The 99,088-nt window shown below is 38.7% G+C and carries 114 protein-coding genes and 2 pseudogenes (1 of these 116 running past the window's edge); 27 read left to right on the forward strand and 89 right to left on the reverse strand.

Translation table 11 applies throughout. From position 1 onward, the window contains the following. Positions 1-182, reverse strand: the start of a protein-coding gene (gene paiA / locus CD33_RS06710; RefSeq protein WP_036199331.1) for a spermidine/spermine N(1)-acetyltransferase. Its footprint begins 337 nt before the window's first position; 182 of the gene's 519 nt are visible here — the first part of the coding sequence; its start codon is at positions 180-182; its stop codon lies beyond the left edge, outside the window. A gap of 17 nt (positions 183-199) precedes the next feature. Continuing rightward, entirely contained in the window at positions 200-652 is a 453-nt protein-coding gene (locus tag CD33_RS06715) for a MarR family winged helix-turn-helix transcriptional regulator (RefSeq protein WP_036199333.1), read from the reverse strand. A 126-nt stretch (positions 653-778) separates the two neighbouring features. Between CD33_RS06715 and CD33_RS06720 the strand changes: the two genes are divergently transcribed. After that, entirely contained in the window at positions 779-1,219 is a 441-nt protein-coding gene (locus tag CD33_RS06720; protein ID WP_036199335.1) for a GNAT family N-acetyltransferase, read from the forward strand. Positions 1,220-1,231: 12 nt separating this feature from the next. Beyond that, entirely contained in the window at positions 1,232-1,876 is a 645-nt protein-coding gene (locus tag CD33_RS06725; RefSeq protein WP_036199337.1) for a YczE/YyaS/YitT family protein, read from the forward strand. A gap of 185 nt (positions 1,877-2,061) precedes the next feature. Here CD33_RS06725 and CD33_RS06730 read toward each other — a convergent pair whose 3' ends face one another. After that, positions 2,062-2,484: a hypothetical protein gene (locus tag CD33_RS06730; RefSeq protein WP_036199340.1), complete on the reverse strand. Its 423-nt coding sequence runs from the start codon at positions 2,482-2,484 to the stop codon at positions 2,062-2,064. A 198-nt stretch (positions 2,485-2,682) separates the two neighbouring features. On the opposite strand from CD33_RS06730, the gene CD33_RS20150 reads away from it, so the two are divergent. Then, positions 2,683-2,835, forward strand: coding sequence for a hypothetical protein (locus CD33_RS20150; RefSeq protein WP_156967302.1), 153 nt, complete (start codon positions 2,683-2,685; stop codon positions 2,833-2,835). A 108-nt stretch (positions 2,836-2,943) separates the two neighbouring features. Here CD33_RS20150 and CD33_RS06735 read toward each other — a convergent pair whose 3' ends face one another. After that, on the reverse strand, positions 2,944-4,275 hold the full coding sequence (locus CD33_RS06735; RefSeq protein ID WP_036199343.1) for a methyl-accepting chemotaxis protein: 1,332 nt from the start codon (positions 4,273-4,275) through the stop codon (positions 2,944-2,946). Between the two features lie 215 nt (positions 4,276-4,490). Then, a complete protein-coding gene (gene norA, locus CD33_RS06740) occupies positions 4,491-5,690 on the reverse strand; it encodes a multidrug efflux MFS transporter NorA (RefSeq protein ID WP_036199345.1) in 1,200 nt (399 codons plus the stop codon). A gap of 118 nt (positions 5,691-5,808) precedes the next feature. Here norA and CD33_RS06745 point away from each other — a divergent pair, with 118 nt between their 5' ends. Then, positions 5,809-6,636, forward strand: a complete 828-nt coding sequence (locus CD33_RS06745; protein ID WP_036199347.1) for a MerR family transcriptional regulator — start codon at positions 5,809-5,811, stop codon at positions 6,634-6,636. A 141-nt stretch (positions 6,637-6,777) separates the two neighbouring features. Here CD33_RS06745 and CD33_RS06750 read toward each other — a convergent pair whose 3' ends face one another. The 6 genes from CD33_RS06750 to CD33_RS06775 all read right to left on the reverse strand — a co-directional run bounded on the left by CD33_RS06750 (position 6,778) and on the right by CD33_RS06775 (position 11,078). Continuing rightward, on the reverse strand, positions 6,778-7,092 hold the full coding sequence (locus tag CD33_RS06750) for a spore coat protein (protein ID WP_235863360.1): 315 nt from the start codon (positions 7,090-7,092) through the stop codon (positions 6,778-6,780). Positions 7,093-7,115: 23 nt separating this feature from the next. Further along, positions 7,116-7,319, reverse strand: coding sequence for a hypothetical protein (locus tag CD33_RS06755; protein WP_036199349.1), 204 nt, complete (start codon positions 7,317-7,319; stop codon positions 7,116-7,118). 248 nt (positions 7,320-7,567) lie between these two features. Further along, positions 7,568-8,536 (reverse strand): NAD(P)-dependent alcohol dehydrogenase, encoded by a 969-nt coding sequence (locus tag CD33_RS06760; RefSeq protein ID WP_036199351.1) that lies wholly within the window; start codon positions 8,534-8,536, stop codon positions 7,568-7,570. A 172-nt stretch (positions 8,537-8,708) separates the two neighbouring features. Beyond that, positions 8,709-9,821, reverse strand: coding sequence for a sensor histidine kinase (locus CD33_RS06765; RefSeq protein WP_036199353.1), 1,113 nt, complete (start codon positions 9,819-9,821; stop codon positions 8,709-8,711). Further along, positions 9,811-10,494: a response regulator transcription factor gene (locus CD33_RS06770; protein WP_036199355.1), complete on the reverse strand. Its 684-nt coding sequence runs from the start codon at positions 10,492-10,494 to the stop codon at positions 9,811-9,813. Before CD33_RS06770 ends, CD33_RS06765 begins: the two co-directional genes overlap by 11 nt. Before the next feature lie 11 nt (positions 10,495-10,505). Then, a complete protein-coding gene (locus CD33_RS06775) occupies positions 10,506-11,078 on the reverse strand; it encodes a VanZ family protein (protein ID WP_036199356.1) in 573 nt (190 codons plus the stop codon). Between the two features lie 265 nt (positions 11,079-11,343). On the opposite strand from CD33_RS06775, the gene CD33_RS06780 reads away from it, so the two are divergent. Then, complete coding sequence (locus tag CD33_RS06780) at positions 11,344-12,207, forward strand: hypothetical protein (RefSeq protein ID WP_036199358.1); 864 nt, start codon at positions 11,344-11,346, stop codon at positions 12,205-12,207. Positions 12,208-12,340: 133 nt separating this feature from the next. On the opposite strand, the gene CD33_RS06785 is transcribed toward CD33_RS06780, so the two are convergent. The 28 genes from CD33_RS06785 to CD33_RS06925 all read right to left on the reverse strand — a co-directional run bounded on the left by CD33_RS06785 (position 12,341) and on the right by CD33_RS06925 (position 37,156). Continuing rightward, positions 12,341-13,045: a hypothetical protein gene (locus CD33_RS06785; RefSeq protein ID WP_036199361.1), complete on the reverse strand. Its 705-nt coding sequence runs from the start codon at positions 13,043-13,045 to the stop codon at positions 12,341-12,343. A 2-nt stretch (positions 13,046-13,047) separates the two neighbouring features. Further along, entirely contained in the window at positions 13,048-13,860 is an 813-nt protein-coding gene (locus tag CD33_RS06790) for an ATP-binding cassette domain-containing protein (RefSeq protein ID WP_052130071.1), read from the reverse strand. Positions 13,861-14,158: 298 nt separating this feature from the next. Next, positions 14,159-14,902: a DUF4184 family protein gene (locus tag CD33_RS06800; protein ID WP_036199367.1), complete on the reverse strand. Its 744-nt coding sequence runs from the start codon at positions 14,900-14,902 to the stop codon at positions 14,159-14,161. 341 nt (positions 14,903-15,243) lie between these two features. Then, positions 15,244-16,014 carry an SDR family oxidoreductase gene (locus CD33_RS06805; RefSeq protein ID WP_235863367.1) on the reverse strand — a complete coding sequence of 257 codons (771 nt, stop codon included), beginning with the start codon at positions 16,012-16,014 and terminating at the stop codon, positions 15,244-15,246. Positions 16,015-16,262: 248 nt separating this feature from the next. Next, a complete protein-coding gene (locus tag CD33_RS06810; protein WP_235863361.1) occupies positions 16,263-17,225 on the reverse strand; it encodes a sensor domain-containing diguanylate cyclase in 963 nt (320 codons plus the stop codon). A gap of 154 nt (positions 17,226-17,379) precedes the next feature. After that, positions 17,380-17,709: a hypothetical protein gene (locus CD33_RS06815; protein ID WP_036199373.1), complete on the reverse strand. Its 330-nt coding sequence runs from the start codon at positions 17,707-17,709 to the stop codon at positions 17,380-17,382. Next, positions 17,702-17,938, reverse strand: coding sequence for a helix-turn-helix transcriptional regulator (locus tag CD33_RS06820; RefSeq protein ID WP_036199375.1), 237 nt, complete (start codon positions 17,936-17,938; stop codon positions 17,702-17,704). Before CD33_RS06820 ends, CD33_RS06815 begins: the two co-directional genes overlap by 8 nt. Before the next feature lie 213 nt (positions 17,939-18,151). Then, positions 18,152-18,760: an ABC-2 transporter permease gene (locus CD33_RS06825; RefSeq protein WP_036199377.1), complete on the reverse strand. Its 609-nt coding sequence runs from the start codon at positions 18,758-18,760 to the stop codon at positions 18,152-18,154. Further along, positions 18,741-19,622 (reverse strand): ABC transporter ATP-binding protein, encoded by an 882-nt coding sequence (locus CD33_RS06830; protein WP_036199379.1) that lies wholly within the window; start codon positions 19,620-19,622, stop codon positions 18,741-18,743. The genes CD33_RS06825 and CD33_RS06830 overlap by 20 nt, the downstream gene beginning before the upstream one ends. Next, positions 19,622-19,999 carry a GntR family transcriptional regulator gene (locus CD33_RS06835; protein WP_036199381.1) on the reverse strand — a complete coding sequence of 126 codons (378 nt, stop codon included), beginning with the start codon at positions 19,997-19,999 and terminating at the stop codon, positions 19,622-19,624. The genes CD33_RS06830 and CD33_RS06835 overlap by 1 nt, the downstream gene beginning before the upstream one ends. Before the next feature lie 260 nt (positions 20,000-20,259). After that, positions 20,260-21,159: a PhzF family phenazine biosynthesis protein gene (locus CD33_RS06840; protein ID WP_036199383.1), complete on the reverse strand. Its 900-nt coding sequence runs from the start codon at positions 21,157-21,159 to the stop codon at positions 20,260-20,262. Positions 21,160-21,381: 222 nt separating this feature from the next. Next, the gene (locus tag CD33_RS19420) at positions 21,382-22,239 is read right to left on the reverse strand and encodes a copper amine oxidase N-terminal domain-containing protein (protein ID WP_052130073.1); all 858 of its coding nucleotides are present in this window, start codon (positions 22,237-22,239) and stop codon (positions 21,382-21,384) included. 700 nt (positions 22,240-22,939) lie between these two features. Beyond that, complete coding sequence (locus CD33_RS06850; protein ID WP_036199385.1) at positions 22,940-24,550, reverse strand: DUF4179 domain-containing protein; 1,611 nt, start codon at positions 24,548-24,550, stop codon at positions 22,940-22,942. Further along, entirely contained in the window at positions 24,528-25,085 is a 558-nt protein-coding gene (locus CD33_RS06855) for an RNA polymerase sigma factor (protein WP_036199387.1), read from the reverse strand. The genes CD33_RS06850 and CD33_RS06855 overlap by 23 nt, the downstream gene beginning before the upstream one ends. Before the next feature lie 185 nt (positions 25,086-25,270). Beyond that, on the reverse strand, positions 25,271-25,651 hold the full coding sequence (locus CD33_RS06860) for a general stress protein (protein WP_373906684.1): 381 nt from the start codon (positions 25,649-25,651) through the stop codon (positions 25,271-25,273). A 224-nt stretch (positions 25,652-25,875) separates the two neighbouring features. Beyond that, complete coding sequence (locus tag CD33_RS06865; protein ID WP_052130079.1) at positions 25,876-26,289, reverse strand: general stress protein; 414 nt, start codon at positions 26,287-26,289, stop codon at positions 25,876-25,878. 246 nt (positions 26,290-26,535) lie between these two features. Further along, positions 26,536-26,967 carry a general stress protein gene (locus CD33_RS06870; RefSeq protein WP_036199389.1) on the reverse strand — a complete coding sequence of 144 codons (432 nt, stop codon included), beginning with the start codon at positions 26,965-26,967 and terminating at the stop codon, positions 26,536-26,538. Between the two features lie 330 nt (positions 26,968-27,297). Continuing rightward, positions 27,298-28,104: an enoyl-CoA hydratase/isomerase family protein gene (locus CD33_RS06875; RefSeq protein ID WP_036199391.1), complete on the reverse strand. Its 807-nt coding sequence runs from the start codon at positions 28,102-28,104 to the stop codon at positions 27,298-27,300. A 30-nt stretch (positions 28,105-28,134) separates the two neighbouring features. Next, complete coding sequence (locus tag CD33_RS06880; RefSeq protein WP_036199394.1) at positions 28,135-29,169, reverse strand: acyl-CoA dehydrogenase family protein; 1,035 nt, start codon at positions 29,167-29,169, stop codon at positions 28,135-28,137. Further along, the gene (locus tag CD33_RS06885; RefSeq protein WP_036199396.1) at positions 29,166-30,308 is read right to left on the reverse strand and encodes an acyl-CoA dehydrogenase family protein; all 1,143 of its coding nucleotides are present in this window, start codon (positions 30,306-30,308) and stop codon (positions 29,166-29,168) included. The genes CD33_RS06880 and CD33_RS06885 overlap by 4 nt, the downstream gene beginning before the upstream one ends. Positions 30,309-30,645: 337 nt before the next feature. Then, complete coding sequence (locus tag CD33_RS06890; RefSeq protein WP_036199397.1) at positions 30,646-31,365, reverse strand: LytR/AlgR family response regulator transcription factor; 720 nt, start codon at positions 31,363-31,365, stop codon at positions 30,646-30,648. Between the two features lies 1 nt (position 31,366). Next, positions 31,367-32,671 (reverse strand): sensor histidine kinase, encoded by a 1,305-nt coding sequence (locus CD33_RS06895; RefSeq protein ID WP_036199400.1) that lies wholly within the window; start codon positions 32,669-32,671, stop codon positions 31,367-31,369. Positions 32,672-32,851: 180 nt separating this feature from the next. Further along, on the reverse strand, positions 32,852-34,093 hold the full coding sequence (locus CD33_RS06900) for an ABC transporter permease (protein ID WP_235863363.1): 1,242 nt from the start codon (positions 34,091-34,093) through the stop codon (positions 32,852-32,854). Beyond that, the gene (locus tag CD33_RS06905; RefSeq protein ID WP_036199405.1) at positions 34,050-34,949 is read right to left on the reverse strand and encodes an ABC transporter ATP-binding protein; all 900 of its coding nucleotides are present in this window, start codon (positions 34,947-34,949) and stop codon (positions 34,050-34,052) included. Before CD33_RS06905 ends, CD33_RS06900 begins: the two co-directional genes overlap by 44 nt. Positions 34,950-35,073: 124 nt before the next feature. Then, a complete protein-coding gene (locus CD33_RS06910) occupies positions 35,074-35,667 on the reverse strand; it encodes a hypothetical protein (RefSeq protein WP_036199407.1) in 594 nt (197 codons plus the stop codon). Between the two features lie 256 nt (positions 35,668-35,923). Beyond that, on the reverse strand, positions 35,924-36,157 hold the full coding sequence (locus CD33_RS06915; protein ID WP_036199409.1) for a DUF3953 domain-containing protein: 234 nt from the start codon (positions 36,155-36,157) through the stop codon (positions 35,924-35,926). Positions 36,158-36,306: 149 nt separating this feature from the next. Then, on the reverse strand, positions 36,307-36,768 hold the full coding sequence (locus tag CD33_RS06920; RefSeq protein WP_036199411.1) for a GNAT family N-acetyltransferase: 462 nt from the start codon (positions 36,766-36,768) through the stop codon (positions 36,307-36,309). A gap of 163 nt (positions 36,769-36,931) precedes the next feature. Continuing rightward, entirely contained in the window at positions 36,932-37,156 is a 225-nt protein-coding gene (locus CD33_RS06925) for a hypothetical protein (protein WP_036199413.1), read from the reverse strand. Positions 37,157-37,583: 427 nt separating this feature from the next. On the opposite strand from CD33_RS06925, the gene CD33_RS06930 reads away from it, so the two are divergent. Continuing rightward, a complete protein-coding gene (locus CD33_RS06930) occupies positions 37,584-38,003 on the forward strand; it encodes a hypothetical protein (RefSeq protein ID WP_036199415.1) in 420 nt (139 codons plus the stop codon). 338 nt (positions 38,004-38,341) lie between these two features. Next, positions 38,342-38,596, forward strand: a complete 255-nt coding sequence (locus CD33_RS06935; RefSeq protein WP_036199417.1) for a GlsB/YeaQ/YmgE family stress response membrane protein — start codon at positions 38,342-38,344, stop codon at positions 38,594-38,596. A 238-nt stretch (positions 38,597-38,834) separates the two neighbouring features. Here the strand turns inward: CD33_RS06935 and CD33_RS06940 are convergent, their stop codons facing one another. Continuing rightward, on the reverse strand, positions 38,835-39,179 hold the full coding sequence (locus tag CD33_RS06940; protein ID WP_176400109.1) for an avidin-fold protein: 345 nt from the start codon (positions 39,177-39,179) through the stop codon (positions 38,835-38,837). 241 nt (positions 39,180-39,420) lie between these two features. On the opposite strand from CD33_RS06940, the gene CD33_RS06945 reads away from it, so the two are divergent. Genes CD33_RS06945 through CD33_RS06955 form a run of 3 tightly spaced genes read left to right on the forward strand, consistent with a single transcriptional unit; the run spans position 39,421 to position 40,690 of the window. Further along, positions 39,421-39,843: a MarR family winged helix-turn-helix transcriptional regulator gene (locus tag CD33_RS06945; protein ID WP_235863364.1), complete on the forward strand. Its 423-nt coding sequence runs from the start codon at positions 39,421-39,423 to the stop codon at positions 39,841-39,843. A 21-nt stretch (positions 39,844-39,864) separates the two neighbouring features. Beyond that, a complete protein-coding gene (locus CD33_RS06950; RefSeq protein ID WP_036199421.1) occupies positions 39,865-40,257 on the forward strand; it encodes a rhodanese-like domain-containing protein in 393 nt (130 codons plus the stop codon). Positions 40,258-40,261: 4 nt separating this feature from the next. Beyond that, positions 40,262-40,690: an EVE domain-containing protein gene (locus tag CD33_RS06955; RefSeq protein ID WP_036199422.1), complete on the forward strand. Its 429-nt coding sequence runs from the start codon at positions 40,262-40,264 to the stop codon at positions 40,688-40,690. 342 nt (positions 40,691-41,032) lie between these two features. Here the strand turns inward: CD33_RS06955 and CD33_RS06960 are convergent, their stop codons facing one another. From CD33_RS06960 to CD33_RS06985, 6 genes are all read right to left on the reverse strand, one after another. Then, on the reverse strand, positions 41,033-41,746 hold the full coding sequence (locus CD33_RS06960) for a hypothetical protein (RefSeq protein WP_036199426.1): 714 nt from the start codon (positions 41,744-41,746) through the stop codon (positions 41,033-41,035). A 457-nt stretch (positions 41,747-42,203) separates the two neighbouring features. Next, entirely contained in the window at positions 42,204-42,587 is a 384-nt protein-coding gene (locus CD33_RS06965) for a hypothetical protein (RefSeq protein WP_036199428.1), read from the reverse strand. A 223-nt stretch (positions 42,588-42,810) separates the two neighbouring features. Continuing rightward, complete coding sequence (locus tag CD33_RS06970) at positions 42,811-43,497, reverse strand: MBL fold metallo-hydrolase (RefSeq protein WP_036199431.1); 687 nt, start codon at positions 43,495-43,497, stop codon at positions 42,811-42,813. Between the two features lie 420 nt (positions 43,498-43,917). Then, positions 43,918-44,226 carry a hypothetical protein gene (locus tag CD33_RS06975; RefSeq protein WP_036199433.1) on the reverse strand — a complete coding sequence of 103 codons (309 nt, stop codon included), beginning with the start codon at positions 44,224-44,226 and terminating at the stop codon, positions 43,918-43,920. A gap of 241 nt (positions 44,227-44,467) precedes the next feature. Continuing rightward, a complete protein-coding gene (gene lepB / locus CD33_RS06980; protein WP_036199435.1) occupies positions 44,468-45,031 on the reverse strand; it encodes a signal peptidase I in 564 nt (187 codons plus the stop codon). Positions 45,032-45,251: 220 nt separating this feature from the next. Next, a complete protein-coding gene (locus CD33_RS06985; RefSeq protein WP_052130081.1) occupies positions 45,252-45,464 on the reverse strand; it encodes a hypothetical protein in 213 nt (70 codons plus the stop codon). 302 nt (positions 45,465-45,766) lie between these two features. Between CD33_RS06985 and CD33_RS06990 the strand changes: the two genes are divergently transcribed. Then, a complete protein-coding gene (locus tag CD33_RS06990) occupies positions 45,767-46,102 on the forward strand; it encodes an ArsR/SmtB family transcription factor (protein WP_052130082.1) in 336 nt (111 codons plus the stop codon). A gap of 17 nt (positions 46,103-46,119) precedes the next feature. Further along, positions 46,120-47,073, forward strand: a complete 954-nt coding sequence (locus tag CD33_RS06995; RefSeq protein WP_036199438.1) for a cation diffusion facilitator family transporter — start codon at positions 46,120-46,122, stop codon at positions 47,071-47,073. A 137-nt stretch (positions 47,074-47,210) separates the two neighbouring features. Here CD33_RS06995 and CD33_RS07000 read toward each other — a convergent pair whose 3' ends face one another. The 5 genes from CD33_RS07000 to CD33_RS07020 all read right to left on the reverse strand — a co-directional run bounded on the left by CD33_RS07000 (position 47,211) and on the right by CD33_RS07020 (position 51,464). Continuing rightward, on the reverse strand, positions 47,211-47,417 hold the full coding sequence (locus tag CD33_RS07000) for a hypothetical protein (protein ID WP_036199440.1): 207 nt from the start codon (positions 47,415-47,417) through the stop codon (positions 47,211-47,213). 201 nt (positions 47,418-47,618) lie between these two features. Then, positions 47,619-48,452: an SPL family radical SAM protein gene (locus tag CD33_RS07005; protein ID WP_036199442.1), complete on the reverse strand. Its 834-nt coding sequence runs from the start codon at positions 48,450-48,452 to the stop codon at positions 47,619-47,621. A 50-nt stretch (positions 48,453-48,502) separates the two neighbouring features. Next, positions 48,503-48,892, reverse strand: coding sequence for a YbaN family protein (locus CD33_RS07010; RefSeq protein WP_309299193.1), 390 nt, complete (start codon positions 48,890-48,892; stop codon positions 48,503-48,505). Positions 48,893-49,112: 220 nt separating this feature from the next. Next, the gene (locus CD33_RS07015; protein WP_036199447.1) at positions 49,113-49,802 is read right to left on the reverse strand and encodes an alpha/beta fold hydrolase; all 690 of its coding nucleotides are present in this window, start codon (positions 49,800-49,802) and stop codon (positions 49,113-49,115) included. A 180-nt stretch (positions 49,803-49,982) separates the two neighbouring features. Next, the gene (locus CD33_RS07020) at positions 49,983-51,464 is read right to left on the reverse strand and encodes a serine hydrolase domain-containing protein (RefSeq protein ID WP_036199451.1); all 1,482 of its coding nucleotides are present in this window, start codon (positions 51,462-51,464) and stop codon (positions 49,983-49,985) included. A gap of 323 nt (positions 51,465-51,787) precedes the next feature. On the opposite strand from CD33_RS07020, the gene CD33_RS07025 reads away from it, so the two are divergent. From CD33_RS07025 to CD33_RS07055, 7 genes are all read left to right on the forward strand, one after another. Beyond that, positions 51,788-52,279 (forward strand): PaaI family thioesterase, encoded by a 492-nt coding sequence (locus CD33_RS07025; protein WP_036199453.1) that lies wholly within the window; start codon positions 51,788-51,790, stop codon positions 52,277-52,279. 266 nt (positions 52,280-52,545) lie between these two features. After that, the gene (locus tag CD33_RS07030; RefSeq protein ID WP_036199456.1) at positions 52,546-52,959 is read left to right on the forward strand and encodes a MarR family transcriptional regulator; all 414 of its coding nucleotides are present in this window, start codon (positions 52,546-52,548) and stop codon (positions 52,957-52,959) included. Positions 52,960-53,127: 168 nt separating this feature from the next. Continuing rightward, positions 53,128-53,793 (forward strand): hypothetical protein, encoded by a 666-nt coding sequence (locus CD33_RS07035; protein ID WP_036199457.1) that lies wholly within the window; start codon positions 53,128-53,130, stop codon positions 53,791-53,793. After that, positions 53,793-54,074: a hypothetical protein gene (locus CD33_RS07040; RefSeq protein WP_036199459.1), complete on the forward strand. Its 282-nt coding sequence runs from the start codon at positions 53,793-53,795 to the stop codon at positions 54,072-54,074. The genes CD33_RS07035 and CD33_RS07040 overlap by 1 nt, the downstream gene beginning before the upstream one ends. Positions 54,075-54,320: 246 nt before the next feature. Further along, positions 54,321-54,800 carry a sigma-70 family RNA polymerase sigma factor gene (locus CD33_RS07045; protein ID WP_036199461.1) on the forward strand — a complete coding sequence of 160 codons (480 nt, stop codon included), beginning with the start codon at positions 54,321-54,323 and terminating at the stop codon, positions 54,798-54,800. Next, positions 54,800-55,783: an anti-sigma factor gene (locus CD33_RS07050; RefSeq protein WP_036199463.1), complete on the forward strand. Its 984-nt coding sequence runs from the start codon at positions 54,800-54,802 to the stop codon at positions 55,781-55,783. The genes CD33_RS07045 and CD33_RS07050 overlap by 1 nt, the downstream gene beginning before the upstream one ends. Further along, the gene (locus tag CD33_RS07055) at positions 55,765-56,058 is read left to right on the forward strand and encodes a hypothetical protein (protein WP_036199465.1); all 294 of its coding nucleotides are present in this window, start codon (positions 55,765-55,767) and stop codon (positions 56,056-56,058) included. The genes CD33_RS07050 and CD33_RS07055 overlap by 19 nt, the downstream gene beginning before the upstream one ends. A gap of 445 nt (positions 56,059-56,503) precedes the next feature. Here the strand turns inward: CD33_RS07055 and CD33_RS07060 are convergent, their stop codons facing one another. The 5 genes from CD33_RS07060 to CD33_RS07080 form a co-directional block, all read right to left on the reverse strand. Then, on the reverse strand, positions 56,504-57,388 hold the full coding sequence (locus CD33_RS07060; RefSeq protein ID WP_036199468.1) for a helix-turn-helix transcriptional regulator: 885 nt from the start codon (positions 57,386-57,388) through the stop codon (positions 56,504-56,506). Between the two features lie 292 nt (positions 57,389-57,680). Then, on the reverse strand, positions 57,681-58,301 hold the full coding sequence (locus CD33_RS07065) for an NAD(P)-dependent oxidoreductase (protein WP_036199470.1): 621 nt from the start codon (positions 58,299-58,301) through the stop codon (positions 57,681-57,683). 152 nt (positions 58,302-58,453) lie between these two features. Beyond that, positions 58,454-58,723: a hypothetical protein gene (locus CD33_RS07070; RefSeq protein WP_036199472.1), complete on the reverse strand. Its 270-nt coding sequence runs from the start codon at positions 58,721-58,723 to the stop codon at positions 58,454-58,456. 3 nt (positions 58,724-58,726) lie between these two features. Continuing rightward, positions 58,727-59,116 (reverse strand): SHOCT-like domain-containing protein, encoded by a 390-nt coding sequence (locus tag CD33_RS07075; RefSeq protein WP_036199474.1) that lies wholly within the window; start codon positions 59,114-59,116, stop codon positions 58,727-58,729. After that, on the reverse strand, positions 59,116-59,487 hold the full coding sequence (locus CD33_RS07080) for a DUF2089 domain-containing protein (RefSeq protein WP_036199475.1): 372 nt from the start codon (positions 59,485-59,487) through the stop codon (positions 59,116-59,118). The genes CD33_RS07075 and CD33_RS07080 overlap by 1 nt, the downstream gene beginning before the upstream one ends. A gap of 254 nt (positions 59,488-59,741) precedes the next feature. Here CD33_RS07080 and CD33_RS07085 point away from each other — a divergent pair, with 254 nt between their 5' ends. Next, positions 59,742-60,626, forward strand: a complete 885-nt coding sequence (locus CD33_RS07085; protein WP_258516675.1) for a DUF1259 domain-containing protein — start codon at positions 59,742-59,744, stop codon at positions 60,624-60,626. 61 nt (positions 60,627-60,687) lie between these two features. On the opposite strand, the gene fosM is transcribed toward CD33_RS07085, so the two are convergent. From fosM to CD33_RS07120, 8 genes are all read right to left on the reverse strand, one after another. Beyond that, positions 60,688-61,110 carry a FosM family fosfomycin resistance protein gene (gene fosM / locus CD33_RS07090; RefSeq protein WP_036199477.1) on the reverse strand — a complete coding sequence of 141 codons (423 nt, stop codon included), beginning with the start codon at positions 61,108-61,110 and terminating at the stop codon, positions 60,688-60,690. Positions 61,111-61,242: 132 nt separating this feature from the next. Further along, positions 61,243-62,346 (reverse strand): 5-methyltetrahydropteroyltriglutamate--homocysteine S-methyltransferase, encoded by a 1,104-nt coding sequence (locus tag CD33_RS07095; protein WP_036199478.1) that lies wholly within the window; start codon positions 62,344-62,346, stop codon positions 61,243-61,245. Between the two features lie 221 nt (positions 62,347-62,567). Beyond that, on the reverse strand, positions 62,568-64,793 hold the full coding sequence (locus tag CD33_RS07100) for an MMPL family transporter (protein WP_036199480.1): 2,226 nt from the start codon (positions 64,791-64,793) through the stop codon (positions 62,568-62,570). A 112-nt stretch (positions 64,794-64,905) separates the two neighbouring features. After that, positions 64,906-65,559 carry a response regulator gene (locus tag CD33_RS07105; protein ID WP_036199482.1) on the reverse strand — a complete coding sequence of 218 codons (654 nt, stop codon included), beginning with the start codon at positions 65,557-65,559 and terminating at the stop codon, positions 64,906-64,908. A 3-nt stretch (positions 65,560-65,562) separates the two neighbouring features. Continuing rightward, positions 65,563-66,771: a sensor histidine kinase gene (locus CD33_RS07110; protein WP_036199484.1), complete on the reverse strand. Its 1,209-nt coding sequence runs from the start codon at positions 66,769-66,771 to the stop codon at positions 65,563-65,565. 306 nt (positions 66,772-67,077) lie between these two features. Continuing rightward, a complete protein-coding gene (locus CD33_RS20155) occupies positions 67,078-67,248 on the reverse strand; it encodes a hypothetical protein (protein WP_156967303.1) in 171 nt (56 codons plus the stop codon). Between the two features lie 73 nt (positions 67,249-67,321). Continuing rightward, positions 67,322-68,287, reverse strand: a complete 966-nt coding sequence (locus CD33_RS07115) for a quinone oxidoreductase family protein (RefSeq protein ID WP_036199486.1) — start codon at positions 68,285-68,287, stop codon at positions 67,322-67,324. 219 nt (positions 68,288-68,506) lie between these two features. Then, positions 68,507-68,860, reverse strand: coding sequence for a winged helix-turn-helix transcriptional regulator (locus tag CD33_RS07120; RefSeq protein ID WP_036199489.1), 354 nt, complete (start codon positions 68,858-68,860; stop codon positions 68,507-68,509). A 105-nt stretch (positions 68,861-68,965) separates the two neighbouring features. Here CD33_RS07120 and CD33_RS07125 point away from each other — a divergent pair, with 105 nt between their 5' ends. Further along, complete coding sequence (locus tag CD33_RS07125) at positions 68,966-69,349, forward strand: RidA family protein (protein WP_036199491.1); 384 nt, start codon at positions 68,966-68,968, stop codon at positions 69,347-69,349. A gap of 221 nt (positions 69,350-69,570) precedes the next feature. On the opposite strand, the gene CD33_RS07130 is transcribed toward CD33_RS07125, so the two are convergent. From CD33_RS07130 to CD33_RS07150, 5 genes are all read right to left on the reverse strand, one after another. After that, complete coding sequence (locus CD33_RS07130) at positions 69,571-70,296, reverse strand: metallophosphoesterase family protein (RefSeq protein WP_036199493.1); 726 nt, start codon at positions 70,294-70,296, stop codon at positions 69,571-69,573. A 133-nt stretch (positions 70,297-70,429) separates the two neighbouring features. Next, a complete protein-coding gene (locus CD33_RS07135) occupies positions 70,430-71,113 on the reverse strand; it encodes a DUF554 domain-containing protein (protein ID WP_036199494.1) in 684 nt (227 codons plus the stop codon). A gap of 63 nt (positions 71,114-71,176) precedes the next feature. Continuing rightward, positions 71,177-71,995: a MerR family transcriptional regulator gene (locus CD33_RS07140; RefSeq protein ID WP_036199496.1), complete on the reverse strand. Its 819-nt coding sequence runs from the start codon at positions 71,993-71,995 to the stop codon at positions 71,177-71,179. Between the two features lie 304 nt (positions 71,996-72,299). Next, a complete protein-coding gene (locus tag CD33_RS07145) occupies positions 72,300-73,916 on the reverse strand; it encodes a thiamine pyrophosphate-binding protein (RefSeq protein ID WP_036199497.1) in 1,617 nt (538 codons plus the stop codon). 312 nt (positions 73,917-74,228) lie between these two features. Beyond that, a complete protein-coding gene (locus tag CD33_RS07150) occupies positions 74,229-75,188 on the reverse strand; it encodes a nucleoside hydrolase (protein ID WP_036199499.1) in 960 nt (319 codons plus the stop codon). Between the two features lie 178 nt (positions 75,189-75,366). Here CD33_RS07150 and CD33_RS07155 point away from each other — a divergent pair, with 178 nt between their 5' ends. Continuing rightward, entirely contained in the window at positions 75,367-77,028 is a 1,662-nt protein-coding gene (locus tag CD33_RS07155; RefSeq protein ID WP_036199501.1) for a mechanosensitive ion channel, read from the forward strand. A gap of 106 nt (positions 77,029-77,134) precedes the next feature. Here CD33_RS07155 and CD33_RS07160 read toward each other — a convergent pair whose 3' ends face one another. From CD33_RS07160 to CD33_RS07190, 7 genes are all read right to left on the reverse strand, one after another. Then, on the reverse strand, positions 77,135-77,692 hold the full coding sequence (locus CD33_RS07160; RefSeq protein WP_036199505.1) for a GNAT family N-acetyltransferase: 558 nt from the start codon (positions 77,690-77,692) through the stop codon (positions 77,135-77,137). Positions 77,693-77,791: 99 nt separating this feature from the next. Beyond that, complete coding sequence (locus CD33_RS07165; protein ID WP_036199509.1) at positions 77,792-78,265, reverse strand: DinB family protein; 474 nt, start codon at positions 78,263-78,265, stop codon at positions 77,792-77,794. 206 nt (positions 78,266-78,471) lie between these two features. Next, entirely contained in the window at positions 78,472-78,843 is a 372-nt protein-coding gene (locus CD33_RS07170) for a hypothetical protein (protein ID WP_036199511.1), read from the reverse strand. An 88-nt stretch (positions 78,844-78,931) separates the two neighbouring features. Continuing rightward, positions 78,932-79,192: a hypothetical protein gene (locus tag CD33_RS07175; RefSeq protein WP_140422970.1), complete on the reverse strand. Its 261-nt coding sequence runs from the start codon at positions 79,190-79,192 to the stop codon at positions 78,932-78,934. Positions 79,193-79,412: 220 nt separating this feature from the next. Further along, positions 79,413-79,949, reverse strand: coding sequence for a DUF1572 domain-containing protein (locus tag CD33_RS07180; RefSeq protein WP_036199514.1), 537 nt, complete (start codon positions 79,947-79,949; stop codon positions 79,413-79,415). A 72-nt stretch (positions 79,950-80,021) separates the two neighbouring features. Further along, a complete protein-coding gene (locus CD33_RS07185) occupies positions 80,022-80,459 on the reverse strand; it encodes a DMT family transporter (RefSeq protein ID WP_309299194.1) in 438 nt (145 codons plus the stop codon). Between the two features lie 115 nt (positions 80,460-80,574). Next, positions 80,575-80,943 (reverse strand): nuclear transport factor 2 family protein, encoded by a 369-nt coding sequence (locus tag CD33_RS07190; RefSeq protein ID WP_036199516.1) that lies wholly within the window; start codon positions 80,941-80,943, stop codon positions 80,575-80,577. Positions 80,944-81,143: 200 nt separating this feature from the next. On the opposite strand from CD33_RS07190, the pseudogene CD33_RS07195 reads away from it, so the two are divergent. Further along, a pseudogene (locus tag CD33_RS07195) lies at positions 81,144-82,086 on the forward strand (NADH:flavin oxidoreductase/NADH oxidase); the annotation flags it as partial. Between the two features lie 250 nt (positions 82,087-82,336). Here the strand turns inward: CD33_RS07195 and thrC are convergent. Continuing rightward, positions 82,337-83,611: a threonine synthase gene (gene thrC / locus CD33_RS07200; RefSeq protein WP_036199598.1), complete on the reverse strand. Its 1,275-nt coding sequence runs from the start codon at positions 83,609-83,611 to the stop codon at positions 82,337-82,339. Between the two features lie 159 nt (positions 83,612-83,770). On the opposite strand from thrC, the gene CD33_RS07205 reads away from it, so the two are divergent. Continuing rightward, positions 83,771-84,661 (forward strand): LysR family transcriptional regulator, encoded by an 891-nt coding sequence (locus CD33_RS07205; protein WP_036199518.1) that lies wholly within the window; start codon positions 83,771-83,773, stop codon positions 84,659-84,661. A 338-nt stretch (positions 84,662-84,999) separates the two neighbouring features. On the opposite strand, the gene CD33_RS07210 is transcribed toward CD33_RS07205, so the two are convergent. The 4 genes from CD33_RS07210 to CD33_RS07225 all read right to left on the reverse strand — a co-directional run bounded on the left by CD33_RS07210 (position 85,000) and on the right by CD33_RS07225 (position 88,380). Further along, positions 85,000-85,443: a hypothetical protein gene (locus CD33_RS07210; protein WP_140422971.1), complete on the reverse strand. Its 444-nt coding sequence runs from the start codon at positions 85,441-85,443 to the stop codon at positions 85,000-85,002. A gap of 357 nt (positions 85,444-85,800) precedes the next feature. Further along, entirely contained in the window at positions 85,801-86,727 is a 927-nt protein-coding gene (locus tag CD33_RS07215) for a DMT family transporter (protein ID WP_036199522.1), read from the reverse strand. Positions 86,728-86,830: 103 nt separating this feature from the next. Further along, on the reverse strand, positions 86,831-87,724 hold the full coding sequence (locus tag CD33_RS07220; RefSeq protein WP_036199525.1) for a DMT family transporter: 894 nt from the start codon (positions 87,722-87,724) through the stop codon (positions 86,831-86,833). Between the two features lie 116 nt (positions 87,725-87,840). Beyond that, entirely contained in the window at positions 87,841-88,380 is a 540-nt protein-coding gene (locus CD33_RS07225) for a prolyl-tRNA synthetase associated domain-containing protein (RefSeq protein WP_036199528.1), read from the reverse strand. 122 nt (positions 88,381-88,502) lie between these two features. Here CD33_RS07225 and CD33_RS07230 point away from each other — a divergent pair, with 122 nt between their 5' ends. Continuing rightward, positions 88,503-89,372 (forward strand): LysR family transcriptional regulator, encoded by an 870-nt coding sequence (locus CD33_RS07230; RefSeq protein WP_036199530.1) that lies wholly within the window; start codon positions 88,503-88,505, stop codon positions 89,370-89,372. A 558-nt stretch (positions 89,373-89,930) separates the two neighbouring features. Here the strand turns inward: CD33_RS07230 and CD33_RS07235 are convergent. From CD33_RS07235 to CD33_RS07250, 4 genes and pseudogenes are all read right to left on the reverse strand, one after another. Next, entirely contained in the window at positions 89,931-91,232 is a 1,302-nt protein-coding gene (locus CD33_RS07235; RefSeq protein WP_036199532.1) for an NCS2 family permease, read from the reverse strand. Positions 91,233-91,803: 571 nt separating this feature from the next. Beyond that, a complete protein-coding gene (locus CD33_RS07240; protein ID WP_036199533.1) occupies positions 91,804-92,946 on the reverse strand; it encodes a DUF4179 domain-containing protein in 1,143 nt (380 codons plus the stop codon). Then, on the reverse strand, positions 92,918-93,514 hold the full coding sequence (locus CD33_RS07245; RefSeq protein WP_036199535.1) for an RNA polymerase sigma factor: 597 nt from the start codon (positions 93,512-93,514) through the stop codon (positions 92,918-92,920). The genes CD33_RS07240 and CD33_RS07245 overlap by 29 nt, the downstream gene beginning before the upstream one ends. A gap of 298 nt (positions 93,515-93,812) precedes the next feature. Next, a pseudogene (locus CD33_RS07250) lies at positions 93,813-94,118 on the reverse strand (helix-turn-helix transcriptional regulator); the annotation flags it as partial. A gap of 60 nt (positions 94,119-94,178) precedes the next feature. Here CD33_RS07250 and CD33_RS07255 point away from each other — a divergent pair. Continuing rightward, positions 94,179-94,862, forward strand: coding sequence for an SDR family oxidoreductase (locus tag CD33_RS07255; protein WP_052130085.1), 684 nt, complete (start codon positions 94,179-94,181; stop codon positions 94,860-94,862). 368 nt (positions 94,863-95,230) lie between these two features. Here CD33_RS07255 and CD33_RS07260 read toward each other — a convergent pair whose 3' ends face one another. After that, a complete protein-coding gene (locus CD33_RS07260; RefSeq protein ID WP_036199539.1) occupies positions 95,231-95,515 on the reverse strand; it encodes a hypothetical protein in 285 nt (94 codons plus the stop codon). Between the two features lie 321 nt (positions 95,516-95,836). On the opposite strand from CD33_RS07260, the gene CD33_RS07265 reads away from it, so the two are divergent. Beyond that, on the forward strand, positions 95,837-96,208 hold the full coding sequence (locus CD33_RS07265) for a VOC family protein (RefSeq protein WP_036199541.1): 372 nt from the start codon (positions 95,837-95,839) through the stop codon (positions 96,206-96,208). A 548-nt stretch (positions 96,209-96,756) separates the two neighbouring features. On the opposite strand, the gene CD33_RS07270 is transcribed toward CD33_RS07265, so the two are convergent. From CD33_RS07270 to CD33_RS07280, 3 genes are all read right to left on the reverse strand, one after another. Then, positions 96,757-97,392: a hypothetical protein gene (locus CD33_RS07270; protein ID WP_036199543.1), complete on the reverse strand. Its 636-nt coding sequence runs from the start codon at positions 97,390-97,392 to the stop codon at positions 96,757-96,759. Between the two features lie 181 nt (positions 97,393-97,573). Continuing rightward, positions 97,574-98,008 carry a YkyB family protein gene (locus CD33_RS07275; protein WP_036199546.1) on the reverse strand — a complete coding sequence of 145 codons (435 nt, stop codon included), beginning with the start codon at positions 98,006-98,008 and terminating at the stop codon, positions 97,574-97,576. Positions 98,009-98,450: 442 nt separating this feature from the next. Continuing rightward, on the reverse strand, positions 98,451-98,843 hold the full coding sequence (locus tag CD33_RS07280; RefSeq protein ID WP_052130086.1) for a hypothetical protein: 393 nt from the start codon (positions 98,841-98,843) through the stop codon (positions 98,451-98,453). Positions 98,844-99,088: the final 245 nt, after the last annotated feature.

Genomic DNA, 99,088 nt, shown 5'->3' on the forward strand with positions numbered 1-99,088 from the left:
AATTGCGACAATGCATTAGATAACTCTTCTTCTAATTGTTTTAAATTAAATGCCCTTTCCAAATAGATTTTCATATTTTCGGGTGAATTCTGATCTTTAAAAGTATCGTTGAATGTTTCAATACTTAGTTCCTGAAGCGTTTGTAATTCTTCCATCTTGCATCTTTTTGTTGTAATCTTCATTTAATGGCCCCCTATAATTAATATTTCCGCTTATTTCCTTTTTTTACATACTCCCAGTCTTTCTCTATATTGGTACGCACTCTTTGAAGGAGAATGTAAATGGACTCTATTTCTTCATCTGAAAACCCTTGTAGCGCAACATGATTGGAATAATCATTTTCCCTTTTAATAAATGGATAGACACCTTCCCCTTTAGCTGTTGGGTAAAGTTTTTTTATTTTCTTGTTTTTGTCATCCACTTTCTTTTCAATAAAGCCATTACTCTCCAGTTTTTTTATGGCCCGGGCTGCTGTCGATCGGTCTACTTTTATCATCTCGGCCAACTTCTCCTGGATGATTCCGGGATTTTCGCATATACGCACAAGATACAAATACTGCCCTTTCGTAAGGTCCAATTCTTTAAATTCTATATTGCTTATCGAATCAAGTGCCCTTGCAATCATCCCGATTTCACGAAGTATTTCTTTCATCATGTACTCCTCAGCATTTATTTTTATTGCATATGCAATAAAATGTGTTATATATTAAACTTAAATTATTTTTGTTGTAAATGCAACAAAGATGATAACAAACTATATTCTAAAGGACTGATAGAGATGAACGTAAAAAGAATATTGAATGAAGAAGAGTTAAACACAGCATTTGAGATCAGAAAGGAAATATTTGTGGAAGAACAAGGGGTACCATTAGAGGATGAATTCGATCAATTTGATAATCTGGATGGATTATGCAAACACATACTAGTTTATTACAACGAACAACCAGTCGGCACGGGGAGAATCAGGTTTGTTGATGGCGTAGGTAAATTGGAAAGGATCTGCATCCTCAAAGATTTCCGCAAACTTGGGCTCGGCAAAATCATAATTAAGGAATTGGAAGCCATTGCAATAGAACGTGAAGCCTCGCAGGTTAAATTGCATGGCCAGACGCATGCAGAAGGTTTCTATACGAACCTCGGGTATTATACAGACTCGGACATCTTTATGGAGGATGGCATCCCACACGTTCTAATGCGAAAAGATTTATCCAGCAATTAGAGGGCGGAAAACGTGAAATATGTCTATTATGTACTCGGGATTTTAATACTGACCCTTGGCATCGCCCTTTCTATACAATCGAATCTTGGAACTTCCCCCTTTGATGCCCTTTTAGTTGGACTTTCCAAAAATGTGGGCCTTACTGTGGGAAGTTGGGAGATTATCATTGCTGTTATACTGATAGGCTGCAATGCACTGTTAAGAAGAGATAAACCAGAATTATCAGGTTTGATGACGGCTTTTATTACGGGGATTGGAATCGATTTGTGGCTTTATTTATTGCAGAACACCATCATTCCGGAAATTTGGTACAGTAGATTGGTTTGTTTCGGAATTGGCTTAGTCGTGACAGGGTTCGGAACTGCAGTCTATTTACAAACCCATTTTGCCCCTATCCCCCTCGACCGTCTAACATTAGTCATTCAGGAATTAGCTAGAACCAATCTATTTGTGTCGAGAACATTCCTTTACATTGTATTTTTGTTGATGGCCTTGTTAGTTGATGGCCCAATTGGCATTGGGACGATATTAACAGTTTGTTTGGGAGGACTTATGCTCAATTACTTTATGCCGCTCATAAAAAAATTCATAGACCTTTCAATACCTAACCATCAGGATAAGTTTGAAGCCCATCAATCAATAAAAGATATTAAATAACGGCAAAACGCTGCTGAACGCAAGATCAACAGCGTTTTTTTATCATTCGCCATGTTTTATTAAATGCCTGCTTCCGGGGGAATTTTAATCCAATATCCCTTATTACTAAGTAGATGCAGGTTCCATATACATAGACTAAGCGTTAAGTAATCTAGGAGTGAGAACAATCCCAACTTAAGTATTGACTACTTCGCCACTTCGATTAGTTCTTCTATTGAACTGCCGTTTACAAGCTTGTATTCCTTGCCGCGAATATCAATCATTCCGTCTTTGTAGATAACTATGTTCAGACCGGTTAGTGATCTGGCATTATTTTGAATAGCCAATTTATACTTTTCCTGATCAAAGTCTGCCTCTTTAAACGGAACCCTCTTCACTTCCCATTCCTTTAAAGCAGAAAGCACTTCATCATACTGCTTATCAGATGGCTCTAGAAGTGCCTCGATTTTCCCATCCTTCCTGATGGCAATCCCCTGTATTACTTCTTCTGTATTATCCAAACTCGTTACAAATGCATCTATAAAATTTCTTGTTTTGAATTCGGGATATATAATAAAGATTGCCGCCAGAATCCAGAAAGCTACTAATGGCAAAATGAACTTTTTCACTCCCCATTCCTCCCCTTAATTTCTTAAACTTCCAACACATTTTATAACTTACTTACGGAGAGATTTTACCAAAAGTTTCATATATGACGCTTTTATACATCGCATAGGTGGATTTTTTCCAAAACTAGGCTTACATCTGTTATATATCAATAAATAATACAATATACTGTTATATATCAAATAAAAAGGAGTGGTAAAATGATTACTGAAAGAGAGCGGCAAAACATGATGCAGTTTCTAATCCGATATTTCGGAGTCGATCCGAGACACTTAGTGGATATTAGCGATTCCCTATTAGAGGCGACATACGATTTTGCCTATAGAAGAACTGAAATGGAATGTGATTTTTAAGTTAAGTTATATGACAAAAACTAAGGGGCTGATTCAAGTTTAATTGAACCGGCTCCTCCAGTAATTGAGACGATGACCAAACCTTAAGCAATCTGGAACGGGACTGTCTTATTTGATTTTGAACTTATTAATCTGTTCATTTAATTTGATTGCCAAGCTATCCAACTCTCTTGCAGAGCTTGCGATGCTTTCTATGGAAGCCAACTGTTCCTGTCCTGTTGCAGATATTTCCTCAGTGCTTGCTGCAAAGTCTGCTGCTTCTGATGTTAGTTGCTGAATCTGGCCCGAAACTGTCTTGGCATTCCCATTAACACTGCTCATAGCTGTTGCTGTTTGTTTCAATCCGTCTACTATTCCTTCATACATATCTTTTATCTTATCGAACGCTTGCTCTGTAATCTTCAATCCATCCCGTTGCTCATCGACTAATTGATTTGAGTGTTCTATGTTCATAACAGCCAAGTCGGTCATTGTTGAAGTTTTTTCAATAATAGAAGTGATTTCACTGGCTGAAAGGGAAGTTTCCTCTGCCAGCTTCCTAATTTCATCTGCCACCACGGCAAATCCTTTACCAGCTTCGCCGGCTCTTGCTGCTTCGATGGAGGCATTCAAGGCAAGTAGATTCGTTTGGCCCGCTATAGCTGTAATCATTCCGACAAACCCGGTAACTTGATTTATCATGCCTTTCAGTTCGTTTATAGATCGATTGACTTCTTTGGATACTTGAAGAGTTTCATCCATTTTCTTCGTTTGACTATCTACACTTGTTTGTCCTTCATGAATAGATGCCAAGGATTGATATGCTTGTTCAGCACTTGCTGACGTTGTTGTGGCGATTTGATCGATTAGCATAGCTACTTCTGATAGCGTCCCACTAATGCCACTCATAGTCTCGGCTTGTTCCGAGTTGCCCGCAGCTAATTGATCTATCGTAGTTACTACCTGGGTAATGGCATTCACATTTTCGCCCGTATTTTTAGTAAGGTTGTCCGATTGCTTCGTAACAGTCAAAGACACCATCTGTAATTCGGAGGCAATCACCTTTAATTTTTTTCTAGTTTCATATAATGCTCTTGCCATATCTCCTGTTTGATCTTTTATCTGACTCAGTTGCTCTAATTCATCATCTGTATTCGACAGATCGAAAGCAGCTGTCTTTTCGGCAAATTCGGTTACTTTGACAATTGGTCTTTCTATCGATTTTCCTAAAAAGTATGATAGAACGACGCCTATAACTAAAGAGATAATTAATCCCCATAATACCGGTGCGGGCACCATGAGTCCTGTCTGCATTTCCTGGATCGCTTCTTGGTTGGAAATAGTTTCCGATGTATTGCTGTCATTATTTCTCATAATCAATGAAGCGCCCACATTAATGGCAGCTACCAATATAGAGTTTACTAATGATAAGAGAATAATCTTTGTAGATATTTTTTTCATATGATTCTGGCCCCTATTAAAATTTAGTTAGATTGTTCATTCAATCATTGAATGTCTTGTGGTCCTTTTCAATTTGCACAAGAAATATCCTTCCGGTTGCTATTCATTATTAATGTTGCACCTTAAAAAAACCTTAAAAATTTAATATCCTGATCAAAGAAGCGTCAAAATGAAAAAAACGTTCATCCTGTATTGGATAAACGTCATCTTGTAGATCAAAGCTCTGCTATTTTAGCCTTCACTTTGGAAGTGGCGCCATTTTTTTCTGGCTTCTTCCAGAACATTGTTATAACAATGCCAACTACGAGCAGGATTGTAGCAAAATAGTATGGGTAGTTAATGTCTATATCAAACAACATCCCTCCCAAGATTGGTCCGCTAATATTCGCCAGACTTGTAAACATGGAGTTCATTCCGCCAACAAAACCTTGTTCATTGCCGGCGATATTGGAAAGATAGGATGTCACTGCCGGTCGGAATAAATCAAATCCAACAAAGACAATAAAAGTAACAAGCAAAATAGAGAAATACGAATGAACAACCGTCATTAAAAAGACCAATAAAGCGGATAAGATCAAGCTGTATCGGATGAGTTTGATTTCTCCCCAAATACGGGTTAATTTATCAAATAGAATAACTTGTGCCACTGCACCGAATATTGCCCCACCCGTAATCACAATCGCGATATCCGATGGTGTAAATGCGAATTTGTGGTCGACAAATAGGCTGAAGAATGACTCAAAGGCAGCTAAACCGAACGAAGCAATAAAGATTAAGATAAATGCAATCAGATATTTTGGTGCAGTAATACGCTTGATGCCGACCCTGCCGTCTTCGGCTTGTTCAAACGTCTCCTCTGTACGTTCCGGCTCTCTCAATAAAAGAATCGAGAGTATACCGGCGATGATACCAAGGCCGCCAGCAAAGAAGAACGGAATACGCGTTCCAAATTCCGCCAGAAACCCGCCGATACCCGGACCAATAATAAATCCTGTACTGATTGCGGCCGACATATACCCAAGTGCCTTCGCACGGTTATTCAAATTGGTAATATCCGCAATAAAAGCTGTAACGGCCGGCATAATGAAACCAGCACTTATCCCTCCCAATATACGGGAAATAAATAACACTTCAATTTCCTTGCCGAGCCCGAACAATAATTCCGAAAGGCCAAAAATAAATAGACCAATTACAATCATTATTTTTCTGCCAAATCTATCAGCAGCTTTCCCTGCAAACGGTGAAACAATTAGTTGTGCGATGGCAAAAGCCGCTGTTAAATAACCAACAGTTGTTCCGTCTATCCCTAAATCATTCATCAAGGTAGGTAAAACCGGAATTACTAAACCAATCCCCAAAAAGGCTATGAATAAATTCATCAATAGCAATCCCAAGGTGACTTTATATGTCCTCATCTTTTTTCATTCTCCTTACAAACTAAATACTGCAATTAATCTTTTCCGTTTTAAATTATTTACAACTTCTATCCTAGTGTATATAGTAACTATATAGTCAAGGGCGGTGTTGTAAAAATTGAGTAAAAAAGATGGCAAATATTTGACAACCGGTGAATTTGCAAAGCTTTGCAAAGTAAACAAGCAGACGCTATTTTATTATGAACAAATCGGTCTTTTGAAACCGGTGATGAAAAATAAAAATCGTTACCGCTTCTATACCGTTCATCAATTGGAATACTTTTTTGTAATCGATTTATTAAAGGATCTTGGCATGTCGCTTAACGATATCCAGCAGTACACGCAAAATAAATCGCCTGAAAGATTTCTGGAACTAATGTACAAAAAGAAGGAGGAAATCGTGAAAAAACGCCAGGAGATCGAAGCGAAAGAGAAAATGATTGAGGCCAAGATTGCATTGATGGAGGAAGCTTCGAACCTTGGTTTTAATGAGATCACCCTTGAACAGTTACCAGAAGCGACACTGTACTTGAGCAGAAAAATTGAAAATATCACGGATGAAAAGTACGTGGAAGTCATCTCGGATTTTATCGAGGAATTGAGCGAATCGCATCTTGATTCAGGGTATCCCATCGGCACCATAACGGAACGCGAGCAAGTATTGAAGGGTGAATTCTCGAATTATAGTTATTTATATATCGAGCAACCGACCCCGAAGGAAGGACACCCTTATTTTAAAGCAGTAAAAGGGGATTTTTTAATCGGCTATCATGTCGGGGATGAAAATACAATCGGCACTACCTATCAGCGCCTTTTTTCAGAAATGGAACGCCTCGATTTAGCACTGGGAGATCATGTTTTTGAAGAATATGTTTATGATTCAGTCGTAAAGAATGACACGGAGCATTATGTGACCAAGATCATGATACAAGTCAACAAAAAATAACCTGATTGTCAGGACAGGCCTCCATAGTTGAATCATCATCGATATCTTTGTTTTCAATACAAAAAGACTGCCGGCAAACTCAAGTTGCAAGTTTACCGACAGTCTTTGACCCCGGATGGTTGATCCGATGGTTATCTAAGTTTATTCTTTTACTGAATCTAGAACAAAATCGGCTTTTTCTAAATCATGCCTCATCTGTTCATCTAAATCATATGCATGATACATTTCTTTTTTGATCATATATTGGGCAATCTTATCATGCGTGTCAATCGCAATATCCAATTCACGGCGCAACAGCTTTTTCAAAGAAGGAGTAGCTGTTTCTGTAATGGCTGTTGCAAGATTTCTTACACCAGCTTTTGCCGAGACAAGTAAATCGGTTGCGATTGCCAGGTCATCAATCATGGGCATTTCAAGCTGTTCATTATTTGTTTCATCTGTTTTCTTAGCAGTCATTACAAATCATCCTCCATTCTCGTTTAGGCACTTGCATCCGCAAGTACTTTTCTTAAATCTTTAATTGCTTTTGTGGATAGTTCTAGGTCTTCCTGGATAATTTCTTTTAGCTCCTCATCCTGAACGAGATCTACAAATAACTTACTCTTTGTAACACATGCTGTTTTAAAAATCAGTACTTCATGTGCCTCCAATTGTTCGTGCAGTGCAAGTTCCTTCGTTGCCATTCCATTACCTCCTAGTACTGTTATGTTATTTGAATACCCGGTAATATTATTTTCAATCAAGAATTTTTAACGAAGACACACTCTTTGCGTGGTAATTATAAGATTCTTTAAATATTAGAAATGGCACTTCCCTTTTTTAGGGAAATGCCATTTCATGTAAACCAATTGGTTGAACGAATTAAGCTTATTTACTAATGGGGGTTGAAAGGCTGGACGATTATAACCTCATAACAAGGCTTGTTGCTATGTTACACTTTGACGACAACATTGCCCCTCTTGTGCCCTTCCTCTACATATTTGTGTGCTTCAATGATTTCATCCAAATTGTAGTATCGATCGATTACGATTTTCAATTTCTCCATTTCAACCAACTCTTTGAGGAAATTTAATGCCTCTGCGGTTTCAGGGGAATTTCGGCTCAACAATATCTTCTTTTTGCTGGTCATTTGAGCCCATAGCATTTCAACACTTGGCAATGGTTCCGTAATGTTTATATAGATGCCATCTATTTTTAGTACTTTCATGCAGGCAGAAAATGAAGACTTGTTCACTGCTTCAAATATCACATCATAAGTCTCATCAATCTCTGAAAAGTCTTGTGCTGTATAATCAATTACCTGGTCAGCACCGAGAGATTTTACTAACTGCACATTTCTAGTACTGCATACACCTGTAACAATTGCACCGAAATACTTAGCGATTTGTACTGCATAACTCCCTACACTGCCAGAAGCACCATATACCAGAACCTTTTGGCCTTCCTGCACATTCGCTTTTCTAAGAAAATTCAATGCTGTGCGTGCCCCGATCGGAATGGCAGCGGCTTCTGCATAAGTAATGTTGCGTGGTTTGATTGATACAGGACCATCTTCAGGCAAACACTTGTATTCGGCATACGCACCAAAATCCGCGAGAGTTGCAGCAAAAACCTGGTCACCTTCTTTAAACCTTTTGACATTTTTCCCTATTGCCTCGACTTCCCCGGCCAACTCCATTCCCAATATCTCTTTTTTAGGTTTTAAAAATCCCAATGTTATGCGGGCTGGCAGCCAAAAAGCCGGGGGAACCGTAAAGCTCCGTGATCGAATATCGGCCACCGTTACGGTTGTTGCTTTTACTTTTATCAAGATCTCATGATCTTTTGGAAAAGGCTTTTCTACTTGTTTCATTTGGAGAACATTGGGGGGTCCATAACTTTCATATATAATCGCCTTCAACTATCCACCTCGAATTCGAAATATAATATCATATGAATTCTACGGGTAAATAGACCATTTATTCACTCTAGAAGCGCGGTTGCTATTAAACAACAGCAATTGTTTTGTCAGGTTTTTTAATGATTTTGACTGAGAAAATTGTTGAATGCATTTCCCTACTTAGGTACACATTCTACCATTCCTTCAATAAATTTATAGTAAAAGAGGTTCTCCCCGGTGTGCTCTTTGCCTTGATTTCGCCATTATGGAGATCGATGATGCTTTTCGAGATTGCCAGCCCTAAACCTGACCCTCCCGTAAATTGTGACCGAGACTTTTCCACACGGTAAAATCGTTCAAAAATATGCGGAAGATCCGATGGGGGTATGGCCTGCCGCCCGTAGTTAACGATTTCAATCTCGATCGTTTTATCGGTTTCGCTCAGATGGACATCAAGGTATTTACCATCACTCCCATATCGGATGGCATTTTGGAAGAGGTTCTCGAAGACCCGTGCCAGCTTTCCTCCATCCCCTATAACAATTGGACTCATTGCTGAAGAATAGAGGCGGAACTCCACCCCCACTTCTTCTAATTGCACTTTTGATAGCACAGCGAGCTGATTCAGCATCTCTTCAAGATTGACGGCGACCTTTTGAATGTTGACATGCTGATTATGCATATACGTATACTCAAATGTATCATTGATCAACGCATGCAAGCTGGCGGCTTTCTCATGAATCACTTGAACATAATGGCGAAGCTCCACCTCGTCACGGTACCCATCATTGTTGATAAGCTCCAGATAGCCAATAATCGAAGTGAGGGGTGACCTTAAATCGTGTGCAACATTTGTCACTAATTCATTTTTTAATTGCTCAGCTTTTTTCACTTCTTCAATAGCCGCTTCTGATCTAGCGATAATTTTTTGAAATTCTTTAAAGACGGCTTGAAATTCAGGTTGAACTGAAAGAGCAAATGACCCAGGTTTCCCCTTAGCCATTAATTGGACATCCTCCGCCATTTTCTCTATATAAAAAGCAAGATACCGTTTCCGCTCATATTGGTAAAAAATGAATAGAAATAGCCCCGTCATGGCAAGGTGAAAACTGAAAATGATTAATTTGGGAAAATAGGACAATATGTAAAGCATGCTTTCAAAAAATCTGGAGTTATCCTCCAACACCTCCAATGCCGGCAAAAGGATGGCTCCTGTCACCATTGATAGCATTAAAGCGATTAATAGATATAGCAGCACTTTCCATATTGGGAGAAAACGAAGCAGGGTCATAACATTATTTTTCAATTTTATACCCCACTCCCCAGACGGTTTGAATGATTGTTTCGCCTGGCAAAGCTGCTTCCAGTTTGTCCCGGAGGTTGCTGATATGAACCATCACTGTCTGGTTTGATCCCTCTCCCGGTTCATTCCATACCCTTTCAAAAATCTCTTCCGATCCAAACACACGCCCGCGATGCTTAGCGAGTAAAAATAAGATTTCAAATTCTCTTGCCGTCAACTTAATAGCATTTCCTTCGACGGATGCTGCATGGCTCTGTTTATCTATTTCCAGAAGGCCTACACGGAGTACATCCTCATCCTCTTTCGCAAGCTGGTAACTTGCCCTCCGCAGCAACGCTTTTACTCTTGCTATCAACTCCAAAGGATTGAACGGCTTGATCATATAATCGTCGCCACCCGTCATTAACCCGAGGATCTTATCCATATCCCCCACTTTTGCGCTAACCATCAGAATCGGGATGCTGCTGTGTTTGCGCACTTTTTGGCAAAACTCCAGTCCATCCATATTCGGCATCATGATATCCAATACAATAAGATCGTAGGGAGATTGCTCCAACATTCGGAAAGCCTCCATCCCGTCGGATGCTTTGGCCGTATCGTAACCTTCATTTTTCATATATACCTCAATCAACTCAGCAATTTGTCGATCATCATCCACAATTAAGATCTTCGTCATTTTTTTGCTCCTTACTTTGAATGAAGCTGCATTCTTTGAAAAATACCTTCAAATAATTGTACCTTCATCAAACTTCTTACAATGAGATAACCAATGACAGCACCTGCCGTATTGGCCAATAAGTCATTAATATCCGTACTTCTCCCATTTCCTAATGTCACTCGAATTAGAAGCTGCACTAATTCAAAGGAAAGACTAAAACCAAACCCCAGTTTGGCAATTTTTCTAATAGAAGTTTCTTTCTTGCTCAACAATGGGATGTACATGCCAAAAGGGAGTAGCATGATGACATTCAATAAAAACGTCTTAACATCGATTGTTAAAACCGGAATAAAGTTGATTGTTTTATACCATGGTGTTTGATTGGCATAGCGTCCAATATTGACATCGATTGGGAAAAACACCAAGTGAATGGTACATAGCAAGTATATCCCAAAGGAAAGAAGAACGACAAACTGAGCTAAATTGACTTTCCGTTTTCGTCGTATCGTCCATGTGATTAATCCTACCAAACCAAGCAGCATGAGCGGAATTAATACGACCCATGAATCTATCGTAAACATTATTGATTTTGACTCTTCCATCTATATACCTCCAAAATTCTTTATCTTTCAATGCAAATTCAGTTTAGATGAAAATTCTAAAGTTTTTATAAAGAACAAATAAAGGTTCCCTTAATTTTCGGTGGAATCAACTAACATCCTGAAGGAATCCTGTGCGTTCATAATTTAAGGGAACCTTTAAACTATCTTTAGCAAATCTTTAGAACTCTTCTATATGCTATAGACATTCAACCAATTGCTTTCGCGGCCTGGGTTGAATGTACATGCAATAAATGGAGGGATAACAATGGAAAAAGAACGTGGAAAGAAGAAAAAACAGAAAGGAACAATGTTTAAAAGAAGTCTATTCGCGGCTTCTGCTGTATTTGTCATTGGAGCCACTACCGTTGCAGCTCAAAATAGCGATTATTTTTCGATGTTTTTTGGGCATGAAGGAAATGCAATGGACGCTAATCAAAATTCCATAAAAGCGTCCAAGATTGTATCCGGAATAGAGATGGAAGTAGAAGAAACGATTATAGGCGGCAAGAGCGCACTCATCATCGTATCGTTTGAAAAGCAAGATGGAACGGCCTTCTCTAATAATGTCAAAGTCCCTGCACTAGAACTGGATTGGAAACAGAATGCAAGTTATATGGTGGACCAACAAATGACGGAAGACCACAAAAAGCTCATCGCGATGTTTGACATCGATACAACGAAAAAAATCGATGGGAAAAAGTTGAAGATCATGGCTAATAAACTTGTCGATGAAAGCACCGATAAGGTAATAGCCGATGGTCCTTTCCACTTATCATTTGAAGCAAGCGAAAGCTCAAGTTCCAAGACGATTGAAACGAATATCAATCTAGCTTTATCCGATGCGGAGCTTTCACTTCAAACGATCAATATTTCGGCAAATGGGATAGGCGTTGAGGGAACACGCCAAGACGGGAAAACTGGCGAGTTGCCGCAATCTACGCCACTACTGAAAGTAACGACTTTAGATAACCACACGTTTGAACTTAAGTCCGGTTCAACGAGCACAACCGAAACAGGATTCAAGTGGCAATTCAACTTGGATGAAGCGGGAGAGAGGCTCCTATTAAGCAATGAAAATATTAAAAGTGTGACGATTGATGGCCACACCATAGAGGTAACCAAAGAGTAAAAATGTAGTGTAAGAAATAAAATGAAAAGTCGATTTCAGCAGTTTGAAATCGACTTTTTTTATCGGCTTTTACCGCTTAGTCCTCTGAAAAAGCCAAGGGGATCATTGTGGTGGATCGCCAATGCCCGAGCGATTATCGCTCCTTCCGCAAAAACATTCGCACCACGACGATCGTACCGATTACTGAATAGAGGAAAACCCAAATTGCAAGCTGCAAAAAGTCACCGTCGATTTGGGTAATTTCGTCATCTTTAAGAAAAATAAGCACATGGGTCACCGGCGGGAAAAGGAGAAGCAACCATTTAAGCACAGTTATTTTTTCTGACAACCCTTCATAAGAAAGCGAAATGGTAAGAACCAACAGGGCCGATAACCAACTATATTTTTTGGTCGCGAAAGAGGTAACCGAGAAAATCGTGCCGATTAAAATGCCAAACCAAGCCAAAATGAGATGGCTATAGATGGATAAGCCGATATGAATCGGTCTAATAGGTCCTTTAAAACTCCCCATCACGATCGGATAGAGTATAGCCAGCGCCATAAAAAGCACGGCGAAAAGAAGACAAATCCCCCATTTCCCAAATAGATAACGAGTTTTGCTCGTTAACTGGACAAATAGCATATTTTTCTCGATTTCTTCCTCTATGGAGAAGACGTTCATCGTCAACCAAGTCATCACTAAATAGATTGCCATGCTTGACACCGCATAACTGCTTAAAATAGGGACATTACTGTATGCATACAGTAAAAATAGCCAAACACAAAAAACGGTGGCCGGGGGGATGATTTTTAAAGAACGTATGTAGCTAATGAATTGGTAGCGAATAAATCCCTGCATAGTTACCTCTTCTCCCTAACTTCCATGATTGAGCACTGTTTGTTTAGCAAGACGAGCAATAACTCATCGGAACCTGAAGCATCCACCGAAATAAATGCCGTATTCCCTTCATATGTAATATCATTAAGATTTAGCTTTTCAATAATAGCCGGGTCGCTGAATTTCACCTTGATCAACTTCTGGACTACTCTTTTTTTAGGACTGCAAACAAATTCACCAGATTCAATGTAGAAAACCGAATCCGCCAGGTTTTCAATCAATTTTTCTTCATGTGTTGTGAAAATGATGGTTGCTTGTTTTTTTAAATTTTCCAGCAGATCGAATAACTCATTTTGGGTTGAGCTATCCAACCCCGTCAGCGGCTCATCCAGAAGAAGAAGATCTGGTTTCCTCATAATCGCTTGGATCAACCCAACTTTTTGTTTCGTCCCTTTTGAACATTTTTTCAGCGGTGTATCAACATAGGGATGCAAATTAAACATTTCAATATAGTCTAGGAGCTCCTCTTCAATATGCTGTTTGGAAGTTCCTTGAAATGATGACGTTAACGTTAAGTACTCCTTCACTTTAAATCGGAGGTTCTCGGGGAAATGTTCGGTGACATACCCGACTTTTCGGTTTCCCCTCTTTACTTCCCCGCTTGAAGGTTCATAAATTCCAGCCAATATTTTCAGTAAGGTACTTTTGCCGGAACCATTAGAGCCTCTAATTGCGACCGAAGTATAATCCTCACAAGTGAAGTTGATATTGTTCAGGATCTTCTTCCCGCCAATTTCTTTCGTCACATTGCACACTTCAAATGCACTTTTCTTCATTAAGCCCCAATCCTCCTTATGCTTTTTTCCATCGGACAAAAGAAACTACCCTATCTACTATTTCAATATAATCAAGTCCGATTCCTTCAACTATTGCCATTCTTTTGCGTGAGGTTAAAATTTTCTTTTAGACGCTCCCCGTGTTCACTTCCCCTAAGATTAGGTATCCCATATATGTAAGTCCATGATATTAATTCAGCCCTATAACATGAGCCGTAAGTTGTTTTCAGGTTGGAATCTTTAATAAAAAAGACATTAACCCTTTCCGGATTAACGTCCTCCCAAATTTTAAAAAACCTCATTCTTTGACTCTATTCATTTGTTTAAAATAAAGCGAGACGATTAACAAGCCGATCAAAGCTGCATCGATTATTCGAACGACAATAATGCCATATGCTTGAATAGACACTTCACCGATCAAATACCAAAGACCAAAAAAAATTATGGTGAACAATGCAATAAGGCCCCAGTATATAAGTTTTTGGTTTGGACTTGCTGTAACTTGACGATTATTTCGACTTCTTCCTGCACGAATATACAAATATCCCAATATGAAGGTAATGCCTGTAATCGTGCTCCCATGTTGAAGTAACTTAAAAAGCGGTATTTGATAATTTAGAATTTGAACAGGATAAGATAGGATTGATAAGTTTCGAACCATATATCCTTCTAGATGTGTGAACGCGTCCCAGACGACATGAGTCAGCATGCCTAAAAAAGCACAGTAGAGGAAGACAAAAGACTTGAATACCCCCGCTGATTTTGTCACATCGGACGGACAATCTTGCAAAATCGAAGGTAGATGTTGATATAACGCACTATGTATACATTTCTTATAAGTCCAATAAACGATGATTATGACAGGCAGATTAAAAAATACAAAACCAAAAAATGTATGGCCAATCACTCCATAAGGCATCCCACGAAGGAAATATTCAAAATCCGGTGCCATACTACCCAAAACTAATGCTAAAAAGTTTATGTATTTGCTCTTCCTTGAAAAAGGTAAAACTGCGGCTGGATGAGCAAAAGTCAACGGCATCTGCGGTCACTCCCATATTTATATTTTTGAAAAAGCCTTCCAAATCTACGAAAGGCTATATACATACTATTATGCCATACTTCTGAAACTCATATATTCATGACAGAGTTTAGCATAAATTCCATCCTTACCAATCAAAGATGATACTTAAATTCCTGCTTCACCCCTAACCCCCACGAACTTACATAAGTGGGTGCCATAAATTGCTCCCGTATATAAAAAAGAGCGCAATTCACAGCTTCGAATCACACTCAATAGGATAATTATTAAACGTCGTAACCCCTAGAAGTTCCACTAGGATACCCTGTTTTCAAGGGGATGAGTTTCTATACAACGGGGCCTTATTCCAGCTTGTTTTTTAAATATTGTTCAAATTTAATTTTCCCCATCTTCCCCATTGAATTTGTGTTTTTTCCTTCGGTAAAGGATCTATATAGCTTTCCTGCCAAAGGAATACTCAAAACACGATTATCCTCATCGTTGACTTTAATTTTCAAATTTGCCATTTCTTTTAATGTCAATATTTCAGGTCCACAGAAATCTTCGGTTCTTCCTTGAGGAATTTGGTGAATTAGATCAATTAAATGACTGGCATATTCATTCACATCCACGCTCTGGAATTTCATCTTGCCAGGGACAATATATCTTTTAAACAATGGTTTTGAGATTAGCAGATTTTCCACAAAACCATGAAATTGGGTAGCCCGCACAATTGTATAGGGAATGTTGCTGCTCTTTAGCAAACTTTCCGCTTCATATTTAAGCCGATAATAGTTGAACGGGATCTCTTCGATGCCCACAATTGATGGATAAATAAAGTGCTGTATGTGGTGCAGCTTGCCCAAAAAGTTCTCAAAACCCGTAATTTCGATGTCTCTGGAACTTTTTGTCGGGCTTGTTGCTGTGTGAATAATTACATCGACATCTTTCACTGCTGCTTCCAAACCTTCACCCGTTAACATATCACTGTATACCCATGTGAAATCTCCCATTCCCTCAGGCTTTCTTCTCGAAGTTATTCTAACTTCATCATTACTCCCCTTCAATTGACGCAGCAATGCCGAACCGAGCTGTCCCGTCGAACCAGTCACCAAAATCCTCAAGTACAACACTTCCATTCATTTGGATTTACTTTGTATTATATTTTATAAATGTTTCACTTTATGCTGTACAATCGCGCTCCTTGGGAGAAATAACTAGTTACTGTCATATTTCTGTCATATCTTTTCTTAAGTACTTCAAATATATTCGTTTTGGGTCTTTAAATAAAAAAAGGTGCATTCCCAATTAGAGAAATGCGCCACAATATCGAATACTATACCAAGTTTTTATTCTTTTTAATGCATCTGCCCATAACTTCCTAGGATGCACTATTCTCCACACAATCGAAAACTTTATAATTATTCTTTCCTGCCGCTTTTGCACGATACATGGCATTGTCTGCGTCCTTCAGGAGCGTGTTGAGCTTGATAGCACTATCGGCACGGTATGGTACAATCCCTATACTTGCGGATAACTGGTATTCCTTATCCCATGTATTAAGACAGTTAATTAGCCCGTGCCCCAGCATATTAATCTCGTCACGGGAAGCAATGTGCGGGAAGTTAAGCAGGAATTCATCTCCCCCCAATCTCACGGCGAAAGCATCCTGCGACTCTTTTATAAATCCCTGAAGCCTTAAGGCCACTTCCTTCAATGCCTGATCCCCGGTATCGTGGCCGTATTCATCATTCACTTTTTTGAACCCATCCAAATCTATAAAGAAAAGAACGCCTTCCGCAGCAGGAAACTCTTCAAAATATTTATAAAGATACTGCCTATTATAAAGACCTGTTAAGGAATCTTTATAGGCCAGCCTTTCCAAATCCAAGTAACTGGAGAACATCCGGGCAATTCGTTGGAGCATGTTGATGCTTTTCTTATCAAAGTGACTGGCTTCATGATGGCCTACACATAATGTCCCAAACCGTTCTCCATCAACAAGAGAAATCGGGATTCCGACATACGAGTTAATATTCGCTTCCTCAAGCGTTCCTCTTATACTATCTAAACAGGATTCTCTCTTTATATCCTCATAGATGAGCGGTTCGTTGATTTCAAAATCAATTCGATTACAAAGGGTTTGATCAAGGTTTAAAACCTTTCCTTCCGTCAGGCGAATCTTTGTATCGGTATCCGAGAGTTTTAAAACAATTTGATGCTGATCATTTAAAGAATTTATAAAAATCAACCTGTCAGGCATGATTTCCTTTGCCAAGGCAAGCACATCACTCGCAAGCTCGTCAAAATTCTTATACATATGCAATTCTTGTAACGGTATCACCTTTATAGCACCTCGGACAATAAATTCTAATATTTTAATTGACGCTCAAGAAAGCCATTATAACTTAAAGTGCATGAATGCTCAAATACTACTCCTGTCGGGGTGCTTCCTTCCCTCACAAAGTACCTTTACCCTCTAGCGGCAGCACCTCTTCTTATTTAAAGTCTTTTCTGTATAACCGGATTGTGTAAATTGCACCGACCAGGAATACAACCCCTTGGAATAGAAGGAAAAACTGACGGAAGTATTCAATGTCACGGTCAACGAAAGTAATGAAGATCGCATTCATAATGAGCTGTGTTGTAAACATGCAAGATATGATCTTGAGATAAATGGCATTTGTTCTTTCATCAGGTTTGCCTATTTTATTGCTAAAAAAGAACTGCACAACCAGTGACCCAACCCATAGAACCATCGTCAATCCCACTATCATATTGAAGTTTCCTGAGCTTTCCAACATCCAACTATTTAGTAATTCAACCATTTTCATCATCCTTTCTTACATAGAAGAATATTTCATTGATATCGACTTCAAAAAAGTTGGCTATTCGGAAAGCCAAGACAAGTGAAGGAGAATAATTATTCTTTTCCATTACAAATATTGTTTGTTTGGATACTCCAACTGCATCAGCCAACTCCTTCTGTGACATTCTCCTTAACACCCTGTATTCATACACTTTATTCTGGATGGAATCTCCAAAATCTTCCTTCATCATTAATCCCCCCTCTTTTTCCTCATATTGGGATTATACACTTTCCTTTTATAAAAGTAAAGTTAACTTATACAAAGTAAAATTCTACATTTACAAAAAACAATTTATAACACCTTTTAGTTAAGATGTATGCGGAAAACCGTCCATAAAAAATAGCACTTATCCCATTCAAGGATAGTGCCAATTTTAGGAACATTAAAGAAAAGAGTTACTCTATAATACTTTCCTGCTATAAATCCGGATGGAAAGCATCCAAGAAAAGAAACTGAGAACGACAACCGTCAAAAGTACTCCTGCGTACAACAGTGTATTATCATATGATAAGACGATTCGAACACCCTCTCTTAAGCGATCATTCAGATTTGAGATAAACTTATTGATAACGATTAGATAAAGAACAAACAAAATAGCAAATGCCGTCATGATATATTGACTTTTGAATTGGTAAGAAAATGGAAACGCAAACGAGATAAAGAGTGCAACACTACAGAAAATAAACAATAATTGTTTCCATTGTGTAATTTCTCCGTAAATAATCAAATTTCCGATAGAGATGGTCGTAAGAATAAAAAACGTAAAAACAAAGGCGCCCAAATATTTCGAACTAACGATTTCTTTTCTCGTGTATGGTAATGAGTTTAATAGCAGTTGGATACTGGACCTTTCTTCTATTGAAAAACTTTGCATAATGAGGGGAATACAAAATATAACACCGATCCAGATCGAAGAAATACCTTCAAATAAAAAAACAAATAGCAGCGGCAACATAATCATCAACGTCTTTTTTTGTAAAACAATTTCTTTACGTATGAGATTCAACATATCGATTGATTCCTTTCTGTGTATAAAGCATAATGTCTTCAAGTGTCGGTTTCTCCAATATGACCGTATCGCCGAAGATATTTTGTGTTCGTTGCTTATAAGCCGTCAATGCTTCGAAACCATGATTGAATTTACGAATACCCACAAATTCCTTTTCTGTATCACGATCCAGTAAACCGACTTCCCCTTTTACAATCGCATAATCTTCTTCGATAGTGTAAAACTCCTTTGTAAAAATATGCCGTCCATTGTGGATGAACGTTATATAATCCGCGATTCGATCCAAGTCTGCCGTGATATGTGTAGAGAAGAATATCGTTCTTTCCCCATTCTGCATAAGGTCGTGGAGAATATCCAACAGTTCCCTGCGAAATATAGGGTCCAGCCCGGATGTTGGTTCATCCATTATACTCAACTCCGCATGGTGGGATAATGCCATCGTTAATGAGGCTTTCATCACCATACCTTTCGAGAATGTGCTTAATTTTTTCTTTAAAGGCAGCTTGAACCGCTCTACATAAGAATGGAATAGTGCATCGTCCCACTTCCTATATACAGGTTTGATAATATTCCTCATTTCCAGCAACGTAAGATTTTCATAAAACACGTTTTGATCGAACACAAAGCCAATTCTTTGCTTGATTTCTTTTTCATGCTTTTTGTAATCCAGCCCAAAGATTGAGACCTCCCCATGATCCGGCTGCAAAAGATTCATAATCAGTTTGATGGTTGTGGATTTCCCCACTCCATTGCCACCGATAAAACCTGTCACAAAGCCCTTCTTGACCGAGAAAGATACATCTTTCAATTCGAAGCCATTGAAGGCCTTATTTACATTTCTAAGTTCTATAACGTTTTCCATCATACATCCTCCATATATAACATTGTGAGCAGTTCTTTTAATTCCGGTAATTCTATTCCGATTTCTTTGCTATTTTGGATTGCAGCCATTAACTGCTCCTCTATCACTTTCATTTTGCGTTCCAGGATCATTTCTTTATTTTGCTCGGACACAAACGAGCCTTTTCCGACGACTGAATAAATAAAACCCGTTTTCTCAAGCTCTTCATACGCCCGCTTTGTAGTGATTACACTAATTCCCAGGTCTTTGGCCAATTCACGCATTGAAGGTAAAGCGGCTCCTGCCTGAAGTTCATTAGTCAAAACTTGTTTCTTGATTTGCACATATATTTGCTCATAGATCGGCTCTTTTGAAGTATTGGAAATGATTATTTGCATAGGGATCCCTCTTCTGGTAATAATGTATATATACTTTATACACATTATATACACACCAGTTTTAATTTACAATATTTTCTTTTTACTTATATAAAGCCCGTTAAATTAAAACCATGCCTTTCCCGTCTCGAAAACCCAAAAAAACCTCTACTCTATTGGAGTAAAGGCCAAATTTTTTTAATTATGAAGCAGGAGTGGATTCCGGTTGTTCTCATCCCCCCCTAATTATAAAGGGCTTCATTTTGATACATTCTCTTATATTATTTATCTAACGTCACATCAAATTCTTTTACATAAACTGCATTTCCCGTAATCTGTATGTCAAAACTATTTTCATTCCTGGAAACCCTCACCATGACCCGACCATCTTTCTTCATTTCATGGCCTTGTTCCACTATTAAATTCAACGAATCGTTGAACTTGTTATTTATGTGCTCAGCATAATAGGCTCCCATTACCCCCGATGCCGTACCAGTGATGGCATCTTCAATAGTACCTGAGTACGGTGAGGAGAAGTGCCGGGCATGCATGTCGACATCCATACCATAAGCCTGCATGCAGAATGGATGAACAGACGCTTTTGGCATCTCTTTTAAAATAGATGGAAATTCTTTACTATTCGGTTTCATTTTTTCAAAAGCCACCAATTCTTTGATAGGTACCAATAATGTCCAGGCACCTGTACTTCCATAAGCAATTGGCAAATCATCATGTATATCCTTTTCTTCCAAACCTATCGAGGCAGCTAAATCCTTTTTTGAACCTTTAAATTTTTTAAATTCTGGTTGGGCTTGTTTCATCGTAATCAGTATTTCACCTTCAGCCGTTGTTTTGACGGAAATCGGTAGGACCCCTGCTTTTGTTTCAATCGTGAAATCTGTTTTATTCCCCAAATACCCTCTCGTGATGAGTGCATAAACCGTTGCCATGGTTGCGTGTCCGCAAAGGTTTGTTTCATGTCCGGGCGTAAAGTAACGAATTTGCAAGTCCGCCACTTCGGATTGAATAGGAAAGGCCGTCTCATTAAATCCAACTTTCAAAGCAACCTCTTGCATTTCCTCATCCGTCAATTCATCCCCGCCCAATACGATACCCGCAGGATTTCCTTTATTGGGTGTTTTACTAAATGCATCATAATGGTAAACCTTTATCGACTTCACGACTCATTCCTCCAATATTCGATACTAGAATTAATATTTATTCTACCGCCTATTCTTACTTTCTTGTTTACCGAACGCACTTTGCGTTCTGTTACAATTCATTCAACGCTATCCATACTTTAACATAAATATCAAATTCTTTTTAATAGAAAAAAGACGCACTCCTTTTAAAGAGTACGCCTTCTTATGGAATAACCGAGATGCTTCCGTATTATACCGAGATCAACCGTGATACCAACCTGTTTTAGGGTCGATTGTGAGAAGGTATTGCCATTCGCCTTTTCCTTCAATTTGTATATACATTGCGTAAAGGCCGATTCCACCTACAACATCGGACTTTTCAATTTTCACTTTATCCTTTGATGTAACAAAATTTCTTTTAATCTCGCTAAGTGTAGCTTCCTTTACTCCCGGTGCCCAATTATATGGATCTGCGAATTTCAAATCATGTGTTGGCACCCAGCCTGTTTGCCCGTTATATTTAATTTTGGACCAGCCGTATTGCTCATATGCATACCAGTCTTTTTGATCGAAGCCGATTGGTTCACCGCCGATTACCTTCAATTCCGTACCAGCGGGAATCATACCTGCTGTCCGATATGATGTACCCGGCGATGATTTCATGGCAATCTTTTCATTTGTGGATGCCCTATCATAGATACCTACATTCACAATTATCTTCTTATCCGATAAAGTAATCATTGCCGTTTCATTACTTGCATTCCATTCAACGGTTGCTCCCATGGATTCACTAATGAAACGCAGCGGCACCAATGTAGAATCACCATGTATTTGGGCAGGGACATCGATCATGACCGCCTTACCATTCACTATAGGATTTTTCGAACCAATTTTTAACCAAATATTCGTCTTCCCTTTTGTAGCAGTAATCGTTTTGTCTTTTTGATTCCATTGCACGTTTGCCCCCAATTCTTCAAATATGGAGCGTAACGGCACTAATGTTCGACTATTTACGATTTTGCCGCCATCTATTGAAACTACATTGTTTGCACTTGCCATTGTTACATCAAATCCGATTGCCAACAATAAAACCAACATACATGATATTATTTTTTTCATGTAACCATCCCTTCTCTTATGTGCAGTTAGATTTTACCATAAACCCACTTCTAGAAAACTTAAAGTTTCTTTAAAATTTTAGTTTTACATAGGCTATTTTCCCGCATATTCCCTCTTCATTTCACACGTTACCCTATCAGTTGAACTCCCTGTTTGCACAAATTTATTATCAAATATCAAAGCAAGGCCCACCACTTTTTAGAGGAAAGCAGTTTTAGTACGAATCAGATGATAAATAAAAGGCCCTCCTTTTTGTAGAGACCTTTTCAGAGTGAAGACAAAGTCTGTATTCGACTTTGTCTTCACTCTTTTTGATTATTTTAATAATTGAAGGATTACCTAGACTGTTTTGAAAACGCTTGGCAGACAACCACGACAGGATGAATGCGTTTGTCAACAATCTGAAAAGGCCTCCATTTTGGGAGGCCTTTTCCTAATCCTTGCTACCGCATATAAACCATTGATATATCTGGTTCAACAACTGCCACACTTGAAGTTTGCATGCGTGGGGGCAACTTCGATTCCATAGTCAAAGTTGAATGGTATGCATCCGCAATAGTAATAAAATAGACTAAAAATAATAGTTTTTTCAGTCAATGATTCAAAGTAAATCTTTTCTCCTTCTTGTACATGAACTTGGTGAAATGACACCAACTGTGTTTCTATATTCATATACGGATGGCCATTCCATAAGTTTCATTTATTCCTGAAATAATGGGACTCGCCATTCATTCTCCAATTTGATTGCTTCTGTTTCTGCAATGAGATGCAATGTCATTTTTTCCGGAATATCTTTCAAGTCATAGGAGATGAGGTTCACTTCCCGTTTGAAGCGCCCTTTTTCATCCGTTTCATCTAACGTGGCACCACCGCTGCCAAAAGTGAAATAACTTTGCCCTTCCCCGTCTTCAATGGCCCATACGGCAAGCTCAGGTGCCTTTTGTTCTGCATAACCGGACATGGACACTTCAACGGAAACCTGGCGATCAATCGGAATCCATGATTTTTGCAGAGAATAATCGACTTCTCGTTCCACTGAATCAATCGTTAGTTCATAGCCTTTATAGTCAAATGTATAAGGAAGCTCTTCTGGCTTGAATGTTACGGAGAAATCGGGTGTGTTAGTTTTATAAACGGTATCCAATACGAAGTAGAGTTCACCTTTTTCTTCTTCGGGAACAAACGAATCCGTCATTGTCATAGTACCCATGTCTTTACTTTCTCCATCCCAGTGACCCGAACCACCAATCATATTTTCCGTCACCGGATGCCCGCGATCTTCTTTTGCATAAATATTATGGTAGCCCAGCACTTCCCCCTGCTCGTTCTCAATGCGATATCCGATAGAAGGATGGTATGGGAAAAATGAATCTACAATTTCCTCGTTGAACTGTTTTACTTTCTCCTTAATTGCGGCTTGCAATTCTTGCTTTGCTTCATCTGTATACCGCGTATGATACGTAATATCTGTTGTCGATGTAGCATAACTAATATCCCCCAAATTCACTTCAATTCCTGATTCTACAAAACTTTTATCGATATCCACAACTTGTTGTTTGGCATATGCTGCGGATAAATCAACCGGAATATCTATGGTCCAGTTCCCGCTTTTGCCGGCAATTTCTGTAGCCACTATCCGTATTGTACCTGCAGTAAAATTCTCCGCCTCAACTAAGGAAAATTCATAAATTCCATAATCATCGGTATTTCCCCAACTTCGGCTCCATTCAACTGCTTTATCGTCTTGGTCAAGCAAAGTGATCACATTTTCCTTCTGATCATCTTCAAGGTCTGGATTCAAACGTTTTCCATGGCTATTTGTCACACTATAAGAAAAGGCAATACGGGAAGTATCCGCTATCAAATGCTCAACATGGAGCGTAATCCCTGCATCTGTGACCGCAATATCTACCGGTGTGGCGATATCGGTATCAACTGCCATATTCAATCCCTTATCTACTTTATCAGTGGAAAAGATACCACCCACAATCTCTGCAAAACTTGGATTAACAAAAACGAGGATCCCACCTGCAAGAAGCACGCTTGCTGCTGTACCAAGCCCCCACTTCCAAGACCTATTCCGTTTTGCTTTATATGGGCGAATTTGTTCCATTACCGTTTGCGCAAACTCTTCCGGTAACACAGGGGTCTTTAATGTTTCTTCCAAGAAGGTCTTTTCGCTCTCCATCACTTCCAGTTGTTGCTCACAATATGGACAGGAATGAAGATGCCGCTGCATCGCTTCTGTTTCTTCCTCATCCAAAAAGCCATCAATATATGCCAATAAGTCATCCTCTTTGGGACACATCATAAAAATACCCTCCTTTTTGTGCTTGGTTTCGCAACTTTTTCTTCGCCCGGTGCAACTTGTTGCGGACATCGACCAATGAAATGCTTAAGGTATTGCAAATCTCCTCGTAGCTTAAATCATTCGCGTAACGCAACAATAAAATCATTCTTTCATCTTCAGGCAAACCCGAGAGGAGGCGTTCAAGCTCTCGACTCTTTTCTTTTTTTAGGAACACCACTTCCGGAGTGGTACTGTTAGTCAGCTGTTCTTCTTCCACTTGCTCGATTTTGATTTGTTTTTTACGCAATTGATCAAGACAATGATTGATTGCCACTTTATATATCCAGCTTTTAAAGGAGCCTTTTTGGTCATATTTCTTTAGTTGCTCGTACACCTTTATAAAAGCTTCCTGCAATAAATCTTGTGCTGTTTCTGGATTTTTTGTCATGCGTAATACCGTTGCATACATGGGATTTTTATACTTATTGATAATGTCTATGTACGCCTGCTTATCCCCTGCCAATATGCTCCGAACAGATTGAATGTCCTCTTCCATGTCACCCCTCCTTGTCTTTTCACTAAGTAAAACGAGATGAACCGACAAAAAATCTCACAAAAAATAAAATTTACTCTTTAATACTTACACAGCTAAATCTTACCATTTCTGCACAATAAAAAAGCAGCCACAATCCTTTTTGGATTGAAGCCGCTTGTATATAGTTTTATCTTCTATTTTTCTCATTAAAAGTAGTTTCGGCGATCTAAATACGTTTGATCCACATTTAGTTCTCGATCTACAGGTGTTCTATCAATATATTCATCCATCCCGTCGTCCAGATAGATGAGGACACCTCCATTTTCAACAACTTGTTTATAATGCTCAAGCTGTGCCTCCGGGATATCGGCGCCTCTAAGACCTTCCACGACCGCATCTTCCCCGGTAAAGAGCGATTTAAACTTATCCACAGCGTTCCCTGTACGATGCATATCGACGTCAGCGTCCCATTTCAGGTCGGCAAACGCGTCTAAATTTTTTCCTACGAGATGAATTTGACCCATCGGAGTACCACTAGTCTTCAATCGATCGATAATTCCCATTGCCTCATTTCTTGTGTGTGCCACTTCAATATGAAGATTTCCTGGATTGTTGAAGTTTGATGATGAATACAAGCCCGATTCCTCCTTTTAATAGTCTATTAAACCAATACCCGGGACTTGGATGATTAAACTCCAAGAAGAAAAAGAGGCATTCATCCCCTCTGGGATGAATGCCCCTTAAAAACGATAAGCTTTTTACACGCTTTTTATATAATAAGCCAAGTCCTGCTTTTTTATTTATAACTAGATTAAATTAAAGGATTACGGTCGTTTGAGAACGAGTCGATCCCTGTGTTCAGGTCGCGTTCCACTACTGTCGTATCGATATACTCATCGGTATAAATGAGGATACCACCATTATCAACTATCTGTTTATAATGGTGCAGCTGACTTTCCGGTAAATCTGCATCCCTTAAACCTGCCATCACGGCATCTTCCCCGGTGAAGAATGATTTAAATTTATCCGCAAAATTTCCGGCATTGTGTACATCGACGTCAGCATCCCATTTTAAATTTGTAAATTCCGTTAAATCTTTCCCCACCATATTAATTTGGCCTTTTGGAATTCCATCGTTTTTCAATCTGTCAATAATCGCCCAAGCCTCTTCTGTAGTGTGCGCTACCTCAATATTGTAGTTGCCGTTCATATTGTTTGAATACATTTTGAATTCCTCCTTTTAATAGGTTATTAGTTTTGTACCCTTGATGAATGTAGATAAACATTTTTTGATTTACCTATTGACAAATAACACCTGTAATGCTAACAACTCTTAGAAAACATGCTTGTTAATCACTATAGTTGTGCTGCCGTTTTCTTTATGAAATGGCCAACATTCGTGATGGCCGATGAAAATAAAAAAAGCATTCATCCCGCTAATAGATGAATGCTCCTCTGCATTGTACCGCTTTTAAAATCGCTTCCCGTCATCATAGGTATTTGAGTCGTCTATGATATTGGGATCTCTTTCAATTTGGTTGGCAATTTTTGTCGTGTCCAAGTATTCGTCTGTATAGATAAGGACGCCGCCGCTATCGACGATTTGTTTATAGAGATGGAGATTCGCTTTGGGCAGCTTTGCATGTTTTAACCCTTCTATTTCAGCATCTTCTCCAGTCAGGAACGATTTGAGCTTGTCTCCGTTGTTGCCAATGCGATGCAGATTGATCTCGGCATCCCACTTTAAGTTTGCAAACTCGATTAAATCTTTTCCTACTATATGAATATCGCCGATTTGAACACCTTCTGCTTTCAATCTTTCAACAATTGCCAGCGCCTCTTGTTTATCGTTGGCTACCACAATATTGGATCTTCCGAGATTTTCATTACCAAATGGATACATACTGATTCCTCCTATACCAAATTAGTAATTTTGTACCCCTCCCCCTACTGGACTAAACCAAATCGTCAAATGCACTTGAGGCAAAGGGTGGACAAAACAAAAACACCGCTTGTCACCAAGCACTGTTAGTCAAACAACTGTTCACTTCGAACGATGTTTTTCATTTTTGATTTAGTCTCTAGAAGTAGCAGTTGCGAACATCCGGTAGACTGATTGCAATTACTTTGAAAGAAAGATGGGCGGGCTAGACGAGCAGAAAGCAATACTTACGAACCGGTTCATGTGATAATTTTTCGTTGTTGGACCAACGACACATCCCCCGGAACACAGTTAGTCAAATTCCGCTTTGCGTTTTTCCAACAAGGCCGACACTCCTTCTTTATAATCCGGCAACTCCGTAACAATGCCCATCTTAGAAGATATATAATCCAATGATGAGCGCAGGCTCATTGTTTGGCTTTGATAAACGGCACGCTTAATAATACGCATAGCCTCCTGTGGACCGGAACTCAGTTTTTCGATATAGGCTTGAACAAAGGAATCCAGTTCCTCATCCGCCACGACAAAGGTCACCAACCCCTTTTCCTTTGCTTCCTCTGCCGAGAGGACGCGAGCGGTCCATAACAGATCTAGAGCTTGATCGACACCAACCAATTTCGGTAGAAAGTAGGCCCCTCCATCCCCAGGCACAATGCCTACATTAATATAGCTTTCTGAGAACTTGGCAGAAGCAGCGGCAATCCGGATATCGCACATTAACCCCATATCCAGGCCCGCCCCCATGGCATAGCCATGCATTTGGCATACGACAGGTTTATCTATTTCTTCCAAAATGAGCGGAATTCGCTGTATTTTTTTCCATAAGGAATTCTTTCTGGCAAGTGCGGTTGATGTAATATCCTCCTGGCTTTCAAAGAAACCCTTCCCTGCCATCATCGCCTTTACATCGCCACCTGCACAAAAAGATTTGCCATTGCCCTTCACAAGCAGGACCCGTATCGAATCATCATCCCTCACATCTTCCAAAGCCGCAATCCAAAGTTGAATCATCTCTTCGCTGAAAGCATTAAAGCTTTCCGGTCGATTTAATGTAATGGTTGCAATACCGTTCTCCACTCCAAATAGTAAATCCGACACTGATTTGCCCTCCTTAAATAGTCCATCTTGTTATGACTTTGTTAAGTCCTCCCAAATTGTATTTGTTGAGTGAAGCAATTTATCCGCCAATTGTTTTCTCCAATAGTTCCCATGGAAGTCTTCGTCCCGCCATGCCCATAATCTGCGTGTGTAGTGATGCAATCGATGTTCATGGGTTACCCCGATGGCTGCATGGACTTGGTGTGCACTGGTTGCCACAATGCGGCTCGCGTCATCCAGTTTTAAGCGGGCAAAGGCAATTTCATCTTTCACTTGCCCTTCAACGAGCAATGCAATGATATTGTCCAATGCAGACGAGGAAAGTGCTTGCTCCCCAGCCAAAATGGCAAGATGTTGCTGAACTAATTGGAATCGATGGATTGGACGACCGAATTGTTCACGTTCTTTGCTGAATTGTAATGTTAACTCAAAGGCACGGTCGATTGCTCCCACCATTTTGCTTACCGTAGCTGCTGTCTGTAATTGTGTTAGGAATTCATGTTGCTGTTCTGTGAGGAGATGATTAAGCAGTATGTTGGCATCCGTGAATCTGAGGTGATCTCTTGGCTCTGCTGCTAGATTGGTGGAATTTTCAATTGTTGCTTCCTCCAAATCGATTATGATTAAAGAGTTTTTTCCTTGCTCTGTAGCAAGTGTCACGATTTTTTCAGCGTATCTAGCCCACGGAACATGCTGGAGTTGTCCAGTAACCTTCCCTTTTATAAGTTCTAAAGGTTGTGTGGCTATATGAATTGTTGATAATCCGCTTTGGGGTTGACTATTCACGTATTCCAAAACAAGGTTGGCTAATGTATGTTCAACAAAGGGAATCGGTACGGCATATTTTCCAACCAGTCGATACAAATGGAATAAATCCTCATAATCCCCGCCGGCACCACCATGCCCTTCTTTAATGGCCACTTTTTCAATTTCATTTTCAACGAGCAGCTGCCATACTTCTTCTCCCCACTTACCGGTTTCCAACAAATCAACCGTTTCTTTTTCCACCTTCTCTTTGAAGATTCTTTCTACGACGCCTGCAATCATGTCTTTCATTTCACTCATCTTGCAAGCACTCCCTTCGCGATAATGCCATACAATACTTCCGAAGTTCCTCCGCGAATCGTAAAGCCGGGTGCATGAAGGGTTGATTCTGCCAAGAAACGATCCAGGTCACGTTCTGCTTGAAGATGTGGATACACATCCAGCAACATACGAACAACTTCAGGAATTTTCTGCTCAAATTTCGTTCCGACACTTTTTACCAAGGCCGCCGGAACACCGACTTCCCCACCCTCTTCCAGCACTTTGGCCACACCGATCGATAGATTTCGCAGGCTCCATAATTCGGCGACGAGTTTTGCCGCATGCGCCAACCCATTGATATCCTGACGGCGTTTGAGTTCTTCTATCGTCTCATTCAGTAAAGGGAAGGTACTCAAAATACGCTCCGGCCCGCTGCGCTCAAATGCCAATTCAGCCAGACCTTGCGCCCAGCCGTTTCCTATTGCGCCAACGACCATGTCATCCGCTACAAAAACGTTATCAAAAAACACATCATTAAAATGGTGTTCGCCTGTTAAATATCGTATCGGAGCAATGGTTACCCCTTCTGATTTCAGGTCGACAATTAACTGGCTTAAACCATGGTGTTTCTTTTCCGAAACGGGTTCTGTCCGAACGAGCGTGATCATGAAATGGGCATCTTGGGCGTTACTTGTCCACGTCTTTGCCCCGTTTACAATCCATCCACCTTCTACCTTTTCGGCTTTTGTACGCACCGAGGCAAGATCCGAACCACTATTAGGTTCACTTAAACCAATGGCAAAGAAGCATTCACCTTTGACAATTTTCGGCAGGAACAATTTCTTTTGAAATTCCGTGCCAAATCTCAAAAGCAGCGGCCCTGTTTGCCGATCCGCAAACCAATGTGCGGCAACCGGTGCTCCGATGGCCAAAAATTCTTCCGTCAAAATATAGCGATCGATTGAACTTCTCTCAGCACCGCCATACTCTTTTGGCCAAGTCAATCCTATCCATCCTTGTTCAGCGATCAATTTGGAAAATGCAGGATCGCTCCCGCTTAACCATGAATCACACTTCGTTTGGAACGTTCCCTTTTGCAGCTCCCTTTGTAAAAACGTCCGAACTTCTACTCTGAATTCTTCTTGCTCCTTTGTAAATTGAACAGAAGGTAAATTCAATCCAGCCACCCCTTTTACGCATTTACGGTCATATTTATGCTATATCAATAGTTTATATTTTCAGAATATTATATGCCAATGAAACGAAATATATTTGCATGGCTAGAATAATAGTTTGTAAAGGAGAATCACTAATTACAGTCATTTCTTTCAGGGGGACTACCGGGAATAGAGTTAAAGGACTAGGGTAGTTTTTTTCGATGATGTAGCTTATATCAATAAAATAAAAGAAGCTTTAAGAGACCCAATTCTAATCGATAAACAGCCTTCACCAAGGTACTTTCTTATTAAAATCAATGATGAAGGCATCTGAAAAAAAGGGATATGGCATGTTGATCTACTTTAAGAGACCTTTAATAAGTCGGGCTGAAGCAAAGCATATTTCACCATTCTCCAAAAAAACGGTTCTATTTTTCGAATCGATGTTTTGAACTTTGGCTTTATTTACAATAAAAGATTTGTGGCAGCGGTAGAAATCCGGATGTAAACTTTCATAATTTTTTAACCGTCCGTAAAATTCAATATATTCATTTTCTAAATGCAAGATGATTTTATGCGAGTCCGGCGAGGCTTCGAAAAAGTAAATACTTTGCAAATCAATATTACGGGTGTGGCCCATCGTCTTGATTTGCAATTTTTGGATGGTATCTTGTTCGCCCATTTTTACATAGCGTCGATGTGCTTCTTTTAAGGTCGATAGTATCTTTTCTTTTAGCCCATCAGGATTATCTTTAATAATAAAATCCAGGGCAGCAAGTTTATAGATGAATGTAAGAAAACTCATTTCAGCATGCGTAGTGACATATACGAGACTGGCAACCGGGTCTTTTTCCCGCAACTTGCTGCCCAAGGCAATCCCGGTCATTTCATGCTTCAAATCGATATCAAAAAAATAGCAATCAGCCTTTGCATTTTCCAGGAACGCCGCAACATCGGCGGGATTTGTTGTAGCCAGCACTATCTTCATTCCGTTATCTTCAATGGCTGCATAGTTTTCAATTATTTTTTTGATGCTCTCCAATTGAACAAAGTCGTCTTCACAAATAACGATATCCATCTTACCTACTCCTTTCGAAACCGATTTCTTGAATAAAGTATGGAGGGCTGATTTTCGTGTTCAAACTGACATTAGGTGACTCATTTTTCATTTGCAGCAGATTCGCCAAACCGAGGCCACGATTTTCCCCTTTGGTTGAAAATCCCTCTTGATAAACCTCATGTACCTTGATATTCGATTTTTCATTAAATGTATTGCATACAACCAACAAGATTGCCCCATCCAAATGAATAAACGCTACCCGCACTTCACCATCTTCAGTTTCCCGTGCAGCTTCGATTGCATTGTCGAGCAAGATACCGACCATGCGATTCAAAACAATCGGATCGATCGAAATATCTTCAACTTCCTCGACCATTTCAATATAAAATGGTACGTGATGCGATTGAGCTTGCAAGATTTTTGTTGTTAATAACCCTTTCAAACTGTTTATTTTCAAGTTATTCAGCGTCATCATGGCTTGCTGGTTCAACTGTTCCTGATGATTGGCCTCTAAAATATGCTGATAGAAATATGTATGAAGGCCGTCATAATTTTTATCATCGATGAATGTGCGCAAAGAAGATAGAATATTCACATAATCATGCTTGAACCTGCGCATATCCTGGTTGATTTGTTCAAGCGAGGCGACGTACGCTTCGAAATTCTTCATTTCCTGTTCCCGTTGCTTCACTTTGTATCTATTAAATGCTGCATATAAAACGACAAACAAAATGACGGTGAGAAATGCTAAATACATCATGAACATCATTAAATTATTTTGAACACTTTGGTAAAAGTTGTCATGGTCAATTGCTACTATATCAATGTACATAACGATAACTGTTACGACACTCAAAAACACCAAAATAGTAGAAATATAGCCATTGATTACCCAGCGGCCGATTATATATTTCATGACTTGTTTGTACAAATAGGCTATTGCAGCGGCAAATAATACAAACAACATACAATAGCAGAAATAGATAAAATGATCATTCCCCGTTTCATTTAGTATGCGGTACGAGAGTAAATATGATAGATTGTCGCTGATCACCAAAAAAATGAGCGTCATAAATATATGGAAAATGTGGCTAATAGTGCTCGTTTGCCGGAAAACCATAATCGATAATACCGTTAAATAAAATAAAATCGATGGTGCCCCAATAAACGAAAACAATAAATAGGTCGGGAGAAATATAAAACAAATTGTTATTACATAGTGCTTCCTTGTCCAATTTAAATCGAGAATATAAATGCAAAAAAATAGTAATGTAATATACTGAATGACAAATGATAGAAAGTTCTCAAACGCCGTAAGTACCATTTCATACCACCATTTCTAAATTTATCTATATCACTATTATATACTACTTTTTTAATAATCTGATTTCCTCCAATTAGATTATTTTACGATAAAAAGACTCCTTGCAAGCTATATAAGCTTTTGAGAAGTCTTGTTTTAACTTGTAGGAATTGAGATTGAATCCATTAAAGAAGCGGTTCCCTAGCGATTAAGTTGCATTAACTGTTTAAATGTTAGGCTATCCGATTTCAGTACGCCTTTTGGATAAATTTTCGCCGCCATCGCTGCAAACAGCGCAATGAATGCAAGCATGACCAGCAGCGAAATTATAATTTCACCCGTCGCAATGGTGTTGTATACGATACGAATCAATACACTCATCGGGGCCGTAAAGGGAATGTAAGATGTAACATTCGCCATCATCCCTTCTGGATAATCCATTACAAACAGCATTTCTGCAGCCAAACTGGCCATCAGCAAAATGACAATGGGCATCGTGGCACTCGATAGGTCATCCGGACGGCTTACCATTGATCCGACAATCGCAAACAAAGTGGCATAGATGAAGTATCCGATGATAAAGAAAATCAGAATATAGAAGGCTGTTCCCCATGTAATTGTCTCGATCACTGTCTGGACAAACGAACCCTCTGGAACATCGAAAATACCCAGGTTGGCCCATAATAGGAGGGCGCCGATAAAGATAAATAATTGTACCAGGCTTGCCATGCCGATGCCTAGAATTTTCCCGTACATCATGGGTATCGGTGCCACCTTTGTAATCATGACCTCCATCACGCGGGAGGATTTTTCCGATGCGATGGCTGTTGCAACATTATTGCCGTATGTTGAAATGGCTAAAAACATAATCGTAATAAGTCCATAAACAATCATCAGTGCATTGGGCTCTGATTCATATAGAGATTGAACATCGCTTTGCAATGGGGTGTTCAATGCCTGTAAAATAACCGGATCGACTGATTGAGAGGAAACAATCGATTCGATTTTTTTCTGTTCAATATAGGATTCCAACCCAACTACCAATTCATTGTTTACTTTCGGCATATAAATATCCAGCTTCATCATGTCCGCATGCTCTTCCAGCATAAAGAATCCACTCAGCTCATCAGCTTTAATCTCTTCTTTGATGCTCTCCATCCTCACCCCATCTATAATTTTCCAGTTGCCGGACACCTGGGCCAGCCCTTGTTCGGACAATTCCAATGAGGTATGGTTCACAAGTTTATACGTTTCTTCCGGGCCATCCTGATTGAAGTTATTCAGGATTGCCGGTGAGGCAAAGAGCAGTACGCTCAATAGCACAAGTCCCAGCGTGATATATAAGTACGGCTTTGTTTTAACAGCTTCTTTGAAAACCGTGCTGAATACAATACTGAAATTACGCAATGACTTCGCCCCCTGTCCGTTCAATGAAGATTTCATGCAGGCTCGGCTCCTTTAATGAAACCCCGTGGAGTTCAAATTTCTCACCGAATTCCGAAATGAGCTGGTAAATCTTTTCACTGCGCGGAATACGTAATTTATAACGGTTGTTATCCTGCGTGAAATCATACTTCTTATGCTCTAGATAATCTTTCAAGTGCGTAGCTGCTGTCTCCAGCTCCAAGTAACGGTAGTCATAGGAACTCTTTACATTTGCCAGCTCGTCGGAGACAATCAGATTGCCATCCTTCAAAATACAGATTTGGCTGCAGAACGATTCCACTTGATCCATTTGATGGCTGCAAAAAATAATCGTTTTCTTCCGAGCGATCAATTCCTTCACCACGCTCTTAAGCATATCTGCATTCACTGGGTCTAAACCGCTGAAAGGTTCATCCAAAATGATAAACTCCGGGTCATGGATAATTGCTGTAATCAATTGTACTTTTTGCTGATTCCCCTTAGAAAGTTGTTCGGTACGCTTTTTCGCTGCGTAAGAGATTTCAAGCTTTTCCAGCCACTTCAATGCCTCTTTTTTCGCTTCCTTTCTGTCCATCCCTTCCAGCATACCAAAGTAAATAATTTGATCTAACACATTCATTTTCGCATATAGTCCGCGTTCTTCCGGCAAGTAGCCGATTTTGACGTTTTTCTTGGAAAAAGGCCTTCCTTTCCATAAAATCTGCCCGCCGTCTTTCGGAATAAGTTCCAGCATCATCCGAATGGTCGTTGTTTTCCCTGCTCCATTGCGGCCCAGCATACCAAGGATCTGCCCCTCCTTCAGCTCTATAGAAATATTATTCACCGCTATTTTACTGCCAAAGCTCTTGTTTAAGTTTTTGATTTGAAATGTCATGTAGCACCTCTCCTAACCAATCATTTTTACGATAGCAATAACCGCGATTCCAATCATTACTCCTGCCAAGGCCTTTAACACCTTTTTCATTTCTTTGCCTCCTTCATTGCCTTTAGTTTTAAAACTATGTTCCAAATGTTATGATTTTTTGCTCAAACGCCTTACTAATCGACTCTATATAATTCGGCACTTTAAAATAGGCGTTAATCCGATATAGGGACTGATCGATTTCCTCAGCCGAAATCTCCCTTGTACGCTGAATGAATTCAAATGTATGGCCAACTGCCAGATCTTTGAGAATCTTTTTATCCACCTCCTTCAACGAAACTTCAAGTGGAAGCGATGTGTTACTGTTAAAGGACTCCATCAATAGTAAAAATTCGTTCAGGCTTGTATTTTTAGTAACACTCGCCCAGCGCTCTTCATCCTTCAAATGATGATAAACCTCGCCCATTCTCGAATCTACAAGCAGCATGATGTCTACTTCCGGACCTTTCAGCTTCTTTAAACTCCCGATGGTTATCGCAAAGTGATCATTTGATGTTTCAACCACCACAATTTCAATATCTTGATCGTTGATTTTTTTCATTAATGCCTCGTTAAATAAAGGAGCTTGGATTGGATACGTATCCACTTGCCAAGTTGGACGCCTATCATGAATGGCTATTTGCAATGCCTCTATAAACAAAGTAGACATTGAAACGATTAGTACTTTCAAAATATCCCCCCTTTTGGAAAATCACCTAACTTCACTATACTTTTGCTTTTCTCTTTATTGTTGAAATGGTCTTCAAAAGCAATAATCCACTCACTACCGTTCTTTTTTGCAAAAAAAAAACGTTCATACAGTCATGAACGTTTTCTATCAGATGATTTCCCAATAGACTACATATTAAAAGGTTGTGAACGTAAGAAATGAACTTAGGTAATATTAGAAAAGTGTACGGAATTAGAGATTGTTAATGAAAGTCCCGTTAGTTCAATAAGAAACCTGCAAGTGATACAATTAATATAAATAAAAAAATAACAATGCTAATCCAACCTCTAATTTTTTGTTCTTTCTTAAATTCCTCCAATCCCATTACTAGTATCATTAAACTTAAGAAAAATATCATATAGAATTGGAACTCAAAATTTTTAGTAATCAAACTATAACCAGCTATACAAGCAACAGTTACCGCAAAAATCACTTTTAAAATGATCAACATGCATAAACACTCTCCTATACAGCCTTTTGAGCTATCGTTTCCCGCAAGTTTGAGTTCAACTCTCAACAATCGCGACTGGACGGCCCAAAAACGAAAAGCGTTCTTCGTCGTATTGAAGAATCGCGCACTAAGATGGACGTAACAAACTTTTATATATCCGATAGATTTTTAGATAAGCGAATCATGTCCCTGCACTGTATACCGTTCTCAAAAATTGCTTCTGGATAATGCTTGATAAAAAAGTCAGAATCAACACCCGTGATTCTAAACCCGCATTTTTGATATAGCGCTAATTGCCCAATACTTGAATTGCCCGTACCAATTTCAATCGTTTTATAGCCTCTTTCCAATGCAACACGGATTGCATCCAGTACCAACAATTTCCCTATCCCTTTGCCCCGGTTTTCTTCAGCTACCGCTATATTCACCAACTCCACTGTAGTTGGCCTTGTCGGCAATAGGACATATACCCCAACAACTTGTTTGTCACTTTCGGCTATAAAACAGTCCCCCCTTTTTATATATTCCTGAACTATACTTTCCGAAGGGTCAGCCTCCAATAACAATTGCATCGGAGGCGTTTCTTGCTTTGCTAGTTTTCTTATATTCACTACTGATCCCACCTTTAGTATCATATCTTTTTGTTTTTTTTAATGTTCCAATAATAAGACCTGCTTCCCATTACAAAAACCGGCTCCATATTGAATAACATTCTGTTTTATCGAACAACTGGAATCGAAATAATAATGATACATCGCCAGCTTTTAGCTTTAATTAAAAACTAAGTAGAGCGATTCCAATAACTAACACAGATAAGGGTATAAAGAACATTCCTAAACTATTTTTACCTTTGCTTTTAAATTCTTCTACTCCCATAATTGCAATAAAAATACCAAGCAATAAAGATGGTATCGGGCTATATGAAAAGTCTTTTGAAACTAACCCGTAGACTGAAAATATAATGACTAATAAAACGAGTACTACTTTAACAATCTTCAACTCAGTTCCTCCTCAAAAATGGATACACCTGTTGTTTTAATAACTTTTAAGTTCCTATCGCTATTTTAACATTAATATCCAATTTTACCCAAGAGGCTTCTTAGAGATGGACAAAAGACATAAAAGACACATTCCTTATTAAAAAGAATGCGCCCGTTTGTTGGTGAACTTAAACATCCTAAGACCTCCTATAATGATTACAGACCACTCAATTTAAGAATATAAAGACGCTGCTAATTTCAGAAATGGCCAAATCGTTGGTTACAATCCATAACTTATAGAATTTTTAAAAAGCACTTTATAAATATCTAAAATGCAACGATAGTTAAGATGTGGGGGAAATGAGTAAATCCAGTATTATAGAAGACAACTTTTCTTCGTCGTTTTTGGGAAGTTATGCTATATTCAAAGTGTTAGGAGTGAGTCGATGAAAAAGTTTTTAACAATTACCTTAATAATCCTTGTTCTACTCGGAGCAGCCGGCTATGCTGTGTGGCATTTTGGGACAAATATCGCTTCCGAAAAAATATTTGAAAAAGTGGAAACTACTTTGGATGATGAAAATCTGGAAGAAGTAAAATCCTATATCGAGAACGATCCAGATGTTCAAGAAATTGTAAGCGAGGCAGCAACAATCAATCCGGATACCCTTCCCTTCCAAACAAAGGAAGAAGCGACACGTGTGATAATTAAAAAAGTGGGCGTGAATCGTTTACTGGATATTCAGGAACAAGCACAAAACGGTTCCATTAGTAAGGATGAAATATTATCCGAACTTGAAGGTAAACTGTCCGAAGAGGAAATTTCTGCCTTAAAGTATGTTTTATATAAAGAATTAAATAAATAAAACTGGCTATTTCAAAGAAAAAGCAAGATTCACTTAGTTACTGTCAATAGAGCAATTTTTTATTTATTGACTCCAACCACGGACAGTATCACGATGTGTCTCGATTTCTGTTAATGGATTGAGTCCTTTTTTCTTTTCTACTTACCTATTCAACTAATGTTGAATATCCGTCTGTATCATTGTTTCGTGGATGAAGTAGAGCGGGCTTAACATGACTTGCCAATGTCCTCTAAATACCGTTGAAGTTTCCACTATTCTCCTTAATGTTTGAAGATGTTTAATAAAGGTTATAAAAAACTATAACGAAATATTAAATAGCATAAAAAGGAGATGATAGTATGAGTTTCATTTGGTTTCTAATAATTGGTGGGGTCATCGGTTGGCTTGCAGGCATGATCATAGGCAAGGATGTCCCAGGTGGAATTATCGGCAATATTATCGCAGGTATTATCGGTGCATGGATTGGTGGTACGCTTCTAGGAAGTTGGGGACCTAAAATTTCTGATTTCTACGTTATCCCTGCTTTAATTGGAGCAATTATACTTGTGTTCATTGTGAGCTTGATTATGAAATCAATGCGTAAAGCTACCTAATGGAAATGGATTTATTAGTTAGTTAGTTCTATACACTGTTTATAGCAACAATTTTAAAAAAAGCGGCCTTACACGATCTAATCAGTGGAGGGCCGCTTTTACTTTGTTCTAATTGTATTATAAAAAGATATTTTTTATTTTTCCCCACCATCTGAACCCATTACTGAAAAAGGGCAAATTTTCTCTTCAAGAAATACGTGCGATTGTTGAAAAGCTATCAAGAAGAATGTTAAATTATTTATTTTCTAATTTCCTCAATGATTGAACTTCCCTCAGTAGCTTCAGAATCAAGCCATTGCCAATTTTCATACAACCTAATGCGCCCATCCGGCAATATTTCAGGAGTTGAAATACATTGTCCTCCTCTAATTTCATTTTTGTTGTTTACATGGTTATATCTAAACTGTAAGCAACCGTCTTCCTTTACTACTCCAACCAAAGTTCCTTTTACAATTTCCCCTCCACTATATGTTGCCGAGATAATCTGCCCCTCTTGTTTGTATTCAAAAATAGTCTTTGAAGAAACTTCACCGTTAGCTGTATTTTCGATTGAAACAAAGCTACGACCATTATAATTTATCATTTCCCTTTCCCCTTTACTCGTTTTTTGAATATTATACCAATTAACGACCTTTAACATGAAGAAAGCCACCTTCTCTATTTCAAAATGCGCCAAATTGTTGATAATTCCATAATTATTTATGAATCATGGTTTACCGTTGAATGGATAGTGACACCTAAAAATTTCTAAAACACTTGTTGTTCGGAATATAATCAGTTATACTGATTATATTAAATACTGATTATTTGAGGAGATGAACATTTTGTCAGATCAATGGCATCAATCCTATGGTTTTTTGCTTGGAAAAGTTCTTCAGCAAATGGAAGATAAGTTTGCTGAAGGACTCATTCCCTTCAATATTAATGCAAGACAATATGGTGTACTTTTATTCATTCAAGGAAACCCTTATTCATCACAGAAAGATATCTCAGAAAATCTAAAGATTGATCGGACTACTATGGTAAGTCATATTGACCATTTGGAAACGTTGGGATTTGTTGAGAGATCAAAGAATCCTAATGATAGAAGATCCTACAGTCTACTCATTACTGAAAAAGGAAACGATGTATTGGATTCACGTTTGGAATTTTTAAACCATATTGAATTAGAAGTTTTAACCCCTTTAAATCCGAATGAGAAGCAACTACTTAAAGATTTACTTGTTAAGGTTTGGAAGTCATTATAGAAAATTGGAGGTTTTATCATTATGAACGCACTTGATTATTTTAATGCACGTCTTCAAGCAACAGTAAGCCCTATGGATTATATGAGAGGTAAGCAAATGGAACCGGAGAAATACTTTTTAATCGATGTTAGAAACGGTCCAGTTCATGTAAGGAGTGTCACAATCAAGGATGCCCATGTACTACCTGAGCAAGAATTACTGGACCGATTAAATGAAATACCAAAGGATAAAGAGATTATTGTTTATTGCTGGGATGTCTGGTGCAATACCGCTGCCAAAGTGGCCAAAGTTTTATTGGAACAAGGCTACAAAGTTAAAGAGTTGACCGGAGGAATTGCGGCATGGCAAGAAATGAACTTTCCTGTCTCGGATACAACTAATATGGAAAATACCCCCGATAATTGTGGATGCTGATAGAATGCATAAGAAAACAAAATATTGGATTGGGGTTGCCTCCCGAGAACATGTAATGAAGGGAGTCTGTGGTGGTTTCGCTCAACTTTGCCATGGAAAAGAGGCTCCCTTAAAAAAGATGGGTGTTGGCGATTGGATTATCTATTACTCTTCAAAGGAAAGTATACAAGAATCAATCCCATATCAGAAGTTCACTGCTATAGGCAAAGTTATCGATGATGAGATTTTTCAATTTGATATGGGGAACGATTTCATCCCCTTTCGAAGAAATATAGATTTTATTAGTTGCACAGAAACATCGATTCATCCATTAATCCCACAACTGGCTTTTATAAAAAATAAGAAGCATTGGGGTTATCCTTTTCGATTTGGTCATTTAGAGATAAGTGAAGAAGATTTCAAACTGATTACACAAAAGATGCTTGAAGGTTAATGGGGGATTAGCGTTCTAATCTCTCTTTAACTCTATTATGGGATCCTCTCTCTGTTCACAACTAATTCTACTTTCTGCTTTTGTGCTATACAATTACAACTTTAACAATCTAGCCTTTTTCACGGAGAAATTGCCATCCTTATTGCAGAAATGCGTCCAGTTGGTGCATTTTAGCTCCTTTTTTTATTTTGTTTTAAAACAAGATAAATTAAAAGAGTGATGATTGCAGTGTTTTGGATAGCTAAAACGCTAATACCTATGACAGTTTCGTTATTGGATTGAGCACCCAATATACTGCCTAGAACGCTAAAGCTAATAACTATCAGTCCTAACTATCTACTATTAAAAAAGCTTTACAACATACATAATAAAAGTAACTACTATTAATACAGGCATGGCTTGCTGTGGCAATAGCAGTTCGATTTTGCGTCTAAATATAAATGCCACAATGAATATAAAGATTACTAAATACAACAAATAGCCTTCCTCTGCGATGATAGGCGTTGCAGGTGTAAGAAATAAAATGGTAAAAGCCATTAAGAAAAACACAAGACGTCCTAGAATTTGTGTTGCACGCAGTGATTTCTTTGCCGCAAGTATTAAAAATGGCATTGAAATGACCATGCCACCAATTACCCCTCCTGGAATAATAGTATGTTCTATTTGCATCGCAATGTATAGCGTCACGAATAATAGAGCCGCTGTTAATGCATCTACTGCCATCCTATTTGTGCGATAAACATAAAGGCATATTAGTAGACAAAGCAGCATCCCTAGCAAAACCAACGCATTCAGCGTTTCTTGAAAAATTAAAATATCTCCAATCGTTAATAATGCATACCATGTGATCAAAACAAACAGCCATTTATGTAAGGCTTCAAACTTTGTTTGCTGCACTAGCTTTTCCCATCCAATTGTAAAGACAACATAAATAAGACCGGTCAATGCCGCCATATAAACATCCCGCATAATATTTTCTTCTGGATCGAACATTGTAAGCGTCAATAAAATAATTGTACATATATATGTAAGTATCAATCCTAACGTTTTCTTCATAGCGATTCCTCCTATCACTATCATTATGGCACAAATATTTTAGAAAAAAGTGTATTCATACCATTTAAACAAAATAAAAAGCACCCTTACCAGGTTCTGGTGCAAAACTAATTTGGTAGAAACATAGTCCCCCATACTCTATAAATTCAAGAATTATGATGTTATGCCAAATAATCTAGGTATGAATCCAATCTCATTCAGTTTTCTTCCTGGGAGTTGTCTTTTATGAACTAACCGGTACTTAAAGAGAAATGAGCGCTTATCCTTTTTCAAGGATAGCGCCCGGTTGTTGAAAATCGGTATTCAACTAAAGCTCTTGTTAATTTAAGAGGTAATAATAAAAATTGCAGATTTATAGCATGAATAAATTGTCAATAATTGCCCGTTTTTTATTCAGATGGCATCTGCCAAAGCGGTGTTTGAGAGCTCTTCTCCTTAATTTCGCATTTCAATAAAGTTACTTTTTATTTTTAGGAAAAAATTTAATACAGCAATTTTCGTTTTGATTTAAGATTTGTAAATCTTCAATAGTTATTTGCTGTGGATTTATTCGATGTATGTTTTTAGAAGGCACTTTTTCACTATGCCATATTGACCAAAATTCCACTCGGTTTTGTTCTTCAACATTTTCCTTAATATAGTCAACAAGTTGGTTTAAAAACGTGTCATTTGTATTGCCTCTCACCTTGTAGATCTTAGGCTTTTGAATTTGCCCCCCTCCCGCCACAGGAGGATTTTTTCTACATGGAAGAACTTCAAACTGATCCCCAAAATGGTATTCTTCCAAAGTTATAACAGTCGGTAAAGGCTTTTTTGAAGCAAAATAACGATAAAGGCTCATTATCTTCCTCTTTCTAAATAGTTTAAATTAAGTGTAATAATATTACAAACAATCGTTTGGGAACATTTCATAAAAGGAGGTTGCTACACAATCCGGCCCTTTTCATGAAGAAAGATGCAATTCTTACTGCAGAATCGCCCCCGATTGTGGAATATCGATTGTATTAGAAAAGGGAATAATAAAATTGTTTAATTCAAAAGTAAGTATTAGCGTTTACTCCCCATTATAAGTTGAGTTTCCCACCATGATAACAATAGTAATTTTCAGCTTTAAGATTTTTAATCTTTGTCAGAGATTGTTTTGCTTTCTCAACATTTAAACAAAAGTTTGGATTGGCAATGACTAATTCATGGTTCTCTATAACCGCTGCATCACCTGTAATTACACTTTTTACACTTGGAAAATATAATGAAATATGCCCTGAAGTATGCCCTGGTGTTGCTACTACCCTACATTTATTATCTAAAATCATATCACCATCATGTACCTTTTCATCAATTGAAACATGCTTCAAATTCTTTAATTGCTGTATAAACCATTTACCAAATTCAATTTCCTCTTTTGGCATACTTTCTAGCATTTCTTCGGCTTGAACCAATCTCTCTGACTTCACTTCACCACTAATGTATTTTGATTCAATTTCACTAGCTATAATGTTGATCCAAGGATACTTTTCTTTGAAATCATATAAAGAGCCTATATGATCATCATCATAGTGAGTAATAATTATATTCTTTAAATTCTTCATTTCATATCCATTTTTTAAAATTTCATTTTCAATTAAAGTTAAAAAATTTGTATACCCTGTATCGACCAAGGTCAGTTCATTATTTAATATAATTAAGCTGGGATAAATGTAATTTTTTTGTCCGTTAAATTCAAATTCAATTGGGAGTTCTAATATTTTCATTTTTATACCTCCATCATATTATTCCAAGAATATATTTGTTTAAAACGAATCCCCAATAAAGGAAACTAAAAGTAAAAAACAAACACAAATATCGTTAAGGATTTTGGTAATTTATCATAAAAGTATATTAGTGCTTATCCAATTAGTATGTGAATGAAAGCAAAAAGAACAAGACCTATGCTCAACACATCTTACCTCTATAGTACCATTTTCCATAATGGAAAATAATCCATTTTTCCACTACTCTGCACCTTTAGTTCACTTAGTCTTGCTCCAGAAATGGCCCTTTTCATGAATAAAGGCGCAAATCTTATTAAAGAAACGCGCCCGATTGTTGAACATCGTTATTCAGCTATAGCCTTCATTTGAACAATAAACTAATAAAGAATTATAACGATATATTTCTGTTTATTTTGGTTCCTAATTATTTTTTTGAGTTTCTAACATAGCAATCTTTTTATTCCGAACCTTTTGAGTAAAATTAATAAGATTAATAACTATGGATTGTACTGACATAGCCAGAATGATAAGCATTAAATGTGATTCAGAGAAAAGTAAGTGACATAATAAATAGAAAATTGGTGCAGATGAAAGAAATGAAACATACTCATTTTTGCTTAAAATTAATATTATTGTTGAAATACATGATGTTACAAATAAAAGCTCTAATAAAATCCATAAATCACTTGCATTAAATATCAGACTAATTAAGTCATTAAAATAAGACATTATATATCCCCTCCATTATTTGGATATACCAACAATTATATGGGATTATTTTGAAATCTACAAACCTTGATTTAAACCTCATAAATCATAAAAAAGTTACTAAACTCTCCCTTTAGTTTAAATACAACTTCTTCATAATTGTACCTTTAATATTTAAATGGTCCATTTTAAAAAAAGTGTTATTCAACAATATGGCCCTTTGTTGAAGATAGTCATTCAAGTTAAGTCCATGAGAATTAATTTATTTAACGATCCCTAAACTATCAAAAGGATAAAATCTAACATTGGCTATCCCTAGTACCTTTTCCATTGGTACTAATCCCACACTAGGAAATCTACTATCAATACTATTACTACGATTATCACCTAAAACAAATAGATAGCCTTCTGGTATTGTTGAATATCCTGTTAAAGACTGTAAAGTGAAATCTTGTGTTAGACTACCATTGTCTGGGAGTTGTTCCTTATACAAGTCTAAATATGGTTCTTCTAGAGGCTCGTCGTTTATATAAAGCGTGTCATCCTTATAAGCAACATGATCTCCAGGTAATCCTATTACTCGTTTAATATAATCCTTACCAATAGGGGCTTCGAATACTATAACGTCAAATCTTTCAATACCAGAAATTTGCTTACTGATTTTGTTTACTATAACTCTGTCTCCGTCTTCATAAGTTGGCATCATTGAAGCACCATCTACTGAAATTGGTGAAAAAATAAACGTTCTCATAGCAACGACGAATACAAAAGCTACAACAATAGACTTAATCCAGTCTAGTAATTCCTTTTTCTTTGAGTTATTCAAAGCATTACCACTCCTTTATTTACCATTTAATTCATTATAAACCATTAATTTTCTATGTGCGAATGTGCTTGCTATTTAAAGATTGTTATTCCACAATCTGGCCCGATTGCTGAATAGGGCGCAATTCTACTTGAGAATTGCGCCTTTAATGGAGTAACGGTTGAACTTCTATTAGTTGGTTTAATTGAATAAACCTCAGTCTCTACTTATGCTAGAGAAACTAATCTTGATATAGATATTCGGTTACAGAGAAGTGAAACTTATATTTTAATCTTTCAGGTTGGGTGATTTTTAAATCTTTAAGATTTCTAACAGTCTTATTTATATCTTGTGTATCGAAAAAGATGCAAATTATTCCTCTATGACCATTGTGAAATTGGAAAACCCATTCACTTATCCAACCTCCTCCATCTTGAGATTTGATGTTTACCATTTCAAAATACTCTTTCCCGGTCCATAAATTAGAAATTTAAATCCTTTTATAGATTTGCCTTTTTTAGTTTCATAAGGTAGTGGGAACGAACGGATATTTGTCATAAAAAGTGGTCCTACTTCAACAATTGCGCCCAATTTGTTAAAGATTGTTATTCGGTTTAATCACCTGTTGTTTTATAGCCTGCTAAAATATCTGTTCGAAGCGAAAAGTTTAAATTTTCTGATTGACATTTTGTGGCGTACCGTCATATTCTATATATGAACATATGCTCATATATAGAATTTAATGGGGTGGAGAGATTGAGTGAAGAAAAGAAATTTGAAGTGACATTTAGTGAAGAGGCGCAACATCTGGACGAAGAGACATTGTTTGTCGTTTCTCAAACATTCAAGGCGTTAAGCGATCCAACCAGGATCAGAATCTTGAATCTACTATGTACCGGCGAGCATTCCGTCAATGAAATTGCAGAGACGCTCAATCTAAGTCAATCCAGTGTCTCCCACCAGTTGCGTTTCTTGAAAAACTTAAGACTGGTCAAATACCGAAGAGCCGGGACAACGCTATTTTATTCAGAAGATGATGAACACATCATGAATTTATTGAAGCAGGCCATTGAACATGCGGCACATCATTAAATTAGGGGGAATGTAGAATGGGACACCATCACGGACATGACCATACACACGGTTCAAACAAAAAGACGTTAATGATCAGTTTTATGATCATTACTACTTATATGGTGATCGAGGCTATTGGAGGGTTCATGACCAACAGCCTTGCGTTATTATCGGATGCGGGACATATGCTGAGTGATGCCATTTCACTTGGGATTGCACTATTAGCTTTTACACTTGGGGAAAAAGCTGCCAACTACAGCAAAACATATGGCTATAAACGATTCGAAATATTGGCGGCTGTACTTAACGGTGGAACGCTTATCCTCATTTCACTTTATATTTTTTACGAAGCAATCCAGCGCTTTCAAAACCCTCCCGAAGTCGCTTCAACCGGGATGTTGATCATTGCTTCAATCGGGTTGCTCGTCAATATTGTCGTTGCGTGGATTATGATGCGCGGCGGTGACGTCGAAGAGAATTTAAACATGCGCGGGGCATACATGCATGTAATCAGCGATATGCTTGGATCCATCGGGGCCATTATCGCTGCGCTAGTCATCATCTTTTTCGGTTGGGGCTGGGCTGACCCACTTGCAAGCGTCATTGTTGCAGCACTTGTCTTACGAAGCGGTTACTATATTACTAAATCAGGGCTTCACGTCCTGATGGAAGGAACACCCCAAAATATCAATGTGGATGATGTGATTCAAACAATCAGCAATACTAAAGGCATTCAAAGTGTTCATGACTTGCATGTCTGGTCGATTACAAGCGGGTTGAATGCCCTTTCCTGCCATGCAGTAGTGAGCGGGGATATGTCGATTACCGAGAGTGAAAAGTTACTCCATAAAATCGAACATGATTTGGCGCACCAAAATATTCACCATATGACCATTCAATTGGAAACCTCTTCCCATTCGCATGACAACACGATTTTATGCAATGCGAAAGCTGATTCATCCGGCCAACATCACCATCACCATCACTGATTAGTTCGGGAACCACTAAAGGGGCTCAATTCTTGCTCATGAATTGCCCCTTTCTTTATGTGAAATCCCCCCATACTCTAGACAGGTGAAAGCATTCTTCCTGAATCAACCATGTCCATCTTTTGTCCAATAAGCAACTACAATGTCCCCTTGAACCTCTTTGTTTTTTTTACATAGCTCTCGATGATAAATCCGCACTCCGTACAAATGAGGTATTCAATTTCTAAACCTAAGCTCATCATCCTGTTATATGGATACATGGCTCCATATCCGCTATGTTTGCCTAATCCCAACTCTTTTTCACCGCATTTTGGGCATTCTGTTGTTTTCGTCGTTTTGATCATTTGTCTCCCCCATTTCTGCAGAAATATATTAATGGCAAATACGATTGTCTTCTACTTTAGGAAAGCATATTTTTCCTGATGGTCTTAATATTCTTACGTATGGGCTATATAAATCGTTTCATCTTCTGCAGCTAAATTGAGGAATAAAAAAAGAGATGTCCCAGCACCCCTTGTTTTAAAGCTATAAATCGGAAAGACCAATCATTTTAGGAAGGCTTCTTGTTTGGATACACGAATCATTTCACTTGGATAAACCTTTTTAAAGTACTTTTCCACAGCTGCATGGATATCTCTCCGGTACCACTTCGCAAGTCCATTTTCTTCAAAAATCTCGGGCATCCCCAGTCTCTCTGACCGCTTGCCATTCGCCCCATCCCCGATCGTCAACGTATCGATCCAAATATGATCGACGATGCCCTCAAAGACTTTTGGGAAATCAGGTGTAAAGGGCAGCACAGGCGAAATGGATGCTTGTGTACGGATACCTGCATCATGGAGCTCTTTTAGTGCCTTTATCCTTAATTTGATTCCTGGTGCATGAGGAGCAAAAAGACGTTTTATGTCCTCCCTGTCCGTTTCCACTGTCATCGATACGAGCACCTTGCATTTTTCATTCAACTTTGCCAACAACTCGATATCTCTTGTAATGAGGGGGCTCCGCGTTTGAATTTGAAGAAAATCCGGCGGGTTTTTAATCATTTCCTCCAATATCCCTCGAACGATTTTGGCTTTCCGTTCAATTGGCTGATAAGGATCTGTAGCAGACGACATGAAGATATTGATCGCCTTGTTTTTCCGGCGAAGTGCTAAAATTTCATTCCGGACGTTTTCTGCTGCATTCAATTTGATGTCCAGCCATTCACCCCAAGGAATTTCTTTGAACCGTTGAATCGGCATTTCTCTTACATAGCAATAGCGGCATGCAAAAGCACAACCACTGTACGGATTCAATGAATGTGTGAATCCTACATCCAAGTAACCCTTTGCCTCGGTCAGAATTTTTTTTGCAAGGACTTCCTTAATTTGAATCGACATTGTGCATCGCCCCTCTCATTATATGTTGGAAGAAATGTGTCTCGGAGTTTTCATTTCCTTTTCTTGATCGTCTTGATTTTTTTTATGAAATAGTAATGCTTGTACAATGCTAAAAGAACCAATAGAATTTTGACCAAAAGAATATCCACATAAATAACCGAGAGAAGGATAAAGAAATCAGCAATTAGATTGATTCTGATCTTCTCTTTTTTCGTCATACCCTTTTTCTGCAGAAATGCTTCCACATATTTCTCATACACAGTCGTACTTTTAAACCAAGCTTCAATGCGTTCGGAACTTTTTGCAAAACAAAAGGCGGCAAGTAAGTAGAACGGACCTCCCGGCAAGAGAGGAATCACCGTCCCTATAATCCCCAGCACAAGAAAGACTCCCCCGAGTATAAAAAATATAGCACTTTTTATTTTTTTCATCGTTATCATGAGTAGTTACCCTCTATATTGAAATAGTTTTGTTGCAATCGTCAATTCCCTTTCCAATCTAATTGTACAATAGCATGGGATGAATTTGGCTTAATAATATAAACCTATATGAGTTGATATAGACTTTTTTTAAGTTTCATTCATTCAGCAAAAAACGAATCCCCTTTCGGAAGATTCGTGCCGCTTTGTATTTCTGAAGGTAACCGACTCGGAGAAAGCCTCAGATTTCAAGAAAGCTTCTCACAGCAGCAAAGAAACCTTGTAAATTCTCTTCATGTACATGGTGACCGGCATCAGCGATTGTTACAAACATGCCATTTTGAATTAGCTCGGAAACTTCTTGCAATTTGCTCTGGGGAATATGGCTTGCCCCCCCACCTAAAATGAGAGTCGGCATAGTGATCTCGGGAAGGCGCGACCACCATTCGGGATTCGGTTCATTAAGTTGATGCAGGATTGAAGGTACGACCTGCCAATCAAATGGCAGTGGCACAGAAGGTTTGGGAGGGATTTCTATCGGTTTGTCTTGAAAAGGAGGCGGCGTATCCTCAACGATTAACCGTTCGATTCTTGAAGGAAAAGTTTCCGAGAAAAGGTAGGCAACTGTTCCCCCCATAGAATGGCCAATTAACGTGAAGCGCTCCAATTTCATGGCATCGGCAAAATGCAACAGGTCATCGCACATCAGCTCGAATGTATACTCTCCGGTTCTCGCACTCCCGCCGTGGCCTCGTTGATCTAAAGCTAAAACACGGTATCGCTCCTCTAGTCCAGCCGCCACCTCATCCCACGTTTCCGCATTTTTCCCCAGTGCGTGAAGTGCAACAATCGGCGGTGCGGAAGGTTCACCACTTTCGCGATACTGAAATTTGAGTCCATTCAATTCAACTTGTTTCACCCTTATTTCCAACTGGAATCATCTCCTAAAATTGCGGCATTTAAGCCAGCCCTTTAAATTCATATCCATAGTTATATATTTCAAGTTATCGATGAATATTCCTGCCTGTCGTTTGGGTTATGGCCTTTTGGATGAAAAGATCGCATTCCCTGGACAAACGCGATCGATATGGTGTTGTTTATGAACCCACCATTATCTAATGGTTTCCTTTCTTGTTAATATTCGCACCAATACGAACAAGTAATACACAATGGCCGTTGCAAGCACACTATAATAAAGAACAGTAATCGAGGTTGGCCCCCATACTTTTATAAAATCCCATGTCATTTCCAGTAAAGTAGCTGGAGCAACCATTAAAGCTGTCAACAGCGCCCCAACGAATAAAGTATGGATCACGATCAATACGATTTTTTTCCCTTTCAACCTTATCCAAGCCCTCTGTTTTTTAGCAACCTTCCACAGCGTCTTCAAAAATAAATAACTAAATAGCACCCCAACACAGCAAACAAATATACTCAAAAGCGTTACGATATTATCGATCTGCTGATAACTATCGGTGTGATTCAAGTTCACCTCATTTCCTTCCCATAAATCCATCACACCCTGACCTATTGCTGTTGTAAAGGATGAATTCATATTGGATAGAATGGCCATCCCTACTTGTTCTTCGGGCTGCAGGATGAGGAAAGAAGAGAATGTTGGGTTCTCGCCGGCATGGAATATATATCGTTTCTCATCCTCCTCCATTATGCTCCACCCACTCGCATAGTAGGTGTTTAGATCGAAAGGATTCACGGATTGATCAGGGATATGGGATTCTTGTATCAATCGATTGTTTATCTCATCACTTTGAGTTGCTCCCAGCTGAAGGTTCAGCCATTTTGAGATATCATTTGTGCTGCTGATGATGTAGCCGGCCGGTATATTCCCGCGATAAGCCGGTGGTGTATACTCTTGTACGCGCTTGAACCCTCTTTTGTAACCTGTTGCCAATTCCCCGGACTCGACATGATGTCTGCCAACATACGAATCTTTCATTCCGATGTCTTCCAACAACTCTTTCATATACACTTCATAGGGCTGCTTTGTAGCATTCTCAATGACAAGCCCCAATACATCGTAATTGATTGTAGCGTACTGAAATGAGCTTCCCGGTTCCCGATTCAATGGCTTCTCCAAGAGGCTCCTTACTGTTAATTCAAGGGCATTTTCTTCATCCGTTTTCGGGATATCAACAATCGTATTCGAAGCAATTCCACTTGTATGATGCAGCAATTGATTGATCGTAATCGTCTGCACCTCTCCTTTATATTGTAACTTTAACCAGGGGATATATTTTCTTACATCGTCCGTCCGTTTTAATAATCCCTTTTCTTCTAATTTTAGAATGGCTAGGCCTGTAAATGCTTTAGAGGTCGAAGCGAGCTCGAATAAAGTGCTGGAAGTGACCGGCACCTTGTTCTGTACATCGGCATATCCAAATCCATTTTGGTAAACCGTCTTTCCCTTTTCTACAATCACTACCGATATTCCGGGAATTTGGCTAACTCCCATTTGCTCTTCAACAAACTGTTCGATTTTTTCAATTCTCTCAGTACCGCTATCTGCATAAGCTTCCGGGATCAATGAAGTGAATCCGAGAAGCATTATTAACATTAAAGCTACTTTTCGCATCGTTTATTTCCGCCCTTCTCCACTAATAAACTAATTCGGCAAATCCATGTCACATACTTTTAATTTTACCAATCTGCAAGAGCGGAAGATTTAACTGCTTCTTGCCTATTCCTTAATTGTTTCTTAAATATTCCGAGTCCCTAGAATACGAAAAAATCGGTCGAACGCGTCAAGCTTATACATAACAATCACTAGTTAAAGGGTTTGGTATTTATTTGGTAGGAGGAAGATAGTAGTTTATACTAAAATTATCCATATATGAGAATGCTAGCTTCGAGTATGCAATATACATCTATTAAGTAGAATAGCGAGGAGGAAGACGAATGAAAGAGTATGCAGTGGAAAATGCGATTCAGGATGTTTACCCGGATGACTTTGCTTGGTGTTATGGGTGCGGCAGGTTGAACAAGGACGGGCATCACATCCGAACTGGTTGGCAAGATGACAAGACGGTGACGTTCTTTGAACCCGAATCCAAATACATGGGGATGCCTGGGTTTTTGTATGGCGGCATCATCGCCTCTTTAATGGATTGCCACGGAACAGGGTCTGCCTCACTTGCCCTACATCGTAAAAACGGGAACGAAATTGGCGATGGATCAATCCCGCCCCGGTTTGTGACGGCTAGCCTCCATGTAGACTTCCTGAAACCAACGCCACAACACGTTACATTGAAGGCTGTCGGGACAGTGGAAGAAATTCATCCAAAACGATGGAAGGTGGCAACCGAAGTCTACGCCGAGGATACGCTTTGTGCCCGAGGTATAGTAGAGCTTGTTATTATGCCCACTAGTTTTCAAAAAAAGGATGATTAGCATTTAGTTGAACCACACTAGCGAAACAAGTTGGCTCCATTGTGGTTAACTTGTTTTTTGCATTACTTAACCGAAAAGCACCCAATCTGTCCATACTTTGATCACCAATAATAGCATTATTCATAAATGAAAGGTCCGTACCAATCACTAGTTTTATTATTCTTTGCATACTACGGTTTATAAATTTAGAATAATAAGGATAACCGATTTTATTAATGGTAAACTTGCTGTAAGTTAAAGCAAAAAAACTAATAGGCTGTGATAAAATGTCAGAAAATGTTCAAACTCATAATATTGAAATTATTATGAAGGAAATGCTTGAAATTCAACATAAGTCTAAAATGTTTGTCAATTTACTTTCCGAAGGAGAATCGCTTTCCCAAAACCAGCTCATTCTTCTCCTCCAGCTGAGAATCAATGGTGGAATGAAAGCAACAGAAATTGCTGATTTTTTCAATGTCACTCCTGGGGCAGTTACGTCGATGTGCGATAAATTAGAAGCACTAAATCTAATCCACCGTATCAGAGAAAATGAGGACAGACGAGTGGTAAAATTAATGTTAACAAGTGTTGGAGAGGGCAAAGTTCAAGATTTATTTATGAAGTTTTCACACGAAAAACTAACGGATATAGCAGAAGTATTGCAAAATGTTAACAAGTTAATGGGTACAATTTTCTAGGAACTTCCATAAAGAGAAGTTCCTTATTTTTATTTACTTACATGGATGGCCGTTGTTCTCCCCTTTTAAGCGTTTATTTTGTACTTGACAAAGGAATGTAATTTTATTTTAATTAATATATATTTTAATAATTAAAACATATATTAATTAAAATAAGGTGGTGTGCATTTGAAGAACAAAGAAAATAAGAAAAGTTACAGTGTCACCCTTACAAATGGCCGCATCAAAAACTTAATACCTGAATGTAGAATATTAAAAATTCGTGGTTCGGTTGCTTTATATCAAGATCTCAAATTAGAAAGGATATCCACTCACGGCTATAGTATCTTCCACTCTCAAGTGGTCGCAGAGGCATTAAGCAATTCTGGATCATGTGTCATTAAAGAAAATTGTGTAGTTGATGAAGTTACCAATACAGGTAATTTAAAAATGAAAAATGGTCAAATCTACAAAATTTTCAGCTCTGGTAAACTATCCATAGAACAAACCCTTCAATCGAAACAATTTCATTCCATTGGTATTGTTCAAGCAAATGTAATCCATTCAGAAAGGTTCCAGTTAAAGCTATCAGGTACCAGTCGTATTGAGCGACTTATTACACATCATGCAACTGTAGAGAAAGAAAATCTATCATTCCCATTGTTAAAGAAAAAACTGATTTGCAAATATATAAAGGGAAGTAATTTACAACTTGCAAATACAGATGCTGAGGTAGTTGAAGGGGATATTGTGGTAATCAACAAACATTGCAATATACAAACACTTTACTATAAAGAAAATTACTCAATCTCCTCCTTCGCGAATGTTCAACAAATCATTAGGAGTGAAATGTAATGGCAATAGCAAAAATGGTACGCACTTTCTTTTACTTCTTAACCATCCCTGTCTTATTTGTGCTATACCTTGGACTGATATTGAGCGCCTTTCTCATATCGATTGCCGGTATATTGCGAACTATTGGATTTGAACAAATCAAAATGAGCATTTGGCATAATGTTGCCATCCCAGTTAGTCTAAGTATTCCTATATCACTTATTGTCTCTTTCCTATTGATCATTGGTTCGTTTTATATAAAACGTTTGATTAAACATTGTGTATCACATCTCAACTTTTAATATAGTCATTGTTCATCACCTAAATTCCCAAACTGATTTAAGCAAAAAACAGAGAAACGCGAATGAAGTGTTTCTCTGTCGATGAATTGATTAACGCCATCGAAATACGATTTCCCTTCTTTTACTTCCGATCATCATGAAATTGAACCTCCAAATCCCTTATAATGTCATTACTTCAAATAAATTTTTACTGTTTTGCAACTTTTTACAACTCTAATCCGTGGTTAGAGTGAAAGGTGGGAAGAAATGGATCTCGAACAGGTATATTCCCTATACTTCAATGACTTATATCGTTATTTATATTCTCTTACAAGAAATCATGCCGAAACCGAAGATCTGCTTCAAGAGACCTTTACAAAAGCGCACATTGCCTTACTGACCAATGAAATAAAGGAAATAAAACCGTGGCTTTTTAAGGTGGGCTATTATACATTCATCGATCATGCAAGAAAAGATAAACGATATGTCATGACAAATGATTTTTTTGAAATCGATTTAAAAACGCCGGAGAATATCGCGCTTGAGAATGATGCTTTCCTGAAGCTGTTAAGCTATTTGGATAAGCTCAAACCAATAGAAAAACAGGCCATCTTGCTCTGTGATGTGCATGATTGCACGAATTTGGAAGCCGCAAACATTCTAACTATCAAGCTGAATACTTTGAAGAGCCATCTGGCACGAGGAAGAAAAAGACTGAGAGAATTGCTGGAGGGGGAAGGAAACTAATGGATGCTTATGAAAAATTAATAAATAAAGCGAAGAATGAAAGTGAGTTTCGCCCAAGTGATGGACCCAAAAAAGTGAAAAGAGCCATCAACTCATCGAAGTGGAAAATCATTCTTTCCACCATCACCGTCATTCTGCTAATTGTTCCTACTTGTTATATGTTGACCTTTGGATATTATGCTTTTGGGACAAAATCAACCACTTTGATGGATGTGGCAAGCAAGACGCTTTATATTACCGAACCAAATACAACATTGGAAGAAATGGAATTTGATATGGACTTTTCGCTCTTTTCCATGAATTTGGCATTCGAACAGTATAAACAAATCGGGGATGATTTTTATCCTGCAAAACATTACGACCTTCAGTTTGTCTTGAATGATTTGGTGGAGAAAAATGAGGACTCTAAATTGGAGAAGGTATATCCAGGTTATCCGACCCAAACGAATCAATGGATCGCGCACCCTAAACAAATGATCGAGTTTGATAGTGCGAAGGAATGGCGTGTATTGGCAGGATTGCCGGAGGAGACGGTTGTCGAGGCATACATTTCTTTGGACAATCTTTATCGAGTGGAAGAAGTAGAAACTGCAATGGAAAACGTGGATGTGACTTGGGCGGCAGTCTATACTGGCAGAGAGGAAACGATGTTGAGTTCGGATGGTGATGTCATCTCCCCTATCGGATATCCTGTACAGCCCGATGAAACCTACTGGTCCCCTTTCCGGGAGTCCACATCACACGAGGAAACTTTCCTGGAAATGCTAAAGGAACTCCAACCCTATGAAAGGATTGCAGAAGAAGTCTCGCCACATAAAAATCTCGAATTGGAAGAACGCATAGCGTACATCGAGGAGCAAGGCTTTGAAACATATGGTGTTGTAGTGACAGGGCCAAAAAGCGAAATCGAATCTTTGAGAGAATTGGATATGGTACGTTATTTGAAAGTCGGAGAGGTGAAATTATGGAATTGGGCACGATAAAAAACACGGTTTTACACATTTGTGGATGGCTGAGTGTCGTGATGGGGCTTATTTTCTTGGCGGACATTAATCTCTCTCTATTATCCGGCTATGATGGGGCTCTATCAAATATATTCTCTTCTTGGATCATGCTTTCAGTCGTACTAGGAGTCATCTCAACCTTCAATAAAAAAAGCCGGTCGCTTGGGTTATGGGGATTGGGGTTAAGCATCTATCTGGGACTGTTTATGGCAGTTATCTTCATCTTGGGCTGGACGATTGTTCCTTTCCCATAACGCTCAGGGGCATGAAAAACGTGGAACACTCTCTCGTTTTTCATGCTCTTTTTGTTATCCATCCCTACCAAGCCGAAAAGCATCGACATTCGATCAAAAGTGTTTCTGCAGCTTAGACTTTGAAAACCAGTACATGGTCATGCCAAAGAACAATCCATCCAAACCAAAATTATTTACTGTAGCCAACTGAGGTCCATTTCCCCAGTAGTGGATAAGGTGATACAAATTCCATGCATACCAACATGAAATTCAAAAAAGACGCATTTCCTATTTAAGAAACACGCCTGACGATTGAATTCTAACTAGTAGATGTTTTCACCAAAATTTTAGAAAATGGACAATCGTATTTATTCCAATCAATTTTATAGCCATAATCGCGAGGATAACGATGATTGCTGTTACTGTCCCAATCGTTTGTTTTCCTGAATTAGCCATGTTCGCCTCCTTATATTTCATCATCGAATGATAGATTTACCGGTTCGTCCAACAGCTCACCCTGCACCTCCAGGTTGGTTGTCGGTGTACTCACATCCACTTCGTCAAAGGTAAACTGATCTGCCCATACTGTTCCTTGTCCGGACAGGATGATACCGAATGAGATAACCGCGCTTCTTTCCGGGACATCCAACACGATGGAATAACGATTCCAGTTTGTATCGCCTTTGATAGGCCGATTACTCATATTATCGAATTGAAGCACATCCTCCATTGCGTCGTCTACCCGCATCCACATTCCAGCGTACGTGTCTACAGCTTCCGTACGTATGAAGCAGGATAGCCGGATTCGTTTCCCTACAAACTGGTTCGCCTTGAATGACTGCATCATCGTAGCAAATTCGGTAGAATCCAGCACGCTTTTGGATTTTAAATAACCCGATGCCTTTCCCTGATGAACCACTTCATGGTCAATTCCCATTTCGTAGTTATATGGGCTTGATCCACTCAAAAACCAACCTTTCACCTTCGTATTCATGTACGATTCCTCCCTTTTTTTGAGAACGTCTGCCATTATTTTGCGATATTTGCCGGGTGGCATTTTGTATACTTCCTTAAATGACCTTGTAAATGCCTCTTGTGATTCAAATTGATAATATAAAGCAATGTCCAGAATGCGTTCGCCAGTGTAAAGCAGGGCGGCTGAGGCATTTGCCAATCTTCTCATTCGGATATACTCCGTTGCCGTCATACCAACCGAGGATTGAAATATTCGATGGAAGTGGTATTTCGAGAAATTCGATTGTCTTGCGAGATTTTCCAAGGTAAGAGGCTCATGTAAATTTTCTTCCACATACATAATTATTTTTTTAATTACAATATCGTAGTCGTACATCTAAGCTATCCTCCTTTTTATATAGAGTAACAGGAATCCGCACTCACTTTTTGATATATCTTGCTATGAAGCAGTTAAAAGTTCCAACTTCCGCAATTATTCATTTTTTCAACATCATTTTAAGATAGGCTGATCAATATAAAAAATTGACGCACCTCTTTTTAAAGAAATGCGTCAGCTCCAACCATATATTTATCTTGTATATTTGTAAGAGAAAGCCCGATTCATAGCAGTAAACTTGGCAATTTCGGGCGCCTCATGGTTTACTTCACAATTTTTGTGGAGGCGGTGATTAGTAGGCGATTCCCACACGCGTTTTTATATAATCGCTACTATTGATAAGGCTGTTTGCAAATTCGGCTGTATCCGGCACCGAGATCTGCATCCCACCCTCGGGCAAAAAGTTGCTATCTGTCCGGTAGTTACCCAGCCTTTCTCCATCCGGTAAATAGGTCGGACAGACGATTGTCCAGTCCAGTTGCGATTGATTCAGCAGCTCGTATACTTTATGATGTTCTTCGGCTGCACGCGTTAACTTGCGCTTGGATTCGCTTGACTGGTAGCGCAATACTTCCGGCTCAACCCTGCTTTGCAGGATTCCGGCAGTTCCGATGGTAATGATGCGTTTTATGCCTTCAGCTTCCATGGCCTTGATGATAAGTGGCATACTTTCCGATAGCGTGGTTGCCCCATCCGTGTTAAGTGCACTGATCACTATATCCATTCCATGCATCGCTCTTTCGATATCCTCTTTGTTTAAAACATTTCCTTGAAGGATCGTGAAGTTTTCGTGGTTCAAATCCAGCTTCTCCGGAGAACGGACCAATGCCGTTACGTGATGGCTGTCTTGGAGAGCTTGAAGCACGATTTGACGACCAACTCGTCCCGTTCCACCTAAAACTAAAATATTCATTGAGGAGCCCCCTTTTCGAATCTGGCATCAATCAATTAAACTGTGATTATTTCAAGTATAGCATTTTTCATAACTTTAAAATTGGCACCAAACTATGCCCGGTTTGCCTAAAAAAAAGCGCATTCTTTTGACGAAAGAAAGCGCCTCAATATCTATAGCTTTATTTTTATCTCGGTCCCGTCCTTCGACACCGTCTCAATAAGGGTCAACCCACGATGATTGGATAATTCTTTCAGCAGGGGCTTCAATTGTTCCCTTTCAATAACAGGGAAGATAAATTTGCTTCCGTCTTTTTCGATCGCTTTATTTATGAAACGATTAAACCAATTCGATGCAATAATTAAACTCGCTATATTAATGATTATATAGGGAACCGGAATGAAAAATCGCCTTTCATTCACTTTGAATTTCACTTTTAACATACCCTACTCGACTACCACAACGACTTTATCGCCATTGGCCGAGGTGATATCCACAATCTGTCCGACCAATTCATTTTCGATTGCTTCAATTAGCAGGTCAGCGTTGATATCTTTCACATATTTTTCGGCCTCCGGTATTTTTTCGGCAATATTTGTTCCTACTTTTAAGACAGCCTTGACGAGGTTTATCGGGAGGTTGACATTTACATTGTCGCCGTTTTCCGAGTTTATACGAACTTTCAGCATTTTATTTCCATATGAGACGTCTTTTTTTAACGTCACTGGCTCTGACTGATTTTGACCTTGCAGGATGGAAATTAATTCACTTGCTTTGTCTTTATCAATTTTTCCTTCTTCCACCAGCGTTAACACTCTAGAAATTTCGTCCTTCATTAATCTTCCCCCTCTTTTAATAATTCAATGGCTTTCTCTGCGGTAATTTCGCCTTTTTCCAGCAACGAGACAATTTTCTTTTTATCCACTTCAGGCTTTTTATGAGTGGAGTATCCCAGAGCAGAAATAATTTCATCCAATTTTCCTCTGACGGTTGGATAGGAAATGCCGAGCTCTTTTTCAACCTCTTTAATATTCCCACGGCATTTTAGAAAAATCTCGACAAAATGCAGCTGCTCCTGACCGAGGGCGGCTAGTTTTGAAACTTCAAATTCATTTTCTATCGTTGTCTGGCAATGGTTGCACTGCAGCTTCGTGATTTTCAGTGCCTTGCTGCACACTGGACAATTTGTGAGTAAAGGATACGCCATACAGTTCTCCTTTCTTTCGTTTGATTCCATCATACACTTTAAACCAACATATTAAAACAACTTTTTAAAATTATTTATCATAATTAATTTATTTATTAATTATTTAAAAATAAACATTAAATTATTCAATGTATAGGTTACATTAATTAAATGTATCGCTCTGTATTAAGTTGTCAAAACCCGCATCGCCCCAACACAAACCAATTCGTTGAATAGTATAGAGTGAATAATGGAAAGAAAGGATAATGTAGTCGATGCATAATCACATGAACTCAATGAACCATCATGATAGTGCCCAGCCCAGTGAACTATGCCAGAAGTTCGCCGCTATATTGGACGCCACTCCAGCGGTAATCAACGGTGTATGTACGGCGACCCGTTCGCGCACGAATATCCGTCCGACTGTATTAGGTCGTCCGGCGGAATCGTTTATGTTTGTTCCGCAAGCATGGTCATTCGAAAATATGGACCCTCAGGGCAGAGCGCTATGTCTTGGTGAAACGGTAGTATTGGAAGAAGAGGCAAATCCCTATATTTCACGGTTAAGGGAACAAGGAATCATTGTAACGGCTTTCCATAATCATTGGCTGTTTGAGAAGCCTAGACTGATGTACATTCATTACCAATCCATCGATGCACCATTGGAATTTGCCCGAAAGGTTCGAAAAGCAAATAAAGTACTAATTCAAAGTGCAGCAGGTTCAAGCCGCCCGGTAGGCAATGTGGGCAATGCGATGGAACTTTGCAGTGAATTCAATCAAATTCTGGGCGGTATGGAGACATTTGAAGATGGCGTTTGCATGGTTATGGATTCCAGGCTGAATATTCAAACGACGATCATGAATAGAAGAAGCCGATCCTTCCTTACTCTTCCTCAAATGTTCAACTTTGAGTCGATGACACCTGACGGAAAAGCACTTTGCAGCGGTGAGACTGTCATTCTTCAAGGGGAAATCAATCCATTCATTAGTCAGCTCCGCAAAAACAACATTTTGGTAACAGGTTTCCATAATCACTGGCTATTTGAAGATCCGCGATTGATGTATATTCATTTCGTGAAAATCGATCATCCAGTAAACTTTGCAAAAGATGTAAAAGAAGCTTTAAAACTATTGACGAATAAAGTGGTAAGGCCGTAATTCACCGGCTTTTGCCAAATAAATAAGCGCTTAACCATGCTGCGGTTGAGCGCCATTATTTTTATTCAAAAAATTCCATGTGTGTTTTTTCCTTCTTGTAATAGTCCAGCCGATCTTGTAATGTGCCTGTATGAAATTCGAATTTATGTCCATCCGGGTCTGTAAAATAGATAGATTTTTTATCGCGTTCATCTCTTTCGCGGCCCGACAGAATGTTCACATTCAACCTCTCCAACTTCTCATATAGTTCATCAACTTTCTCTTCTTCAATTGAAAATGCGATATGTGTATAGGATTGCTTGATCTCATTTCGCGGTATATCTTCTTCTACATTCAATGCCAGCCACATTCCATTTAAATCAAAGTAGGCCGTGTTCCTCCCTTTTACCAATAGCTTTGCATCCAATACCTTTTCGTAAAACTCGATCGAGACGTCCAAATTGGATACCGAAAATAAAAAATGATTAATCCCCTTGATCGACATTCGACCAACTCCTTCCCTGTGGAAACGGCTATTCCAAACCGGAAACTTACTTAAAATGGTAGCATAAATTTCCACTTAAAAAAGCGAAAAAAACGCAATTTCATCCCTGAAATTGCGTCTCTCTTTGGGTTTCTATCCCCAAATTTCTTTCGAAATATCCACGATATATTGAAGTTTCGCCCATTGTTCTTCCTCAGTCAAAATATTTCCGTGGTGAGTCGAAGCAAATCCACATTGTGGGCTGATGCATAATTGCTCCAACGGTACATATTTTGTTGCTTCTTCAATACGCGCTTTAATATTTTCCTTGTCTTCTAATTGTCCATGTTTGGATGTGAATACCCCCAGCACCACCTGCGCCCCGCCATTCGGGATATGTTCCAATGGTCCAAAATCACCGGAACGGTCATCATCATATTCCAAGAAGAATCCATCTACTTTTTCTTTTGCGAATAATGTTGGCGCAATTTTGGCATAGCTGCCCTCAAATGCCCATTTTGAGCGGTAGTTCCCACGGCATAGGTGAGTCGTTACGATTAAATCTTCCGGTTTGTCCTCCAATACGCCATTGGCAACACGAAGTGCCAAGTCGATTAATTCCTCACGAGAATAACCGCTATCGTTGAACGGAATATCAGGGGAATTCAGGCCTGCAATGTAAACGTCGTCCAATTGCAAATAGCGGCAGCCTGCATCATAGAAAGCCTTGATGGCATCGCGGTATGTTTGGATGACATCTTTTGTATATTCTTCAAGGTCCGGGTAGATATCCAGATTTCGAATACCCGCGTTGAACAATTGGTTCGGGCTTGGGATGGTTTGTTTGGCAACGGCACGATCCCCAACAATTTCTTTGAATTCGATAAATTCCTTAATATGCGGGTGATCTTGGTTGAACGAAATTTTGCCGATTACGCGTACATCGTATCGCTCTGTCTCTTCCCCTTTGAATGCGAAGCCTGATTCCGGAACGTATCCTTCCACCCCGTTTAGGTGCTCAAGGAAATCCGTATGCCAGAATCTACGGCGGAATTCTCCATCTGTCACAGCTTGAAGCCCCACTTCGATTTGCTTATCCACGACTTTTTTAATTTCTTCTGTTTCAATCGCATGCAGTTCTTGTGCAATGATATGACCTTCTTGAAAATCCTTCCTAGCCTGATGGATTCTCTCCGGTCGCAATAAACTTCCAACGTGATCCGCTCTAAATGGTGCTTTTACAAGTGTTTTTGTCATAACATGTCTCCCCTTTTCGCTTTATAAATGTTCTGTTTTTAATATAAACATAGTGTAGCATAGAGAAATTAATATAACGTAACACATAAAATCTATTCCTTGCTATAGCTTTAAACTATAGCAAGGTAAATAGATAGCTAATTTTGAATCTAATTGATACCTTTTAAAAAGAACCCGATATATTATATACCGGGCTACTATTTTATCAACTTCTAGCTTCCTTACTCTGAAACTTGTTCTTCTTTCATTCGAAGGGAATTTTTCTTTTTATTGATAGCCATACTTTCATCTATTTCTTTTTGTATTGAAGTCCCTTCAACATCAATATTTGGCAGAATTTTATCTAACCAGTTTGGTAAGTACCATGCCGCTTTCCCCATCAACGTCATTACAGCAGGTACGATTGCCATTCTCACGACAAATGCATCAAAAATAATGCCAAAGGTTAATGCGAAGCCCATCGATTTAATAATTGGATCTGGAGCAAGCATAAACCCTGTGAATACTGCAATCATAATGAGACCTGCAGCTGTCACTACGCCCCCACTTTCTTTTATCCCTGCCAAGATAGCCTTATGGGCATCTTTAGAATGTGTAAATTCTTCACGCATTCTACTTACCAAGAAAACCTCATAGTCCATTGCTAGACCAAATAAAATTCCTATGACAATAACAGGTAAAAATGCTAATATCGGGCTTGCAGTTGGGAAACCAAAAAGACTATTGAAGTTTCCATCTTGAATTACAAAAACAACAAACCCTAGAGTTGCTAAAAGTGAAAGCAAAAAGCCTAGAACAGCTTTTAATGGGACCAGAATCGATCTAAATACCAAGACTAATAAAACAAACGCAAAACCTACAATGAGTGAAGCAAATAAAGGTACCGCATCATTCAGCTTTTCGGATATATCAATGTTTACTGCAGTTGCACCAGTGACATACAATTCTACTTGTTCATTATTTTTGTCCGACAACTCTCTTATAGAGTGTACCAATTCGTTCGTTTCAATATCATTAGGTCCAGTGTTAGGCGTAATTGATATCATGAAAACATTTCCTGATTTACCTGGAATCGGGGGACTTACACTCTTTACATTCGGTAAATCTCCTAATTCTTCTATTACTTTGTTGATTCTCGCCTGAATCTCCTCATTCTCATCGGCTTCAGCCAGGACGACTAATGAAGAATGGTATCCAGGACCATACGCTTCACTTAATAAATCATACGCCCTTCTTTCTGTTGTTTCATCTGATTTTGTTCCATTATCAGGTAGACCCAGTTGCATATGGAAGAATGGGATACTGACTACTACAAGAAGGAGGATCCCTAAAATCGTTACTGTCCAAGGTCTTTTAGTAACAAAACTTCCCCATTTATTTGATTCTTTATTGTTCCTTTTGCTAGTGAGTCTTGCTAAAAATTTATTTTTTCTTGAAGGGCCAATTTTATGGCCAAAAACCGCCAGAATTGCTGGTACAAAGATAACCGCTATTAAAATCGCACATAATACACAAACTGCTGCAGAAATCCCCATCATTGTTAAAAATGGAATCTCTGCCACTCCTAAACCTAACAATGCGATAATAACTGTTATTCCCGCAAAGACAACTGCACTACCGGCAGTTCCATTAGCAATGGCTATGGCCTCCTGCACGCTATACCCTTTTGCCAATTCTTGCCGGAATCTTGACATAATAAATAGGGCATAATCAATTCCCACTGCTAGTCCTAACATGGCAGCCAAAGCAAGAGCGAATGACGGAATGTCAAAATAATTAGTCCCAACTAGAATCGTTAAAATCCCTATTCCTAAACCAATGACTGCTGTAATAATCGGCATTCCAGCTGCCAGGAAGGATGCAAATGTAAGGGCAAGAATGGCATAAGCAATTACTACCCCAATTACTTCTGTGATTCCTCCAATTTCTAATTCAGAAAAAGCAACGGTTCCCGCCAACTCCGTTTGAACACCATCATTTCTCGCACCTTCAATACTTTCCAATATGATTTCCTTTGATTTCTCCGTTACCTTAGCCGCCGGAACATCATATGTCACTATTGCATACCCGATTTGCTTAGTTTCATTGTAATTACCCAGTTCAGCAGGTGTAGCAATAGAGACAACGGATTTGTCTTCTTTAATTTTGTCAATTGTCTTATTTATGGCATCCTTAACTTCACTAGACTCTAAAGTTTGGCCTTTAGGGGCTTTCAGTACTAGATTTATAGTACCAAGTGCCGGCTCATTTGATGCCTGAAATTCCCGCTCCATTATTTTTCCTGCTTCGGCAGATTCTGTATCTGGGATGGACATCTCATCACTAAAATCCGGACCCATACTTAAAGCAACGATTGCTGTAATGATGAGAATACCTAAAGTTCCTCCAATAACTTTCTTGTTATGATTGACTACCCATCTTCCAAGTTTATATAAATACTTCGCCATACTTGACTCCTTTCAAAACCTAATTCAATTTCCTTATGTTTTTAATCGTAAAGGAAAGAGTCCAAAAAAAAATCGTACATACGGGTAAGCCCCCTATGTACGTTTGGGCAATTTATTTATCTAGCAAGCGAAATAAACCTTGGTCGATTGCAACCGCAACAGCTTCCGCTCTGGAATTAACACCTAGTTTATTGTAAATATTGGTTAGGTGCGCTTTGACGGTACGTTCGGCAATCCCCATATCAGAAGCAATTTCCCTACTTTTAAATCCTTTCGCAACTGTCTGTAAAATAAATAATTCTTTATCTGTCAAATGTGCGGATTGGTGGGTATGGTTGCCAAATTTCTCCTGCTTATATTTTAAGATCTTCTCCATGACTTCAGGTTGCAAGAGCGTTTCACCCCTGATTGCGGACTCTAGCGTTCTAAACAGATTTTCCCTGCTTGTATCTTTCAATAAAAAACCTTTGGCTCCTAACTCTATTCCTTTCACCATCAAGTCGTCTTCGTTATATGTAGTTAATATAATAACGGGAATCTTGATGTTTAATTCACTCATTGATTTCAATGTATCTAACCCACTCATTACGGGCATATACAAATCAAGTAAAATTAGATCTGGTTTTGATTTATTGATGATATCCAGTGCGTCTTTACCATTACTAGCTTCACCAATCACTTGGAACGAATCATTGGTCTCCAAAATTAATTTTAGCCCTTCTCTTACTACCAAATGATCATCCACAATTAGCACTTCATATTTCAATGCCTATGCCCCCTGTTCCATAGGGACTGTTATAATCAATTTCGTCCCTTTTCCCGGTATACTCTCTATTGTTATTTTGCCTCTTACTAACCTTACACGCTCTTGTAAGCCTATGAGGCCATATTTCCCGGTTTGTTTCCCAACATTTTTGGTAGAGAATCCGATTCCATTATCAGTAACTTCCATATACAACTGGCCATCTTTGGATTTGATCTTTATCCGCACTTGATCTGCCCTTGAATGCTTCATTATATTGTTCAGGGATTCGCGGATTATATAAATACCATATTCCATTGATAAATTAGAAAATGAATAAACCTGATCAATTTCTTTTTCCACATGGATGCCTGTTATTTCTTCAAATTTCTTTATTTCTTTCAACACCGCCCCTTGAAAATCTGCATCCTCCGATACTTCTGTCCTCAAGTTATCAATCACGGTCCGGGCACCCTTTAACGTTTTTCTGGCCTGTTGCATTGCATGATGAATAATTTCATTCGATCTAGCAACATTACCATTGTTTATATGAATACTTACTGCTTCCAATTGCATAATGAGACCTGCCAGCCCTTGTGCTAAAGTATCGTGCAAATCCCTGGCCATTCGCTGTCTTTCATTTAACAAAGTTAGTTCCTCCACTTTTTGATAGGCCATTTCCAACTGTTGCAAATAAAATTCCATCCGCTCTCTTGCCCGAACTTGGCGGTTGTAGCTAACCGTATAAACAATGATGATTAGCAAGATTACAAAGAAGATGGGAATGAACATCGGAAGCTCACTTGCCCCATAATTTATTGCCATAGCAACGCAATATAATCCATAAGAAACTATAAAAAATAAAATAGCCTTTAGTTTGCTACTTAGAACTATGATGCTCTGTGCTATTAATACCGGCAGTAAACCGATTAATACGACTGGGGATCCTTTTGGCAGTAAAAAAGCAGAGATAAACAACAAACTCGCCTGTACAAAAAAGTAATACCACGCCTTCCCCAGAAACATGGAACTTGAGAAAAAATATAACACTGCATGGGATCCTAAAATTAAACTAAAGATTAAACTGGAAAGAAAAGTTGGTTGTTGAATGTTTTGCAGTACTACTGCTCCTATATAGACTAAAAGAATCCAGAAAATAGTAGACAACTGCGATAATAGTATTCCTTCGTTCGGCTCATTATCGAGCGATTTTGATAATGGATTGAATCTCTCCAAGTCCTCTCACCACCTTATTAACAGTTTATACTATACAATTATTCTATTAACTGTCCGTTCGTACACGCCCAAAGGGGCAACTTGTTGAACGTGATTTTCCATAATAATTGTAAATGGTGCAATCTTGAGTATACATACTACATAATTTCACGATGAAAAATCAACTGAATAAAAAATTAGTTAGATATCCTATTAGACTAGCTATTTGAGCTCATACTTATAAGAGTTATTTACTATTATAAAAAAATCACTTTAGCACACGAAGAGCTAAGTGACTTTTTAGATGACTCCCATTATTCAAGTGAATTATTTTGTTAGAAGACGCTCTACGAAGATCATCACCGTGCAACCAATAAAAATGGCAACCGATATGGCCACTTTCGACCCGTCATGCCCCCAATTTACAAAGATGCTGTACAATTGGTAGATTGCCAAAATAATAAAAGCGTATTTGATGGGGATCAACGACTTTTTCATTGCCTATCCACTCACCTTTTTACTCCCTGGAAAGACAGCTTCATAGATTTAAAAGCTTTGCGGGAGGCTCTTTTTATACTTTAATCAAGATTTTCCCTTCATATTTGCGGCTCTCAATTAACTTATGCGCTTGTGCGGCCTCACTTAAATCAAATACTCGTGCAACCGGTAGGATGATTTGCTCTGAAGCAAATAAGTCGATTACCTTCTGGGCAACAGATGCCAAACTTGCCGGTTTATGTTTTCTTGTTGTACCTAGGCTGAAACCTTTGATATTTCGACAGCTGTTATGTACATCACTTGTTTTGAAAGTACCCGCCTTGCCACTGCTATTGCCGAATTGGACCAGTGTGCCGTAAAAAGCCAGGCATTCAAGACTGCTGCCGGTAACTTCACCCGCAACCGAATCAAAGATCACATTCGCACCTTGATTATTCGTTTGCCTCAAAACTTCCTCCTTAAAGTCATCATAAGTGCAGATTACATCAGCGCCCAATCTTTTTACATAATCCTCTTTTTCCAGATTGCCCACAGTCCCAATAATTTTTTGGACACCCGCTAGTTTTGCCAATTGGACAAGCATGGAACCCACCCCGCCAGCAGCACTATGTATGACGATTGTATCTGTTTGTTGTACTTGGCCAATTTGATGCAAGAGAATGTAAGATAAAATCGATACGGTTGGCATGGAGGCCGCCTGTTCAAATGACAGGTTATCCGGAATTTTGAATACCAATTGAGTATTCGCAACAACATATTCTGCATATGATCCGCCTATAGGGAAAGCGATGATTCTATCCCCCTTTGAAAAAGCGGAATCGGCAGGGGCCTCTTCTATTGTCCCTGAAACATCAAGTCCCAGTGTAAACGGAAAATCGTTCGCCCCTTTTTTCCCTTGGCGTTGTTTTATATCTGCGTAATTAACACTTGTATATGCCACTTTTATGAGCACTTCATTATTCCCGACTTTTTGCAGGTCCACATCCGTATAGGTAAGGACATCTGCACTGCCAAACTCCTGTTGGATGACGGCTTTCATTTTCATAACCCCTCTCTAACTTTTTTTCTTTTCAGTTTTACCAGAACCCGATAAATCCTTTATTCGATAATCTACCTATTATCCCTGCTTAGCGGCTAAAAAAAGCATCTTCCTCAGTCCAGGAAGATGCCGGATTATTATTTAAGATTCACTATAGCTTTCGTTCAGTAACAACGAAATAAATCAAAATATAAATCTCTTTGATTGTGAATCCACCAGCTATACAGGAGGAAGTGAATTGTCGCGATTTTTTTCTCCCCACTCACATAGCTGTTCCATAATGGGCAACAGTGTATTTGCTTTATGTGTGAGACTATACTCAACCTTAGGTGGAATCTGCGGATATTCTTTCCGTATAACCATTCCGTCTGCTTCCAATTCTTTCAGTTGCGTACTCAATGTTTTAAAGGTAATGGCGCCTATTTTTCTTTTCATATCATTAAAGCGGACAGGTTGTTCTTCCGCCAGGAGATAAAGAATAAGCATTTTCCACTTGCCGCCAATCACCGACAATGTATAGCCGAAAGGTGTTTCCTGGATATTACCCGCTTCTTTAAAATCCGCCATGCTCATATCGACACTATCCTTTCTGGTAGTAGCTATCAATAAAGTGCGTACTATTTATTTCTTTGTGTCCATTTTATACTTACTTTACTTTGAAATAAAGGAGAGAAAAAAATGAAGAATGTTAAAACTTACAATCACGACCTTTGGGATCACGGCATTACCCAAGGATACAGCGTCAATGGCACGATTTATATTTCAGGACAGTTTTCCCACGATACCGAGGGAATGTTCGTTGGCAATGGCGATATTGAGGCACAAGCTCGGCAAACACTGGAAAACCTCGATCGAGTATTGGAAGGATTTGGTGTCACGAAATCCAACCTTGCTTATGTGGAACTTTATCTAACTAATCCGCAGGAACATTCCGGGACGGTTATCGAGTTATTTAAGGAATATGTTGGAAAGCACCGCCCGGCCGGCAGCCTCATCGGCGTGACTTACTTGGCGTTCCCGGAGCAACTAATCGAGGTGAGCGCAATCGCACACGCCGATTGAACGGATTATGAAGTAAGACGGAATAATGGCAACAATTAAGACAGGTTGAATTGAATTCTGGATAGTCATTAAATTATGTATGGCTATCCTGAGGATTTGCACTTTAAAGGCGGGCTAAAAATGAGGTAATGATCTTGCCCGTCTTCCTTCAATTTCTCCCACCTTACTTGGGAAGTTTATAGGGTTGATGGGAAAAGTGTGTTCAATTCCTGCGGGAGAGCTTACATTCTCCCAGTTTGCAATGCTTTTACCCAGTCACTTCTGCCGTTTTTTTCACTTTGCCTGATTGCTGCCTCGCGGTTGTAAGGAATAAGTATTTGTTCTATGAACCACTCATTTTCTTTTTTAGTTACTATTGTATAATTTGCATAAGGGGAACCTGACTCCATTTTATGGTACACCGGTAGTTCATCTTCATAAGCTGGAAGTCCGACACTCCCCGGATTCACAACGATTTTGCCATTAGGTAAATAGACAACCCTAGGTATGTGGGTATGTCCGCAAAAGATAATGCCCTGCGAAATTCCATGAACTAATTCCAAAATTTCATCGGTATCCTTAAGCATGGAGCCATTCGGGCCCATTACCTCCAGCATATAACGTTCATCACTAGCTGGCGTACCGTGGCAGAAGTAAAAATCGTCGGTTTGCAATGAAAAGGGTAAAGCGGAAAGCCATTCCTTATGCTCTTCTTCCAATAAATCTTGTACATACTGCACCGTTGGATTGCCTGTATCGGCATCCAGCAAAATTCTATCGCAATTTCCACGGATGCTTCGTATATTCCCCTTTCCTAACAATTCATAAGTTTCGATAGGAAATAGCGGACCATATAGGCTGTCACCCGAATTATATATCTCCTGGATCCCGCGATTTTGAATATCCATCAGCACCGCCTGCAGTGCATCTATATTGCCATGGATATCGGAAATTACAGCAATTTTCATGAATTAGACCCTCCAATCATTGTTTAAAGCTATATTATATAGGTAAACCGCTACTAAAGTGCCCATGTGGATTCCTCGATTACATTCAATTAATCCCTTCTTCCGTAACGCAGCCTCAAAATTAAGCCAAGCATTACTGTTGGGTTAAGTGAATAATTAAAAATACGATAGGAGGCACCATTAATGCCGGCAAAAGATTCAAAGTATTGAATTTCTTTATATCTAAAATACTTAACCCGGACGCTAAAATCAATATACCTCCTACAATCGTAACTTCATTTAGAAGATCCATATTTATGGAGTTTTTCATTAACGATGCAATGAAATAAATCGATCCCTGCCAGGCAAATAATACAACTCCCGCAACAGCTATCCCGATTCCAAACGTTGAGGCTAAAACAATCGAGGTAATTCCATCCAACATTCCGTTTGCAAGCAAATACGTGTAATCCTTTTTTAATGCCGCCTCTACAGGACCTAGTATTGATAATGTTCCAATACAAAATAAAAGAATGGCACTTGATAACCCTTCTGCCAAATTGCCCTTCGAATATTTATTGACTACAGCATTAAATTTCGCTTCTAAATTAAGCCTTTGACCGAGCAATCCACCTATAGCTAAACTTACTATAAAAAGGACAGGATATTTACTGGAAGGCAAGTGCTGCACTAATGCATTTATTCCCAATCCCATTGCCACCAATCCCATAGCCTGCATTAAAATATGATTATATTTATCTTTGATCCCCTTCTTAAAAATGCTGCCAATGAGACTACCAATTACTATCATCACTGTATTAAATATTGTCCCAAACATAACTTTTCCTCCGTTTGAATATTATTTCTAACCAAAAATATAGACCCTCCTGTTAGGGGAGGGTCAACACTTAATTGGTATTTGCAGTTCTGTCAGATAATCTTGTTCGCTTCCTGAAATATAATGATCGATGATTGTTCTTTCAATGGAATCCCCGGTCACCTGGAAACCATGATCTTCAATATAGCTCAGCAAGGTTTTATAGTGCAAGGGGGAGTCGCCGTGATTCCCGTTATAATAAATACATGCATACATGCCTTCGGGAAGTGTCGTCGCTAAAGCACTTTGAATCTCCTCTTCCTCGGTTAGAATGAATATCGAATTATATTCGTTAAATTTGTTATTGAAAATATGATCAATGCTTACTGTTAAACCTACTCCCCCGATAAATATGGAGGAGTTCATATCGGATAGGTTCTCTAATTGCCGCAAGGAGACTTCCAATTGAGGTTCCGAAGTGATATTGTCCATTAACCGCACAATTTTTCTCTCTTTGATTGCCCTTATGGATACAACCCCCAACTCCCTTATTTCTCTTGCCTGTTTTATATCTTTAATACGATTTTCAAAGCGACGGTTCACCCGTTCCAATTCCTTAATTTTATTCTCAGTCCATTCTTTCTGCTTCATTAACAAATCCAAAAAGCCATTAATGTCCCGATGTTGCAGGTGTATCTTGATTTCATTTAAAGAAAACCCTAACTGCTTTAAGTAGTGAATGGAGTTAAGTTGTTCAAATTGTTCGGTAGAATAATATCTGTATCCATTTTTCTTGTCGGTTTGAATAGGCTCCAGCAGTCCGATTTCATCATAGTATCTTAATGTTTTTATCGTAGTATGATGAAGTTTAGCCATCTCTCCAATTGAAAATCGATTCTTCATATACATCTTCCTTTATCGATAGACTGTAGTTTCAACACCATCATACTCCATTTTATATTGTTTAACTAACTTGCTTTCTACCGACCATAGTTTCTGCTCTTTTTAAAATCTTTAGTGGCTGTTTGGTGTTTCAGAAGCGGTATCCTGCACTTAAAGTCATTCCGTGTCAAAAACATATTCAAGAAATCGCTTAAAACAAAAAGGGGGGTTATCCTTCCTTCTCATTTTTACTGCTTTTAGATGGACGCGTTCTTTCACGCAGTCATAAAAAAGTGGTGACCAACAACGCGATCACCACTTCGATTTATTTTGTTTCCGGGAAGAATACTTGGGCTGTACGGATATCCACCAATGTAGGAGCCTTCGTATTGAGTGCTTCTTCCAACAGCGATTCCAGCTCGCTATCGTTGGAGGCGCGCAACCCTGTCCATCCACAGGCTTCCGCCAGTTTGACAAAATCAGGGTTGGTTAAATCCACCCCTACTTCTTTCTTCTTCGCCGCTTCGAGTTTGTCTCTTTCCATTTGCAGGCTCTCATTATTTAACACAATGACCGTAATATCCAGCCCATAACGGGTAGCTGTCAACAAATCCGCAAGCACCATTTGCAAGCCTCCGTCGCCCACTACCGCGACTACTTGTTTTTCGGGTTTTGCAAGCTTGGCAGCCATTGCGGCTGGGAGGCCAAAGCCCATTGTCCGCCAGTAGCCGGAGAATAATACAGTTTGTTCTTTTTGACGGAAGTTGCGATTCGTCCACACCGTATTATCACCTGTATCCAGTGCAAGAATGGCATCCGGTGCCACGGTCCGGTCAATGGCACGGATAATGCGTGCAGGGTGGGCAGGATACCCCTCGGTATTGCCTTCCTTCTCATTTTCTGCAGCCCATTTTCCTTTTACTTCCGTGCATCGGGCCACCCAATCTTCTGAGCGTGAGAATCCTTCGAGGCCCTCCGTCAAGAATGGGAGGACATCTTCTGTTTTGCCGATGATCCCAAGTTCTGCAGGAATACCTTTTACAAATTTATCGAAATGGCGATCAATCTGGATAATCCGTGCATCCGTCGGCACATACCCTTCCGGCCACCATTTTGTACCCGCAAGAAGGACTACATCCGCTTCCTTAAATAGCTCGCCTGCATAAGGGTTGCCCCCTTCGCCAATCCCTTGCAAAACATGCGCGGAAGATTCGTCAAACAAGCCTTTTCCGCCCAAGCTTGCAAGAATGCCGGCTCCCCATAAATGAGCAAGCTTCTCCAACTCATCCGATGCTAAAGCGGCTCCGGAGCCGGCAAGGATCATTGGCCGCTTGGCAGTTTTCATAATGCGTGTCGCCTGTTCCAAGCTTTCTTTCGTGAAGATGGAAGCGCCCTCTATCACATCCGGCATCGGGCGCGGCTCCCCTTTAGCCGGCATTTCGAAAATATCTTTCGGAACGGAAATATGTGTCACAACCCGCTGGCCGAGTGATGTTCGCGCGGCTTTTTGAAGAATTTCAATTGTCGCATCCGGACTTGCCAGATTGGCCGAATAAGCGGCAAAAGGCTTCATAAGCTCCTGCTGGTCAATGTACTGAGGATATTCCGTGCCAATCTTGTCACTTGCCGCCTGTCCTGTGATTGCAAGGACAGGCGCTTTGTCTGCATAAGCATCACCGAGTCCATTCAGTAGATTCGTTGCACCCGGCCCCATCGTCGCGGTGCATACGCCAAGCCCACCCGTCAGTTTTGCTTCCGCCGATGCCATAAACGCGGCCGTTGCCTCATGCTTGACCGCGATATATTCAATTTTGTCCTGCTTTGCCAGTGCATCGATGAGCCCAAGCGTCGCATCGCCCACCACTCCATATATTCTTTTTACGCCGAACAAAGACAACTGATCCAGCATCAATTCACCAACCGTTCGCCCTGTGTTTCCCATGTTATATGAACCTCCTTCATAGATCTTTCCAGCCCATTTCCGGCCAAAGCATCTATCTTATTTTTCGTTCATATTATTTTTTCCCAACATGACAATGGTTAACCCTCATTTTTCCAAACGTTTGGTGAAATGAGAGGCAATCGTGAAAATCCTTGCATACGATCGGTTCATGTCCTCATTCCCAGCTTCAGCCATTTTCATGGATATTACTCAAAAAAAATGTCAGCCCATAGCAAAAAAGCATGCTTTGAGGATATCAAAACATGCTTCTTGCAGGATGATAGGCTCCACATTTTTACATTGGAAGCAAAACTACTTTAGCCTCGCCGAAATAATTTCCACTGCCTTCATAAATTCCGCGACGAATTGTTCGCGATTTACTGTGTGAAGAACGTGCACATTGGGTGCTTTATCCGTACGGTTCGTATAGTCCACAACCGTTGCTCCGGCTGTGATGCCTTCAAGCGAAACTACAACATGACAATTTTGGCCTTCAAATAATTCCGGGTTTAATAAATACATGACGGCACAGACATCGTGAAAATGCAGTACTTGGTCATAATTTTCCTCATGGAAAGGTGTTTTCTTCATGACATCCAAATAGTAGGTCACAAGTTGGTAAGCTTTGTCCGCAAATTCGCCGCCGATCCGCAAAATGTTTTCCGCTTCATCAATTGTGACAAATGCCTTATGCGTTACATCCAAACCACTCATGACAATTGGGATACCGGAACGGAACACGATTTCAACTGCATGAGGATCCACATATGCATTGAATTCCGCCACCGGTGACATGTTGCCCCCGACTGCTGCACCGCCCATCCAGGAAATCCGTTCGATTTTTGGTTTCACCTCAGGATGCGCAAGGAGCAATGCCGCCACGTTCGTTAACGGGCCGGTTGCCACAATAGTTATTTTCTCATCGCTCGTCATAATCGTCTCCAGCATGGCCGTAATAGCTGGGCGTTCGCTTACCGGCAACTTCGGCGCCGGAAACTTTACATTCCCGAAGCCGCTTTCCCCGTGAATATCTTCCGCCACTTCAAGCTCCCGGAAAAAGGGCCCTTCCAATCCACGTGCAATTTCGACACTCGCCCCTATGTAGCTTAAGAAGGTACGCGCGTTGTAGTTTGTCTTGTCTTGCGAAATATTACCCGAACAAGTTGTGACCAATCGCACGTCCAATACATCATCATTGGCAAATGCCAAAGTGAGCATCATTGCATCATCAATCCCCGGATCTGTATCGATTATAATTGGTAACTTCGTCATGTAACATCCATCCCTTTTAAACTTTCAGATTGTATTCTATTTTCATTATATATCAAAAATAATCTGTTTTTGGAGATTAAAAATCAAGGTGATGGTTGCTCCATTGTCTGTTTACACGAAAAAGGATTGGGTAAAGAAAAGTATTCCCAATCTATAATTCTATTAAGGAGTGAAGATATTGGACAATAATCGCTACTGGAACAATTTTGATTACCTTTGGGTTAAACTGCCCGACTTTTTATTGGCACTACTCGTATTATTGGTTGGATGGTTCATTGCCAAAGCAATCGAAAAGGCGGTCTTGAAGGGGCTCCGCAAAACGAGCTTGGATGACAAGGTTTTCCCCAATCGTGCAAATCGAAAGTATTCTTCTGAAAAAATAATCAGCAAGATTATCTATTATCTTCTAATGGTGTTCGTCTTTATATTATTCTTCAACATACTAGATTTGGACATTATCGCTTCACCGCTCGTTGGCATGTTCTCCTCCATTATGGGCGCGGTGCCAAGCATTTTGAAAGCAGCGCTAATTCTTTTAGTAGCATGGCTCATCGCTACCGGGCTGAGCATGTTGATCCGAAAAAGCGGCAGCACCTTGAGAGTTCATGAAAAAATGCGCAAGTGGAATATAACAGATGATAAAGTGCAGCCCGCCGATTTGATGGATCAGGTGGCCATAGTCGTTTTCTATCTGACATTGCTGCTGTTCCTGCCAGCTGTACTCGGTGCCTTAAACCTTAACGGAATCGCCGGTCCGTTCACTGGTATGCTGGAAAGTATCCTGGCATTTTTACCTAAACTTCTCGCAGCCGCACTCATCTTATTAGTAGGATGGTTCATCGCGAAAATCGTTCGGGATATCGTAACGAATTTCCTGCAAGCCATCGGAAGTGAAAAATTAACGGCAAAACTCGGTCTAACACGATTATTGACAGGGACAAGCCTGGCATCCGTCATTGGTACAGTGGTATTTGTCCTGATTCTCATTCCAACAGTCATCGCTGCGCTCGAGCGATTGGATATTGAAGGCATTTCCGACCCGGCCATTGCCATGCTTAACGACGTCCTGACGATGCTGCCGAATATTGCTGTCGCGATATTCTTGGTGTTGATCGGTGTATGGCTCGGAAAATGGGTGCGCAAATTTATCTCCACTTTATTGGAACGCATTGGGCTCAATTCCTACTTCTCGGCTATGGGACTAAACAAGCCTGCAACATCTGCCAATGGTTTGAGCTTCTCCCAAGTGATCGGCTATGTCTCGCAAGTCATTATCGTCCTGTTGTTTGTGGTGCAAGCCCTTAATATTCTTGGACTTGAGTTCATGGTTACTTTGGCGACAGCTGTCATTGCCTACCTGCCTCATGTCATTGCTGCCCTGGTCATCCTCGGAGTAGGCTTGTGGCTCGCCAGTCTTGTGAAGAAACTGCTTAGCACGATTCTTCAAGGACCGCATTATAAATTCCTTGCCACTGTTGCACAGGTAGCGATTATCGCGATTTCAATCTTTATGGCTCTTGACCAGCTCGGCCTTGCCGCTTCCATTGTCAATGCCGCATTCATTTTAACGCTCGGCGCACTTGCACTGGCTTTCGGCTTATCATTCGGTCTTGGCGGAAAAGACTTTGCTGCCAAATATCTTCAGAAGCTTGATCATAAAATTGAAGCGACGACGATAAACAAAGACGCCGATTCGAAACAGGTCATGAAAGAAGCGATGAACGATATGAAGCAAGGTCCTGTTGCCGGTCCAGTCGACAAGCCGGTTCATCCGACAAACACAGAGCCGGCAAACGACCCGCTAAACCCACGCAATAACATGCTAGATGATTTTCAATAACTAAAAATAGATCAAGGCAGCTATTTGGCTGCCTTTTTCATTGGAAGGAGATGCTGCTTGTATTTAGGACCAACACAATATTTCCCTAACGTGTAAGTATGTAAATTCAGTTTGCCCCGTCATTCAACCATCTCCCCATCACAATGGTATTGTAGTAATTGCCATCCGAAAGAAGTTTGTCCTTTTTCAAAATGCCTTCCGTCTCAAAACCTAATTTTTCATAAAGGTTGATCGCTTTTTCATTTGTTTCAAGAACATTTAACGTTATTTTTTTGATCCCGGTTGAGTCTGCCCAAGCCATCGATTCTTTTAGCAAATTTTTGCCTATCCCAAAGCCCCAATAATCCTTTAACACCCCGACTCCGAATTCCACCTTGTGGGCAAAACGTTTTAAGAAATTCCCTTCACATCTGGAAAATCCGACGATTCTATCGTGAACCACAGCAACTAGAAACAAGTTTTTCTCACTTTCTGTATCCGTTTTGATTAAATGTTCAAACCCTTGTGCATCGATGTATGACTCACCCTTTTCCCTGTCGAGATTTTCGGTCTCCCCATCAATTTGCAACCTGATTTCGCTCAAATCCTTGGCATCCTCTTTAATTGCCGACCTGATTGTATACGTCAGCCCATTCACACTAAATTGCTGATTGTTTATTTTCATTGAGCTTCTCCCCCTTAAAAATCTTCGGCTAAGGAAAAACTTGCCGTTCTGTTTCTAGAGTTATTAATTCTATACAAACTAAAAAGGTCCTGAATTTGTTTACTCAAACAATTGGACCTTTAGTTCTCGTTTTAACACATGCACCATCATCGAGTGTAATTGCCCACGGTGATGAAACAGATGCGCTTGCGTATCCAACAGCCATTCATATCGAGAGTGAGTCACCCCAAAGAACGAAGTCGTTTCCCGTAACAGCTCCTCTTCCTGCATAGATGCTATGCCTTCTTTTAAATAAGTATAGTTTACGATAAGGGCCTCGATAATAGCCGTTTTATTCTCTTCAGGTTCTGCCTCTGCATAAAATCGGTCAAGCTCTTCTTCAGAAGCGCCAGCTCCTATCAGGAAATCCGCTTTGCATAGAACCGATATGTGTGAAAGGAGTTCACCAATCGACCATTTATCCTCGTTCGGTTTAATTTTGAGCTCTTCTTCACTCAGACACTCTATTAGTTTGATAATAGAATCAACAGCCAAATCCATTTGTTTGATAATACCATTGGAATAGACATTCATATATTACATCCTCCTTTTAGGAATAATTTAACAATGGGCATATCAATTATTCTACAAGTACACCGGCTAATCCTTTATATAATTTAAAATTATTGTTAAGCAGTGTGTTGGCAAAAAAAAATCCATTTTAAGGTTACCTTCAAATGGATTTCTGTTTATTATCTAATTCCTTTTATACTATCGCATTATTTTCCCTCTCTTAATTATTATTGAGCTATAACATTATCAAAGGGGATTGATTCGCCATTTACTTGAACATCGATTGTATCGTGTTCACGATCTGTCGTTAAATAATATGTATTTTGTTTCACAACGCCAGCTTGTGGATTGGTTTCATTAAACTTTATTGTTACAGTATTCCCTTCTGTTTCCAAATTAGCTTCCACATCTCCTCTAGAATGAAAAACGATGTAGTATCCTTTTCCTCCGTCCGTGATTGATTGGAGTCTTACAGTGGCGTCAACCTTCTCTTGTACATTATTGGGTACATTTTCAATTTCGCTAAAGCTCAATGTTGATGAATTGCATGCTGCCAAAATAGAAATTCCTAAGAGTGCCATTAAAACTATTTTCCTCATCTTTCACACTCCTTTGCTTTATCATTTATTCCACACTTTTTCTTGTATGCTCAGAATATGTGAACGGTTCAGGATCGCTTTTCATCCCTCATTCCTCCTTTTGGGCTTCCTCATTCTTGCGGTTCTGCCGAATTCTGCTTAGGAAGAGAAACAGACTGACAGCAAGAAGGAGAAGTGGAATTCCCTGAACAAACAGAAAAGCCATGATCATTTCCGTCATGCTATCAGAAGCGTCCGCAGCCATAATTGCTATGAAAAATGCTACTGGAAGGGCGAGCATGTTTACAAATATAGAGATAAATAAAAATACAGTTTCTATAGCGATTGATGATTTTTTTGGTTTTGTCATGGTTGATAAATACCTCCACTCTCTATACTCTAACATAAATTCCCATTTCCTTTCAAAGCTGTTCCGCAATCTGGCAACTCCCTTGAGGCGTAAGTTAAACTGTGTAGAGTCTACGAGGAATAAGACTGTGCCCGATTACTGAATATGAAAAAAATCCTGTGCCAAAACACAGGATTAGATTATTAAGCGGATTCAACCCTAAGGATTGCAAATTGAATCATTACTGTTTATGTTTCTTCTGCATATTTTCCAAATATTTTTGAGAATATCCTTTCGGGATGCTCAGGGTCTTCCAATGTTTATCTTTCACTTGCTTGCCGATATAGACGATTTGCCCTACATGATAGGCGTAATGCGCCATCTGTCGTTCAATCGCATCTATTACCGTATGGCTTTCACTGCGAATAGTGATCGTCCTCAATAAGTCCTGTTCCCCCAAATTACGCAATGCAGCAAAAAGTGTACCCCAGCCTTTTTCCCAAATTTCAATCATATTTTGCTTGGATGCAATTGTATTTTCAAACTCCTCATCGCGATTTCGATCGGGCTTTTCCCCGTCCGACGTTAAGAAGTCGGTCCATCTGGAAATCATATTTCCACCCATGTGCTTTACGATTACGGCAACACTATTCGATTCTTTATTATAAGACCAATGGATCTCCTCTTCCGATAGTTGATTTATTGTTTTATCTCCAAGTTCTTTGACACTTTTAAACCTCTCTTGCACTACTTTTAGATACACATGATCAATACTCATCCTCATTCCCCCCGGTATTTAATGAAGTTCCCGTCCCCGAATTGCGGCATCATTCTTTTTCAAAGAGTTTCTTCATTTACTGTTATACAAAAATAATGAGAATAGCAGCAATACCAAAGCTATCAGTTTCCTTGCATCGATGGGATGGGCCGTTCCGCCGAATAAACCGAAGTGGTCGATGATGGCGCCAAGCACAATTTGCCCGACAATGACCGCCATTAACGCAGCAGAGACGCCGATTTTCGGAACGGCAATCACTTGGACCATCACAAAAAAGGCGCCCAACAAACCGCCCAACAATTGCCACTTTGGTACGGTAGAGATAGCAGAAATTTCCCCTCTGCCAAAAAATATTAAAATGAATAATAAAGCCAAGGTGCCAATAAAAAAACTAATAAAGGACCCCTCGATAACACCAACTTTTCTCCCTAACCCCCCATTAATTTGACTTTGGACAGCAAGTGCCATACCGCCGATCATCGCCAGTAATGGAAAAATGAGTTTTATCATAATTTGAATCTCCCGAATTTCTTCTATAAAGGATACTATTAATCCTGAAATAGATTGTTATCTGTTTCTTATTTAGTAATTATAATTTGTATCCTAACTGATTTAAAGTATACAGCTACTCTTGAACAAAACTGCTATGTCCCGAGATTACTTGAACACCATTCTTTTGTTTTTGCCACACTCTTGTATAATACATTTCATCTTCCCTTTGTTTTCCTGCAACGGTGGCCTGTACCCTGGCCTTTGTTATTGTAACTGCACCATCTTCCAGTGAAATCACCTTTTGATTTATAAATTCAATATCCGTGATATTTACGATTCCCAACCGATGAGAATTAAGATCGTCTTCCTTGGTTACGATTTGGCCAAAGGGACTAACAAATGTAAGATTATCGCTGATGAGGTTATCAAGACTTTCCACATTCCCCTCCACCATCGCTTGGCGCAATTTTTCTTCGTATTCATAAATGCAACTCTCTTCCATCCTGATGCCCCTCCTTTTCTCAATTCATGTCTCCCTAAGTAATTCGTTTCAATAAATAAAATCCCTTCTTTAGGTAATAAACATTGCTGATGTCACTTGTGATAAGTGATCATTTTGGATTGCTCAATATTTTAGTGATAAAATTGATGGATTCACAATTTGCATCCCCTAAAAATATGGAGAATAAAGGACTTTTGATGATGAACCATTTATTTAGCCCCTTTGAATTTAAAGGATTGGAATTAAAAAACCGGTTAGTGATGCCCCCAATGTGCCAATATTCAGTGGAAAAGAAGGATGGCGTTGCAAACGACTGGCATTACTTGCACTATGTAAATCGAGCAATAGGCGGAGCAGGTTTCATCATTATTGAAATGACCGATGTGGAGCCGGATGGTCGGATTACCGACTTTGACCTGCGCTTATGGTCGGATGAACAAATCCCTGTCCTGGCAAGAATTGTGGAAGCGTGCCACAAATACGGTGCAAAAGTGGGCATTCAAATTGCGCACGCAGGACGTAAAGCGGAGGATGCTGCCGTGCAAGTTACCTAGCGCGATTCCATTCGATGGAAATTCAAAAACACCGAGAGCCCTTTCTACTAACGAAGTGAAGGATATGGTCGAAAAGTTCCGCAAGGCGGTTCAACGTGCCGTTCAAGCAGGGGTGGATGCCATTGAGATTAACGGTGCCCACGGCAATTTAATCCATCAATTCCACTCCCCTTTAACAAATAAACGGGATGATGTATATGGGAAGGATTTAACACGGTTTGGAAGAGAAGTGCTCCAAGCGGCCAAAAGTGAAATGCCTTCAGGTATGCCCTTGATTATGCGTATCTCTGCCCAAGAGTATGTGGAAGGTGGATACGGAATCAAAGAAAGCATCGAAATGGCCAAACAATATCAACAGGTAGGAGTGGATATTTTCCATATCTCCTCAGGTGGAGAAGGACAGATCTCTGCATCGGGAAGACCGGGTACACATGCCGCTTACCAGGTTCCACTAGCACGGGATATTAAACAAGCTCTTGGCGTTCCTGTGATAGCCGTCGGACGATTGGACGACCCGATTTTGGCAAATGCCGTTATCGGGAATGAAGATGCCGATCTTGTAGCGGTTGGACGCGGCATGCTAAGAAACCTAAAGCTTCACTAATTGAAGTTTGAATTCTGGTGTAAAAGTTCGACGTTGACGTGACATAGTAGCACGCTCCCTTAGGTTAGTATGTTTAGTGTATTAGCCCTTATATCATCTGTCCAACTTAGTGTAGCCGATTCATTCCTTTTGTAATAAGAAAGAAGAATGAAGGATTGTTTTGGCCCAATCCGTTAGGTGATTTTATAAATTCAAAGATTAGTCTACCATCTGTAAATTTCATTTCTGTCTTTTTCTATTTTTTCTCTATCATGTTTTCTCTAATGCTGTTTAGTGTTAGTCTGGAATGTTGTATTGTATTTTTAAATGATGCACAGGTATGTTCTCCAAGATGATAATACTTTAAAATATCCGTATCCTTCAGAATATTTCCTGTCAAGATACATAATACCGATTCTTCTTTATCAATTACTTGCTTAGAAACTAAATTACGTATTCCGGCGATTGTTGCTGCTGAGGCAGGTTCACAACCAATACCACTTCTATCAATAACAGCTTTTGCGTCAAGAATTTCCTCATCCGTTACTGAAATTGTAATCCCTCGTGTTTGGATTAGAGTATGTAACGCTTTTTTCCAGCTTGGTGGATTACCAATATTCAACGCGGAAGCTCGAGTGTATGGAAAAGGCTCAGGGGTAAGTTCCCTTTTTTCTTGAGATACCATTTTATGAAATGGGCTGGCACCCTCTGCTTGAACAATTGCCACTCGTGGCATCTTATTTATTAATCCTAGTGTAAATAAATCATGTAATCCTTTACCTAATGCTGTTGCATTACTTAAAGCTCCACCAGGAACGATTATCCATTCAGGTAATTCCCAGTTCAAATACTGCGCGATTTCATAAATGATACTTTTTTGCCCTTCAATTCTAAATGGATTAATTGAATTACATACATATAATCCAAGATCATTGCTATGTTTCTCTAAAAATTGTATGCCATCGTCATAAGTCCCCACAAAACTAAATACTTTTGCACCATAAGATACTGTCTGTAGGACTTTATTTAAAGATATATCTTTATCTGGAACGAAAACATAAGAATCTGCATTAGCAATCGAAGCATACATCGCTAAGGAAGATGAAGTATTTCCAGTTGAAGTACAAGTAAATTTCTTATATCCTAAGGATTTACCATGAGAAACAGCAACAGTCATACCGTTATCCTTAAATGAACCACTAGGGTTCTCACTTTGTGCTTTTACAAAAACTTGTTTAAGACCGGTATAATTCTGTAGTAATTCTGAAGTATATAACCCTGTATTCCCTTCATATTTTGTGACAATACAGTTGTCAGGTAACTCAGGAAAGATTAACTCTTTGTACCTCCATACCCCACTCGCATAAGGCGTCATACGTTCAGAAAGTCGTTCTTTAAATAAATGTTTCAATAAGTCAGCATCGTATCGTTGGAAATCATGCACTATATCAAGTAGCCCACCACAGGTACAATGATATTCAAACTCGCTAGAAGACGATTCCTTACCACAGTCAATACATATAAATTTCATCATTACTAGGGCACCAATCTAGTCCCTTTTCACCTCTCAAAAAGAAAATTTTATTGCGAATCAGTTTTTGTAATCTTAGAATAAAGGAGACCTATCGATAAATCTAATATATATTTATTTAATATTAATAACTTTTATTTATGAATATAGAGGTGTAAAATGAATCTTCATGCATTGAGGCTATTTCACATAGTAGCTGAAAAAGGCAATGTTACTCGTGCTGCTGAGGAGCTTAATATAAGTCAGCCTGCAGTAACAGCACAAATCAAAAAATTAGAACAAGAGATTGGTATAATTTTATTAGCTCCAAGGGGCAGAGGAATTTTATTAACTGAAGCAGGGATTCAACTTGCTAAACACACTAAAAGATTGTTTTCGCTTGAAGCAGAAATTGAATCCTATATTGAACAATATAAAAATGGTTCTATTGGAAAGCTTCGAATTGTCGCAACATATCTTCCAGCAAATTTTCTGCTACCAAAATGGCTAGCGAGGTACAAACAAAGATATCCCGATGTTGAAGTAGAATTAACCACTACTAATTCGCTTAAAGCGATTGATCAATTAATTAATTATCAAGCAGAAATAGCTTTCATTGGTGGGAGAAGAGAGTCCCATCCATTAATAAACAGGAGGGAATTATTTGAAGATGAAATGTGGTTTGTAGTACATAAAAATCATAAGTTTGCTTCAAATAAGGTTACTTTAGCACAAATTGTACGAGAGCCATTTGTGTTTCGAGAGGAGGGCAGTTCTGTACGTGAAAAGTTAGTTTCGTTATGTAAAATAAACAACGTAAATCAACCGACTGTTGGATTACAAATTAATGGATTAAATGAAACGATTAGGGCTGTTATGGAAGGTTACGGAGTTACCTTTGTTTCATCTCTGGAAGTAAAAGAATATATTGCTTGTGGCGACGTAGCAAAAGTTAATGTAGATGGGATTGAGTTGAAAAACCCTATCTCAATTTGCACGAGAAAAGGAGATGGACTTTCAATGCCTGCACATCATGTAATACAAATGGTTATTAATGAGGTTAATAATTAACTCGTATTTTAATTATATTTACGGGAGCGATTGTAAAAAGGAAACAATAAAGAAGAGTCTTCAAAGGGAGACCCCTTTAACAAAAATGGAATGTATGATGGATACCTTATCGTAATGAAAATCGACTTGTCCAATCCAGAAATTGGCTTAGCGTATATTTTCCGCGTTTTTCTGCCGGAACCTTAATCTTATGCATATAAAAGTGGGATTTATGCATTCTTTTACTCCATTAAATGGCCCTATTCATGAATAAATACACAATTCTACTCAACAATTGCGCCCGATTGTGGAATAAGCTACTCAGCAAAGTATAATTTATTTTCAGCTTGATTTTATATTCATTTTTCAGTTTCATAAGGGTATGATTTGATATTATGTGACCAGTACATCGGTTCAATCGCATACTCATAGACATATGTAAACTCGTTCATTCTTCTAGCCTTAACGAATCCGTGAGCAATACCAAAAGCTTCAAATGCTTTATCTAAATCGCTCTCTTCTTTTAGCCATAATTTAACCGCTGCGAGTTCACCATCTTTAAATATAACCCGCGCATCTTCAAAAGATTCTGACGGCTGTAGCCAATAATAATCTGCATAATCCGATTGTCCTTCTATAAATAGGAAACGCCCATTTTCATATGCTTGTTCACCCGTTGCTATCGGAAACTTAGCAAGAACCTCTTCTTTTGATAATGGAGTAATTTCAGACACTTCGGGATCAGGTTTAATATCATGATAATTCACTTCCACTGGTTGCACAGTTGGGACCATTTTTTTCACAGCTACATATTCTGTCTGTTCTAATATAAATCCACCAACTGTTCCTATACCACAGACTACCGCTAGGATTCCTCCTACCCATTTCCACTTTTTTATAATTGAACACCCCCGCCATCCCCCTTTTCTTACGTATATCATAATTATTCTAGAAGTGTTGTAAATATTTATTGAATGATTTGGTTTTGGTTTATCGATAGGTGATAAGTATTAGTGGTCGAATATGTATCCTTACTAGACAAATAAAAAAGACCATTATAAATGGCCCTACTTCAACAAACGCGCCCGATTGTTGAAGATCGTTCCTCAACATAGCTACCAGTAAGTGCAACAAATAAATTTATTTCATTGACCTATCCTCTATAATTTATTAATAATCTGTTTATGCTTTTTCTCCCATTGTCTTTCGATATAACTTGTGCCAAAAAGAATCCCAGTCACAATAAACACAAAACCAATTAATTGTGAAGCTGTAATTTTTTCATTTAAGAAAAGAGCCGAGAATGTAAGACCAAAAAACGGAACAAAGTTATTAAAGATGACTGTTTGTCCTGCACCTATTTGTTTAATAGCTTCATTAAAAACGATATATCCAACACCTGTTGCCACAATACCTGAAACGATAAATAAGAAGTAAATAAATAAAGGGGCTGATGTCATTGCTTCGACTCCCCCAGGTTCAGTAATAAAACTAATTACCAATAAACCAATTGAGCCTGCTAAAAACATTACCGTTGTTACCTGTTTTGAATCAAGTGTTGCTGTCGCTTTTTTTACAAAAATAAAACTAATGGCTTGAACAAGCATAGCAATAAATAAATACAATTCACCTCGAGAAAATTGCATAGCACCGAATGAACTGCCTTGAATAAAAAAGACACCCGTTAATCCTAGGATAATACCTATCAATCTCCACCTTGTTAATTGTTCACCCAAAAAGATGACGGAAAGTAATACTGTTGTAAGCGGTACTAATGCAAGAATTAAAGAAGCATTAGAGGCGTCAATCATTGTTAAACCTACAGCCATAAATAAATGATGTAGAATTACACCAAATACCATTCCAAGTAGTGTATAAAGCCATTCTCTTTTCGATAAACGACGAAAAGATTTTCTAATAATGATGATGCTTAAAGCTGTAATACCAGCTATCATAATTCGAAATGCAGTCATTGTTTGAGGAGGTAAATCTTCCACCAAAACTTTAATTATAACAACATTGAGTCCCCAAAGAACCATGATAAAAAACACTAATCCATAAGTAAGTAATAATCGTTTTTGATTCATAAGCTCTCCTCCAATTTTTCTCTGCCCTAAAAATTAGACCTCGTATCTAAAACATATAAAATATAAAACAGTATGAAACCAACGCCTCACACTGTTTTTAAAGTTATTCAGCTGGTGTTTTCATTAGTCGTTTTGAAAATCTTATAGATTTAATTTCACTAACCAGTGTAGAGCCTAATAGTAGTAAACCACCAAGTATTTGAACAATTGTCATTTGTTCTTGCAAGATAATGGCAGAAATTAATATTGCTACAAATGGATCCACATAGCTTAGCATAGCTATACTCTGTCCTTTTAATCCTTCCATACCAGAGAAAAATAACCAAAAACCAATTCCTGTATTGATAATCCCTAAAATTAATATAAAAGGAATGGAAGAGCTTGAAACTTCAAAGATACCAAAACCTTCAGTAAGGAAAACATATGGCATTAGAAGTAATGTGGTTGTTCCAAGTTGAATGATGGTCAACTCTAACTTTCCCATATCTTTAATAAATTTATTTAGAAGCAATAACGCAGCATAAAATGCAGCTGCAATCAATCCAAAGGAAAGCCCAAGTATATCATTTGATTTTGATGCACTTACCCCTTCTCCTACAATCATTAACATACCTATGATTGCTATTCCGATACAAACCATTTTTTTTATAGACAATTGTTCCCGAAGTACGATAGGTGAAAGAATCATCACAAACACTGGTGCAAAATAATAACCTAGCGTAGCATTGGCAATTGTCGTATAGTCATATGATTGATATAGAAAAATCCAATTTCCCCCTAGTGCTATACCTGAAAGAATCAAAAATAATGCATTAGATTTAACTATATTCCATGATATTTTTTTCTTCATTATAAAGAATATTATCAATAAAAATATGCATCCTAAGAAACTACTTAGTAAAGCTCTCTCACTCGATGAGAGATCGATATATCTTACAACTAAACCAATTGTAGCAAAAATAATCATTGATAATATAAACTGAATTTTAGATTTCATCGTCTACTCCTCCGACTGTGTCTCAATAGATGGGTTTACAGAATCTCACTAAATATTTAAAGGCAACAATTGTACATATACTTTAAATGAAATTATAAAATTCTACCCGATTCTTTTTACATTTCTATCACTTTCGGAATATGCTTTGCATAGGTTAAGAAGTTATTGACGATTAGCTCCGTTTTTACCTTCATATATCCAGTTGTCGTTCCATCACTACATCCATACCACTCTTCCAAAAGAATATCCTTATCTAAAACCACTTGCACAAGATTTTCCTTGTCCATTAATACGCCAAATACAGTAGCAGCACCGATTTTTACTTCCAAAATTTGTTCCATTAATTCTGCAGGTGCGAAGGAGACACGTGATATGTTGAGTGCATTGCTGAAATCTTTGGATTTAAATGGCTTATCAGCAGTAGTAATAAATAAATAAAAGTTTGCCTTTTTGCTATTGCAAAGGAAAAGCGTTTTTACCATTTTCATATCTAATTTTTTATTTATTTCGATGCAATCCTCCATCGAAATTGCTTCATCAGTGTCTACACGTTCAAATGGAATTTCTAATTTTTTTAATGTTTCATATACCATTTCTTGTAGAGTTGACTTATAACTTTCAGGTGAATTTACCAAAATATCACTTATGTAAAACATTTTATATACACCCTTTCAACCTTGATATTTCAATAGCAATAGCATAGCATATCTATATATATTTCAAAATTGAATATTTCTCATGTTATATATGAAGAAAAGGAATGTTTAGGAGGATAATTATGAATATCCAAAAATATATGGCTTTTGTCAAAGCAGTAGAATATGGGAGCTTTACAAGAGCTGCCGAAGCATTGGGCTATACACAGTCAGCAATCAGCCGCATGATTAATGATTTAGAATCGGAATGGGGGATTACACTTTTTGAAAGAGGGCGTTCAGGTACCAATCTAACATCAGATGGCTTAAAATTATTACCTCAGTTAAAACGAATCTGTAATGAACATGAAATTTTAATGATGCAGGTTGAGGACTTACACGATGTACAATCAGGAATAATCCGTATTGGAATTTTTTCAAGCGTGGCAACCCATTGGATTCCTAATATGCTTAAATTCTTTAAGAAGGATTATCCCAATATTGATTTCGAACTGCTATTAGGCGATTATACAGAAATTGAAAACTGGATTATAGAAGGCCGTGTTGACTTTGGGTTTTTACGGTTGCCTACTAAAGCAGATATTGAAACTATCTTCTTGGAGCAAGATCGTTTGCTGGTAGTACTTCCTGAAGATCATCCATTAGCTGAGTACGATAAGTTTCCTATCAGCGAAATATTGAATAGCTCCTTTATTTTATTGGAAAAAGGGGCAAAGGCAGATATCTCTGAGATTTTTGAAAAGCACCAAATTTCACCGCAAATCTCTTTTACAACATGGGATGACTATGCCATTATGTCGATGGTGGAAAACGGACTAGGAGTCAGTATATTGCCTGAATTGATTTTACATCGTATTCCTTACCGTATTATAACGAAAGAACTTGATGTTCCTGCTTATCGAAATATTGGTATTGCAATGAGGTCCCGAGAATCCCTTTCCCTTGCCGCCAAGAGATTTTTAGATTATTTATCATATAGAACGAGGGAGTAAAAAAGGAGGATGTAAAATCCTTTATATTTAATGCAAGTAAATAAAAGCATACCTTAATAAATGGTCACAATCTATATAGGTTATTCCACAAAATGGCCCGTTTGCTGAATAACACTATTTATCAAAACGACAAGGTTTATGATGTTTCGCAAAAAAAGTCAATCATCCACTAATCAAATAAAAAGCTACATTCACTGGTCCTTCATTTTACATAGTTGAGAGGACCTCTTTTAATTACTACTATCAATATAAAAATACCATTACTGTTACTGTTTAATTTGAAGAAACTCCCCTTCACTCGTAATGTGAACATCCCCTTTTCGTGTTACATACACTTTCGTTTCCAATGTGGATTCCGAGCCTTGGTATCAGATTTCTGTTTGTCGAGCCAAGATATTATTCCACGCTTCCTCCAGCCCTTACCTCACGATAAGTACCTTGCGCTTCCTTAGTGGTTGGTCGATCTGTACCCCCACAGTGGACTTGCACCACCTAGACAGCAGCCATGCCTGGCACACATAAAAAAGCCTCTCGCTTTAAACGAGAGGCTTGAAGTTTTTAGTGAGGCATAAATACTAACTGGATAACGAATAAAACCGCGAAGAAGTAAAGTAATGGGTGAACATCTTTACCTTCACCTTTGAATAACTTAAATAATGGGTAAGAAATAAACCCGAATGCGATACCAGTTGAAATACTAGATGTTAATGGCATGATTAAAATAACTAAAAATGCTGGGATTGCTTCTTCAACTTTATCCCATTCGATACCGCGAACAGCGCCGATCATTAAACTCCCTACGATAATTAATGCAGGTGAAGTAATGGCCGTAACACTTGCTAACGCACCCGCTAATGGAGAGAAGAATGCAGTTATTAAAAATAGTACTGCAACTGTTAACGACGTTAAACCCGTACGTCCACCCATTGCTACGCCAGAAGAAGATTCTACGTAAGCTGTTGTTGGGCTTGTACCAAACATGGAACCGATTGTTGTGGCTAAGGAGTCACCAAGGAATGCTTGGCGTGCTCGTGGTAATTTATCATCTTTTAAAATACCTGCTTGTTTGGCAACACCGACCATTGTACCTGTCGTGTCGAATAATGTAACTAAAATGAACGAGAATACTGTCCCGTATAAGCCGTATTTAATTACATCGCCAAATGCTTCAATTGGATTCCATACTAAAATACCTTCTGGCAATGCCGGCATCGCCACAACTCCATCTATTGTTAAGTTGCCAGTCAATGCAGCGATGATAGCTGTAACAATCATACCCCAGAAAATGGCACCGAATAAACGGTACATCATTAAAATAGCAGTAACCAGAACACCTACGATTGTTAACCAAACCATAGGGCTTGATAAATCGCCTAATTTTACTAAGTTTGCTTCATCCCCTGTCACCAAGCCTGCTGAACGCATACCGATGAAAGCGATGAATAAACCGATACCAGCCGTAATGGCTAATTTTAAGTTATTTGGAATTGCTTTGACGAGCATTTGTCTTAAAGGCGTTAAGCTAATAATGAAGAAAAGTATACCGGCTACGAATACAGCAGAAAATGCTGTCATATAGTCAATTTCACCTTTAGAAGCTTGGACAACCGTGAACGTAAAGAATGCGTTCAGACCCATACCAGGAGCCATTGCGATAGGATAATTTGCAAATAGTGCCAACCATAACGTACCAAATACAGTAGCGATAATCGTCGCTGTAAATACTTGATCACTAGGCACACCAGCAATCGATAGAATGGAAGGGTTTACGATTACAACGTATACCATTGTAAAGAAAGTCGTTATACCTGCCAAAATTTCAGTTTTTACAGTAGTATTATTTTCTTTTAGTCGAAACAAAAAGTTCAACCTCCTAAATACGAACATTTAACACAACGGAATTAATAATATTCGGTATTTAGTTTTAATGCAAGTGTTTTTACGCAAATTTCCGTCTGATACAAAAAGTTATTATAACAAGAATATTTAGAATATAAGGAGATGTCATGTGAATAATCAACCAACGAAACGTTTAAGCAATGGGTAGATATGCCGCTTATTGGTTTAGACGTTTATAAAATGACAAATCCAGAAGAGACACACAATTTATGCTTGAAATTTGGCGAAAAACAGGCTTCGATATTGTATTAATAAATGCTTATAAACAAGGCGTAAATATGCCCCTATTGCTGAATAAACCATCAAAAACAAAAACCTAACCTTTCTAACGAAAGAAGGTCGGGTTAAGTTATGGTGATTAAGAAATACCTAAAAAATAAATTGTCCAACTTGTTGGTGGCAAAGCTATTGAAATATCCGAAAGCTCAAGTTGTTGCTTTTAAATCTAATGGCAATGTACATATTCTAAGTGGAAGGCTCTAATAAAAAAATAGAAGAGAAAGTGGGTTTATCTTTCACTTTCTCTTCTATTTTATTTTTGTGAATTGATCGGTAATGTGATTTCAAGTTCGGGGATGTATTGAATCTTTGGTTCATTATTTTCATCCATTTGAAATGCCCCCATTTCCTTTTCATCAAAGAGATGTATATATGGCTTAATCGTTATTGTTTTTGGAATGGAATCAAACGGTATGTACCGATAATCAGTTACCTTAGTACTGCCATTAGAAGGGGTCCATCCATTCCCGTTAATTAACTTAAGTTGGCGACCTTGATCATCCAAAACATCTATTCCCATCGTTGTTAAAGGTAACGTAAAGGTTGTGTTATCAGTTAAAACCATTTTTGTAGTAATACCTGTTGTTATTGGTGTAAGTTTGATTTGTTCTACCGTAAAATGAATATTTTCATATTGACGACTTACTTTAGGTTGTAAAGTTACATAGTCTTCAATCTTATTTTTCACAGGTATGTTTATGTTTAAAGGGTTGTCTATGCCACTTATTGTAGTAGCTAAAGTTAGATCAAATTGTTCGGGGAAAGAATTTCCTCCCTGGTTACTCCGATCTGAAAATTCAACAATCACGGAAGCTTTATCTTTTCCTGGGTGCATAAAAACATCAATAGAATTGGAATCGTTCGGAGCAAAGGAATTAATCGGGTTGCCATCTATAAACAATTCAATATCACTGATACGATCACTTAAAGTTTCTTTTGAAAATTCACCTTCTGTTTGAAGTCGTTCCATACCAATTGAAACCCTTGTACCGTCATACACTACTTCCGATACATTTAATGTAAAGCCATCTTGAGTAGCACTTGTATGTAGTTTCGTTGAGAGGCCTTTATCGTCAGCTGCTTTAAGACCCAAATCACCAGCAAGTTCGAAAATTGATGATAATACGGGGACTTGCTTTATCGTTGCAGCCATCGTTGGTGAAATTAAGCTAGTGACAAATATCAGACCAAAAAGGATTGCGGCAGATACTGTCATCATAATAACTCTTTGACGCATTTTCTTATGGGTTTTGAAACTAGCTGACTGCTTAGACATACAATTGTCTTCATATTTGCTCATTGTTCGATTAACTAAATCAACCTCAACAGGAGTTTCCCGAATTAATTTTTCTAACCGTTCCAACTCTTTATCCTCCGATTTTAAACGAGTGTTCATGAATTTCCCCTCCTATCTTCTTATCTTCTATCAGTTTTTTCCGTAATCGCTCATACTTTTTTCGAACAGTAGCAGGTTTTAGTTCCATAATAGAAGCATTTTCATCAAAGCTATATTCCACAATGGCACGAAGCAACAGAATACGTCTTTCGTCTACACTTAACTTTTCCAGTAGCTCATGGATAAAATCTTGGTATCTGTACTCTTCCCGTCCATGAAACTGATCTTTTGCATGATTCTTCTTAAAACTTATCCAAAACCTATTGCCCTTGTGTTTCTTTTTTATTAAATCCATACAATGATGGTGAGCAATTTTATAGAGCCAGGCTGAGAATGAGACGCGATAGGAGAAACTTTTAATGTTTTCCAAACCTTTTATAAAAATATCCTGTGTTGCGTCCTCAGCTTCTTCTTTGCTCCCTAATAGGTAATAACAATAAATATATATCTTTTTTTGAAATCGACGGATGATTTCTGTATAAGCTTGTCCATTGCCTGATTGCACTTGCTCAACAATAGATTTTATAACTAAATGGGTATTCTCTTTGGATTTATTCGGTTCAGTCAATCTATATCCCCTCCTTTCTCTCTATATAACTGAAATGAATGGTGATTTGTGACAATAGATATGTTTTTCTTAAATTATAATGGCAAATTAAAAAATCCATTTTGAAGTACGATAGTTCAAAATGGATGCTTGACTAATAATTAAGTTTTTTATTTCCTCACTCTTTTGTTACACGATATCAAGGGGAAAAGTATTCATGTCCGCTTATATGTATGTCTTTTATAGTTTAATGATTAATCCCAGCTTCTTTGTTCATTATTCCTCTGCCCCTCCAGGCTCGACAACCATATTTCTTTTCTTACAACATCTCCCGCAGTCGCCGGATGTCTTTCATTGGGGAAAGGCCGAATTTACGGCTGTATTCCCGGCTGAAATGGGATGGACTTTCATAACCTACCTGAAACGCCGCCTCGGCCGCTTCCAGGTTTTCCGTTAGAAGCAATCGTCGTGCTTCCTGCAAGCGAAGCTGTATCTGAAACTGGATAGGGCTCATACCCGTGACTTCCTTGAAATGATTATAGAAGGTTGAAGGGCTCATTCTGGCTTCTTTCGCCAATTCGTTTACCTTTAAGGGCTGCGCAAATTCACGGTTCAACACCCCGATCAACGGCGTCCTTTACCATGCAGGGATGGTGCTATATTTGGAAGAAGGGGGCAAGAAATAATGTCTGTACTTAAAGGAAAAGTGGTTGTCATTACAGGGGCGAGCAGCGGAATTGGGGAAACAACAGCCCGACTGCTCGCAAGCCTGGGGGCTCATGTTGTGATCGGGGCAAGACGTGTGGAAAGACTCCAGTCATTGGCATCTGATATTGAAGGAGATGGAGGTTCTGTTTTCATTCAACAGCTCGACGTGACGGAACTCGAACAGATGCAGGCTATTATCGATGCTGCCCAAAGCCGTTTTGGAAAAATTGATGCCATCATTAACAATGCGGGGGTCATGCCGCTGTCTCCACTGGAAGCCTTAAAAATTGACGAATGGAACCGGATGATTGATGTCAACATACGCGGTGTCCTCCATGGCATTGCCGCAGGTCTTCCGGTCATGAAGAATCAAGGTTTTGGGCATTTCATCAATATCGCATCGATCGGCGCCTACGAAGTGTCCCCGACGGCAGCTGTCTATTGCGCAACTAAATATGCCGTACGTGCAATAACGAACGGATTGCGGCTAGAGACTGCTGGCCAAGGGATCCGTGTGACCCTCATATCGCCAGGAGTGACGGAATCGGAACTGGCAGAAAGCATTACCGACCACGAGGCTAGAGAATTCATGAAGGAATACCGACGCAACGCTCTTCCAGCTACGGCGATTGCCCGTGGGATCGTCTATGCACTTGAATAGCCTGCTCATGTCGATGTAAATGAATTGGTCATTAGGCCTGCAATGTAAATGCGTCATTGGATATCCGGTAATTAATTCCTGTGGATTCAAAATCATTAGTTATGAAAATGGAAAAGTAAACTATTGAACAGACAACTAATGGTGGTCGTCAATAAGGACTATATAAAAGCATTTCCCCTCATGAAATTAAACGCATTTCCTATTTATTGTAGAAATGCGTTTGATTTCCGTTGAACCTCTTGTTTATTTACGGGAAATAGCCTAGTTATCTCGTATTCAACTTCAGGTTTCTTACGGTTCCCCCTCTTCTCTAACTAAACCGCATTGTTGTTTAAGTGAAAATTAAATGAAGCAATAATAAATAGTAACTATTTCTTACCCTTTCGTTCTAAAAGTATAGGGGCGATATTTAGTAAGATAGAAGCAGATGTCAAAAACCATAGCACCCTTTCCATACCTGGCACCACATCCTCCAAAGCCGCCCAATCTTTCACTTCCACCCACTCCGATATAAGACTGTATTCCCCACAAAGTGTTAATGCTGTAAATGATAATCCCAATGCCATTGCAAGCTTATAATCCTTTCCTGCTTTATACATATAAAGATTTATTGAAGTTGCTGCTATTGCAATTAATCCCAATATTAACCACATAAAGGTACCCCCTCATTATAAATTTTCCAATATAGACAGTAATGGTAATTATATAGTTCCCAAAACCCTGTTTGGTAATAAAGCATAAGAACAATTCTACTCAAAATCTGCACCCGATTGTCAGGTGATTCGGCATAACACCAATCGAAAAGCGATAAAAATCATATTCTCCATCATATTAAAAATTCACGTTGAACGGCTGCTTTTTCTGCCCGGAAGGAAATAGGGTTATTGGAAGGGAATTATTTAATATATCAGATGAAATAAAGTTATTGGAAGGGAATTATTTAATATATCAGATGAAATAAAGGAGAGAAGGCTATGAGTCAATCATTTATTGAACAAGTACATTATATTCGAATTCCTGTAAAAGATTTAGATCTGTCTGCACAATGGTATAGAGATGTATTGGGGCTCCATTTATTGAACTTGACTAAGGAACTTGCCATTTTAAAAGTAAATGAAGGGCCTTTCTTACTCATCTTGGTTCCTACGGCAGATGAAACATTTGCACATTTTACAATCGATAATGAACAAGAATTTAGCATTGGCTTTACAAGTCCAGAGTTATCAAAATTCCATCAACACTTGATTGATAATCAAGTTAAAGTCGAGGATATAAAAGAAGATGGTGGCCATGCTTTCTTCCACTTTTATGATCCCAATGGCAATAAACTTCAAGTACACTGGTAGGAACATCGTAAATGAATCACCATAAATCTTGAACGGAATAAAAACGGGAACGTCCAGGTCAACGTTTCCATTTCTTGATTGAAAAACAGCAATACTATTTCCCAACGCCAAATAAAAAAGACCACCTCGTTTGAGATGGATATGGATGCCTCTTATTCTTATTCAACTAAAGCGCCCTATAAATTGGCTCATAAATACTTAAGCCAGCGTTAAGATAATATTCTAATGCCCTATAGCCTCTAACAAATACCCTATATGCGTCATCTGCATAGCTATTACTACACATGAAAACGCGATTACAATTAAACAAACTGCTTTGATTATATTATAAAGTTTATCACTCAACTCATAGCCTCCATTCTAATGAATTAGACGGAAATTACCTCATGAACGTTCCATATATGCCCATATTGCTTATTCAACTAAATCACCCTTTTACCCTGAATAAGAGTACAATTTTACTCAAGAATTGCGCCCAATTGTTGATTGTAAAGCACCAGATTAGCACAATGAAAAGAGATGCCAACATTGCTTGTTTTATAAGTAAACTAATTTATTTCTTTGCCTCTAGTATTCATTATTTCAATTTTATAAGAATCAATATTGGATAATGATTTTAATTCATTAGATTGTAAGATTTCATTTGCCGACTCTTCAATTTTCATTGCTAATTTATTTGCATTTTCATTCGAACTTTTTATTGATGTACGAATGGTAATAGTTGTTTCTTGATAATAAATGCTTATATTATCGATTACGTCATAATCTCTAAGACCTTTCATTAAAGTTTTGATTATATCAAGTTCTTTGTTGGGTATTTTATCCGAACCACCAATCAAATCCCATCTCTTAAAAACAATTGAATATTCTTTTAATATTGAACTTTTAATTATACTTCTCGCAATATATTCCATATCTCTTTTTACGGAATTTAAATATTCTTCATCACCTACTACATGTATCATCAATTCTTTGTTTGAAGTCGTTTTCACATCAACTCCCACATATTTCTCCTGAAGCTTTTCAATGACCATTTTCAATGTAGACTCTTCTTGAGTAAGTAAAGGTTTTTGTTCTTCTTTATTCACAATAGGAGTATTAAATGCTAACGGCATACTTAACAAAATTAATGATGCTATTCCCATTATAAATATTCCAGCAACCATCATTATCTTTTTGAACATATAATCCCTCCTAATAAGAAGGTATGTCGGCTTCCTTACATTATTCTAATTGAAGTAAAGGCAGTTTATACAACACTCTGGCCCGAATGTGGAATAAGAAAAATCCTGCATATCAACACAGGATTTTGAATCGAATTAATAATATTAATTTTGATATATAACAAACAGTTTCAAACTATATTTACCGTTCTCCGGGTCGTTTAGCGAATGGGGATATATAATTCTTGGATGCTTGCAAACCAAATGGATTATTTGGTTGAGGTTCTTTTATTCCCGTATAAGTCATCAGTAAGGCTTTGGCTTGCTTTAGCGATAAATAAGTTTTGGGATTTCTATATTGCTCTTCAAGGCTTCCTAAGTGCGGTAAATTCTGAAAATCTTCTTTGACGGGGAGGATATGAAATAGATATGATCCACAAGAGATTAATACCGTTGAAGTTTGTTTTGAAAGATTTGGGTTCCTTGAAAAATGCAATCCAATTTTTTTGGCCTTATCCTCACTTATTAATTTTTCCAATGCCCGCTTTTTTAAGGTATATAAGAACTTCGGATTTGGGGCCGTTTTCGCATGTTTGTTTACTACAAAAACAGCTTTTGATAAATTATCGACTGACATTTCGAGTTTATCCTCGTTATTCCTATTATGAAAAGTACTCAATAACTTACTCCCTTCGTGATATAGGTTTTCTTAGTTTTAGAAGTTCATTCATTAACTAAATAGTAATACTTGATATTGGGGCCGCATCTAAATTATGTCCTTTGAACGAAACAATTATTAGATGTCTATTTTTCACTCTACTATAAATCTGTTAATCTAGATACATTATGTTCATGAAGTATTTTTTTATACGTGAATCATCAAAATCCATTAGAAACATATAAAGAAAAGAAAAAAGACCCTTTCCTTACTACCGGAAAGCGTCGATTGATGAATAGCAGACAATAATTTCTGCCTTTTGCTACTTATATTGAAGCTCAGCTTGTTAAGCACATTTTCCCCACTTTTTGTTAAGCACCCGTTTTTTTGAGGTTGATGGAATGCTTACAGAAATACTATGTTAGTCTTTCTCAATTTTTATTGTTACATTTTCTTTGCTAATTTCTACGTTTTCTGTTTCAGAAACTTTCTTTATAGAATCTTCAACTATTTGTTGAATCATGGCATCATCAACTTTAACATCCTTCGAGAAACTTACTGATACAGACATCTCTTCAAAATTACCATCTACCATTATTGCTTCTATTGACTCACTATCGAGTTCCGTTTGTTCTGGAATAGATTCCAATATTTCATTTTTTAATTCTGAAAGAAAATTGGATTCTGGTGATAAATTCACATCATTTTCCCCGTTTTCCGAATCATCTAATACCACCACTTCCGGCTCTTCACTACACCCAACTAACAAAATTGAAATGAACACAATTCCTGAAATTAAAGCTTTCTTCAACACTTTCACTTCCCCTTTCAAAACAATTTACAGAATATGTAACAGATCACTTAGTTGGACGTAAAAAAATACTGGAAGTTTCATAAATGCTTCTCCTGGCTCGATTTTGCCATCCTGTTGATTAATTGTAATCATTCATATTTCGTTTCACCCGATAATCTGGCCCTTTTCATAAAGAAAAGCACAATTCATACTGCAGAAGGTAGTGACCCCTTAAAGTTAGAGTTATTATTATGCAGCTAATTGGC

The organism is Ureibacillus sinduriensis BLB-1 = JCM 15800, assembly GCF_000772955.1.
Lineage (GTDB): Bacteria > Bacillota > Bacilli > Bacillales_A > Planococcaceae > Ureibacillus > Ureibacillus sinduriensis.

What these genes read in the sequence shown, in the direction of transcription:
- CD33_RS06950 (WP_036199421.1), top strand. Translation starts at nt 39,865, where the DNA reads ATGAACGCACTTGATTATTTTAATGCACGTCTTCAAGCAACAGTAAGC.
- CD33_RS07215 (WP_036199522.1), bottom strand. Translation starts at nt 86,727, where the DNA reads ATGAATCAAAAACGATTATTACTTACTTATGGATTAGTGTTTTTTATC.
- CD33_RS07185 (WP_309299194.1), bottom strand. Translation starts at nt 80,459, where the DNA reads ATGATAAAACTCATTTTTCCATTACTGGCGATGATCGGCGGTATGGCA.
- CD33_RS06800 (WP_036199367.1), bottom strand. Translation starts at nt 14,902, where the DNA reads ATGCCGTTGACTTTTGCTCATCCAGCCGCAGTTTTACCTTTTTCAAGG.
- CD33_RS07030 (WP_036199456.1), top strand. Translation starts at nt 52,546, where the DNA reads ATGTCAGAAAATGTTCAAACTCATAATATTGAAATTATTATGAAGGAA.
- CD33_RS07240 (WP_036199533.1), bottom strand. Translation starts at nt 92,946, where the DNA reads ATGAACACTCGTTTAAAATCGGAGGATAAAGAGTTGGAACGGTTAGAA.
- CD33_RS07000 (WP_036199440.1), bottom strand. Translation starts at nt 47,417, where the DNA reads ATGATCAAAACGACGAAAACAACAGAATGCCCAAAATGCGGTGAAAAA.
- CD33_RS06935 (WP_036199417.1), top strand. Translation starts at nt 38,342, where the DNA reads ATGAGTTTCATTTGGTTTCTAATAATTGGTGGGGTCATCGGTTGGCTT.
- CD33_RS06770 (WP_036199355.1), bottom strand. Translation starts at nt 10,494, where the DNA reads ATGACGAAGATCTTAATTGTGGATGATGATCGACAAATTGCTGAGTTG.
- CD33_RS07205 (WP_036199518.1), top strand. Translation starts at nt 83,771, where the DNA reads ATGAATCTTCATGCATTGAGGCTATTTCACATAGTAGCTGAAAAAGGC.
- CD33_RS06785 (WP_036199361.1), bottom strand. Translation starts at nt 13,045, where the DNA reads ATGCAGGGATTTATTCGCTACCAATTCATTAGCTACATACGTTCTTTA.
- CD33_RS07165 (WP_036199509.1), bottom strand. Translation starts at nt 78,265, where the DNA reads ATGAATGTCTATTCCAATGGTATTATCAAACAAATGGATTTGGCTGTT.
- CD33_RS07255 (WP_052130085.1), top strand. Translation starts at nt 94,179, where the DNA reads ATGTCTGTACTTAAAGGAAAAGTGGTTGTCATTACAGGGGCGAGCAGC.
- CD33_RS06735 (WP_036199343.1), bottom strand. Translation starts at nt 4,275, where the DNA reads ATGAAAAAAATATCTACAAAGATTATTCTCTTATCATTAGTAAACTCT.
- CD33_RS06780 (WP_036199358.1), top strand. Translation starts at nt 11,344, where the DNA reads ATGGAAAAAGAACGTGGAAAGAAGAAAAAACAGAAAGGAACAATGTTT.
- CD33_RS06835 (WP_036199381.1), bottom strand. Translation starts at nt 19,999, where the DNA reads ATGCAAATAATCATTTCCAATACTTCAAAAGAGCCGATCTATGAGCAA.
- CD33_RS07080 (WP_036199475.1), bottom strand. Translation starts at nt 59,487, where the DNA reads ATGGCGTATCCTTTACTCACAAATTGTCCAGTGTGCAGCAAGGCACTG.
- CD33_RS19420 (WP_052130073.1), bottom strand. Translation starts at nt 22,239, where the DNA reads ATGAAAAAAATAATATCATGTATGTTGGTTTTATTGTTGGCAATCGGA.
- CD33_RS06940 (WP_176400109.1), bottom strand. Translation starts at nt 39,179, where the DNA reads ATGATAAATTATAATGGTCGTAGCTTTGTTTCAATCGAAAATACAGCT.
- CD33_RS06790 (WP_052130071.1), bottom strand. Translation starts at nt 13,860, where the DNA reads ATGAAGAAAAGTGCATTTGAAGTGTGCAATGTGACGAAAGAAATTGGC.
- CD33_RS07100 (WP_036199480.1), bottom strand. Translation starts at nt 64,793, where the DNA reads ATGGCGAAGTATTTATATAAACTTGGAAGATGGGTAGTCAATCATAAC.
- CD33_RS06850 (WP_036199385.1), bottom strand. Translation starts at nt 24,550, where the DNA reads ATGATGTGTCCCAAAGAGGATGACTTATTGGCATATATTGATGGCTTT.
- CD33_RS06960 (WP_036199426.1), bottom strand. Translation starts at nt 41,746, where the DNA reads ATGAAGAAAACGTTAGGATTGATACTTACATATATATGTACAATTATT.
- CD33_RS07130 (WP_036199493.1), bottom strand. Translation starts at nt 70,296, where the DNA reads ATGAAAATTGCTGTAATTTCCGATATCCATGGCAATATAGATGCACTG.
- CD33_RS07190 (WP_036199516.1), bottom strand. Translation starts at nt 80,943, where the DNA reads ATGGAAGAGAGTTGCATTTATGAATACGAAGAAAAATTGCGCCAAGCG.
- CD33_RS06755 (WP_036199349.1), bottom strand. Translation starts at nt 7,319, where the DNA reads ATGGCAACGAAGGAACTTGCACTGCACGAACAATTGGAGGCACATGAA.
- CD33_RS06825 (WP_036199377.1), bottom strand. Translation starts at nt 18,760, where the DNA reads ATGTTGAATCTCATACGTAAAGAAATTGTTTTACAAAAAAAGACGTTG.
- CD33_RS06820 (WP_036199375.1), bottom strand. Translation starts at nt 17,938, where the DNA reads ATGAAGGAAGATTTTGGAGATTCCATCCAGAATAAAGTGTATGAATAC.
- CD33_RS07145 (WP_036199497.1), bottom strand. Translation starts at nt 73,916, where the DNA reads ATGGGAAACACAGGGCGAACGGTTGGTGAATTGATGCTGGATCAGTTG.
- CD33_RS07075 (WP_036199474.1), bottom strand. Translation starts at nt 59,116, where the DNA reads ATGAAGGACGAAATTTCTAGAGTGTTAACGCTGGTGGAAGAAGGAAAA.
- CD33_RS07275 (WP_036199546.1), bottom strand. Translation starts at nt 98,008, where the DNA reads ATGTCAGTCGATAATTTATCAAAAGCTGTTTTTGTAGTAAACAAACAT.
- CD33_RS07180 (WP_036199514.1), bottom strand. Translation starts at nt 79,949, where the DNA reads ATGAGTATTGATCATGTGTATCTAAAAGTAGTGCAAGAGAGGTTTAAA.
- CD33_RS07065 (WP_036199470.1), bottom strand. Translation starts at nt 58,301, where the DNA reads ATGAATATTTTAGTTTTAGGTGGAACGGGACGAGTTGGTCGTCAAATC.
- CD33_RS06965 (WP_036199428.1), bottom strand. Translation starts at nt 42,587, where the DNA reads ATGAGCCTTTATCGTTATTTTGCTTCAAAAAAGCCTTTACCGACTGTT.
- CD33_RS07265 (WP_036199541.1), top strand. Translation starts at nt 95,837, where the DNA reads ATGAGTCAATCATTTATTGAACAAGTACATTATATTCGAATTCCTGTA.
- CD33_RS07060 (WP_036199468.1), bottom strand. Translation starts at nt 57,388, where the DNA reads ATGTACGACTACGATATTGTAATTAAAAAAATAATTATGTATGTGGAA.
- CD33_RS06775 (WP_036199356.1), bottom strand. Translation starts at nt 11,078, where the DNA reads ATGGAAGAGTCAAAATCAATAATGTTTACGATAGATTCATGGGTCGTA.
- CD33_RS20155 (WP_156967303.1), bottom strand. Translation starts at nt 67,248, where the DNA reads ATGAAAAAGTCGTTGATCCCCATCAAATACGCTTTTATTATTTTGGCA.
- CD33_RS07020 (WP_036199451.1), bottom strand. Translation starts at nt 51,464, where the DNA reads ATGCGAAAAGTAGCTTTAATGTTAATAATGCTTCTCGGATTCACTTCA.
- CD33_RS07140 (WP_036199496.1), bottom strand. Translation starts at nt 71,995, where the DNA reads ATGAAGAATCGATTTTCAATTGGAGAGATGGCTAAACTTCATCATACT.
- CD33_RS06890 (WP_036199397.1), bottom strand. Translation starts at nt 31,365, where the DNA reads ATGGATATCGTTATTTGTGAAGACGACTTTGTTCAATTGGAGAGCATC.
- CD33_RS06870 (WP_036199389.1), bottom strand. Translation starts at nt 26,967, where the DNA reads ATGTATCCATTTGGTAATGAAAATCTCGGAAGATCCAATATTGTGGTA.
- CD33_RS07260 (WP_036199539.1), bottom strand. Translation starts at nt 95,515, where the DNA reads ATGTGGTTAATATTGGGATTAATTGCAATAGCAGCAACTTCAATAAAT.
- CD33_RS07160 (WP_036199505.1), bottom strand. Translation starts at nt 77,692, where the DNA reads ATGAAAATAAACAATCAGCAATTTAGTGTGAATGGGCTGACGTATACA.
- CD33_RS06930 (WP_036199415.1), top strand. Translation starts at nt 37,584, where the DNA reads ATGAAAAAGTTTTTAACAATTACCTTAATAATCCTTGTTCTACTCGGA.
- CD33_RS07010 (WP_309299193.1), bottom strand. Translation starts at nt 48,892, where the DNA reads ATGATAACGATGAAAAAAATAAAAAGTGCTATATTTTTTATACTCGGG.
- CD33_RS07070 (WP_036199472.1), bottom strand. Translation starts at nt 58,723, where the DNA reads ATGTTAAAAGTGAAATTCAAAGTGAATGAAAGGCGATTTTTCATTCCG.
- CD33_RS07120 (WP_036199489.1), bottom strand. Translation starts at nt 68,860, where the DNA reads ATGAGCATGGCGGATTTTAAAGAAGCGGGTAATATCCAGGAAACACCT.
- fosM (WP_036199477.1), bottom strand. Translation starts at nt 61,110, where the DNA reads ATGTCGATCAAGGGGATTAATCATTTTTTATTTTCGGTATCCAATTTG.
- CD33_RS06970 (WP_036199431.1), bottom strand. Translation starts at nt 43,497, where the DNA reads ATGAAAATATTAGAACTCCCAATTGAATTTGAATTTAACGGACAAAAA.
- CD33_RS06975 (WP_036199433.1), bottom strand. Translation starts at nt 44,226, where the DNA reads ATGTCTTATTTTAATGACTTAATTAGTCTGATATTTAATGCAAGTGAT.
- CD33_RS07220 (WP_036199525.1), bottom strand. Translation starts at nt 87,724, where the DNA reads ATGAAATCTAAAATTCAGTTTATATTATCAATGATTATTTTTGCTACA.
- CD33_RS07225 (WP_036199528.1), bottom strand. Translation starts at nt 88,380, where the DNA reads ATGTTTTACATAAGTGATATTTTGGTAAATTCACCTGAAAGTTATAAG.
- CD33_RS07135 (WP_036199494.1), bottom strand. Translation starts at nt 71,113, where the DNA reads ATGTTTGGGACAATATTTAATACAGTGATGATAGTAATTGGTAGTCTC.
- CD33_RS06895 (WP_036199400.1), bottom strand. Translation starts at nt 32,671, where the DNA reads ATGGTACTTACGGCGTTTGAGAACTTTCTATCATTTGTCATTCAGTAT.
- CD33_RS06815 (WP_036199373.1), bottom strand. Translation starts at nt 17,709, where the DNA reads ATGGTTGAATTACTAAATAGTTGGATGTTGGAAAGCTCAGGAAACTTC.
- CD33_RS07085 (WP_258516675.1), top strand. Translation starts at nt 59,742, where the DNA reads ATGCATAATCACATGAACTCAATGAACCATCATGATAGTGCCCAGCCC.
- CD33_RS07045 (WP_036199461.1), top strand. Translation starts at nt 54,321, where the DNA reads ATGGATCTCGAACAGGTATATTCCCTATACTTCAATGACTTATATCGT.
- CD33_RS07125 (WP_036199491.1), top strand. Translation starts at nt 68,966, where the DNA reads ATGAAGAATGTTAAAACTTACAATCACGACCTTTGGGATCACGGCATT.
- CD33_RS07025 (WP_036199453.1), top strand. Translation starts at nt 51,788, where the DNA reads ATGAAAGAGTATGCAGTGGAAAATGCGATTCAGGATGTTTACCCGGAT.
- CD33_RS07040 (WP_036199459.1), top strand. Translation starts at nt 53,793, where the DNA reads ATGGCAATAGCAAAAATGGTACGCACTTTCTTTTACTTCTTAACCATC.
- CD33_RS06715 (WP_036199333.1), bottom strand. Translation starts at nt 652, where the DNA reads ATGAAAGAAATACTTCGTGAAATCGGGATGATTGCAAGGGCACTTGAT.
- CD33_RS06855 (WP_036199387.1), bottom strand. Translation starts at nt 25,085, where the DNA reads ATGGAAGAGGACATTCAATCTGTTCGGAGCATATTGGCAGGGGATAAG.
- CD33_RS07095 (WP_036199478.1), bottom strand. Translation starts at nt 62,346, where the DNA reads ATGACAAAAACACTTGTAAAAGCACCATTTAGAGCGGATCACGTTGGA.
- CD33_RS06750 (WP_235863360.1), bottom strand. Translation starts at nt 7,092, where the DNA reads ATGACTGCTAAGAAAACAGATGAAACAAATAATGAACAGCTTGAAATG.
- CD33_RS06830 (WP_036199379.1), bottom strand. Translation starts at nt 19,622, where the DNA reads ATGGAAAACGTTATAGAACTTAGAAATGTAAATAAGGCCTTCAATGGC.
- CD33_RS07230 (WP_036199530.1), top strand. Translation starts at nt 88,503, where the DNA reads ATGAATATCCAAAAATATATGGCTTTTGTCAAAGCAGTAGAATATGGG.
- CD33_RS06720 (WP_036199335.1), top strand. Translation starts at nt 779, where the DNA reads ATGAACGTAAAAAGAATATTGAATGAAGAAGAGTTAAACACAGCATTT.
- CD33_RS06915 (WP_036199409.1), bottom strand. Translation starts at nt 36,157, where the DNA reads ATGTTGATCATTTTAAAAGTGATTTTTGCGGTAACTGTTGCTTGTATA.
- CD33_RS06955 (WP_036199422.1), top strand. Translation starts at nt 40,262, where the DNA reads ATGCATAAGAAAACAAAATATTGGATTGGGGTTGCCTCCCGAGAACAT.
- CD33_RS07270 (WP_036199543.1), bottom strand. Translation starts at nt 97,392, where the DNA reads ATGTTCAAAAAGATAATGATGGTTGCTGGAATATTTATAATGGGAATA.
- CD33_RS07005 (WP_036199442.1), bottom strand. Translation starts at nt 48,452, where the DNA reads ATGTCGATTCAAATTAAGGAAGTCCTTGCAAAAAAAATTCTGACCGAG.
- CD33_RS07055 (WP_036199465.1), top strand. Translation starts at nt 55,765, where the DNA reads ATGGAATTGGGCACGATAAAAAACACGGTTTTACACATTTGTGGATGG.
- CD33_RS07175 (WP_140422970.1), bottom strand. Translation starts at nt 79,192, where the DNA reads ATGACAAAACCAAAAAAATCATCAATCGCTATAGAAACTGTATTTTTA.
- CD33_RS06995 (WP_036199438.1), top strand. Translation starts at nt 46,120, where the DNA reads ATGGGACACCATCACGGACATGACCATACACACGGTTCAAACAAAAAG.
- norA (WP_036199345.1), bottom strand. Translation starts at nt 5,690, where the DNA reads ATGAGGACATATAAAGTCACCTTGGGATTGCTATTGATGAATTTATTC.
- CD33_RS06865 (WP_052130079.1), bottom strand. Translation starts at nt 26,289, where the DNA reads ATGTATTCAAACAATATGAACGGCAACTACAATATTGAGGTAGCGCAC.
- CD33_RS06905 (WP_036199405.1), bottom strand. Translation starts at nt 34,949, where the DNA reads ATGACATTTCAAATCAAAAACTTAAACAAGAGCTTTGGCAGTAAAATA.
- CD33_RS07170 (WP_036199511.1), bottom strand. Translation starts at nt 78,843, where the DNA reads ATGAGGAAAATAGTTTTAATGGCACTCTTAGGAATTTCTATTTTGGCA.
- CD33_RS07115 (WP_036199486.1), bottom strand. Translation starts at nt 68,287, where the DNA reads ATGAAAGCCGTCATCCAACAGGAGTTTGGCAGTGCAGATGTCCTTACC.
- CD33_RS06880 (WP_036199394.1), bottom strand. Translation starts at nt 29,169, where the DNA reads ATGAGTGAAATGAAAGACATGATTGCAGGCGTCGTAGAAAGAATCTTC.
- CD33_RS06985 (WP_052130081.1), bottom strand. Translation starts at nt 45,464, where the DNA reads ATGGTAAACATCAAATCTCAAGATGGAGGAGGTTGGATAAGTGAATGG.
- CD33_RS20150 (WP_156967302.1), top strand. Translation starts at nt 2,683, where the DNA reads ATGATTACTGAAAGAGAGCGGCAAAACATGATGCAGTTTCTAATCCGA.
- CD33_RS06900 (WP_235863363.1), bottom strand. Translation starts at nt 34,093, where the DNA reads ATGAAATCTTCATTGAACGGACAGGGGGCGAAGTCATTGCGTAATTTC.
- thrC (WP_036199598.1), bottom strand. Translation starts at nt 83,611, where the DNA reads ATGAAATTTATATGTATTGACTGTGGTAAGGAATCGTCTTCTAGCGAG.
- CD33_RS07150 (WP_036199499.1), bottom strand. Translation starts at nt 75,188, where the DNA reads ATGACGAAGTTACCAATTATAATCGATACAGATCCGGGGATTGATGAT.
- CD33_RS07050 (WP_036199463.1), top strand. Translation starts at nt 54,800, where the DNA reads ATGGATGCTTATGAAAAATTAATAAATAAAGCGAAGAATGAAAGTGAG.